The following is a 113779-nucleotide window of genomic DNA, read 5'->3' as shown; positions in this document are numbered from 1 at the left end:
CAGCGACGCGCCGTCGAGGGCCGGGAGGTCGCCGAGCAGCGCCGCCACGGACGCACCCGGCCCGGCTGCACGCATACCTGCTCGGACCGCGTCGTTGAGTCCGGTGCCCGGGTCGGGCACGACGCGTACGCCGCGGGCCGCCCAGGAGCCGGACAGCCCGTCGTCGCTCGTGACGACGACGAGGCGTTCGGGGCCGACGGCCTGCAGCGCTGCGGAGAGCGTGTCGGTGGCGATCGCGGCACTGAGGTCGGCGCGGTCCGAGCCGACGGCGCGCGCGAGGCGCGACTTGCCGTGCCTCGTCTCCTTGACGGGGACCACGACGTGCCAGTCGGTGGACCCGGCGGTGACGGGGTGCGCGTGGGAGGAGGTCGTCATGCTGGCGCTATCGTCCCACTCGCCGCCCCGCTGCTCGACACCGCGCCGCGAGGTGGACAAGATGAAGCCCTGCCACGTCGACCGGCGTGCGCACGACGAGGAGGACCTGACACCGTGACTGCCGGCGCTCGCAAGAGGCAGCTGCCCTTTGCCTACCGGGCAGTGGCGTTCGTGCTCCGGCCCCTGTTGATGCGTGTGACCAAGCGCGACTGGCGCGGCCTCGAGAACATCCCGGCCGAGGGCGGCTTCGTCGTGTCGACCAACCACATCTCCTACGCCGACCCGCTCGTCTTCGCGCACTTCATGTTCGACAGCGGGCGTGAGGCCTACTTCCTCGGCAAGGACAGCCTCTTCGCCATCCCTGTCGTCGGCTGGCTGCTCAAGAAGTGCGGGCAGATCCCCGTCTACCGCAACTCCGTCGCGGCGACCGACTCCTACCGGGCTGCGGTCGAGGGGGTGCGCGCCGGCAAGGCGCTCGGCATCTTCCCCGAGGGCACCATCACGCGCGACCCCGACCTGTGGCCGATGCGCGGCAAGACGGGAGCGGCGCGCGTCGCGCTCGAGACCCGCTGCCCGCTGATCCCGGTGGCGCAGTGGGGTGCCCAGGAGATCCTGTCGCCCTACGGCCACCGGCCCTCGCTCTTCCCGCGCAAGACGATGATGATGTATGCGGGTCCGCCCGTCGACCTGTCCGACCTCTACGGGCGCCCCATCGACACCAAGATCCTCCGCGAGGCGACCGACCGGCTCATGGACCGCATCACCGACCTGCTCGAGGTGCTGCGCGAGGAGAAGCGCCCGACCGAGCGCTTCGACCCGCGCACGCACGGTGTTCCCGAGATCGGCAACCCGTTGAAGCACCACGAGATCGGGCGCCCGAAGCCGGCAGCCGACACGGACGGGAGCACGTCATGACGCGGGTCGCCGTGCTGGGCAGCGGCAACTGGGGCACCGCGTTCGCGATGATCCTCGCCGACGCCGGCTGCGACGTGATGATGTGGGCCCGTCGTGCAGAGGTCGCCGACGCCATCAACGCCGGACGCAACGACGCCTACCTCCCCGAGCTCGAGCTGCCGGCCCGCGTCCGCGCGACCGTCGACCCCGGTGAGGCGCTCGAGCAGGCCGACGTCGTCGTACTCGCCGTCCCCTCGCAGACGTTGCGCGACAACCTCGGCCAGTGGGGCGACGCCATCCCCGGCGGGGTGCCGGTCGTCTCGCTGATGAAGGGCGTCGAGCTCGGCACGACCATGCGCATGAGCGAGGTCATCGCCGAGGCGGCGGACATCGAGCAGGACCGCGTCGTCGTCGTCTCGGGCCCCAACCTCGCCCCCGAGATCGCCCTGCGCCAGCCGGCCGCCGGCGTCGTCGCCTGCCGCGACATGGCCACGGCCGAGCTGGTGGCGGCCGCCTGCGCCACGCCGTGGTTCCGGCCCTACACCGACACCGACGTCACCGGGGCCGAGGTGTGCGGCGCGACGAAGAACGTCGTGGCCCTCGCCTCCGGCATGGCCGAGGGGATGGGGTTCGGCGACAACACCAAGGCCACGATCATCACCAGGGGCCTCGCCGAGACGACGCGCCTGGGTCTCGCCCTCGGCGCGCACCCGCAGACGTTCATGGGTCTGGCCGGCGTCGGCGACCTCATCGCGACCTGCATGTCGCCGCTGTCGCGCAACCACAGCTTCGGGGTGCGACTCGGCCGCGGCAGGACCGTCGCCGAGGCGACCGCGGAGCTGCGAACGACCACCGAGGGCGTCAAGTCGTGCGAGTCGATCCTCACGCTCGCCCAGCAGCACGACGTCGACATGCCGATCTGCGAGCAGGTGGTCGCCGTCATCCGCGATGGTCACCCGGCGAGCGAGGTCGGGCCGCGCCTGATGTCCCGGGACCTCAAGGCCGAGAAGCACTGAGGGAGAGGCGGTCCGGCGCGCTGCCCAGTGGTTGAGGCGGATCCGCCCCCGCCGTCAGCCCTCCGAGGCTGCCCGCAGCGACGTGCAGACGCACGCCTTGTTGCCGTCCGGGTCGGCGATCACGGTGAACGACGGGGCCTGGCTGTCGTCGACGACGACCCCGCCCGCGGCGACCGCCGCGGCGATGCGCTCCTCGGCCACCTCTGGAGCGACCCACACGTCGAGGTGGAAGCGCTGCCGCGGGGTGTCGTGCTCGTCGGTGTCCTGGAACCACAGGATCGGGACGCGGCGGGTCGCGTCGCGCACGTCGTCCCCGATGGTGCCCCGGCCGCGGGCGTCGGTCGACCCGGTGAGCAGGGCCGCCCACACGGGCGAGACCGCGTCCGCGTGGGCCGTGTCGAGCGCCAGCTCGACGGTCGTGACCGCCGCAGGGTCGGGCCGTGCGCCGTGGTCGGGCGCCAGCTCGGAGATGCGGCGTGCGAGGTCGACGTCCTGCTCGGTCACCCACTCGACGACGTGCTCGATGCCGTCGGCGTCCCGGTGGACCGCGTCGTCGCTGACGAGGACCAGGTCGACGTACGCGTCGCCCATCGTCACGCGCGGATGGTGGCCTGCCGCATCGCCGGCCTGCGCGACCGCCGAGACGAACCGCGCACCGCTTGCGAAGTCGTCGACGACGTAGCGGGCGTGCAGGCCCTGTCCGAGCTTGCGCCAGTCGGTGAGTGCGGCCTCGGTGATCTGGGTCCCCGTCAGCATGTCCATACGCCCCACGCTAGGGGCGGACGCGGACGATCCGCGTCCGCGAGCCGGTCACGCCTCCTGGGCAGCGGGTGCGAGCACCCGGTCGATGACCGGCAGCGCCCGGACGGAGTGCACGGCCCACGTCAGGGGCTTGCGCAGCAGCACCCAGCCGAGACCGGCCACGGCACCGCCGAGGAGCAGGCCGGCGACGACGTCGTGGGGGTAGTGCGCCCCGACGTAGACGCGGGTGGCCGCCATGAGCAGAGCGGCCACGGCGGCGAGTGTCCCGAGGCGCTTCGACACGAGCAGGAGGCCGACCGCCGCGGCGCCGGCCATCACCGAGTGGTCCGAGGGGAACGACCAGTCCGTCGTGCGGTCGACGAGCACGAGGACGGAGGGGTGCGCGGCATACGGCCTGGCCTCGGCCACGAGCGCGGCGACCGGCTGGTTGACGGCGACGGCGAGCAGGGTGCCGAGCCCCGCCCAGACGGCCGCCGCGAGCACCCGGTCGGACGCGCTGCGGCGGCGCCAGGAGGCCACGAGCATCAGCTCCGCAAAGACGACGAGGCCGTACTTCGCGTAGGCCGTCGCGGGCGCGTGCAGCCAGGTCGACGTGCGCGCGACGTCGTTGACGCGCAGGAACAGGGCAGTGCTGAGGTCGAGCAGGTTGCTCACGTGGGGTCCTTCGCGGGGGTCGGCGTCCGCCGCGGGTGACGCGCGACGAAGGACCAAGCCTCCCGGGTGAATCTGAGCGAAATCTCAGAGTCGGGCTCAGACCGCGGCCAGGGCTTGGTCGAGGTCGGCCCAGAGGTCGTCGACGTGCTCGATGCCGACCGACAGGCGCAGCAGGTTGACCGGGACCTCCCGGGACTCCGAGGGGTGGCGGCGGCGACGCTCGAGCTGCGACTCCACGCCGCCGAGGCTCGTCGAGTGCAGCCACAGACCGGTCGCGGCGCAGACCCGCTCGGCCGCGTCCGCGTCACCCGCGACGTCGATCGACAGGATCGCGCCCGCGCCGGGGTAGCGCACGCGCGCGACGGACGGGTGGCCCTCGAGGCGCCGCGCCAGCTCGGCGGCGCTGGCGCTCGCCCGCTCGAAGCGCACCGCCAGGGTCCGCAGGCCGCGCAGGGCGAGGAAGACCTCCATCGGACCGGCGATGGCGCCGTGGAGGGTGCGGTGGCGACGGAGGCGCTCACCGATCTCGCGCCCGCGCTCGGTGTCGCCGACGACCGTCGCGCCGAGCACGACGTCGCTGTGGCCGGAGAGGTACTTCGTCACCGAGTGCACGACGACGTCGGCCCCGAGGGAGAGGGGACGGCACAGGAGCGGGGTCGAGAGCGTGTTGTCGACGACGCTCGTCACGCCGAGCTCGCGCGACCGCGCCAGGACGACGTCGAGCTCGGTGACGTCCATGAGCGGGTTGGTCGGCGACTCGAGCCACAGCAGGTCGGCCGACTCGAGGGCGGCGAGGAAGCCTGCCGTGTCGGTCGCGTGGACGCGCACGACCGTCCCCCCGGCCTGCTCGTGCGCGGCGAGCAGGTCGCCCGTGCCGTTGTACGTCGTGTCCGGGGCGAGCACCGTGCCTCCGGCCGGGACGAGGGACAGGGCCGCCGAGATGGCGCCCATGCCGGACGCGTGGACGAGCGCGCGCCCGCCCTCCAGGCCGCCGAGTGCCTCCTCTAACGCGTTCCACGTGGGGTTGCCGGAGCGGGCGTAGTTGACCGCGCCGTCCGCGGCATACGTCGACGTCAGCTCGACGGGCACGTTGACCGACGCGCCGGGGGAGCGGCCCGGGCGTCCCGACGCCACGAGGTAGGTGTCGACGTGCAGCTGCTGCGGATTCGCCTCGGTGCCCACGCCGTCAGCGTACGAGTGGCCCCCACGAGGCGGGATAGAGTCTCGTCTGATGACCACGGACCAGCCCCAGCCCGACCAGCCGAGCCGCCGCCCCCGCGTCGCCATCGTCTTCGGAGGCCGCTCCTCCGAGCACGCCGTCTCCTGCTCGACGGCCGCGAGCGTCCTGCGTTCCATCGACCGCGACAAGTACGACGTCGTGCCCGTCGGCATCGCCCGCGACGGCCACTGGGTGCTCGTCGCCGACGATCCCGAGCCGCTGCGCCTGCTGCCGGGCCAGACCCCCGAGGTCGACGGTGCCGGAGCATCCGTCGTGGTGCCGCTCAGCACCGGCGACCGCTCGCTGACCGTCCTCGAGCCGGGCGAGCCGCCGCGCGCGCTCGGCGACGTCGACGTCGTCTTCCCGCTGCTGCACGGCCCGTTCGGCGAGGACGGCACCCTCCAGGGACTGCTCGACCTCGCCGACGTGCGCTACGTCGGATCCGGCGTGACGGCTTCGGCGGTCATGATGGACAAGGCGATGATGAAGGTCGTCTTCGAGGCGGCCGGGCTCAAGGTCGGCCCGTACGTCGTCATCACCGACCGCGACTGGAGACGTGACCCCGAGGCGGCCCTGTCGCGCGTCGACACCCTCGGCTGGCCGGTCTTCGTCAAGCCCGCCCGAGCCGGCTCGAGCATGGGCATCTCGAAGGTCGACGACGTGTCGGGCCTGCGCGCCGCCGTCGAGGCCGCGCGCGAGCACGACCCCAAGGTCGTCGTCGAGGCAGCCGTCGCGGGTCGCGAGATCGAGTGCGGGGTCCTCGACGGCCACGACACTGACGGTCCGCGCACCTCCGAGCTCGGTGAGGCCGTCGTCGTGTCGGGCCACGCGTTCTACGACTTCGAGGCGAAGTACCTCGCCGAGGGCGACGTGCGGCTCGACTGTCCGGCCGACGTGCCGGCCGAGGTGGCCGACCGGATCCGGGAGATGTCGGTGCTCGCCTTCGAGGCCGCCGGCTGCGAGGGCCTGGCCCGCGTCGACTTCTTCTACACGCCGTCGGGCGACGTCGTCATCAACGAGATCAACACGATGCCCGGCTTCACCCCGCACTCGATGTATCCCCGGATGTGGGCGGCCTCGGGCCTGGCGTACCCCGACCTCATCGACGAGCTGATCTCGCTCGCGCTCGAGCGCCGCACGGGCCTGCGCTGACCCACGACGCACGGCACGCGGCATACGGCAGCGGTCGTATGCCGTGTGCGCGGATCAGCCGACGCAGTGACGGCCGTTCTCGGGCAGGGTCCGCGCGACCGCGGTGAAGGCCGGCAGCAGCAGCGGAACCGCGCCGTAGGACCCGGGCGCGAGCACCTCGATCGCCGGGTCGCGACCGTACGTCGTGGCCGCCGAGCCGTCGGAGAGCGGCCGCACGACCCAGTCGACGCCGTCGACGGTGACGCAGTCCTGGGGCGTGGGGCCGAGCGGGTCGAGGCCGCAACGGGCGATGATCGCGGGGTCGCCCCACGCCGCGACCGAGCGGTCGTCGGGCTGCGTGGCGACGCGCGGGTGACCGCTGACCTCACCGGGCCAGGGGGCCGACGTGCACACCGGCGCGGACGCCTGGGGGGCCAGGCCCACCTCGGGTGCGCGGTTGCACGCGGACAGCACGACGGCGGCGCCGATGAGCGCCGCCGTCGTGAGGTACGGGCGTCCGGTCAGGGGGCTGTCCTCAGACGTGGACGACCGTGCAGGTCAGGGTCCGGGTGATGCCGGGGACGTCCTGGAGCTTGGCGATGACGAGACGACCGAGGTCGTCGACGTTCGAGGCCTCCACGCGGGCGATGACGTCGTAGGGACCCGTCACGTCCTCGGCGAGGGTCACGCCCGAGATGCCGGCGATCTGCTCCGCCACGCTCGCGGCCTTGCCGACTTCGGTCTGAATCAGGATGTAGGCCTGGACCACGTGTCACCTCACTGTGTGTCGATCGTTGGTCGGTCGCGCGTGGGCATGGTGCCGGGGCACGACCGGTCGGAACGGCAGGCCTCAGTGTGACTGCGACCGTGCCCTGACGCTACCTTGCCATGGGGCTCCACGTCCCCTGGAAACCGGGCCCGCTGACGGCCGTCCACCGAAAGGGTGTGTGATCCGTGCCGAACGTCCAGCGGCTCGAGCGAGGGCCGATGATGACGGGCGGCACGCCGCTGCGTTCCCTCGACGAGGAGGAGCTGCTCGCCCGCATCCTGCCCGTCTTCCCGCTGGGCGAGGACCTCGTCGTCGCTCCCGGTGACGACGCCGCCGTGCTGCGCACCCCCGGGCACGTCGTCGCCACGACCGACACGGTCGTCCTCGGCCGCGACTGGCTCGACGCGTGGTCGTCGGGCGCCGACATCGGCCACAAGGTCGTGGCGCAGAACCTCGCCGACGTGGCCGCGATGGGCGGCCGCCCCACGGGTGTCCTCGTCACCCTCGTCGCCGACCCGGAGCTCTCCCTCGAGTGGGTGCTCGACCACGCCCACGGCCTCGCGGAGGCCTGCGCCGCCGCCGGGGTGGCGGTGCTCGGCGGCGACCTGTCGTCGGCGCCGGCCGGGGTCGTCATGGTCTCGGTCACGGCGCTCGGCCGCCTGGAGGGCGATCCGGTGCTCCGATCGGGCGCGCGGGCCGGTGACGTGCTCGCCGTGCGTGGGTCGCTCGGTCTCGCCGATGCGGGCCTGCGCCTGCTCCAGGCCGACGCGGTCGACCGTCTGCCGGAGGCGGTGGAGCACCAGCGCCGTCCGCAGACGCCCCTCGAGGCCGGCCCGGAGGCTGCCGCGGCCGGGGCCACCGCGATGCTCGACATCAGCGACGGCCTGCTGCGCGACGGGGGCCGCATCGCGCGGGCGAGCGGCGTCGTCATCGACCTCGACCCGCGGGAGCTCGCGGGCGACGTCGACGCGCTCGCCGGAGCCGTCGGGGCCGAGGCTGCGCTGGACTGCGTGCTCGCCGGCGGCGAGGAGCACTCGCTGCTCGCGACGTTCCCCGCCGGGACGCTCCCGGAGGGCTGGCGGCGCATCGGCTCGGTGCGTGCGCCGGCGGAGGGCGAGGCACCGGGGATCGTCGTCGCCGGACGCGCGGTCACGCACACCGGGTGGGACCACTTCCGCACCACGTGAGCCCGGGCCCCCGGCCCCGGGATCGGACGCGGGGCATCGGGCGTCAGGTCGGGCGCGAGATAGCGCACCTGGTGCGTCGGGGCGACCTCACCTGCGCGATCACCTGCACGACGTCGTCGACGATGGCGTATGCCGGGTGCCGGGCTGGTCGTCCGCGGCTCGGCGGGAGCCGGGAGAGGGACACGACGAAGGCCGGCCCCCGTGGGGGGACCGGCCTTCAACGTTGGTGAGGGACGTTCAGCGAACGACCTTGCCCGCCTTGAGGCAGGAGGTGCAGACGTTGAGTCGCTTCGGCGTCACACCGTCCACCAGCGTCCGAACGCGCTGGATGTTGGGGTTCCAGCGGCGCTTGGTGCGGCGGTGCGAGTGCGAGATGTTGTGACCGAAGCTCGGTCCCTTGCCGCAGACGTCGCAGTTGGCAGCCACGGGTATCTCCTGAAAGTTCGATGTCGACGAAATGCTGTGCTCCACCACCGGATCGGGTCGACGCACACCAGGGCGCGCGTCACCCCGCAGTGCACGGGGGGAACCGGTAAATCGTAGCCGACGAGTTGCTCGGACGACAAAACGGCGACGGAGGCGCCGGCCGCACGCCCGGGCGCTGCCCGTCGGGCCACGTCACGAGAAGGCCAGGGCGGCCTCGACGAGGGGAGCGGCATACGCCGGGCCGTGCGACGACGCATGGGTCGCGAGCGGGTGCAGCTGGTGCAGGGGGATGAGGTCACGCCACCCGTCGGCCAGCCCGGCCGCCTCCGCGTAGGCGGCCTCGAGGCGCCCGAGGCCCGGGCAGCCAAAGAGCGCCAGCATCGCGAGGTCCGTGAGGCCGTGACCGCCGTGCGCGGCAGGGTCGATGAGGACGGCGCCGTCGGGGGTGAAGAGGACGTTGCCCGACCACAGGTCGCCGTGGATGCGGGCCGGCGGTCGGTCGTCGTCGAAGTCGCCGGCCGACAGCCGGTCGCACGCCCGGTCGACGACGCGGGCGCCCGCCGCGTCGAGGTGGCCGCGGTCGAGGGCGCGACGCACGAACGGGCGCACCCGCTGCTCCGCGTAGAAGAGGCCCCAGGACCCGGTGGGGTCGTTGGTCTGCGGCTGCCGGCCGATCCACGCGTCTCCGGTCCACCCGGCCGCCGGCGAACCGAAGGCCGGCGCGCCCGCACCGTGGGTGACGGCCAGGCCGCGTCCCAGGGCTTCCGCGGCCTCCGCAGTCGGCCGGGAGGACTGCAGCCGCGTCAGGTCGATGTGGTCGGGTCCCACGTCGTGCACCTCGACGACCGGGGTGCCCCCGTGGTCCTGCGGCTCAGCGAGCCAGCGCAGGCCGGCCGCCTCGGCCTCGAAGAAGCCGACGGGCGCGGCGGACCACGTCTTGCGGTGGTGGGTGGTGGGCTCGCTCGACACGGCGTCCACGGTAGCCGCCACGGATCGCGGCCGGGTCGTCGTCCGAGACCGAGCAGCGTTCACACGGAGGACGCGACGGGAGCGGTGCATGCGACCGTCCGGACGAGGCGCTAGCCTGCCGGGAAAGCGAGCCCGGAGCCCGTCCGGAGGTCGGGTCCCGCACAGGTCCAGCCGGGTCCGACCCAGGTTCCGCACGACGAGCAGGAGGTCCGATGCCCGGCGCCGCGCCGTCGCCCGACGGGCACCTCACCCTGCTCGACCTCGTCGCCGTCCGCCGCTGGGCCGTGCTGACCCGCTCGCTCTTCGCCGCGCGGCGCGCCGAGATCGACGCCCTCAACGTCTTCCCGGTGCCCGACGGCGACACGGGGACCAACCTCTACCTCACCTTCGACGGCGCCGTCGAGCGCACGCTGGCCACCGCCGACGTGACGACTCCCGACGCGCTCCTGTCGGTCTTCGCCAAGCACCTGCTCTGGACCGCGCGCGGCAACTCCGGCGTCATCCTCAGCCAGCTGGCCCGGGGCCTCGCCGAGGGCTGCGCGGGTGCCGAGCGCATCGACGGGCGCATCCTCGCCGGCGGGCTGCGGCGCGCCGAGCTGCGCGCGCGCCAGGCCGTGACGGACCCCAAGGAGGGGACCATCCTCACCGTCGCCAGCGCGATGGCCGACGCGGCCGAGCGCGCAGCCGATGCAGGCGACGCTGCGGACGGCGCGGCGAATGCCGCCGCCCGGGCCGAAGAGCCCGTCGCGGTGCATGGCGTCGCACTGGCTGCCGTCGAGGCGTCGCGCGAGGCCCTGGCCCGCACGCCCGAGCAGCTCGAGGTCCTCGCCCGCGCGGGTGTCGTCGACGCCGGGGGAGCGGGGCTCGTCGTGCTCCTCGAGTGCCTCGAGCGGGTGTGCGCCGGGCAGCGGGCCCGCTCCGGCGACGACGCCTCCGACCGGCGCTCACGGCGACGGGCCGACCCGACCAACGCAGCGCTCGAGGCCGGCCGCGCCGGGCCTGTCGACACCGAGGGCATCCCGGAGTTCGAGGTCATGTACCTCCTGGCGGACTCCGACGACACCGCGGTCGAGGCGCTGCGCGCGCGTCTCGTCGAGCTCGGCGACTCGGTGCTCGTCGTCGGGGGCGACGGCGAGTGGAACATCCACGCCCACGTCGACGACGCCGGCGCTGCGGTCGAGGCCGGCATCGAGGCCGGACGGCCGCACCGCGTCCGCATCACCCGGCTCACCGACGCGCACGCCTCCACCGACCGTTTCGAGCAGTCCGCGGGTGCGAGGCCGGCACCACGCTCGGGCGCCGCCATCGTCGCGTGCGCCGCGGGAGTCGGGCTCGAGGGCCTCTTCGAGGACGCGGGCGCCGTGGTGGTTCGCTCCGGCCCCGGGCGCCGGGCCTCGACGGGGGGCCTCATCGGTGCGATCCGCGAGCAGCACGCCCGCGGGGCGTCGGGCGTCGTCGTGCTGCCCAACGACGGCGACACGCTGCTCGCCGCTGCTGCCGCCGTCCGCGCCGTCGCCGACGACGGCATCGAGGCCCACCTCGTCCACGTGCGCACGGCCGTCCAGGGCATCGCGGCCCTCGCCGTCTTCGAGCCCTCGGCCCCGGCCTCGGCCAACGTCCTGGCCATGCAGGCGGCCGCGTCGGCCACCCGCCACGGCGCCGTGACCGTCGCCAACCGGGCCGCCCTGACGAGCGGCGGGCCGTGCGAGGCGGGCGACGTCCTCGGGGTCGTCGACGGCGACGTCGTCATCGTCGGCTCCGACCAGCTCGCCGTGACGCGCGAGGTCGTGCGCCGCCTCCTCGCGAGCGGAGGTGAGCTCGTCACGGTCGTCGCCGGCGTCGACGCGCCCGACGGGCTGCTCGAGGCCGTCGCGCACGAGGCGCGCCGCGAGCAGCACGGCATCGAGGTGTCGCTCATCGACGGTGGGCAGGCCGTCTACCCCGTGCTGCTGGGGGTGGAGTGACGTGCCGGTGCTGACCGAGGACTCGCCCCTGACCAAGCTCGTCAAGAAGAACGAGGCCGAGCAGCTGGCCCGCACCAAGGGCCTGCTCAGCGTGGCCGACCTCTTCGAGTTCGTGCCGCGGCGCTACGTCCGGCCCGGGCAGCTGACCGACCTGTCGTCGCTGCACGTCGGCGAGGACGTCCTCGTCGTGGCCGAGGTCAAGAAGGCCACGACCCGCCCCATGCGCAACCGCCGCGGCAAGATGCTGACCGTCGTCATCGGCGACGACCTCGGCAACGAGCTCGACGTCACCTTCTTCAGCGCCTACGGCCACGAGGGCAAGCTCAAGCCCGGGGCGCGCGGCTTCTTCGTCGGGCAGATCGGCGCCTACGGCCGGCGCCTGCAGCTGACCCACCCGGAGTACGAGCTCTTCGACGACGAGGAGGCCGGTGAGGCGGCCGTGGAGTGGTACCGCACCCATCGCGTGCCCGTCTACTCCACGACGGGCAAGCTCAACTCGCTGCGGCTGCGCAAGCTCGTCCACACGGCCCTCGACACCGTCGACCGCATCCGCGAGCCCGTCCCCGAGGACGTACGCGTGGCGCGCGGTCTCGTGGACCGTGCGGTCGCGCTCGAGCTCGTCCACCGCCCCGCCGTCGACGACCAGCCGTCCCGGGGCCTCGACCGGCTCAAGTTCGACGAGGCGTTCGTCCTGCAGACGATCCTGGCCCAGCGCCGCAAGGCGGCCGAGTCCGAGCTCGCCACCCCGCGGCACCCACGACCGGGCGGCCTGCTCGCCGCCTTCGACGCCCGCCTACCCTTCGAGCTGACCGAGGGCCAGCGCGAGATCGGGGAGGTGCTGGCCGCGGAGCTGGCGTCCGAGCGCCCGATGCACCGGCTGCTCCAGGGCGAGGTCGGCTCGGGCAAGACCGTCGTGGCGCTGCGGGCCATGCTGGCCGCCATCGACGCGGGTGGGCAGGCCGCGTTGCTCGCCCCCACCGAGGTCCTCGCGGCCCAGCACCACCGCTCGATCACGACGATGCTCGGCGACCTGGCACAGGGCGGGATGCTCGGCGGGTCCGAGTTCGGCACCAACGTGGCGCTGCTCACCGGCAGCCAGAACACCGCGGCGCGGCGCCGATCGCTGCTCGACGCGGCATCGGGGTCAGCAGGCATCGTCGTCGGCACGCACGCCCTCATCCAGAAGCACGTCCAGTTCGCCGATCTCGCGCTCGTCGTCGTCGACGAGCAGCACCGGTTCGGCGTCGAGCAGCGAGATGCTCTCCGCGAGAAGGGGATCCGACCGCCGCACGTGCTCGTCATGACGGCCACGCCCATCCCGCGCACGGTGGCCATGACCGTGTTCGGCGACATGGAGACCTCGACGCTGCGCGAGCTGCCCCGTGGGCGCTCACCCATCGCGACCCACGTCGTCGACGCCGACCGCCCCGGGTGGGTCGACCGCACCTGGCAGCGGGTGGCCGAGGAGGTCGCCAAGGGACACCAGGCATACGTCGTCTGTCCACGCATCGGCGACGTCGACGACGAGTCCGGGCGCGCCGTCGGCGGGGCGAGCGGCACGCGCGACTCCTCCGACGAGGACGCCGGCTGGGACGCGCACTGGGACGACGACGAGGACGGCGCAGACGGTGCAGGCGGCGATGGGGACGGGGGTCCCGCGAATGAGCTGACGGGCGTCTACGCGATGCTCAGCACGCTGCGCGCCACCCCGGCGCTCGAGGGCGTGCGCATCGACGTGCTGCACGGGCGTCTCGACGCCGACGCCAAGGACGCCACGATGCGCGCCTTCTCCGCGGGCGAGATCGACGTTCTCGTGGCGACCACCGTCATCGAGGTCGGCGTCGACGTGCCCAACGCCTCGGTCATGGTCGTCGTCGACGCCGACCGCTTCGGCATCTCCCAGCTGCACCAGCTGCGCGGCCGTGTCGGGCGTGGTGCGGTGCCCGGCCTCTGCCTGCTCATGACGCAGGGGGCGGGGGAGCGGGCCGCCGAGCGCCTCGACCAGGTCGCCTCGACGACCGACGGGTTCGAGCTCGCTCGCGCCGACCTGCTGCTGCGGCGCGAGGGCGACGTGCTCGGCGCCCGACAGAGCGGCCGCGGCAACTCCGTGCGCCACCTGCGGCTCGGCAGGGTCGAGGACGAGCAGATCATCGCCGACGCCCGCGAGGACGCCTTCGCGCTCGTCGACCGTGACCCCGGGCTCCGGGAGCACCCGGCGCTCGCGGCGGCCGTCGCGATGCGACTCGACGAGGAGCAGGCCGCATGGCTCGAGCGAGGATGACATGACCCGCATCATCAGCGGCTCCGCCGGAGGCCGGCGGCTGCAGACCCCGCCGGGGTCGTCGACGCGACCCACGTCCGACCGCGTGCGCGAGGCGCTCTTCAGCCGCCTCGAGCACCGCGGCCTGCTCGAGGGCACCAACGTCCTCGACCTCTACGCCGGCTCCGGCGCGCTGGGCCTCGAGGCGGCGAGCCGCGGAGCCGCGCTCGTGCTGCTCGTCGAGTCCCACAAGGCTGCGGTCAAGGTCATCCGCGCCAACGTCGCCGTCGTCGGGCACCCGGGCGTCCGCGTCCTCTCCGACACCGTCGAGCGCGCCCTGGCCGTCGGCCCGCCCGCCGGCACCCGCATGGACCTCGTCCTGCTCGACCCGCCCTACGACGTGTCCGAGGACGCCCTCGCCGCCGTCCTCGCGGCCCTCGTCGAGCAGCAGTGGCTCGCTCCGGAGGCGTTCGTCGTCGTCGAGCGGTCGAGCCGGTCGCCACAGCCCACGTGGCCCGAGGGCCTCGAGCTGTCGGGGGAGAAGCGCTACGGCGAGACGGCAGTGTGGTTCGCGGAGCCACCGCCGCACGAGGTCGTGGCCTGATGTCGCGGCGTCCGCCTGCGGCGCGCACCGGACGGTAGGTTGGGCGCGTGACGAGCGAAGCGCGCCGCTGTGTGTGTCCCGGCTCCTACGACCCGATCACCAACGGTCACGTCGACGTGGTGACCCGGGCGAGCAGGCTGTTCGACGAGGTCGTCGTCGCGATCCTGCACAACCCCGGCAAGCAGGGCACCTTCGCCGTCGACGAGCGCACCGCCCTCATCGAGCAGGCGCTCGCCCACCTGCCGAACGTGCGCATCGGGGCCTGGGCCGGCACGCTCGTCGTCGACGTCTGCCGGGAGGTCGGGGCGGCGACGATGGTCAAGGGGCTGCGCGGCGGCACCGACTTCGCCTACGAGCTGCCCATGGCCCACATGAACCACCACCTCACGGGCGTCGAGACCCTGTTCCTCGCCGCCGACCCCACGCTGTCGCACGTGTCGAGCTCGCTCATCAAGGAGGTCGTGCGCTACGGCGGCGACGTCCGCGGCCTCGTTCCCGACCCCGTCCTCGCGGCCCTCACCGACCGTCTGACCTGATTTGGGCGCACGGCGCCGCTCTAGTAGCCTTGGAGGTCGGTCCACGTCCGTCTTGGCGCGGACCGAATCCTCTACTGTGCGCAGGAGCCATGGACCGTCCTGATCCCCGTTCTTCGCTGGTGCTCGACACCAGGGAGCTCGTTCGGCGACCGGGAACGATGCTGGAGCTCTCGCGCACGGTGACGTTGCCCGACGACCTCGGAACCGACGTCATCTCGATCACGGCCGGCGACCCGGTCGAGGTCGAGGTGCGGCTCGAGTCCGTGGTCGAAGGTGTCCTCGTGACGGGTTCGGTCAGTGGCACGGCGACCGGCGCCTGCGTGCGGTGCCTGGATCCTCTCGAGCTCGATGTCGAGGGGACCTTCCAGGAGCTGTACGCGTACGCCGATCGGGCGGCGCACCACCACGAGGTGGGAGCCGACTCGGACGAGGACGAGGTGCACGAGCTGGTCGGTGATCTCATCGACCTCGAGCCCGTGCTCCGGGACGCTGTCGTGCCGACGCTGCCGTTCCAACCGGTGTGCCGGCCTGACTGCCCGGGGTTGTGTTCCGAGTGTGGGATGCACCTCGCGGAGGACCCCGACCATCATCATGAAGTGATCGACCCGAGGTGGTCGTCCCTCAGTGGACTGCTGAGCGACGACCCGCAAGAGAAGAGGAACTGACGTGGCTGTCCCGAAGCGGAAGATGTCGCGCTCCAACACCCGTTCGCGTCGCGCGAACTGGAAGGCAACGCCGACGACGCTGACCACGTGCCCCCAGTGCGGTGCGGCGACCCAGCCGCACATCGCGTGCCCCTCGTGTGGCACGTACAAGGGCCGTCACTACGCCGTTGCCGAGCGCACCGAGCACCAGGCCTGATCACCCAGTGAGCAGCCCCGTGAGCGACCTTGGCGCTGGGGGTGTTCCGGCGGTGCCGCAGCGGCCCGTCGATGCTCTGATCGCCCACCTCCGTGAGGTGGTCGGCCAGGACATCGACGAGCCGCTGCTCCTGCGTTCCCTGACGCATCGCTCGTACGCCTACGAGAACGGTGGGCTCCCCAACAACGAGCGCCTCGAGTTCCTCGGGGACTCCGTGCTGGGTCTCGTCGTCACCGACTCGCTCTACCGCGAGCACCCCGACCTCGCCGAGGGGCAGCTGGCCAAGCTGCGCGCGGCCGTCGTCAACATGCGCGCGCTGGCCGACGTGGCCCGCACCTTCGACCTGGGGCAGTACGTCATGCTCGGCAAGGGCGAGGAGGCGACCGGTGGTCGCGACAAGGCCTCGATCCTGGCCGACACCCTCGAGGCCCTCATCGGCACCGTGTTCCTGTCGACCGACATCGACCTCGCGGCCCGCTTCGTGCACCACCACTTCGACCCCCTCATCGAGGAGGCCGCGACGCTGGGTGCCGGGCTCGACTGGAAGACGAGCCTGCAGGAGATGGCTGCCGGTTCGGCGCTCGGCTCGCCCGAGTACCGCGTCGGTGAGCAGGGACCCGACCACGAGAAGGAGTTCCACGCCCGCGTCGTCGTCGGCGAGGAGGTCCTCGGTGAGGGTCACGGCCGCTCCAAGAAGGAGGCCGAGCAGAAGGCCGCCAAGGAGGCCTGGCACACCCTCGACGCCCGCCGCACGCCGGTGCGGACCGTGAAGCCCGTCGAGCCCGTGGACCCGGTCGGTCCGGTCGACCCGGTCGGTCCGGTCGGTACGTCGGGCTCGTCCTCGGCGTGAGTCGGGCCTGAGGCGCGTGCCGGAGCTGCCCGAGGTCGAGGTCGTCCGTCGTGGCCTCGAGGACCACGTCGTGGGTCGTCACGTCACCCGTGCCCGGATCACCGGGGTGCGGGTGGCCCGACGCCACGACGCCGGCCCCGAGGACCTCGCCGCGCGCCTGCACGACGTCACGGTCACCGCGGCGTCGCGCCGCGGCAAGTACCTCTGGCTCGCGCTCGACGGCGAGGACGCCCTCATCGTGCACCTCGGGATGAGCGGACAGATGCTCGTCGAGCCGGCCGACGCGCCGCTCGAGAAGCACTGTCACGCCCGCTTCGACTTCAGCGACGACGGACCGCAGCTGCGCTTCGTCGACCAGCGCACCTTCGGGGGACTCGCGCTGTCACCGCTTCGGCCCGACGGCATCCCCGAGTCGGTCGCCCACATCGCGCCGGACCCCTTCGAGCCGGCCTACGACCAGGCCGCGGTGGTGCGCCGGATGAAGCAGCGCGACAGCGCCGTCAAGCGCGCCCTGCTCGACCAGACCCTGGTCTCGGGGATCGGCAACATCTACGCCGACGAGGCCCTCTGGCGCGCGCAGGTGCACGGCGAGCGGCTGTGCTCCTCGCTGACCAAGCCGACCCTCGCCCGCATCCTCGACCACGCCCACGACGTCATGGCCGAGGCGCTCGGCCAGGGCGGCACGAGCTTCGACGCGCTCTACGTCAACGTCAACGGTGCGAGCGGCTACTTCGACCGCTCGCTCCACGCCTACGGCCGCGCGGGCACCCCGTGCGACCGGTGCGGCACGATCATGCGCCGCGAGCAGTTCATGAACCGCTCGTCGTTCTCGTGCCCCGTCTGCCAGCCGCGCCCGAGACGACGCAGCCCGTCCTGAACGTCTGACGACGGGGGACGGGCTGCGACTCGGTGGTGCGTGGGCGTGGTGCGCGCGCCGGGGTCGGCTATCAGTCAGTGACCGGTCGGGCGCCGCTTCGGTGCCGGGCGGGTGGGGTCGTCGGTGGCGGGCTCGATGTGCTCGGGGACGACGATCGGCTTGATCCGCGCCCACCCGATGAAGAACGCGCTGACCACGACGAGGGCGATGCCGGCATACAGGTTGGCGTTGACGCCGCCGGTCTTGTCGAGCGACTGGTCCCCGAAGATCCCCATCGCGAGCAGCATCAACCCGTAGAGGCCGAGCAGGGCCCCGATGAAGTTGCGGATGTCGAAGGCGCCCGCGGTGTGGCGGCCCTCCTGCTCCCCGTCGGTGCCGGGAGCGCCGAGATCGTGCTTTTCACTCATGTCGAGGCTCCTGTCAGAACAAGAAGTTGAGGACGATGACCAGGCCGAGCGAGACGCCGGCGAGGGGGAGCGTGCGCCGGAACCACGGGAGCTTGTGCTCCTCGGGGTCGACGAGGTCCTCGCGCGGGGTCTCGGAGTAGACGAGGCCACGCAGCTCGGAGACCGGCTTGGGCTCGGTCATCAGCGACACGATGACGCTCAGCACGATGTCGACGACGAAGGCCGCGGAGGCCGCGACGAACGCGGCGCCCTGGCCGCCGAGCGGGATGACGCCGAGACTGAGGGTCCCGAACGCGTCCTTGCTGAGGAAGGCGACGAGCACGGCCGACAGGGTGCCGGCCGAGAGACCGACCCAACCGGCGGTCGCGGTCATCCGCTTCCAGAACATGCCCAGGATGAAGGTCGCGAAGAGCGGCGCGTTGAAGAAGCCGAACAGCGTCTGGAGGTAGTCCATGACGTTGCTGAACGAGCTCGCGACGATGGCCGTGAAGATCGCGATGACGGTCGCGCCCACGGTTGCCAAGCGGCCGATGCGCAGGTAGTAGTCGTCGCTGTGGTCCTTGCGGATGTAGCGCTGCCACAGGTCGTAGCTGAAGACGGTGTTGAACGCCGAGATGTTGGCGGCCATGCCGGCCATGAAGGCGGCGAGCAGACCCGCGATGGCGACGCCGAGCAGGCCGTTGGGCAGGACGTCACGCATGAGCAGCAGCAGCGAGTCGTTGAACTTCACGCCTTCGCCGGAGGCTCCGCCGGGCGGTGAGCCGCCGGCCTTGAGCTGGGTGATCTCCGGGACGAGCACCGCCGCCACCATGCCGGGCAGGATGACGATGAAGGGCACGAACATCTTGGGGAACGACCCGATGATCGGCGTCTTGCGTGCTGCCGAGATCGAGTTGGACGCCATGGCGCGCTGGACCTCGACGAAGTTCGTCGTCCAGTAGCCGAAGGAGAGCACGAAGCCGAGGCCGAAGACGATGCCGACGATCGACCAGAACGGCGAGTCGAAGCCGGAGAGCGCCTGGCCGGGCCAGGAGTTCAGCTGCTGCTCGGCCGAGGGGACCTTGGCGGCCGCGGTGGCTGGAGAGGCGGCGAACTCGGTGATCTTGTCCTTGAGGCCCTGGTAGCCGCCGACGCGGTGCAGGCCGATGAGCGTCAGTGGCAGCAGCGCCGCGACGATGACGAAGAACTGCAGCACCTCGTTGTAGATGGCGGCCGAGAGGCCACCGAGCGTGATGTAGGACAGCACGATCGCGGCGGCGACGAGCAGCGCCACCCACAGGGGCCAGCCGAGCAGCGCGTGCACGATCGACCCGAGCAGGTAGAGGTTGACGCCGGCGATGAGCAGCTGCGCGAGCGCGAAGCTGAGCGCGTTGACGAGGTGGGCTCCGGTGCCGAACCGGCGGAACATGAACTCGGGGACCGAGCGCACCTTCGAGCCGTAGTAGAAGGGCATCATGACGACGCCGAGGAACAGCATGGCGGGGATGGCGCCGACCCAGAAGTAGTGCACGGTAGAGATGCCGAGCTCGGCGCCGTTGGCCGACATGCCCATGATCTCGACGGCACCGAGGTTCGCCGAGATGAAGGCGAGGCCGGTGACCCAGGCCGGCAGCGACCGGCCCGAGAGGAAGAAGTCGATCGAGTCGGACACCGCGCGCCTCGCCATGACCCCGATGCCGAGGACGAAGACGAAGTAGAGGGCGATGATGACGTAGTCGACGGGTTTGGCGCTGATGAGGGTGTCCGCGGTGGGCAGACCCGCCAGTGCGTGCATGCGTTCAGTCCCTTCGTTGGGCGACGACTCACGCTAACGCAGCGTCCGACGCGGGGCGCGTCAGGACGGGTCGGTGCCTCGTGTCCGTGTGATGAGCCGTTTGAGCGGGACGGAGGTGTCCGCCGCGCTGTCGGCAGGGATGGTCATACCCTTCTCGAGCGCTCGTTTCACGGCGAGGTAGTCGGCGGGAACGCCCACCGACTCGACGGCGATGAGCAGCCCGTCGCGGTAGCTGAGCAGCGAGAACCGCTCTGTCGCAACGTCGCCGCGCACCACGGTCCGGTCGGCGCCGTGGGGGAGGCCGGCCATCTGCAGCCGGAGGTCGCCCTGGTCGCTCCAGAACCACGGCACGGTGTCGTATGCCGTGTCGTGGCCGGTCAGGGTCGCCGCGGCGGTGCGTGCCTGGTCGGTCGCGTGCGGCACGCTCTCGAGCCTCGTGGGGCCGGGCTCGCCGCGCGTGAACGGGTTGGGGCCGACCGCGCAGTCGCCGGCCGCGACGGTCAGGCCGTCGGAGGTGCGGGCGTGCTCGTCCACGACGATGCCGAGGGGCTCGACGAGGAGGCCGAGCTGCTCGGCGAGCTCGGTGCGGGGGAGTGCCCCGATGCCGACGACGACGAGGTCGGCGGGCACCGTCGTGCCGTCCGCGAGCTCGACGCCGGTCACCGCACCGTCGGCCCCGACGACGCGGACGGCGTTGGCGCCCAGCAGGATCCGGGTGCCGCGGCGCCGGTGCGCGTCCCGCACGGCGTCGGAGAGTGCGGCGGTGACAGCCCGCCCGAGCAGGCGGTCGGTCGCCTCGACGACGGTCACCGCGGCGCCGAGGGCCCGAGCCCCCGCTGCGATCTCGAGTCCGATGAACCCTCCTCCCACGACGACGACGTCGCGTGCAGCACGCAGGCGGGGAGCGAGTAGGTCGGCGTCGGCGAGGGTGCGCACGGAGTGCACGCCAGTGAGGTCCGCGCCCTCGACGGGCAGCGTGCGGTTGACCGCGCCGGGGGTCAGGGCGAGCCGGTCGAAGGCCACCGTGCGGCCCGAGGCGAGCGTGGCGCTGCCGGTGGAGCCCTCGCGCGCGATCGACACGACGCCGTCGCCGGTGACGAGCTCGACACCGAGCCCGGCGAACCACGAGGCGTCGTGGAAGACGAGCGAGTCGCGGTCGTGCTCGCCGCGCAGGTAGGTCTTGGACAGCGGCGGCCGCTCGTAGGGCGGCTCGGGCTCGTCGCCCACGAGGACGACGGGCGCGGTGTCGCCGAGCTCGCGCAGCGCGGTGACGAGCGAGATGCCGGCCTGTCCCGCGCCGACGACGAGGGTCCGGGCGCTCTCGTCACTGGGCATGGACCCCAGCCTAGGGTGGGGCGCATGACGTGGTCTCCCGCCAACCCCGAGTCCGTCTTCACCTACGGCGCCCCGCAGCTGAAGTTCGGCGCAGGGGCTGCCGACGAGCTCGGCCACGACCTGCTGGCACTCGGTGCGCACCTGGTCCTCGTGGTGACCGATCCCGGTGTCCTCGCGACCGGCTGGCCGGACCGGGTCGCCGAGGGCGCCCGGGGGTTCGGCATCGAGGTGGTCGTCCACGACTCCGCCCACGTCGAGCCGACCGACGCGAGCCTCCTCGCCGCGGTGGAGCGGGCCCGCGCCGACGGCCCCTTCGACGGCTACGTCGCCGTCGGTGGCGGCTCTGCCATCGACACGGCCAAGGCGGTCGACCTCGTGCTCAGCGACGGGGGCGACCTCATGGACTACGTCAACGTGCCCATCGGTGCCGGCCGCGCCCCGAGCCGTCCGCTCGCCCCGCTCGTCGCGGTGCCGACGACGACGGGGACCGGCGCCGAGAGCACGACGATCTGCGTGCTCGACGTGCTCTCCCTCAAGGTCAAGACCGGCATCAGCCACGTGCGGCTGCGCCCGAGCCTCGCCGTCGTCGACCCGCGCCTGACCGCGACCCAGCCGGCCGGCGTCACCGCGAGCGCGGGCATGGACATCCTCTGCCACGCCCTCGAGAGCTGGACGGCGCGTCCCTACACGAGCTACGAGCGCAAGCAGCCGGGCGAGCGCGTGCCCTACTGCGGCAGCAACCCCATCTCCGACATGTGGTCCGAGCGGTCGATGTCGTTGCTGGCCAAGGCATTTCGCGCAGCAGTCCGCGACGGGTCCGATGAGGCCGCCCGCGGCGACATGGCGCTCGCCGCGACGTTCGCCGGACTCGGCTTCGGCAACGCCGGCGTCCACGTGCCGCACGCCAACGCGTACCCGATCGCCGGCCGCGTGCGCGACTTCCACCCGGACGGCTACCCGAGCCACGAGCCGATGGTGCCGCACGGCATGGCGGTCGCGCTGACCGCGCCCGAGGCCTTCCGCTGGACCTTCGACGCCGACCCCGAGCGCCACCTCGCGGCCGCCCGGCTCCTCGACCCCGGCCACGGCGCGCGCTGGCAGGCCGAGCCTCGCGACGTGCTGCCCGGTGTCCTCGTCGACCTCATGCGCGACATCGGGCTGCCCAGCGGCCTGGCCGAGGTCGGCTACACCGAGAGCGACGTCCCCGACCTCGTCGAGGGCGCCCTCAAGCAGCAGCGGCTCCTCGCGACGAGTCCCCGCGAGGTCGACGCGGACGACCTCGCCGGCATCGTCACCCGGTCTCTGCACCTGTGGGACTGACCCCCGGGCGTCCGCCCGGGTGTCCGCCCGGGTGTCCGCGCAACGGCATACAGTGCCGTCTGTGACGACCGAGCCCACCCACCTGCCCCTTCCCCTCGAGAGCGACTGGCTCGACTGGGTCGGTGCCCGCGGCGAGCAGCAGCTCGCGCTGGCCCGCTCCCTCGTCGAGGGCCTGCGCAGCGACCCGCCGAAGGAGCCGGTGGAGGTCCTGCGGGTCTGGAACGACGCGCAGACGGCGCTGTCCAACGCCGCCTCGGTGGGCTCCCTCTTCTCCGAGGTGCACCCCGACGAGGCCGTGCGCGAGCGCGCCGAGGCCGTGGCTCAGCAGGTGCAGAAGCTCGACACCGACCTCGGTCTCGACACCGGGCTGTATGCCGTCCTGGCGGGTCTCGACGCGAGCGGCCTCGACGCCGACGCGTCACGGGTCCTCGAGCGCACCCTGCGCGACTTCCGCCGCTCGGGCGTCGACCAGGACGAGCCGACGCGGGACCGCCTGCGCGAGCTGGGCGAGCGCGCGATCCTGCTGAGCCAGGAGTTCAGCAAGAACATCCGCGAGGACGTGCGCAGCATCAAGGTCACGCCGGACCGCCTGGCCGGCCTGCCGCAGGACTGGGTCGACGCCCACCCGGTCGACGACGAGGGTCTCGTCACCGTGACGACCGACTACCCCGACGTCGTGCCGTTCCGCACATTCGCTCACGACGCCGATGCCCGGCGCGAGCTCGTCACGCAGTTCCTCACCATCGCCTGGCCGGCCAACGACCGCGTCCTGCAGGAGATCTTCGCCGTGCGTCGCGAGCACGCAGCCCTGCTCGGCTACGCGTCCTGGGCCGACTACGACGCCGAGGTGAAGATGATCGGCAGCGGCAAGGCGATCGGCGAGTTCGTCGACCGGATCACCGAGCTGTCGACCGCGAGCGCCGAGCGCGACAAGGCCGTCCTGCTCGAGCGGCTGCGCCAGGACCGTCCCGACGCCACCGACATCGACGGCGCCGACACGAGCTACTACGCCGAGCTCGTCCGCAAGGAGCAGCTGGCCGTCGACGCCCAGCAGGTGCGCACCTACTTCCCGTTCGAGTCGGTGCGTCAGGGCCTGCTCGACGTGACCGGTCGTCTCTTCGGACTCGAGTGGACGCCGGTCGCCCGAGAGGACGCCCGGACCTGGCACGAGGAGGTCGCGACCTACGACGTGTCCTTCGAGGGCGAGCGCATCGGGCGCATCCACCTCGACCTGCACCCGCGCGAGGGCAAGTACAAGCACGCCGCCCAGTTCGACCTGGCGCGTGGCGTCGCGGGCACGCAGCTCGCCGAGGGCGTGCTCGTCTGCAACTTCAACCGGGGCCTGATGGAGCACGACGAGGTGGTGACCCTCTTCCACGAGTTCGGCCACCTCGTGCACCACGTCCTCGCCGGCCGCACCGAGTGGGTGCGGTTCTCCGGGGTCGCGACCGAGTGGGACTTCGTCGAGGCCCCCAGCCAGATGCTCGAGGAGTGGGCCTGGGACGCCGACGTCCTCGCCACCTTCGCCCGCAACGCCGACGGCGAGACCATCCCGGCCGACCTCGTCCGGGCGATGCGTCGCGCCGACGACTTCGGCAAGGGCTACGACGCGCGCACGCAGATGTTCTACGCCGCGCTGTCCTACGACTTCCACGTGAACGAGACCGACGACCTCACGGCCCGCCTCCGCGAGCTGATGGAGCGCTACTCCGTCTTCCCGTACCTCTCGGGCACGCACATGCAGTGCCACTTCGGTCACCTCGACGGCTACAGCTCGGCGTACTACACCTACATGTGGTCGCTCGTCATCGCCAAGGACATGTTCTCCGCCTTCGACCACGGTGACCTCTTCGACCCCGAGGTCGCCGGCGCCTACCGCGACAAGGTGCTCGCCCAGGGCGGACGCCGCGACGCGGCCGACCTCGTCGAGGACTTCCTCGGCCGGCCCTACACCTTCGACGCGTATGCCGCGTGGCTCGCGGAGTGATCCCGCGCGGGAGTGAGGGGGTGCACGTCACGGCGCTGACGGCATACCCCGTCAAGTCCCTGGGCGGGGTGGCCGTCGACGAGGCGGTCGTCGAGGTGCAGGGGCTGCGGCACGACCGTCGGTGGGCGGTCGTCGACCCCGACGGCGCCAAGGTCACCGCCCGCGAGGAGCACGCCCTGCTCGGCCTGCGTGCCGAGCCGCTCGACGCCGGCGGGGTGCGGCTGCTCGCCCCTGGTGCCGAGTCGCTCGAGGTGACCCCGCCCCGCGACGCCGCCCCGGTGCCAGTCGGCTTCTCCGGACAGGACCGCGCGCGGCCCGCCGGCGCGGACGCCGACGAGTGGCTGTCGGAGCGAGTCGGCCGCGCGCTGCGACTGGTGTGGCAGGACGAGCAGACGCACCGCCCGATCCGCGCTGACCTCGGTGGCGTCGACGGCGACCGCAACTCGCTGTCGGACGCGGCACCACTCCACGTGACGTCGGAGTCGTCCCTGGCGCAGCTCAACGACTGGGTGACCGAGACAGCGCTCGAACGTGGCGAGCAGGCCCGGGATCCCTTGGGGCACGACCGGTTCCGGCCCAACGTCGTCGTCGCAGGGTCCGCGCCGTTCGCCGAGGACGGGTGGTCGTCCGTGCGCATCGGCGACGTGCCCTTCCGGGCGACGATGGTGTGCGACCGGTGCGTCATGACGACGATCGACCGCGCCCACCTGAGCACCGGCAAGGAGCCGATCCGCACGCTGGCCCGGCACCGCAGGTGGGAGGGCGCCACGTGGTTCGGCATCAGGCTCACCCCGGTGCTACCGCTCGCGCCCGGCGCGACCCTCCGGGTCGGGGACGAGGTCGTCCCGGGCTGACCGGGTGAGTCGCACCTCACTGCCCAACCGTCCGCGGCTCGGCAGCGGGGGCGCGAGACTCGAGGTATGAGGACGAAGCGGGTCCTCGGGGGTGCGGTCGCACTGATCGTCGTGCTGGCCACCTTCTCGGCGGTCATCGCGTCGAGGCGCGACGCGTCCGTCCTCGACCCCGGCGGCCCCGTCGCCGCGGTCCGGTCCTTCGTCTCTGCCGTCGTCGACGGGCGGACCGACGAAGCCGCTCGCTGGCTCGACCCGAAGGGTGAGTGTGGGCCGGAGGACCTCGTCTACGGCTTCATCACGCCGGGGGAGCCGCCTCCCGCCCGGGTCGAGCTCGTGGGCAGCAGCACCGAAGGCTCGACCGCGACCGTGGAGGTCGTGATCCGCCTCGGTGGTGACGAGGTGGGCCCGTTCGGCACCTCCGAGTACTCGGAGCGAGCGACCTACTCGCTCCGCTCCGTCGATGGCGCCTGGCGTCTCACCGGGACGCCGTGGCCCATCGAGTCCTGCTCACCGGGAGGCTGACATGGTCGGCTCGCTCGTCATCGCACTCGTCGTCATCGCCGTGGCCGTCTGGGGCGGCCGACGGGCCCTGTCCCGGGGTGGCAGCCCCCACGTGACGGACGGGGCGTCGATCCGTCGCTTCTTCACGTATGCCGTCCTGCTCGGCCTGCTCCTCGTGGCGGGCAACGGTGTCGTCGGCCTGCTCGCCCGGGTGCTCGACCCCGGGAACCCGACCGAGTACCTCGAAGGGCTCGACGAGATGCTGGCCCAGCAGACGGCGTTCGCCGTCGTCGGGGTGCCCCTCTACGTCGTCGTCGCGGCGTGGACCCGGAGCCGGGTCCGCGACGACCCGAGCGAGGCGGGCTCGCGCGGCTTCACCTTCTACCTGACCGCCGCGCAGGTGGTCTCGCTCGTGCTGACCCTCCTGGCCGTGCAGGCCACCGTCGGATGGGCGCTCGGCGCCCCGCAGATGGGCGCCCAGTTCGCGGAGCTCCTCGTGTGGGGTGGCTCCTGGCTGGCACACCGCTTCGTCGAGCGCCGGGTCGCGGGACGGGACGTGCTGACGGTGGCGGGGCTGCTCGGGGCGGCCCTCGGCCTGGGCTCCACGGCCGCCGGCGTCGTCATGCTCGTCGCGCACGTGGTGGCGCAGGTGCTGCAGATCCCCACGAGCCAGAGCGCCATGGACCCGTCGCTGCTGCAGCTCGGCGTCATGACGCTCGTCGCCGGGCTGCCCGTCTGGGCCGTCTGCTGGGTGGTCCCGGCGCGGCGGCTGCAGCGCGGGACCCTCTGGCACGTGCTCGTCCTGCTCGTCGGCGTCGCGGGCGGCCTGCTCACGGCTGTCGTCGGCGCGAGCGTGGCGCTCGACCGGGTCGTCGTGTGGCTCGTGCGGGGGACGGGAGCCGACGCGACGGCACAGCTGCAGGCGCTGCCCCCGGCGATCGGCGCCCTGCTGGTCGGGAGCCTGGTCTGGCTCTACCACCGGTCCGTCCTGCGGGCCGGTGGCACGGGAGCTGAGACGGCGCCTGACACGGGGCGCACGGAGGTGCGGCGTGCCTACGACTACCTGCTCGCCGGTGTCGGGCTCGTCGCGGCCGCCGTGGGTCTCGTCGTCATGATCGTCGCGGGGGTCGAGGGGCTGACCGGCGCCGACGTCGTGCTCGTCGGTGGGAGCGACCCCGTCGACACCGTCATCGCGGCCGGGACGCTGCTCGTGGTCGGCGGGCCGGTGTGGTGGCTGTTCTGGCGCCGGGTCGAGCGGGCCGTGCAGGCCGACCCGGTGGCGGAGCGCCGCTCCGGCAGCCGCCGCGTCTACGTGCTCCTGCTCTTCGGGGTGGCCGGGGTCGCGGCGGTGGGCGCGCTGCTGGTCGGCGTGGTCGGGGTGCTCCAGGACGTCTTCGCCGGCTCGCTCGGACCGCAGACCCTCCAGAACGTCCGCTACCCGTTGGGGATCATCGTGACCTCCGGGCTGGTCGCGGCCTACCACTGGACCGTGCTGCGCGCCGACCGCGGCGTGCTCGGCGAGCAGCAGCACGGCCCGCGCTACGTCCTGCTCGTCGGCCCGGCCGACCCGGACGTCGCCCGTGAGGCCCACGCGCGCACCGGCGGCGTCGTCAACCTCGTGGCGCGCACCGACGTCGAGGCGGCGCCGTGGCCGGTGGACGAGCTGGCGGCGACCCTGGCCGGTCTCCCGGACGCGGGGGTCGTCGTCGTCGCGGACGACAAGGGTGGCCTGCGCGCGATCCCCGTCACCCCTCCCTGAGACCTGCCGAGGACAAGCCGCTGGCCGAGGTGTCCGGCCCGCGGAGACGACCGTCAGGGCCGATCAGGGCCGATCAGGGCCGATCAGGGCCGGTCAGGGCCGGTCAGGGCCGGTCAGGGCCGGTCAGGGGATGGGGAGCTCCTTGAGCACGACCGCCTTGCCGGTCCTCCGCTCGGAGAGGTCGGCCAGGGCCTGCCGGACCGTCTTGGAGAAGAGGTGGGCGCCCTTGATGGTCGGGTGGATCCGGTCGGACTGCACCTGGTCCGGGTGGGCACGGATCGCGTCGGCCCAGTCGGCCACGACGACGTTGGGCCGGCCCCGCGCGACGAGCTCGAGCGTGGCGTTGTCGGTGTCGACGCGCGCGAACGGACCCATGATGTTGACGAGGACGACCATGCGGTCGGGCCCGAGGGTGTCGAGGACCTGCTTGACGCGGTCCTCGTCGACGCCGGCGTTGGTGCCGAAGGCGAGGATGACGGCGCGCCGGTTGCCGTCGCCGCGGGCCGTGACCTCGGCGAGCCCGTCGGACCAGCGACGGTTGGACTTCGCGTCGATGCGGATGCCCGGGAAGTAGTAGCGCAGGGCCTGCAGGCTGCCCACCATGATCGAGTCGCCGTAGGCGTCGATCTCGTTGCCCGCGGGCATCGTGAACGAGGCCTTGGTGCCGGCCGCCGTCGCGGGCCCCGATGCCGAGGCGCCCGGCGTCGGGCTCAGGCCCACGGGGACCGAGGTGGCCGAGGGGACCGGCGACGAGGCGCCGGCCGAGGGCGTCGCGAGCGCCGCTGCGCCCGCCGCGTCCGCCGCGGCCTCGTTCTCGGCGAGCATGCGCGCGGTCTCGCTCTGGTCGGGCGCCGTGAGGACGATGACGGCCGTCACGACCGCCAGGGCGGTGACGGCGCCGGCCAGCCCGCGCTTGCCGCGCAGCGTGAGGCCGGACAAGCCGGTGCGCAGACGCGATGCCACCCCGCGGAAGCCCAGGGTGCGGAAGGGCGTCTCGACGAAGCGGAAGGTCAGGTCGGCGAGGGCGAGCGTCACGAGCACGCACCACAGCCGGGTCAGCAGGTGCGACACGGTGCCGGGGGCCGACGGGTTGTCGAGGGCCACGAGCAGGATGACGGGCCAGTGCCAGAGGTAGATCGAGTAGGAGCGGGCGCCGACCCAGCCGGCGACGGGGTGACGCAGGGCGCGCTGCAGCCCGGTCGGTCCTCCGGGGCGCCGCTCGACCACTCCCATGACAAGGACGGCGGTCGCGAGCGAGGCCAGCACGATGCCACCCCGGAAGGTCAGCGTCGACTGCTCGTCGAGGAGGGCCATCTCGCCGAGCAGGACCACGAGGGCGAGCGGGACGGCATACGTCCCGAGGCGCCCCCAGCGGGACGGCGCCACCCACGGCGCGAGCTGCGGGCTCGCCCACGCGAACGCGAGCGCGGCGCCGGCCATGAGCCCGACCAGGTGCGTGTCGGTGCCGTAGTAGACGCGGGTCGCGTCGGTACCCGGGGTGAAGAGCAGCGCCATGGCCGCCGCCGAGACCGCGCCGACGGTCACCGCGACCCCCAACCGCACCCGGCTCGGGACCGCGAGCAGCGCCAGCGTCACGAGTGGCCAGAGGAGGTAGAACTGCTCCTCGACGGCCAGCGACCAGAAGTTCATGAACAGCTGCGGCGCGGTCTGGTCGAAGTAGCTGGTGCCCGCCGTGATCTCGACCCAGTTCGTCGAGAAGGTCAGGGCGCCGAGCATCTGCCGGCCGACGTCGACGAGCAGGTCCGAGCTGACGGCGCGGGCGATGAGCACGCTCGTGACGACGCAGAGCACGAGCGCCGGCAGCAGGCGCCGTGCGCGGCGCACCCAGAACTGCGACAGGGCGATGCGGCCGGTGCGCTCGCGCTCGCGCAGCAGCAGCGTCGTGATGAGGAAGCCCGAGACGACGAAGAAGACGTCGACGCCGAGGAAGCCGCCCGGGAGCCACGAGGCGTTGAGGTGGTAGACGAGGACACCGACGATGGCGAGGGCCCTCAGCCCGTCGAGTCCCTCGATGTGCGCCCCGCGGCCCGAGGACGTACCGGGCCGGGTACGACCGGATCGCGACGTGGCCTCCGTGGCCGTCCCGGCGGTCTGGCTCGTGCCATCCGCCCGTGAAATCGCCGACGTCGTCACGTCGCTCCTTCCGTGGGCTGCGGTGAGTGGAGTCACCGGTGTGCCTGCCGCGAGCATAGTGACGGGTGGTGCCCACGTTGCGGCGCCACGCGGCATACCGTGTCGGGGTGGACGGAGCAGCGAGCGGGCCGACGGACGAGACGGTGCGGGTCACGATGTTCGTGCGGGGGAGCGTGCAGGGAGTCGGCTTCCGGTGGTGGACCCGGGCCCGGGCGCTCGAGCTCGGTCTCGTCGGGCATGCCCGCAACACGGCGGACGGACGCGTCGAGGTCGTAGCACAGGGCAGCGCGGACGCCGTCGACGCCCTCGAGGCGCTGCTGCGCGAGAGCCCCTCGACGACGCGCCGCCCCGGCCACGTCGAGAGCGTCGTCGTGCAGCCCGGCGTTCCGAGGGACGGGATCACCGGATTCGTCGAGCGGTGAGCCGCCTAGGCTGACCGGGTGAGCGACGTGCCCGAGGTCCCCGAGGTCCCTGCCGAGCTCGCGCGGCTGCGCAGCAGCATCGACAACATCGATGCCGCGCTCGTGCACCTGCTGGCCGAGCGCTTCAAGTGCACCCAGCAGGTCGGCCGGCTCAAGGCCGAGCAGCACCTGCCCGCCGCGGACCCGCAGCGCGAGGAGCGACAGATCGCGCGGCTGCGGTCGCTCGCCGACAGTGCCGGTCTCGACCCGGTCTTCGCCGAGGCGTTCCTGAACTTCATCATCGCCGAGGTCATCCACCACCACGAGCGCATCGCCAACGGCGACACGTAGGGGCGCGCTCGGGTCAGTAGAGCGTCGCCTGCTGTCGCTCCTCGAGGGCTGCGTCGTAGGCGGCCGCCTCGGCGTCCGAGGCGAAGCCACCGGCCTCGCGGGTCATGGTGCCGGCCGTCGGCAGCGTCCTCGGGTCCACCTGGGACTCGCTGTCCCACAGACGGCTCCGGCGGACCGCCCTCGCGCACTGGAAGTAGACGCGCTCGACCGTGACGACGAGCACCGAGGCGGGCGCGACGCCCCTGACCTCGTGCCGGGCCAGCTCGCCCGGATCGGTCGAGATGACCGCCGTGCCGCGCACCCGCAGCTCCTCGCCGAGCCCCGGAACGAGGAAGAGCAGGCCCACCCGCGGGTCGGCGACGACGTTGCGCAGCGTGTCGAGGCGGTGGTTGCCCCGACGGTCCGGGATGACGAGGGTGCGCTCGTCGCGGACGACGACGAACCCCGGGGCGTCGCCGCGCGGCGACTGGTCCAGGCCCCCGTCGCCGACCGTCGCGATGACGACGAACGGGGCGGCGGCGATGATCCGGGTGTGGCTGGGCGTCAGCGTCCGGGACTCCTTGGCGAGGCTGTTCGGTGCCGGGGTGCCGGGATAGACCTCGAGCAGCCGCTCGAGCGAGGTGACGTCGTGCTCGTCCTGCGCAGGGCCTCCGCGGCGCTCGTCCGTGTCCACCCACCCACGGTATGCCGTCCGGCGGGCTGCGGCAGGCTGCGGCGGGCTCCGGCAGCGCGGGGCGCTCGCCTCCCCGGTGCAGGGCCCCGTGGCTAGTACGCTGACCGGGATCGCTGGCCGGCTGACAAAGGATTTCTCGGGTCGTGTACGTCAAGAGCCTCACCCTGAAGGGCTTCAAGTCCTTCGCCTCGGCGACCCACATGCGTCTCGAGCCCGGCATCACCTGCATCGTCGGCCCCAACGGCTCCGGCAAGAGCAACGTCGTCGACGCGCTCGCCTGGGTGATGGGTGAGCAGGGCGCCAAGTCGCTGCGCGGCGGCAAGATGGAGGACGTCATCTTCGCCGGCACGTCCGGTCGGGCCCCGCTCGGTCGGGCCGAGGTCGCGCTCACCATCGACAACACCGACGGCGCGCTGCCGATCGACTACACCGAGGTGACGATCGCCCGCACGATGTTCCGCAACGGCGGTTCGGAATACGCCATCAACGGCACCCCCTGCCGGCTGCTCGACGTGCAGGAGCTCCTCTCCGACAGCGGCATCGGCCGCGAGATGCACGTCATCGTCGGCCAGGGTCAGCTCGACACCGTCCTGCGCGCGACCCCCGAGGAGCGCCGCGGCTTCATCGAGGAGGCCGCGGGCGTCCTCAAGCACCGCAAGCGCAAGGAACGGGCGCTGCGCAAGCTCGACACGATGGAGGCCAACCTCACCCGGGTGCACGACCTCACGGGCGAGATCCGCCGGCAGCTGGGACCGCTCGGTCGCCAGGCCGAGACGGCCCGCAAGGCCGCCGTCATCCAGACCGACGCCCGCGACGCCCGCCTGCGCCTGCTGGCCGACGACCTCGTCCAGCTGACCTCCACGCTCGAGCAGGAGGTCGCCGACGAGTCGGCCCTCATCGAGCGGCGCGCCGAGGTCGAGGAGTCCATCGGCGACCTCGCCCACCGGCTGTCCACCCTCGAGGAGGCGGCCGAGGCCGCCCGCCCCGCGCTGACCCGGGCCCAGGACGAGTACGTCGCGCTCGGTCGCCTCGTCGAGCGGATGGCCTCGACCCGTTCGCTGGCCGCCGAGCGCGTGCGCCTGCTGAGCGAGGACGACGAGCCCGACGCCCCCGGGCAGAGCCGCGACCCGGTGCAGCTGCGCGAGCAGGCCGCCGAGGTGCGCGAGCAGGAGGCATACCTCCTCGAGGAGATCGCCGAGGCCAAGGCCGCCCTCGAGGAGGCGGTCCTGAACCGCACCGACGCCGAGCGCGGGCACGCCGAGGAGACCACACGCTTGCAGCGCGAGGCCCGGGCCGCCGCCGACCGGCGTGAGGGCCTGGCCAAGCTCGGGGGACAGGTCGGCGCCAAGGCCTCGCGCATCGAGGCCCGTGAGGCCGAGGTCGGACGGCTGCGCAGTACCATCGAGGCCGCCCAGGCCCGCGCGGCCGAGGCCGAGCACGAGTTCTCCCGCCTCGAGTCGAGCGTCGCCCAGGACGAGGAGGGCGAGGAGGGCCTCGACACCGCCTACGAGGAGGCCGCCGAGCGCCTCGACGCCGCCGAGGCCGAGCTCGCCCGTTGGAAGGAGGCCGAGGCGAACGCCGAGCGCGCCCGCACCACGGCCGCCGCCCGCGTCGAGGCCCTGGGGCTCAGCCTCAGCCGCAAGGACGGCGCCGCCGCGCTGCTGGCCGCCGCCGACGACAGCCACGAGATCCTCGGGTCGGTCGCCTCGCTCGTCACCGTCGAGCCCGGCCTCGAGAACGCCGTCGCCGCCGCCCTCGGGTCCGCGGCCGAGGCGCTCGCCGTCGGCTCCCTCGAGGCGGCGGCCGCCGCCCTCGACGCCCTCCGCGACGGCGACAACGGTCGGGCCAGCCTGCTCGTCTCCGAGTCGGCCACGCCCGTCGACCACGCCTCCTGGCCCGCCCTGCCCGGCGAGGCCCGCTGGGCTCGTGACGTCGTGGAGTGCCCCGCGTCCGTGCGTCCGGCCGTCGACCAGGTGCTCGAGCGCGTCGCCCTCGTGCCCGACGGCTCCGCCGCCCGCACCCTCGTGCGCAGCCACCCCGGCCTGACCGCCGTCACCCGCGGCGGCGACGTCTACGCCCCCGGGGCCGTGCGCGGCGGCAGCACGAGCGCACCGAGCCTGCTCGAGCTGCAGGCCGCACTGGACGACGCCCAGGACGCCATGGCGCGCGCCACCCGTGAGGGCGAGGAGGCCCGGTTCCGCGTGGCCGGCGCCGAGTCGCACCGTGCCGAGCTCGCCGACGCGGTCGAGGCTGCGCTCGAGCGGCTCAACGAGAGCGACGCCCGGATGGCCGCGATCGCCGAGAAGCTCGGCTCGCTCGGGCAGACCCTGCGAGCCGCGCGGTCCGAGGTCGAGCGCACCGAGAAGGCCATCGCCGACGCCATGACAGCCCTCGAGGCCGACCAGACCGAGCATGCCGCCCTCCTCGAGCGCCTCGAGGCCGCGAGCGGCGAGGGCGACTTCGCCGACGAGCCCTCGACGGAGGAGCGCGACCGGCTCGAGGCCGTCGCCCGCGAGGCACGCGCGGCCGAGACCGAGCTGCGTCTCGCGCTGCGCACCCGCGAGGAGCGGTCGCGCGCCCTCAAGGACCGCGCCGACGCGCTCGAGCGCAGTGCCCGCCACGAGGAGGAGACCCGTCGCCGGCTCGCCGAGAAGCGCGCCCGCCGTCGCACCGAGGCCGCCGTCGCCGATGCCGTGCGCGCTGCTGCCACGTGGGCCCACGAGCTGCTCGTCGAGTCGGCCGAGCAGGCCGGCCGGGCGCGTGCCGCCGGTGAGGCGGAGCGCACCGAGCGCGACGCCGAGCTCGCCGTCGTGCGCCGCGACATCTCGGTCCTGCAGGCCGAGCTGCGCGAGCTGACCGACACCGTGCACCGCGACGAGGTCGCCCGCACCCAGCAGCGCCTGCGCATCGAGCAGCTCGAGACCAAGGCCGTCGAGGAGCTCGGCATCGCGCCGTCCGACCTCGTCGAGGAGTACGGCCCGCACCAGCTCGTGCCGGCGGTGCCCGACCCCGACGCCGACCCGGACGCACCCCAGCCGGACCCCGTGCCCTTCGTGCGCGAGGCCCAGGAGAAGCGGCTCCGACAGGCCGAGCGCAAGCTGAACGCCCTCGGGCGCATCAACCCGCTCGCCCTCGAGGAGTTCACGGCCCTCGAGGAGCGCCACAAGTTCCTCACCGAGCAGCTCGAGGACCTCAAGAACTCCAAGCGCGACCTGCTCGACATCGTCAAGGAGGTCGACGAGCGCGTCGAGCGCGTCTTTGCCGAGGCCTTCGAGGACACCGCGGTCCAGTTCGAGCGCGTCTTCCAGCGCCTCTTCCCGGGCGGCGAGGGCCGGCTCGTCCTCACCGACCCGTCCAACATGCTGACGACCGGCCTCGAGGTCGAGGCCCGGCCCCCGGGCAAGAAGATCAAGCGGCTGTCGCTGCTCTCCGGCGGCGAGCGCTCGCTCGTCGCGGTGGCGCTGCTCGTCTCGATCTTCAAGGCACGGCCCTCGCCCTTCTACATCATGGACGAGGTCGAGGCCGCCCTCGACGACGCCAACCTCGGCCGCCTCATCACCCTCTTCGAGGAGCTGCGCGACAGCTCCCAGCTCATCGTCATCACCCACCAGAAGAAGACGATGGAGATCGCGGACGCCCTCTACGGCGTCAGCATGCGCGGCGACGGTGTCACGACGGTCGTGAGCCAGCGCCTGCGCGACGTCGCCGACCGCTCCGCCTGAGGCACGCGGCATACGCCCCCGGTCGACACGCCCGGGGGAGGGCAAGGGTGCCCTCACGACCTCTCGGCTGCACGCTCTCGCGTGCGTCCGGGTGGGCACGGCGACGTTCGAGTTGCCAAATCGTCACTTCATGCTATTTGCGTCTCACCAGTCACATGCGTCACTCTTGTCACATGGTCTTCCTGGTCATCTCGATGCTCGTCGTCACCGTGCTCGGTGTGGCGGTCGTCGGCGTCGTCGCGGTGCCTGCGCACCGTGGCGGCCGCGACCTGCTCACCACCAAGGGGGAAGGGGTCGCACGCTCGGCACGCCGCCGCGCAGGGGCCCTCGGCCGACCGCGCGCCCGCACCCACTAGGCCGCGTCCGACCACCTGCCCACACCCTCGGCCGCCGGTCTCCGCCGGTGGCCGAGCGCTGTCCGGACCGCCTCGTCGGCGCCCCTCGGGGGCGCTCACGGGCGGACGGCGACCCCGCCCGACCGTGGTTGGATGGCTGACGTGGACACAGTCTTGATCTTCGTCATCATCGGGGTCGTCATCCTCCTCGGGGCCGTCGGCTACGGCGTCAACCTGCTCCGGGGACGCGGGCGCACCCTCGAGCGCGAGGCCCCTCCGGCCCGTCCGGGCCTGCCCGCCGAGGACCTCGACCGCCGGCCACCGACCGGCGGGGCCGACACCATCGCGCCTCCCGAGGCGCCGGGCGCTCCCGCCGAGGTCGAGACCACCGCCCCCACGGCGCCGACCGCGCCCACGACGCCCGAGCCCACGCTCGAGCGTCCCGAGTCGGCCCGCGGCCGCCTCCAGCGCCTCCGCGCCCGCCTCGCCCGGTCCAACTCCTCCATCGGGCAGGGCCTGCTCGCCCTCCTCTCGCGCGGCAGGCTCGACGAGGAGGCCTGGGAGGAGGTCGAGGACACCCTCATCGGCTCCGACCTCGGGGTCGAGGCCACGACCGAGCTCGTCGACTCGCTGCGCACGCGCGTCAAGATCGACGGCACCACCGACGAGGCCACCGTCCGCGGGTGGCTGCGCGAGGATCTGCTGAGCCTCGTCCAGCCCGACATGGACCGCCGCATCGCGAGCAGCCGCGTCGGCGACCGCCCCGCCGTCATCCTCGTCGTCGGAGTCAACGGCACCGGCAAGACGACGACCGTCGGCAAGCTCGCCCGCGTCCTCGTCGCCGAGGACCGCGAGGTGATCCTCGGCGCGGCCGACACCTTCCGCGCGGCCGCCGCCGACCAGCTCGAGACGTGGGGTGCGCGCGTGGGCGTGCCGACCGTCCGGTCCGACAAGGACGGCGCCGACCCGGCCGCCGTCGCCTTCGACGCCGTCAAGGCCGGCATCGAGGAGGAGGCCGACGTCGTCATCATCGACACCGCCGGTCGCCTCCACAACAAGGTCGGCCTCATGGACGAGCTGAGCAAGGTCAAGCGCGTCATCGAGAAGCAGAGCGAGATCGACGAGGTGCTGCTCGTCCTCGACGCCACGACCGGACAGAACGGCCTCCAGCAGGCCAAGGTCTTCTCCCAGGCCGTCGACGTCACCGGCATCGTGCTGACCAAGCTCGACGGCACGGCCAAGGGCGGCATCGTCGTCGCGGTGCAACGCCAGCTCGGCGTCCCGGTCAAGCTCGTCGGGCTCGGCGAGGGGCCCGACGACCTCGCCCCCTTCGACCCCGAGGCCTTCGTCGACGCCATCGTCATGTGACCGTCCGCGCTCCCTTCGCTCACGTATGCCGTCCGGCTCAGCCGGACGGCATACGTGTCCCCGGTCGGTCCGCCCCTTGGGCATCCCTTCCACGATGCGGACGCGCGTGTGGCGGGAAACCATCCGCTAACACCGGCGCGGTCTTGTTGACACGGCTGTAACAAACGGAGCGCGCCGGTGAAACGGCCCGTCCCCAGACTCCTCGCATGACACCAGCACTGATGCCCTTCGCGGCAGAACCACCAGTGATCAACGAGGCCGCGACCGCATTCATGCTCATCGCGTCCTCGATGGTCCTCCTGATGACGCCCGGGCTCGCCCTCTTCTACGGCGGCATGACCCGGAGCAAGTCCGTCCTCAACATGATGATGATGAGCTTCGGCGCCATGGCCGTCGTCGGCATCGTCTACGTGCTGTGGGGCTACTCGATGTCGTTCGGCAACCTGCAGGACGGTGGCGGCGACATCGCGGGCATCTTCTCGAACCCGTTCCACCTCTTCGGGCTCAGCCAGCTCACCGGCGCCGACGGAGCGGCACGGCTCATCGACCCGTTCGGTGTCGGCGTCTGGATCCCGGAGTACATCTACGCGGGCTTCCAGCTGACGTTCGCCGTCATCACCGTCGCGCTCATCAGCGGCGCCATCGCCGACCGCGTCAAGTTCGGCACCTGGATCACCTTCGCGGTCATCTGGGTCACCGTCGTCTACTTCCCGATCGCCCACATGGTCTGGGGCGGCGGCCTGCTCTCGGGCGCCGAGGGTGGCCTGTCGGCCAAGCTCTTCGGCGCGACCGACGGGGTCGCGAGCGTCCTGCCCATCGACTTCGCCGGCGGCACGGTCGTGCACATCAACGCCGGTGCGGCGGGCCTCGCCCTCGCGCTCGTCGTCGGCAAGCGCCTCGGCTTCGGCAAGGTCGCGATGCGTCCCCACAACCTGCCCCTCGTCATGATCGGCGCCGGCCTGCTGTGGTTCGGCTGGTTCGGCTTCAACGCCGGCTCGGAGCTCGCCGCCGACGGCGTGGCCTCCTCGGTGTGGCTCAACACGACCGTCGCCACCTGCGCCGCGGCCATCGGCTGGCTCGTCGTGGAGAAGATCCGTGACGGTCACGCGACCTCGCTCGGTGCCGCGTCCGGTGTCGTCGCCGGTCTCGTCGCCATCACCCCGGCCTGTGGGGCCCTCTCGCCCGTCGGCTCGATCATCCTCGGTGCCGTCGCCGGTGGCCTCTCGGCCCTCGCCGTCGGCCTCAAGTACAAGTTCGGCTACGACGACTCGCTCGACGTCGTCGGGGTCCACCTCGTCGCCGGCCTCTGGGGCACCGTCGGTGCCGGCCTGCTCGCCACCAAGACCGGGCTCTTCTACGGCGGCGGCTGGCAGCAGACCGTGCTGCAGGTCCTCATCGCCGTCATCTCGCTCGTGCTGTCGTTCGTCCTGACCTACGCCATCGCCCTGGCCCTCAAGGCCACGCTCGGCTGGAGGATCTCCGACGACGCCGAGTCCGAGGGCATCGACCAGGCCGTCCACGCCGAGTCCGGGTACGAGATCGGCGGGTTCCCCGCCTCGGGTGGCCGCACCACGTCCCGTCCCGTCGTCCAGGCCGCCAAGGCCGAAGGAGCCAACGCATGAAGCTCATCACCGCCATCATCAAGCCCCACCAGCTCGACGAGGTGAAGGAGGCCCTGGAGGCCTTCGGGGTGGCCGGCATGACCATCAGCGAGGCCAGCGGCTACGGCCGCCAGCGCGGCCACAGCGAGGTCTACCGCGGCGCCGAGTACACCGTCGACTTCGTGCCGAAGGTGCGCCTCGAGGTCCTCGTCGACGACGTCGACTCCTCGGACGTCCTCGAGGTCATCCTCAAGGCCGCGCAGACCGGTCGCATCGGTGACGGCAAGATCTGGGCCGTCCCGGTCGACGAGGTGGTGCGGGTCCGCACCGGCGAGCGGGGCGTCGACGCCCTCTGAGCGTCGACGGCCACGCGAGCACCTGAGCAGTACTCAGCAGCACCCACGAAACCAGCACACGCACCACTAGGGGACGGCGAGACCTGACATGACGGATGTGACCTCACGACGTCTCGACCTCGCCGGCACCCGCACCTTCGCGACGCCCGGCGCCGGCCAGACCCGGCGCCGGGCGCTCGCGGAGTTCGGGTTCGGATGGCTCCAGGAGCTGTGGCGCGAGGCCTGCGCCGGGCGGCGGCACGAAGGCGTGGCGCTCGCCGCGGTCGGCTCGCTCGCCCGCGGTGACAGCGGACCGCTCAGCGACTACGACCTCGTGCTCGTGCACCACCCGCGCGGCCTGTCGGGCAAGGAGGTCGGCGCCTTCGCCGACAAGCTCTGGTACCCGATCTGGGACGCGGGGGTCCGGCTCGACCACAGCGTCCGCACCGTGGCCGACTGCCGGGCCGTCGCCTCCGACGACCTGTCCGCCGCGGTGGGACTGCTCGACCTGACGCACGTGGCCGGTGACGCCGACGTCGTCAACGCGGCCCGGTCCACGGTGGCCCACGACTGGCGGGCCAACGCCCGCACCCGGCTCGGCGAGATGCACGAGTCGGTCGTGCAGCGCCACGCCCGCCAGGGCGACCTCGCGCACCTCATCGAGCCCGACCTCAAGGAGGCGCATGGCGGGCTGCGCGACATGTCGGTGCTGCGGGCCCTGACGGCCGCCTGGCTCACCGACCGCCCGCACGGCGAGGTCGACGAGGCCTACGAGCGCATCCTCGACGTCCGCGACGCCATCCACGTCGTCACCGGACGCGGGCGCGACCGGCTGACCCGCGACGACCAGGACGCCTGCGCCGCCCTGCTCGGCTACAGCGACTCGGACGACCTCCTCACCGACCTCTCGACCTCTGCCCGCACGATCGCGTATGCCGTCGACGGCACCCTGCGTCGTGCCATGCAGTCCCAGCGCGCCAGGACGCTTCGCGTCGGCCCGCGCCGTCCGCAGCTGGCGCCGCTCGGCTACGGCCTCTACCGGCACGACGGCGAGGCGGTCCTCGGGCCGTCGGCCGACCTGTCGTCCGACGCGATCATCCCGCTGCGCGCCGCCGTCGTCGCCGCGCGCGGTGGCATCCCGCTGTCACCGACGACCCTGAAGAACCTCGCCGCCACGGCGCCCGCGCTGCCCGAGCCGTGGCCCGAGGTCGCCCGCAACCTCTTCGCCGACCTGCTCGCGTCCGGTCCCGGCCTCGTCACGGTGTGGGAGGGCCTCGACCTCGCGGGTGTGGTCGAGCGCTGGATCCCGGAGTGGAAGGCGGTGCGCAGCCGGCCGCAGCGCAACGCCGTCCACCGGCACACGGTCGACCGCCACCTCATCGAGACCGTCGTCGCGGCGAGCGGGATGGTCCGCGACGTCGCCCGCCCCGACCTGCTCATGCTGGCCGCGGTGCTCCACGACATCGGCAAGGTGCCGGGGTCGCAGGACCACGCGGTCACCGGGGCCGAGCTCGCCGACACGGTGCTCCGGCGGATGGGTGTCACCGACGCCGACCGTCGCACCGTCGTGCGCCTCGTCCGCGAGCACCTCACCCTCGTCGACCTCGCCACGCGGCGCGACCCCGAGGACCCCGCGACCATCGCCGCGCTGTCCCAGGCCGTCGACGGCTCCGCAGCCACCCTCGACCTGCTGCGCGCCCTGACCGAGGCCGACGCGTCGGCGGCCGGTCCCAAGGCGTGGAGCGACTGGCGCGCCGGTCTCGTCCAGCGTCTCTACCAGGCCTGTCGCACGGCGCTGACCGCCCAGACCCCACCGACCGAAGGAGAGGGGCCTCTCGTGGTCGAACCCATCGAGACCCTGCCGCTCTCCGACGATGCGCGAGGTCGCATCGCGTCCGGAGAGCCCTACATCACCGTGTCGTCCCTCGGGGGCGCGCACCGCATCGACATCATCGACCGTGACCGCGCCGGGCTCTTCGCCGACACCGCCGGCCTGCTCGCCGCCCACGGCTTCGTCGTGCGCTCGGCCATCGTGCGCACCATCGACGGTCTCGCCGTCAACGAGTGGTGGGTCGACTCGCCCGGAGGGGAGACCCCGCTGCCTCCCGTCATCGCCCGCGACCTCGTGCGGGTCGCCAAGGGGGACCGCGCGCCCCTGGGCAAGCTGCAGCGGCGCAAGTCCTCGGGCGTGCGCAGCCCCAGTTCGGGGTCCGTCGACTCGACCCGGGCCATGGTGATCAGCAGTGCCTCCGACACCGCGACCGTCATCGAGGTCCGCGCGACCGACCGCCCCGGCCTGCTCCAGGACATCGGCATCACGCTCGCCCGGGCATCCTTGTCGGTGCGCTCGGCCCACATCGCCACGTATGCCGGCCAGACCCTCGACACGTTCTACGTGACCGAGTTCGGCGGTGGGCAGCTCGCGCCGGCGCGGGCCGCCCAGGCCGTCGCGATGATCATCGACACCTGCGACGCCGACTGAGCGCGATCCCTCGTCCCATACCGGTTCGATGTATCTGCGCGGCCCCGGGCCGCGCAGATACATCGAACGCGGGGGAGCGGCGCGCGTCAGTCGAGCAGGTCGGCCTCGTGGAGGTGGGCGAGGACGAGCCGGTCGACGGCGGACACCCGGTCGCCGTCCCCGGCCGTGATCCAGGCGATCTCCTCGATCTCGCGCGACGGCACGAGCCGGCCCGTGTGGACGGCGGTGTAGCAGGTGAGGCGCACGAGCAGCCCGTCCGTGCGGGCGTCGGCCGGGGCCTCGAACGTGCCGACGTGCATCGCCGTCGACGGCTCGACCGCGACGGCCAGCTCCTCGTCGAGCTCGCGGACCAGGGTCTGCACGTCGCTCTCGCCCGGCTCCCGCTTGCCGCCGGGGAGGTAGAAGCGCTCCCGGCCGGCGTTGCGGGCCACGAGCAGCCTGCGCTCCTCGAGGTGGATCCACGCGATCTTGTCGATGAGGTCAGCCATCCGACCAACGTAACCGGCGCGCGTGACGGCCGCTCACGGCATACCTCCTCGGGCGTCGGGTCGGACCCACGCGCCGGAGCGGATAGCCTTGCCCGGTGTTTGCATCCCTGTCTGACCGCCTGACCGCGACGTTCAAGAACCTCCGCGGCAAGGGCCGGCTCACGGAGTCCGACGTCAACGCGACGATCCGCGACATCCGCCTCGCCCTGCTCGACGCCGACGTGGCGCTGCCCGTCGTCAAGCGCTTCACCGGGTCGGTGCGCGAGCGCGCCCTCGGTGCCGAGGTCAGCCAGGCGCTCAACCCTGCCCAGCAGGTCGTCAAGATCGTGCAGGAGGAGCTCGTCGGCATCCTCGGCGGGCAGACGCGCACCATCCGTTTCGCCAAGCAGCCGCCGACGGTCATCATGCTCGCCGGCCTCCAGGGCTCGGGCAAGACGACGTTCGCCGGCAAGCTCGGCCGCTGGCTCAAGGACCAGGGGCACACCCCGCTCCTCGTCGCGGCCGACCTCCAGCGCCCCAACGCCGTCACCCAGCTCGAGGTCGTCGGCGAGCGCGCCGGCATCCCCGTCTTCGCGCCCGAGCGCGGCAACATGGGCGGCCACGACGCCGTCCTCGACTCCGGAGAGGGCACCCGCTCCTTCGGCGACCCGGTCTCGGTGTCGCGCATGGGCATCGAGCACGCCCGCGCCAAGCAGTACGACGTCGTCATCGTCGACACCGCGGGCCGCCTCGCCGTCGACGCCAACCTCATGCAGCAGGCCGGCGACATCCGCGCCGCGATCTCGCCCGACGAGGTGCTCTTCGTCCTCGACGCGATGATCGGCCAGGCCGCGGTCGAGACCGCCCAGGCCTTCCACGAGGGCGTCGCCTTCACCGGCGTCGTGCTGTCCAAGCTCGACGGTGACGCGCGCGGTGGAGCGGCCCTGTCGGTCGCCGAGATCACCGGCGAGCCGATCATGTTCGCGTCGGTCGGCGAGAAGGTCACCGACTTCGAGGTGTTCCACCCCGACCGCATGGCCAGCCGCATCCTCGACATGGGTGACGTGCTCACCCTCATCGAGCAGGCCGAGAAGGCGTTCGACAAGCGCCAGGCCGACGAGATGGCGCGCAAGTTCCTCGCGGAGGAGGACTTCACCTTCGAGGACTTCCTCCAGCAGATGAACGCCATCAAGAAGATGGGCTCGCTCAAGTCGATGCTCAAGATGATGCCGGGCATGCAGGGGATGCGTGACCAGCTCGACGCCTTCGACGACCGCGAGTTCGACCGCGTCGAGGCGATGGTGCGCTCGATGACGCCGTTCGAGCGCACCCACCCCAAGCAGATCAACGGCTCGCGCCGCGCCCGCATCGCCAAGGGCTCGGGCGTCACCGTCACCGAGGTCAACCAGCTGCTCGAGCGCTTCGGCCAGGCCCAGAAGATGATGAAGTCCATGGCTCGCGGCGGCGGTGGCGGCATCCCCGGCATGCCGGGCATCCCCGGTGCCGGCAAGCGCGGCAAGCAGCAGCCGCAGCGCAAGAAGAGCAAGAGCGGCAACCCGGCCAAGCGTGCCGCCGAGGAGCGAGCCGCCGCGGAGAAGGCCGCCTCCGGGCGTGCGGCCTCCGCCGCGAGCGCCTTCGGTGCTCCTCCGGCTGGGGGCGACGCAGCAGGCGACGCCGACCCGCTGGCCGGCTTCGACGCCGCGAACCTGCCCAAGGGCTTCGAGAAGTTCCTCGGCGGGGGCCGCTGACCGGTCGGCCTGCCGGGACGGTGTCCCGGGCCACGGGACCGTCCTGAAGAATCCGTCCCGACCGACGGATCCGACGGCGCTCCCGGCACGTCGGAGGCGCGTCCCGGCGACGGTCGGGACCCGACGATCCCGAGGAGAGCCGTCCCAGCATGCCCATGACCCGCAAGTCCGCCGCCGTCACGGTGGGGGCCGTGGCGCTCGCCTCCCTCGGCATCTACGGCGCCGTCCAGGACGACGACCACGACTTCGCCGGGGTCTGCGTCGACGAGGCGACCCAGACGCGGATCGCCGACGACCGGTGCGACGACCACCACTCCGCCGGCTTCCACGGCGGCCACGGCTGGTACTTCGTCCCTCGCGGTGTCGCGGCGCCGGCCATCGGTGCCCGCGTCGCGGGCGGCTCGTACACCGCGCCGCCCTCCAGCAAGTCGTGGGGGAGCGGGTTCAAGGCCGACGGTGGGGTCGTGACACGGGGCGGCTTCTCGGGGCACGGCTTCTCGGTCGGCGGCTGAGCGTGGACCGCCTCCCCAGCACGCCGCGTCCGGACTGGCTGCGCACCGTCGAGCAGCAGGGCCTGTCGTATGCCGTCGACCGCGCCGACGACGGCAGTGCCGTCCCGTACTGGGACGAGTCCGCCTGCTACGAGCTCACCGAGGCCGACGTCGAGGTGCTCGAGCGGGCCACCGGCGAGCTGCACCGGATGACCGTCGCCGCCGTGCACCGGATGGCCCACGACCCGGGTCTCATCGCCCGTCACGGTCTGCCCGACGGGGCCGGCGCGTGGCTCGCGGCGTCGCTGTCGGACCCTGACGCGACGTCGGTCTACGGCCGGTTCGACCTCGCCTGGGACGGCGACGGGCCGGCCAAGCTGCTCGAGTACAACGCCGACACCCCGGCCGGTCTCGTCGAGGCCGCGGTGTGCCAGTGGTTCTGGCTGGAGGACCTCCACCCGGCGCTCGACCAGTGGAACCTGTTGCACGAGAGGCTCGTCGAGGGCTGGCGCCGCATGCGGGCCCGCACCGGCGTGCGGGCCGTGCACTTCGCGGTCGGCCAGGACGAGCCGACCGAGGACTGGGCCACCGTCGCCTACCTGCGCGACACCGCTCAGGAGGCCGGGCTCGTGGCGCTCGGCATCACGATGGAGGACGTCGGCTGGCACCACGGGCAGCGCCGCTTCGTCGACGTGCACGGCGAGCCGATCACGCACTGCTTCAAGATGTACCCGACCGAGTGGATGCTCGACTCCCCGTTCGGCGGCTACCTGCTCGGCGGCGCCTCCACCACCCAGTGGATCGAGCCGCCGTGGAAGCTGCTCGCCGGCTCGAAGGCGCTGCTGCCGGTGCTGTGGGAGATGTTCCCCGGCCACCCCAACCTGCTCCCGGCGTACTTCGACCACCCGCACGGCCTCACGGCATACGCCTCCAAGCCGCTCTTCGGCTGGGAGGGTGACGGCGTCGACGTCGTCGGTCCGGACGGCGAGGAGCGCTCGCCGCGACTGCGCACCGAGGGCCAGCAGCGGGTCTACCAGCAGTACGCACCCCTGCCCGACTACGACGGCAACCACCCCGTGCTCGGCACGTGGGTCGTCGACGGCAAGCCCGCGGGTCTCGGCATCCGCGAGTCGACGAACCTCGTGACCAACACCGGCGCCCGGTTCGTGCCGCACCGAATGCTGGCGCCCCGCTCGAGCCCCGAGCAGGTCGCCTCGTGGGTCGCCGAGCCCTGAGCGCCCCACCGCACGACGTCACCACCCTTGCCTGGACCCCGAAACCCATCCCTGAAGCTGGAGCCCTGAATGGACCTGCTCGTCCACACCGGATACGCCCTCGTCTACGCCGTGGTCGGCATCGCCGTGCTCGGCCTGGGCTACGCCGCGCTCGACCTCGTGACACCCGGCCACCTCGGCTCGCACATCTGGACCGAGAGGTCCGTCAACGCGGCCATCGTGCTCGCCGCCGGACTGCTCGGGCTGGGGTTCGTCGTCTTCGCGGCGATCTGGACCAACGCGACCGGCTCGCTCGGGGTGGCGCTCGGCTGGACCGTCGTCTTCGGCGTCCTCGGCGTGCTGCTCCAGGCCCTCGCCTTCCGGCTGCTCGACCTCGTGACACCCGGAGACATGGCCGAGCTCGTGACGCAGCGCGAGTTCCACCCGGCGTCGGTCGTCGCGGCCGCGGTGCAGCTCGCGGTCTCGCTCATCGTCGTGGCCTCGATCGCCTGAGCCTCGGGCGGATGTCCCTCCCCGGACCGGAGGGGCTCGGAGGTTAGGGTCGGGACCATGAGTGCACCGGTGCTCCACGTCCGCGGTCGCGTGCTCGTCGGTCCCGACGAGGTCGTCGACGAGCTGTGGGTGGTCGGCGGGCGCGTGTCCTTCACGCCGCCGTCGGACCGCAGCGACGTACAGACCCTCGAGGGCTGGGTGCTGCCCGGGCTCGTGGACGCCCACTGCCACGTCGGCCTCGGCCCCCACGGCGCCGTGCCGCGCGACGAGGCCGAGCAGCAGGCGATCACCGACCGCGACCGCGGCACGCTCCTCATCCGCGACGCGGGCCAGCCCGGCGACACGCACTGGGTCGACGACCGCGAGGACCTGCCGAAGATCATCCGCGCCGGGCGCCACATCGCGCGCACCCGCCGCTACATCCGCAACTACGCGCACGAGGTCGAGGAGGACGAACTCGCCCGCCACGTCCGGCTCGAGGCGCACCGCGGCGACGGCTGGGTCAAGCTCGTCGGCGACTGGATCGACCGCGACGTCGGCGACCTCGCCCCGAGCTGGTCGCGCCAGGCCGTCGCCGACGCCATCGCGGCGGCCCACGAGGAGGGCGTCCGGGTCACCGCGCACTGCTTCGGCGAGGAGTCGCTGCGCGACCTCGCAGCCGCCGGCATCGACTGCATCGAGCACGCGACGGGCCTGCAGGAGGACTCGATCGACACCTTCGCCGCGCAGGGCATCGCCATCGTGCCGACCCTCGTCAACATCGCCCAGTTCCCCGACCTCGCGGAGCCGGCCAAGGAGAAGTTCCCCGACTACCACCGGCACATGCTCGACCTGCACGAGCGGCGCTACGCCACCGTCGGGGCGGCGCACGAGGCCGGCGTGCCGATCTACGTCGGCACCGACGCCGGGGGCAGCCTCCCGCACGGGCTCGTCGCCCAAGAGATGGTCGAGCTGACCAAGGCGGGCCTCAGCAACGCCGAGGTCGTCGCCGCGGCGACGTGGGGCGCCCGGGAGTGGCTCGGCCGGCCCGGCATCGTCGAGGGCGAGGACGCCGATCTCGTCGTGTACGCCGCCGACCCGCTGGCCGACGTCACCGTCGTCGCCGACCCGCTCGGCGTCGTGCTGCGAGGCCGCGTTGTCGTCTGACCGCGCCGCCGAGCGCCAGGGAGAGCGCCCCGGGGAGCACCCCACAGAGCCCGCTGCCGCCGAGCCGCCGCTCACCGCGACGGGGGAGCGGGTCGAGGTGCGCCCGCCGTCCGTGACCGACATCGAAGCGTATGCCGCTGCCGTCACCCTCTCGGAGCGGCGCCTCGCCGACTTCGCGATCCCCAACCCGCACAACCTGCCGGTCGTCCTCGACAGCCAGTCACCGACCTACCGCACGTTCATGGTGCACGCCCTCGATGCCGAGGGCTCGCACGGGCTCGTCGGCCGGATCAACGTCGCCAACGTCGTCGGCGGCTCGTTCCGCAGCGCGACGATCGGCTACGACTCCTACGACCCGTATGCCGGCCGGGGCCTGTTCGCCGAGGGGCTGCGGCTCACGCTCGACCTCGTCTTCGCCGACCCGCCGCAGGGGATGGGCCTGCACCGCATCGAGGCGAACATCCAGCCGGCCAACCACCGCTCAGCCGGGCTCGTGCGCTCCCTCGGCTTCGTCCACGAGGGCTTCTCCCGCGACTTCCTGCACCTGCCGGGCCTCGACGGACGGCGCGACTGGCGCGACCACGACCGCTTCACCCTGCTCTCGAGCGACTGGCCGGCCGTGCCCTACCGACCGCACGGGCACCGGCGCACCGCGTGCGTCGTCACCGGCCCCAGCGGCCCGGGCTACGGCTACGCGGGCGTCAGCCTGGCCGCGGCAGTCGCCGCCGAGCTCGGCATCCCGCTCTTCTCGGCGAGCGTCGTCGACAGCACGGCCGCGCTCTTCGAGCTGCTCCGCGCTTCTCCCGTCGGCGGGGTGGTGGAGTGCCGGCTCTCCGGCCCCGAGCTGCGGATGGGCCTGGCCCGCGCCGGCTACGAGCCCTCGGGCGTGCCCGTCCTCGACAACGCCGTCGACGTGCCGCGGCGCGAGGTCGTGAGGCAGGCCCTCGCGGTCCGCGCGGCGCACGCCTGACGGAGGCGGACGGCATACGCCCTCACGGGGGCGTGTCCGGAGCACCCCTCCGGGTCTGGCAGAATGGAGGGCTGTACCCGTCCGGCCCCCTCTCGGCTGGACCGGACGCCTACACACCGAGCGTCGGCACCCCGGCTGAACCCAGTCGGTCTCGCCGCGCTCACTACTGGTTGAGGAGACCGCCACCATGGCAGTCAAGATCCGTCTGAAGCGCATGGGCAAGATCCGTGCACCGTACTACCGCGTCGTCGTCATGGACTCGCGCACGAAGCGCGACGGCCGTGCCATCGAGGAGATCGGCAAGTACCACCCCACCGAGCAGCCGTCGCTCATCGACATCGACATCGAGCGCGCGCACTACTGGCTGGGCCAGGGCGCGCAGCCGACCGAGGCCGTCGCGGCGCTTATCAAGATCGTCGACGAGGGCAAGCTCCAGACCAAGGAGCCGAAGACCTCGAAGAAGGACCTCTACGAGGCCGCTGTCGCCGCTGCCGGTGGCAAGAACGACGCCGGCACCGACGGCCCGACGCCGCGCAAGAAGGCCGCCAAGAAGGCCGAGCCCAAGGCTGAGGCCAAGGCCGACGAGAAGGCTGACGAGAAGACCGAGGCCCCGGCCGAGGCTGCTGCCGACGAGGCCGCGAAGGCCGAGGCCTGAGCATGCTCGAGGAGGCGCTCGAGCACCTCGTCAAGGGCATCGTCGACCACGACGAGGACGTCGTCGTGCGCCGCAAGGAGCTGCGTCGCGGTGAGCTGCTCGAGGTCCGGGTCCACCCCGACGACCTCGGCCGCGTCATCGGCCGCTCCGGCCGCACGGCGAGCGCGCTGCGCACCGTCGTCGGCGCCCTCGCGGGCAACAACAACGTGCGCGTCGACATCGTCGACACCGACCGCGCGCGCTGAGCGCCGACTCCACCCGAGTCACCGAGAGGGGCGTCCCGGATCTTCCGGGGCGCCCCTCTTGCTCGTCCCCGCAGCCCTTCTCCGGCCCACTGGTCTCGTGGGGCCCACAGAACTGAGAGGATTCGGGCCATGAACGTCGTCCTCGCCCGCATCGGCAAACCCCATGGCCTGCAGGGAGAGGTGACCGTCCAGCTGCACACGGACGACCCCGAGACGCGGTTCGCCGTCGGCACCGTCATCGCGACCGAGGCCGACCCGGGGTCCGGGGTGCCCAAGACCCTCACGATCGCGTCGACGCGGGTGCACCGCGGCATCTGGCTGCTCACCTTCGAGGAGATCCCCGACCGCACCGGCGCCGAGAGCCTGCGCGGCACCCGGCTCGTGCTGCCCGAGTCGGACCCCCAGGACGAGGACGAGGCCTTCTACGAGGAGGACCTCGTCGGCCTCGAGGTGCGTGACACGAGCGGAGAGAAGGTCGGCACCGTGAGCGGTCTCGAGATCGGTCCCGCCCAGGACCGCCTCGTCGTGACGCTCACCGACGGCGTCACGGCCTACGTGCCCTTCGTCAAGCGCATCGTGCCGGTCGTCGCCGACGACCACGTCGTCGTCGACCCGCCGCCCGGCCTCTTCGACCTCTACCGCGAGGGCACCGAGTGAGCGTGCCCCATGAGGGGGCGCCGACGCCCGCCATGCGCGTCGACGTCGTCACGATCTTCCCCGACTACCTCGCCCCGCTCGACCTGTCGCTCATCGGCAAGGCCCGCGAGGACGGCCTGCTCGACGTCCGGGTGCACGACCTGCGCGACTTCACCCACGACCGGCACCGCACCGTCGACGACACCCCGTACGGCGGCGGAGCGGGCATGGTCATGAAGCCCCAGCCATGGTCCGAGGCGCTCGACCACGTTCTGGCACAGGACAACCCGGCCGGCGCCAAGCCGCGGCTCATCGTCCCCGGGCCGGGTGGACAGCCGTTCACCCAGGCGCTCGCGCGCGAGCTCGCCCAGGAGCCGTGGCTCGCCTTCGCCTGCGGGCGCTACGAGGGCATCGACGAGCGCGTCTACGACCACGCCCGTGAGGACCTCGGTCTCGAGGTCTCGGTCGTCAGCCTCGGCGACTACGTCCTCAACGGCGGCGAGGTCGCCGTGCTCGCCATGGTCGAGGCCGTCGGACGGCTCGTCCCCGGCGTCATCGGCAACGCCGCGTCGCTCGTCGAGGAGTCGCACGAGGACGGGCTGCTCGAGTACCCCATCTACACCAAGCCGAGCTCGTGGAACGGCCGCGAGGTGCCTCCGGTGCTGCTCTCGGGCAACCACGGCGCCATCGCCGCGTGGCGTCACGAGCAGCGGCTCGCCCGCACCGCAGCGCGCCGGCCCGACCTGCTGCACGCCTCGCACGGCACCGACGCCGGTGACATCGAGATCAGCGCCGCGACGCCGGGCGACGTGCCCGAGCTCGGCGTGCTGATGCGGGCCTGCTGGGTGCAGGAGGCCGTCGCGGGCGGGACCCTCGAGATCCCCGCCCTGCACGAGAGCCTCGACGACGTCCGCGCGAGCCTCGAGCGCACGCAGACCTGGGTGGCCCGCAGCGGCGGCCGCCTCGTCGGCGCGGTGCGCACGTCGCGCACCGGACCCGACGCCGACGACTGGTTCATCGGTCGCCTCTGCGTCGTCCCGGACCTGCAGGGCCGTGGACTCGGCCGACGCCTCCTCGAGCACGCCGAGTCGACCGCGCCGGACGGCATACGCACGTTCACCCTCCACACGGGGGCGCGCAGCACGGACAACCTGCGGCTGTACAAGAAGGCCGGCTACCGCCTCGTCGAGCAGCCCGCGTCGATCCCCGGGGCGGTCACGCTCGTCAAGCGTCGTCGCCGCTGACCCGCGCGCCCGTCACGACACGAGCGCGAGGCCGAGGTCGTCCGGCAGCAGCAGGCGCCGCCGGATCAGGGCGGCCTGGACGCCGGCCGTGATCGACTGCGTCGCCATGATCGCGAAGAGCACGAGGACCTGGGCCGTCGCGGCCTGGACCGCGCTGCCGCCGCCGAGCATGACGCCGATGAAGGCGCCCGGCAGCGTGACGATGCCCGAGGTGCGCACCTGGTCGAGGCTCGGCACGATGCCCTCCGGGACGCGGCGGGCGATGATCTCGTCGATGGCTTGGCTCGAGGTGAGCCCGAGCGAGAGCGACGCCTCGTACTGCCCGTGCTCCTCGCGCAGCGCCGCGAAGGTGCGCCGACCGACGAGCGTGTGCACCGTCATCGTGTTGCCGATGACGATCCCGGCCACGGGGATGACGGCGATCCCCGTCAGCGGCACCGAGCCCGTGGCCAGCACGATCCCCACGACCGGGACGACGCCGCACGCCATCGCGGCGGCCGCCCAGGGCCACGTGCCCGGCGCGCCGACGCGCTTGGACGTCGTGGCGACCGCCGTCGCGAACATCGCGCCCACGGCGACGAACGACCACCACAGGGAGCCGACGACCGCGGTGATGACGAGCGCCACGAGGCCGAGCTGCACGACGGCCCGGGCGCCGGCGACCGCCGACTGGCGACCGAGGCCGATGCCGCTGACGCGGTTGGCGACGACGGTCACGAGCATGAGGACGACGAGACAGACGTAGACGGGCCAGCCGGGGGAGACGCTCACGGGCCCACGCTAGGGCACGGCCGGCATACGCTCGCCCCACCGATTTCAGGTATGCCGCGTGCTCTGGCAGACTTGCTCCTTGCGTCCGGCACATGACGGCCCCTGCCACAGGGGGAGTCGGGTCACCACCTCGCACGACCAGCAGCACCGGTGACCTGACGCGGCCCGACGGACGCATCCACACCTTTGTGACGAGGTGGCCTGTGGCACCCAGGAAAGCGAAGCATCATGCACACGTTTGACGAGATCAACGCCGCATCGCTGCGCTCGGACGTTCCCGAGTTCCGCGCCGGCGACACCCTCAAGGTCCACGTCAAGGTCATCGAGGGCACGCGCTCGCGTGTCCAGGTGTTCCAGGGCATCGTCATCCGTCGCCACGGCGGCGGCGTCGGCGAGACCTTCACCGTCCGCAAGATCTCCTTCGGTGTCGGCGTCGAGCGCACCTTCCCGCTCCACACCCCGGTCATCGACAAGATCGAGGTCGTGACCCGCGGTGACGTCCGTCGCGCCAAGCTCTACTACCTGCGTGGTCTGCGCGGCAAGGCTGCCAAGATCCGCGAGAAGCGCGACACCATCCCGGCCAAGGCCGGCGCCAAGAGCTGACGACCTGCTGACGCAGCCGTCCGCCCAGTGACGCAAGGCGCGGTGGACCCCGAGCGGGCCGTCCCGGAGACATCCGGGACGCCCCCAGAGGCGGGGTCCGCCGCGCCTTCGTCGCGTCCGGGCGAGAGTGGCGCGCCGGCTGGTGGTCGTGCGGGTCTGGCCGGTCGGTCCGGTCGGTCCGGGGCGTATGCCGCCGCGCGACGCCACCGGTGGTTGCTCGGTCCCGCGCTGCTGCTGCTCGCGATCGTGGTGATCCGGGCCTTCCTCGTGACGCCCTTCGGCATCCCGAGCGAGTCGATGCAGGACACCCTGCTCATCGGTGACCGCATCCTCGTCAGCCGCACGACGGCGCCCGCGGACCTGCGCCGCGGCGACATCGTCGTCTTCGACGCCTCCCAGGCGTTCAACCTCCGAGTGCCCGAGCGCGGCCTCCTCCAGACGCTGGTCGAGGCCGTCGAGAGCCTGGCCGGCAAGGGCCAGCCGACCGACTACGTCAAGCGCATCATCGGGCTGCCCGGCGACCACGTGAGGTGCTGCGCCGCTGACGGCCGTCTCGAGATCAACGGCGTCGCCGTCACCGAGCCCTACGTGGCACCGGGGCAGAAACCGAGCCTGCTCACCTTCGACGTGACGGTGCCGCCTGACCGGTTCTGGGTCATGGGCGACAACCGGGGATCGTCCGCGGACTCCCGTGCGCACCTCGGCGACCCGGGTGGCGGCATGGTGCCGGGGGACGACATGATCGGCAAGGTTTGGGTGCGATACTGGCCGCTCGATCGGCTCGGACCGGTCGAGCAAGGACAAATTGCCTCCGTCCCACGAAATGGTGAGTGATGTCGCAGTACACCGGACGCCCCGAAGACCCGACGCGCGGGCGCACTGCTGCTGACACCGACGACCTGGACGACGACCTCGACGACGACTACGACGACGAGCCCCGCAGCTTCGGCGCGACCATCCTGGCCGGCATCAAGGAGCTCGTCATCGTCGTCGTCCTCGCGATGGCTCTCTCCTTCGTGGTCAAGACCTGGCTCTTCCAGGCCTTCTACATCCCGTCCGGCTCGATGGAGAACACCCTCGTCAAGGACGACCGCGTCATCGTCAGCAAGCTGACGCCCGGGCCGTTCGACCTCAAGCGGGGCGACGTCGTCGTCTTCGAGGACCCGGGTGCGCCGACCCCGTGGCTCGGTGACCTCGGCGGCCAGCGCAGCAACGTCGGTGGGCCCTTCCACGACGCACTCGTCTTCGTCGGCCTGCTCCCCGAGGACTCCGAGAACCACCTCATCAAGCGCGTCATCGGCCTGCCCGGCGACCACGTCCAGGCCGACGGCGACACGGGCAAGATCAAGGTCAACGGCGTCGAGATCACCGAGCCCTACGTCAAGCCGGGCGACTACCCGAGCGAGGGCAAGAAGTTCGACATCACGGTCCCGGCGGGCCGCATCTGGGTCATGGGCGACCACCGCAGCGACTCCTCCGACAGCCGCTGGCACGACGACGGCACCGGCGCCACCGGCTCGGTCCCGATGGACAAGATCGTCGGCCGGGCGCTGTTCGTCGTCTGGCCCATCGACCACGTGACCTGGCTCGGCGTGCCCGAGCGCACCTTCTCCCAGGTCCCGACGGCCACGACGCCGTCGACGAAACCGACGGGCAAGGGCACGGTCAACCCGAGCCCCACCGGCAAGCCGCGCCCGTCGGCCACGACGACGAAGGTCGGCTGATCGGCAGCCCCGGCAACCCTCGCAAGCCCCGCACCATGGCACGACCTGCACCGTCCAAGAAACCGTCCCTGCGGGTCGAGCGCGCCCTGCAGCGCTCCGGCCACCGCCTTCTCGCCGGCATGGACGAGGTGGGCCGCGGCGCCCTCGCCGGGCCGGTCAGTGTGGGCGTCGTCGTCATCGACGAGACCGTGCGGTCCGCGCCGACCGGGGTCAAGGACTCCAAGCTGCTGACCGAGCGGGCCCGCACGGTGCTCGTGCCGCGCATCCAGCGGTGGGCGGTCGCCCACGCCGTCGGGCACGCGAGCGCCGACGAGATCGACGAGATCGGCATCATGGCGGCGCTGCGGCTGGCCGGCCTCCGCGCCCTCGGGTCCATCCGCGATGCCGGGATCGTGCCCGACCTCGTCATCCTCGACGGCAACCACGACTGGCTCACCGCGCCGACCGAGGTCGGCCTCTTCGCCTTCGCGGACGCGCACGGCCCGGCGACGCCGCCGGTGACGACCATGGTCAAGGCAGACCTGAAGTGCTCCTCCGTCGCGGCCGCGAGCGTGCTGGCGAAGGTCGAGCGCGACGAGATGATGGTGACCTTCTCGGCCCAGCACCCGGCATACGGCTGGGCGCTCAACAAGGGCTACTCCGCGCCCGAGCACATGGATGCGCTCACGCGGCTCGGCCCGTGCGAGCTGCACCGTCGCTCGTGGCGCCTGCCCGGCGTGTACGCCGAGGGGCCGGTCGAGGTGTTGAATGAGGGCACGGAGAACCTCGCTCCGGTGCCCACCACGGCAGAGCAGACAGGGACGGCGATCAGGTGAGTTCGGAAGATCTCGAGAAGTACGAGACCGAGATGGAGCTCCAGCTCTACAAGGAGTACCGCGACGTCGTCGGCCTCTTCACCCACGTCGTCGAGACCGAGCGCCGCTTCTACCTCGCCAACTCCGTCGACGTGAAGGTGCGCAGCGACGGCGGCGAGGTGTTCTTCGACGTGACGATGGCCGACGCCTGGGTGTGGGACATCTACCGCCCGGCGCGGTTCGTCAAGAACGTGCGCGTCGTGACGTTCAAGGACGTCAACGTCGAGGAGCTGCCCAAGCCCGACATCAAGCTCCCGGAGAGCGGCGACTTCAGCTGACGCCCGTCCGCGGGGCCGCGTCGTCCACACCCCCTCACCGATGGCGTATGCCGTCCACAGCCACGCGCTGACGGGTGTCCTCCCCGGGTCGCCGCCGGGAGAGTGGCCGGCATGGACCTCTCGACTCGTGCCCTCGGCGACTACGGCGAGCGCCTCGCCTGCCGCTACCTGCTCGCGCAGGGACTGACGATCCTCGACCGCAACTGGCGGTGCGTGCGCGGCGAGATCGACGTCGTCGCCCGTGACGGTCGCGAGCTCGTGGTCTGCGAGGTCAAGACACGCACGACCGAGGCGTACGGCGCCCCGTTCGAGGCCGTCACGTGGCGCAAGCAGCGGCGGCTGCGACACCTGGCCGGTCTGTGGCGCGACGACCATGCCGACCTCACTCGTGGTCTCGCCCTGCGGATCGACGTCATCTCGATCCTCCGGCCCCCGGAGGGCCGGGCGCGGCTCCAGCACCTGCAGGGGGTGTGCTGATGGGTCTCGGGCGCACCCGGTCGGTGGGCCTTCGAGGGGTGCACGGCTTCGTCGTCGACGTCGAGGCGCACGTGACGCAGGGCCTGCCGGGCTTCGCGATCAGCGGCCTCGGCGACTCGGCCGTCAAGCAGTCCTCCGACCGGATCAAGGCTGCCGCTGCCCTCATCGACAAGATGCCGGTGAGCCAGCGTCGGGTCACCGTCAACCTGTCGCCGGCGGGCGAGCGCAAGGTCGGGACCGGCTTCGACCTCGGCATCTTCGTCGCCGTCGCCGCGGCCATGGACCTCGTCCAGGTGACGGTCGTGCGCGACGTCGTCCACATCGGTGAGGTCGGGCTCGACGGGACGGTGCGCCCGGTGCCCGGCGTGCTGCCGCTCGTTCGCGCGGCATCCCTGGTGGGCGTGCGCCACGTCGTCGTCCCGGTCGCCAACGCGGGCGAGGCGCGACTCGTGTCGGGGGTGCACGTGCACCCTGTGGCCGACGTCGTGGAGCTCGTCCGGCGCTACGACACCCTCGGCAAGGGACGGGGCGTCGACGAGGTGCCCGTCCCGCCGGCCACGCCACCACCGCCCGAGCCGGTCCGTGACCTCAGCGAGGTCGTGGGCCAGGCTGACGCCAAGCTGGCCCTCGAGATCGCGGCGGCCGGGGGCCACCACCTGCTGCTCGCCGGCCCTCCGGGCGCCGGCAAGACGATGCTGGCCGAGCGGCTGCCGGGGCTGCTGCCGCCCCTCGGCGAGGCCGAGTCGATGGAGGTCACGGCGATCCACTCGGTGCTCGGGACCCTCGGCCCCGGGCACGACGCGTGCCTCGTCTCCCGGCCCCCGTTCGTGGCCCCGCACCACGGCGCCTCGCAGGCCGCGGTCATCGGCGGGGGCAGCGGGCACATCCGCCCCGGCGCGATCACCCAGGCCCACCACGGCGTCCTCTTCCTCGACGAGACGCCCGAGTTCGACAAGAGCGTGCTCCAGTCGCTGCGCACGCCGCTCGAGCGCGGGTCGGTCTCGATCGCCCGCGCCCACGAGACGGTCACCTTCCCGGCCCGCTTCCAGCTCGTCCTCGCCGCCAACCCGTGCCCGTGCGGCAACGGCTGGGGCAAGGGCCTGGACTGCACGTGCACCCCACTCATGCGGCGCTCCTACTTCGGCAGGCTGAGCGGCCCGCTGCTCGACCGGGTCGACCTCCAGGTGCACGTGCAGCCGCCGGGGCTGTCGATGGCGGGGGCGTCGGTGGGGGAGTCGACGGCGTCGGTGGCCGCCCGGGTCGCTGCCGCGCGCTCGGCGCAGGGCGAGCGCTGGCGCGCGGTCCTCGAGCGGGGCGGTGGGGTCAACGCGGACGTGCCAGGCTCGGTGCTTCGGGGTCGACCGTGGCGGCTGCCGACCTCGGCGACGACCACCCTCGACCGGGCGCTGGAGCGGGGTTCGCTCAGCCTGCGCGGCTACGACCGCACGCTGCGGTGCGCCTGGACCATCGCCGACGTCATGGGCCTCCAGCGTCCCGGCCCGGAGCAGGTCGACCTCGCCCTGAGCCTGCGCCACCGTGCGGGGGTGGCCGCATGACGTCACCCGACGGGCGCCGGCCCGTGACCGCCCGAACGACGTACGACCTCCAGGAGGTGGACGATGGACGCTGACCGGTTGGCGCGTGCTGCACTGTCACGGCTCGCGGAGCCGTGCGACAAGGACGTGCCCGGGCTCGTGGCGCAGGTGGGCGCCGTCGAGACGGTCGAGCGCATCCGCGCCGGCCGGGGCACGCTGGCCCGCTTCGCCGCGCGGCTCGCCACCCTCGACACCGCACGCGACCTCGACATCGCGGCGAAGGTCGGGGCAAGGGTCGTCGTGCCGGACGACGACGAATGGCCCGAGCGGCTCCGGCAGATCGACATCCCGCCGTACTGCCTGTGGGTCCGGGGCCCGCTCGACCTCGCGGAGACCGTCGAGCGCTCTGTGGCGGTCGTCGGCTCGCGGACCGCCACCGCCTACGGCGAGCAGATGGCCGCCGACATCGCCGCCGGCCTGTGCCAACGCGGATGGGCCGTGGTGTCCGGGGCGGCCTTCGGCATCGACGGCAGCGCGCACCGCGGGGCCCTGGCGGTCGAGGGGGCGACGGTCGCCGTGCTCGCCGGTGGGGTCGAGCGGCCCTACCCGTCGGGGCACGCCGCCCTGCTGTCCCGGATCGCCCGTGACGGGCTCGTGGTCTCGGAGGTGGCTCCGGGGTCGGCCCCGATGAAGTCGCGCTTCCTCGCCCGCAACCGCCTCATCGCGGGGATGACTCGCGGCACCGTCGTCGTCGAGGCCGACCTGCGGTCCGGCTCGCGCAACACCGTCAAGCACGCGATCGAGGCAGGACGTCATGTCGGGGCCGTCCCCGGGCCTGTCACCTCGATGGCCTCCGCCGGCTGTCACCAGGAGATCCGCGACCTCAGGGCTGTGCTCGTCACCAGCGCGGAGGAGGTCATCGACCTCGTCGGGGACCTCGGCGACGATGCGCACGAGCCGGGGAGAGGCCCGGTCCGTCCCGGTGACGACCTCCCACAGCTCGACGCCTCGGTCCTCGAAGCCGTGCCGTTCCGCTCGGGGCTCACCCTCGACGCGATCGTGCGGCAGGTGGCCCACGCGCCCCTGACGGTCCGGGCGGCTCTGGGCCGCCTCGAACGGCTCGACCTCGTCAGCGAGTCCGCCGGCACCTGGCGCAAGCGCCCACAACGCCGCCAGCTCCCGCTCGGCTAACCCCTGCGCCGCCTTCTGCCGACATCCGAAGGAGCCGTCCAAGCAGCTCGAGTGAGCGCCCCATCCCAGTTCGAGTGAGCGCCCCGTCGCAGATCGAGTGAGCGTCCTGCCCCAGTCGAGTGGCCCCGCGTCACCAATGCCCGTTGCCCGGGCCCGGTCGAGTGAGCACGTCGCAGATCGAGTGAGCGCTCGGTCACGGCTTCGGAGGTCCGGCCTCCTCACCAAGGCGGCCACCACGGCGCGGCGCTTGCCAGTTGGCATGCGGTTTGCGATGGTGCGGGAGTGACGGATGTGGTGAACGCCGAGACCGACGTGCTCGAGCGGCACGCCGAGCTGCTCCACGCGTACTCCCGTCACCTCGGTGCCGAGCGGGGGCGCTCGGTGCACACCCGCCGCGCGTACCTCGGTGACGTGCGGCACCTGCTCGGCTTCGCCGCCGAGCGCGGCATCGACGAGATCGGGGACCTGCGGATCGGCGACCTGCGCGCGTGGCTCGGCAGCCAGGCCGACGCGGGCGCCGCTCGCGCGACCATCGCGCGCCGGGCCGCCTCGGCACGCACCTTCCTGAGGTGGGCCGAGCACACCGGCCGGATCCCGACCGACCCCTCCCTGCGGCTGGTGGCGCCGAAGCGACACGCGACCCTGCCGGGTGTCCTGCGCCAGGGCGAGGCCACCGAGCTGCTCGACCTCGCCGCCGTCCGGGCCGACGACGAGGACCCGATCCACGTCCGCGACCGGGCCGTGCTCGAGCTGCTCTACGCGAGCGGCATCCGCGTGGGTGAGCTCGCAGCCCTCGACATCGACGACGTCGACCTGGCGCAGGGCGTGGTGCGCGTCATGGGCAAGGGCGCGAAGGAGCGCATCGTGCCCTTCGGTGCCCCGGCCGGCCGAGCCATCGAGGGCTGGCTCGCCGTCCGCCCGAGCCTCGTCGGTGAGCATTCCGGACCGGCGCTCTTCCTCGGGCGGCGCGGGCGCCGCGTCGATGCGCGACAGGTGCGCTCGGCCGTGCACGAGCTGCTCTCTCACCTGCCCGAGGCGCCCGACCTCGGCCCCCACGGCCTGCGGCACAGCGCCGCCACGCATCTGCTCGAGGGCGGTGCGGACCTGCGCATGGTCCAGGAGATCCTCGGTCACGCGAGCCTCGCGACCACCCAGATCTACACCCACGTCTCGGTGGACCGGCTCCGGCGCAGCTACGAGCAGGCTCACCCACGCGCCTGACCGTCGCTGCCTGACGGGCGCCGAGAAGGTGGCTCAGGGGAGGGGGAGCAGGATGACCCGGGACCGGCCGACGAAGGACAGCGGGTCGAGGTAGGTCTCGCCCCGGAGCACGCCCCAGTGCACGCAGGTGCGGGGCGCGCAGTGGCCGGACGTGGACGTCACGGTGCCGACGGGCTCGCCCCGCGCGACCGCGGTCCCGACCGCCGACGTCGCCGTCACGGGCTCGAAGGTGCTGCGCAGGCCGGCCGGGTGGGCCACGACCACGACGCTGCGTCCGGCGATGACGCCGGTCCACGAGATGCGCCCGTCGGTCGGCGCCAGGACGGCCTGGTCGACGGTCGCGGCCAGGTCGATGCCACGGTGCCCCGGCAGCCACGGCTGGTCGGGTCGGTCGAACCGCCGCACCACCTCGGGCTCCGGCGACAGCGGCCAGGCCCATCTGCCAGCGGTTGCTCCCGGGGCACGTGCATGCGCGGCCGTGTCCGGGACGACAGAGGGGACGGCGCTGGCGCCCGTCGCCGAGGCGGCGGCGAGCACCGCTCCCAGCAGGGCTGACCCGATCGACATGCCGCCATGCTCGCCCGGATCATGGTCGGCCCGCCGGCCGCCTCAGGATCCTGTGGACGACCGGGAGTCCGGACCGGGGGGTGTGGACGGGCTGGGGTGGCGTGGCCACTCGAGGGGGTGGGGCTGGTGGGGCGGGGAGGCCACTCGAGGGGGTGGGGCTGGTGGGGCGGGGAGGCCACTCGAGGGGCTGGGGCTGGTGGGGTGGAGTGCTCACTCGACGTGCTTGGGTGTGGCTGGTGGGGTGACGGGGCCACTCGAGTGGGTGTGAGTGGTGGCGCGGGGCGCTCACTCGATTGGGGGGCGGGTGCCGGCGGCGGCGAGGCGGCGGCTCGCCTCGAGCAGGACCTCGTCCTTCTTGCAGAACGCGAACCGGACGAGGGTGCGCGCCGCGTCCTGGTCGTCGTGGAAGACCGACACGGGCACCCCGACCACGCCGGCGATCTCGGGCAGCCGTCGCGCGAACTCCAGCCCGTCCACGGCCCCGAGGGGCGCGGCGTCGGCGATGACGAAGTACGTCCCGGACGGGCGGGCGACCTGCAGACCGGACGCCTCGAGCGCCGAGCACAGCAGGTCGCGCTTGGCCTGCAGCGAGTCGCGCAGGCCGGCATACACCTCGTCGCCGAGGCCCAGGGCCAGCGCCACCGCCGGCTGGAAGGGGCCCGACCCGACGTAGGTGAGGAACTGCTTGACGGTGCGCGCCGCGGCGACAGCCTCGGCCGGCCCCGTGAGCCAGCCGACCTTCCAGCCGGTCGCCGAGAAGGTCTTGCCGGCCGAGCTGATCGTGATCGTGCGATCGGCCATGCCCGGCAGGGTCGCCACCGGCACGTGCTGCGCGTCGTCGAAGACGAGGTGCTCGTAGACCTCGTCGGTGACGACCCACGCGTCGTGCTCGCGGGCGAGGGATGCAATCAGCTCGAGCTCGTCGCGCGTGAAGACCTTGCCGGTGGGGTTGTGCGGCGTGTTGAGCAGCACGAGGCGGGTGCGCGACGAGAAGGCCGCCCGCAGCGACGCCTCGTCGACCGCGAAGTCGGGGAAGCGCAGCACCGACGTGCGGCGGGTCGCTCCGGCGAGGGCGATCGTGGCGGCATACGAGTCGTAGTACGGCTCGAAGGTCACGACCTCGTCGCCGGGCTCGCACAGGGCGAGCACGACCGACGCGATGGCCTCGGTCGCGCCGACGGTGACGAGCACCTGCGAGGACGGGTCGAGCCGGATGCCGTAGAAGCGCTCCTGGTGGGCGGCGACCGCCTCGAGCAGCTCGGGGACGCCGGGGCCGGGTGGGTACTGGTTGCGCCCGGCGTCGATGGCCGCCTTGGCCGCGTCGAGCATCGCGCGCGGGCCGTCGGTGTCGGGGAAGCCCTGGCCGAGGTTGATGGCACCCGTCCGGGTGGCCAGCATCGACATCTCGGCGAAGATCGTGGTGCCGAAGGGCTGCATGCGCGAGATCAGCGGCGAGCTCATGGCCCGAGCGTAGCCACGGGTGCCGTCGACCGATCGGCCCGCCACGTGGGAGAGCCCCCGCCGGGGCACGTGGCGGGGGCTCCACGACTCGCGGCGGCTGTGGAGGGGTCCTTGCCGCGGGACGTGAGTGGAGATCCCACCCGGTCAGGGGGTCCGTGTGGGATCTCCACCCTCACCATCGCGGACGGGACGAAAGCGTTACGCCCATCGCCGGAGAAATGCGCGAAGAAGTGGACGTATGCCGTGTGGCCGGCTCAGCCGGCCGCGCCGAGGCCGCAGCCGGTGACGCGGTAGAGCGTGTAGTCGCCGTCGGTGCGCACCGGCTCGACCCCGTCGACGTGGGCGAGGTCCTTCAGGCCGGAGGACCGCTCGGGCCGGTCGAGCCAGTAGACGTGCGTCGAGTCGACGGCCCAGCGGATGTCGTGGCGCGCCATGGCCTCGCACACGTCGGGGCGGTGCTCCATGTCGTTGAACCCGGTGCCGATGACGATCTCGTCGCCCGTCGTGGGGATGGGGATCGAGCGGTAGAGCGTGTTGGTGCCGAACAGCGGCCACATGAGGGGTGAGCCGTTCTCGGGGCGGCCCACGACGCCCTGCCCGGCGGGGATGAGCGCGGCGAGGCGCCGCAGCGAGTCCTGGCCCTCGAACGAGAGGATGACCCGCTCGGGGGACGTGGGGCGGAAGAACCCGCTCAGCATGCGCTGGCGGGTTGCCCCGTTGAGCCCCAGCGTGAGGACGGGGATCACGAGCACGGCGACGAGGCCCACGGCGACGGGGCGCGACCCGAGCGCGGGCACCTTGCGCAGCAGCTCGCGCAGGGCCGGCGCAGCGGCCGCGACGACGACGACGCCGGGGACCGCGGCGAGCGAGGCGAGCCGGACCTTGTCGTTGTACCAGTAGCCGGTGATGAGCGAGGTCCACGACAGCGTCGAGGACGCCGCCATGACGTAGAGCACGACGCAGGCGAGCCACATCGCCACGACCGGCAGGGCCGCTCTGACCCGCAGTGCGATCCACCCGATCCCGAGCGCGAGGAGCAGCACGAGCCCCCAGAGCACGTCGGGGATCTGCAGCCGGCCACCGATGACCTCGACGAGCGCGGTCCAGACCGAGACGCGGTCCTTCCACTCGTAGGACTGGGTCGAGGCGAGCTGGGCCGAGACGGCGGGTGCGGCGACGAGCCCCGCGACGCCGACGACGGCGACCACGGCGAGGTCGCGCACGACGACCCACCACGACAGGTGGCGGAGCAGGCCGGCCCGCAGGCGGGCCGTCACGAACCAGACGAGGGCGAAGACGACGAGGGCGACGAGCGCGTTGGGCTGGATGAGCGCGAGGCCGGGCATCGCCGCGACGAAGCCGAGCCACTGCCCGATCCGCCTCGAGCGTGCGGCCTGCAGCATCAGGGCGAGCGCGCCCGGCGTCAGGGCGGTCGCCATGAGGTTGGGCCAGAGCACGCCCCAGCCGAGGAGGATCGTCGGGAAGGCGATGAAGGCCGCGGAGGCGAACCCCGCGGCATACGTGACGAGGCGGGACGTGCCGAGCGCGTGGCGCACGAGGGCCACGCAGCCGATGGGCCACACGAGCGCGGAGAGCACGATCGTCGCGACGTTGGTGCCGGGCAGCACGTCGGCGACGCCCGGCAGCAGCCCGGTGGCGATCCACGAGTGGAAGCCGTTGGGGTAGAACGTCGGGTTGGCGATGGAGAAGTTGCCCGTCTCGAGGAACGTCTTGATCCGGCCGAGGTGGTAGACCGCGTCGGGGGAGTCGACGAGCTCGTCGGGGCGCCCCATGGCCGGCAGGATCGTCGCGAGCGCGAGGACGGCGCCGATGACGATGGCCACGACGGCGTCGGGACGGGGTCGACCGAGCAGGCGGCGGGCCGCCCCGAGCTCGGGGTCGTGCCGGCCGAAGACGCGCATCCCGCCCCAGGCGAGCGCCACGCAGACCGCCGTCACGACGGCGAGCGGCAGCAGCCCCCAGCGCACGCCGACCCGTTGGGCGACGGTCGCGAACGCGGCGATCAGGCCGGTGGAGACGGCAGGGGAGACCGCCAACGCCTCGAGGCCGCGGGCCCCCAGCGCCCGCACGAGCAGCCAGCCGGGGAGGAAGAGGACGACCGAGAGGACGACGAAGCTCGGGATCGTCTCCACCCAGTGCGCCATGCGGGCCATTGTGTCGGGTCGCCACGATTTCTCCACCACCCGGGTCAGGACGTACGATGGATGGCGGTCACGTGTGCTCGTCGCACGGGACCGAAATTCGCGCGTCTTCTGCCGGTCCGCCGGACCGGGTCGCACCACGGCAGTCCCCATCCGCTCGCGGAGGGGCGGGGTGCGTCAGGCGCCAGGAGTGAGGTCGTATGCCGCCCGCCGGGCCACGTGCTCCACGTGACCGCCGAGCGCCAGCGCCTACGCACAACTGACAACAACGAAACAAGGGAGAACACGGCATGGCCGTCGTCACCATGCGCCAGCTCCTCGAGAGCGGCGTCCACTTCGGGCACCAGACCCGTCGCTGGAACCCCAAGATGAAGCGCTTCATCATGACCGAGCGCAACGGCATCTACATCATCGACCTGCAGCAGTCGCTGACGTACATCAACAACGCCTACGAGTTCGTCAAGGAGACCGTCGCCCACGGCGGCAGCATCCTCTTCGTCGGCACGAAGAAGCAGGCCCAGGAGCCCATCGCCGAGCAGGCGACGCGCGTCGGCATGCCGTACGTCAACCACCGCTGGCTCGGTGGCATGCTCACCAACTTCCAGACGATCTCCAAGCGCCTCACGCGCCTCAAGGAGCTCGAGGAGCTGAACTTCGACGACGTGGCCGGCTCGGGCTACACGAAGAAGGAGCTGCTCATCCTCAAGCGCGAGATGATCAAGCTCGAGAAGACCCTCGGCGGCATCCGCACGATGGCCAAGGTCCCCTCGGCCGTGTGGATCGTCGACACCAAGAAGGAGCACCTCGCCGTCGACGAGGCCCGCAAGCTCGGCCTGCCGGTCATCGCGATCCTCGACACGAACTGCGACCCCGACGAGGTCGACTACAAGATCCCCGGCAACGACGACGCGATCCGCTCCGTCACGCTGCTGACGCGGGTCATCGCCGACGCCGTCGCCGACGGTCTCGTCCAGCGCTCGTCCGGCAAGTCCGGCGCCGACGCGCAGGCCGAGGAGCCCCTGGCCGAGTGGGAGCGCGAGCTCTACGCCGACGCCGCCGCTGCCGAGGCGCCGGTCGAGACCCCCGTCGAGACGCCGGCCCCCGAGGTCGCCGCCGAGATCGCGGTCGACGCCCCCGCCGAGGCCGCGACCGAGGCTCCTGCCGAGGCCCAGGCTGCCGACGCGACGGCCGGTGCCGAGAAGGCCTGACGGCCTTTCTCGCACCAGCCCGACCAGCTGACACACGAGTCAATCTCCACTGACGAAAAGAGCGATACAGAGCATGGCGAACTACACCGCCGCTGACATCAAGGCGCTGCGCGAGCAGACCGGCGCCGGCATGATGGACGTCAAGAAGGCGCTCGACGAGGCCGACGGCGACCGCGCCAAGGCCGTCGAGATCCTGCGCGTCAAGGGCCTCAAGGGCGTCACGAAGCGTGAGGGCCGCTCGGCCTCCAACGGTCTCGTGGCGGCTTCGGCCACCGATGGCGTCGGAACCCTCGTCGAGGTCAACTGCGAGACCGACTTCGTCGCCAAGGGCGAGAAGTTCATCGCCCTGGCCGACCAGGTCCTGACGCAGGCCGTCGCGGCCGGCGCCACCGACGCCGACTCGCTCCTCGCGAGCACGCTCGAGGACGGCAAGACCGTCAAGGAGCTGCTCGACGAGGCCAACGCCACCATCGGCGAGAAGATCGAGGTCCGCCGCGTGGCGCGCCTCGAGGGCGACAAGGTCGTGTCCTACCTGCACAAGACGAGCCCCGACCTGCCCGCGCAGATCGGCGTCCTCGTCGCGCTGCAGGGTGGCGACGAGACCGTGGGCCGCGACGTCGCGATGCACATCGCGGCGTTCAGCCCGACCGTTCTGACGCGTGACGAGGTCCCGGCCGAGACGGTCGAGAACGAGCGTCGCGTCGCCGAGGCCACGGCCAAGGAGGAGGGCAAGCCCGAGGCTGCCCTTCCCCGCATCATCGAGGGTCGCGTCAACGGCTTCTTCAAGGAGAACGTCCTGCTCGAGCAGGCGTTCGCCAAGGACGCCAAGAAGACCGTCGGCAAGGTGCTCGAGGAGGGCGGCGCCCAGGCGACGTCCTTCGCGCGCTTCCGCGTCGGCCAGTGAGGTCTTGACCTCCCTGGTGCCAGCGCACCACTCGTAGCGCAGAACCCGCGCATCACGACGACGTATGCCGGTCGCCCCCTCGGGGGCGGCCGGCATCGTCGCGTCCGGGGCCGGGAAGATCCCGACCCGCCTGCCCCGGGACCGACTCCAGAGGAGCCCCACGAGCATGAGCACCAGCACCGGCATCACCACCGACACCATGACGGCGAGCGCGGTCGACGGTCCGCTGACCGTGTCAATCACCCGACGGGTCGCGCCCGAGGACGAGCTGCTCATGCAGGCGTGGGTGCACGCCGGCACGTCGATGGCCGAGCGGTTCGAGGGCTTCCTCGGGGCCGGGTGGGTGCGCTCGGGCGCCGAGGACTGGCACATGCTCTACCGGTTCGACTCGCGGGAGCACCTCGACGCGTGGGAGCGCTCGCCCGAGCGCATGCGGTGGCTGCGCTCGGCGGCCGACCTCGTCGAGCACCGGCGCACCGAGTACCGCACGGGCATCGAGGGCTGGTTCGACGAGCCGGCGACGTCGTCGGTGCACGAGGCGGGCCCGGGCGCCCCCTCGGCGCCGCCGCGGTGGAAGCAGGCGAGCGTCATCTGGATCGCCTTCTTCCCGACGAGCCTGGCGCTGACCTACCTGCTCTCGCCCTTCAGCGGGGACTGGCCGGCCGCCGTCCGCGTCCTTGTCACGACCCTCGTCGCGACCCCGTGGATGACCTACGTCCTGCTGCCGTTCGTGACCCGGCTCTTCGGCCGGTGGCTCAAGGGCACCTGAGCGCCCTCGGCCCGGAGGGGCGGATCTGCTTGTGAGGCAAGCCTTCTGTCTCCGAGGTCACAGCCCCGTTGTCTGGTGGCTCACAGCCGACGGCATACCCTCCGGGGTACCGTCGAACCATGACCACCACCATGAGGTCCCTCGTGGTTCTGGGAGCGGGCACGGCCGGCACCATGGTCGTGAACAAGCTGAGGCACCGTCTCCCCACCAGCGAGTGGCGTATCAACGTCGTCGACAAGGACGACGTCCACGACTACCAGCCCGGCTACCTCTTCCTGCCCTTCGGGCTCATCGAGCCCGACCAGGTCAGGCGCAGCCGGCACGCGCTCATCACGGACGGCGTCGAGCTCGTCCTCGATGACGTCGACCGCATCGACCCGCAGGCCCGCGAGGTCTCCCTCGTCGACGGACGCACGCTCGGCTACGACGAGCTCGTCATCGCCAGCGGCACCTCGGCCCGACCCGACCAGACGCCGGGGATGCTCGGACCGGAGTGGCACCGGAGCGTCGGCGAGTTCTACACCTATGAGGGCGCCGCGGCGCTCCGGGAGTCGCTCGCCTCGTTCGTGGGCGGACGCCTGGTCGTGCACGTCACGGAGATGCCGATCAAGTGCCCCGTGGCCCCGCTCGAGTTCACCTTCCTCGCCGACGACTTCCTGCGGCGCCGCGGTCTGCGCGAGCGCACCGAGATCGTCTTCGTCACGCCCCTCGACGGCGCCTTCACCAAGCCGGTCGCGAGCCGTGAGCTCGGTCACCTGCTCGCCGACAAGGGCATCACGGTCGAGACGGACTTCATGGTCGAGCACGTCGACCAGGAGCGCCGCGTCCTCGTCTCCTACGACGAGCGCGAGGTCGCCTACGACCAGCTCGTGACGATCCCGCTCAACATGGGCGCCGACTTCGTCGCGCGGTCGGGGCTGGGGGACGAGCTGAACTACGTCCCGGTCGACAAGCACACGAGCCAGTCCACCGAGCACCCGTCGATCTTCGTCCTCGGCGATGCGAGCAACATCCCGACGTCCAAGGCCGGCTCGGTCGCGCACTTCTCGGTCGAGGTCTTCGTCGACAACTTCCTCGAGCACGTCTCCGGTCGCCCCATGACCCACGCCTTCGACGGGCACGCCAACTGCTTCGTCGAGTCCGGCGGCGGCAAGGCGATGCTCCTCGACTTCAACTACGACACCGAGCCCCTGACCGGCACGTTCCCGCTGCCGCGCCTCGGCCCGATGACCCTGCTCAAGGAGTCGCGCGCCAACCACATCGGCAAGCTCGCGTTCCGCCACATCTACTGGAACCTCCTGCTCCCCGGACGACCTCTCGGCCTGCCCGCGCAGATGTCGATGGCGGGGAAGGTCCCCGCCCCCGTGAGCGCTTGAAAGGAGCGTCCCCATGCCCACCACGACGATCGCCGGCCATGCCGTCGAGGTCAACGACGAGGGCTTCCTCACCCGCCCCGACCAGTGGTCGGACGACCTCGGTGCGGAGCTCGCCCGCCTCATCGGCATCGAGCTGACCGACGAGCACTGGAAGCTCGTGCACTTCCTGCGTGACGACTTCGCGCTCCAGGGCGAGACGGCGACCCTGCGCCGGGTCAGCACGCAGACCGGAACCCCCGTCAAGTCCCTCTTCGAGCTCTTCCCCGGCAAGCCGGCCAAGAAGATGGCCTACGTCGCGGGCCTGCCCAAGCCGAAGGGATGTGTGTGATGACCACCCAGACCACCGAGACCGCACCGTTCGTGCCGTCGTTCGACGCGCCGGAGTCGCAGGGTCGCAAGCTCGCGATCATCTGCAGCAAGGGCAACCTCGACATGGCCTACCCGGGCCTCATCCTCGCCAACGCCGCTCTGGGTGAAGGGATCGAGACGCACCTGTTCTTCACGTTCTGGGGCTTCGACATGATCAACAGGAAGACGTCCGGGGAGCTGAAGTTCACGATGCTCGGCAACACCGCGACGCACATGCCCCAGGGCCTCGGCGGCATCCCCGGGATGACGCACCTCGCCACCTCGCAGATGAAGAAGGCCATCGCCGACCTCGACGTGCCCGAGGTCCCGGAGTTCCTCGACCAGATCGTCGCCTCCGGCGGCCACCTGTGGGCGTGCCGGATGTCGGCCGACATGCAGCACCTGGGCGAGAAGGACCTGCGGGACGACGTCGAGGGCATCATCTCGGCCTCCGACTTCATCGAGCTGACGGAGGGCGCGCAGCTGCTCTTCATCTGAGCCACCGTGGTGGGTGGGAGTGCCCGGCCGGGCCGGTGTGGACCCGGCCGGGCTTCACAGGATCTCCACACGTCGCACCCTCGCCACCCGCGTGCCCGCTCCTAGGCTCGGGGACATGAACCAGGGGTATGCCGCACCGTCGCCCGACATTGCATCGCCGACGCTGCTCGTCGTCGAGGACGACCCGACGATCAACCAGGCGGTCACGGATCGGCTTGTGGCAGAGGGCTTCCGGGTGGTCCAGGCCTTCGACGGTCCTTCCGCCGTCACCGCCCACGCGGAGCACGCACCCGACCTCGTCGTCCTCGACCTCATGCTGCCGGGCTTCGACGGGCTCGAGGTGTGCCGTCGCATCCAGGGGGAGCGGCCGGTGCCCGTCCTCATGCTGACGGCACGGGCCGACGAGACCGACCTGCTCGTCGGGCTCGGCGTCGGGGCCGACGACTACGTGACCAAGCCCTTCCGGATGCGGGAGGTCGTCGCGCGCATCCGGGCCCTGCTGCGCCGGGTCGACCGGGCCCGTGAGCTCGCCGCGGAGCAGCCGCCGGTGCTCGCCGTCGGCGACCTGACCGTCGACCGTGGCTCGCGCCGCGTCACGGCCCGGGGGAGCGAGGTGCACCTGACGCCGCTCGAGTTCGACCTGCTCCTGGCGCTCGCCGCCGACCCGGGCGCGGTGCGCGAGCGCGACGAGCTGATGCGCGAGGTGTGGGGCTGGGCCGACTCGGGTGGCACGCGCACCCTCGACAGCCATGTGAAGTCCTTGCGCGCCAAGGTCGGTGCGGGCCGCGTGCGCACCGTCCACGGCGTCGGCTACGCCCTTGAGACCGGCCAGGTCCCCGAGACCCCGAGCGCCGCAGGCATGCCCGACTCCACTGACCCGGCAGACTCCCCGGACGCGCCGTGAACGCCGACCGGCCGCTCGACGGCATCCGCTCGATCAAGGCAAAGCTCGGACTGCTCGTCGCGGCCAGCATCATGGCCGCCTCGCTCGTCTCGGTCATCGGCGACCGCGCCGGGGTGCCCGGCTGGTTCACCCTCCCCGTGACGATCGCCGCGGCGCTCGGCGTCACCCAGTGGCTGGCCCGCGGCATGACGTCCCCGCTGCGGGAGATGACGGCCGCGGCGTCGCGGATGGCGACGGGGGACTACTCCTGTCGTGTCACGGCGACGTCCGCCGACGAGGTGGGCGTGCTCGCCGACGCCTTCAACACGATGGCAGCCGACCTCGCCGGCGCCGACCAGCAGCGCCGGCAGCTCGTGGCGACGGTCTCGCACGAGCTGCGGACACCGCTCGCAGCCCAGCAGGCACTGCTCGAGAACCTCGTCGACGGCGTCGTGCACCCCGACGACGCCGTGCTGCGCACCGCACTGGCCCAGGCCGAGCGGCTCGGCGCCCTCGTCGGCGACCTGCTCGACCTCAGCCGGGTCGACGGCGGTCGCACGCCGCTCGCGCTCGCGGCCGTCGACGTCCGGCAGCTCGTCGACCGTGCCGTGGCCGAGGCAGGGGTGTCCCGACGCGGCACCGTCCACGTCGTCGACGTCCCGGCCGACCTGCACGTCACCGCCGACGCGGCGCGACTCGAGCAGGTGCTCGCCAACCTGCTCGACAACGCCGACCGGCACAGCCCGCCCGGTGGTCGGGTCACCGTGAGCGCCGGCCCCGAGGGCCCGGACCGCTGGTGGCTCATGGTCGCCGACGAGGGCAGTGGCATCCCGCCCGAGCAGAGCCACCGCATCTTCGACCGCTTCGGCTCGGGCGACGACGCCGGCGGCGGCACCGGCATCGGGCTGGCCATCGCCAGCTGGGTCTGCGAGCTGCACGGCGGGTCCATCGCCGCCGTCAGCCCACCGACGGGGGAGCACGGCGCGCGCATCCGCGCCGTCCTGCCGCGGTCCCCGGCCGCAGTACCCACGGCCGCAGAACCCACGGCCGCACCGCCCCCGGCTGCCGCCGAGCGGCCCACCGACACCAAGACCCCCGACACCACACCACCCGACGACCGCCGGGCCGACGTCCCGACCGAGGAGAGCACCGTGCCCGCACCCGTCCCCGCTGCAGCAGGACCCAGCCCAGCCGCAAGTCCGGCCCCGTCGGCAGGGAGCGCCGGCCCGTCGACGGGCCACACGGCATACGCCACCGTCCCGGTCGGGGCACCCAAGCCGGTCATCGACTCGCTCTTCGGCGACCTCTGGCCCGAGGCGGGACTCGCCCCCCAGGTGCGGCTGCTGCTCACCTGCCTCGGCGTCGGTGTCCTCTCGGCCATCGTGCTGCCCTACCGGGGGATCGGCGTCGCGCTCTTCGGCGTGCTGCTCGTCGGTGGCGTCGTGCTGTGGCGCACGACCGAACGTCGCCGGGCCCGGTGGACGGTGCTCAGCAGCGTGCTGTGCGTGGCCCTCGCGTCGCTGTCGGTGCTGCGGGCGGCCGAGTGGCTGACCGTCATCGCCATCATGCTCGGCGTCGTCGTGCTGACGACGGCGCTCACCGACGCCAAGGGCCTGCTGTCGCTCGTGGCCGGGCTCGCGTCGTGGCCGCTCGCGGCCGTTCGCGGGCTGCCCCTGCTGGGACGCACCGTGGCCGTCACGAGCCGGATCAACGTCCTGTGGCCCGTCGTGCGCACGGTGGCGATCTCGCTCGTCGCGCTCGTCGTCTTCGGGGGCCTGTTCGCCTCCGGCGACGCGGTCTTCGGCTCCTGGGCGCAGGCACTCGTGCCGCAGTTCGCCTGGGACGGCCTGACGTTCCGCTTCTTCGTCGGCTTCGTCATGGGCGGTGCGCTGCTCGCGGCCGGCTACGTCGCGCTCAACCCGCCACGCGTGGATCGGGTGGTGCTGCCGGAGGGACGCCCCGTCGCTCGCCTGTGGGAGTGGGTGGTCCCGGTCGGCCTCGTCGTCGCGCTGTTCGCCGCGTTCGTCGCGGCGCAGGCCGCCGCCCTCTTCGGTGGCCACGACTACGTGCAGCGCACGACCGGGCTCACGTATGCAGAGTACGTCCACCAGGGCTTCGGCCAGCTGACCGCAGCGACGGTCCTCACCCTCGCCACCGTCGCGCTCGCCGTGCGCAAGGCGCCCCGGTCGACCGCCCGCGAGCGGCTCGTCCTGCGCGTCTCGCTGGGGGCCCTCTGCGCCCTGACGCTCGTCGTCGTCGCGTCGGCGCTGCACCGGATGGACCTCTACCAGCAGGCCTACGGCTTCACCCTGCTGCGTGTCCTCGTCGACGCCTTCGAGCTCTGGCTCGGCCTGCTCGTCGTGCTCGTCCTCGTGGCGGGGGTGCGGCTCTCGGGGTGGTGGCTGCCGCGGGCCGCCCTCGTCTCGGCGGCCGCCTTCGTGCTCGTCGGTGGCCTCGCCAACCCCGAGGCGTGGGTCGCCCAGCGCAACATCGACCGCTACCAGGCCACCGGCAAGCTCGACCCGTACTACCTGGCCGGGCTCGGTGCCGACGCCGAGCCGACCATCGTGGCCGGCCTGCCCGCACCGGTCTCCTCCTGCATCCTGTCCACGCGACCCGCACCCACGCCCGACGACCTCCTCGGCTGGAACCTCGGCCGCAGCCGCGCGGCGGCCCAGCGACCGGCGGGGACCTCCGACCCGTCCTCGTCGACCTGCCTGTCGCAGCTCGCCCGGTGAGGTGGGGCAGGATGACCGGGTGCGTCGTGACATCGCCGAGCTGTTCGAGCTCGACCCGGACCTGACCCACCTCAACCACGGCGCCTTCGGCGCGGTGCCCCGGTCGGTCCGGGAGGCCCAGGACCGCGCCCGGGCCCGCATCGAGCGGGCCCCGATGCGGGCCTTCCGCGACGAGCTGCCGTCGGCGCTCGCGACCGCACGCGAGTCGGCGGCGGAGTTCATCGGCGTGCCGGCCGACGGGGTCGCGCTCGTGCGCAACGTCACCGAGGCCGTCGGGGTCGTGCTCCAGGGCCTCGGTGTCGGACCGGGCGACGACGTGGTCGTCAGCAACCACGGCTACCTCACGGCCGGCTGGTCGGCCGAGGCGCGGGGGGCGACGCTGCGCACCGCCACCTTCGCCGTCGACGCGGACCCGGCCGACGTCGTCGCAGCCTTCGCCGCGGCCGTGACCGACCGCACCCGTCTCGTCGTCATCGACCAGCTGACCTCGCCGACGGCGTTGGAGCTGCCCGTCGCGGCCGTCGCGGCAGCCGTCGCACCCGTCCCGGTCCTCGTCGACGCCGCCCACGTGCCGGGAGCGTTGCCCGGGCTCGACGTCGAGGGCCTCGGCGTCGCCTTCTGGGCCGGCAACCTGCACAAGTGGGCCTACACACCCCGGGCCGCCGCGACGCTGTGGGTGGCGCCCGAGCACCGCGAGGCGATGCGCCCGCTCGTCACGTCGTGGAGCCACGGCCTGCCCTACCCCGAGCGCTTCGACCTGCAGGGCACCGTCGACCACTCGTCGTGGGTCGCCGTGCCCGACGGCCTCGCCGCGTGGCGCGACCTCGGCGGGTGGGAGCAGGTGGCGCGCAACGCCGACCTGCTGGTCCGTGGAGTCGAGCACGTACGGTCCGCGCTCGGCACGCCCGACCCGCGTGCCGGCATACGCTCGGCCCCCTGCCTGCGGCTCGTCGCGCTGCCGGACGGCGTGGCCACGACGACCGAGTCCGCGGAGGCGCTCTGGCAGCAGCTGTATGCCGCGGGCCTCGTCGTGCCGCCCGTGTCCTTCGAGGGGCGCGGATACCTGCGGCTCGCCGCCGCGCCGTACAACGACGAGGACGACTACGCACGGCTCGCCGCTGCGCTGCCCGGGATCCTCGGGGCCTGACGCCCGATGCGGCCGATGGCCGCGGGGTGTGGAAAGATCGACCGACCGCCGGAACGCTGCCCACGAGGAGGCCCTGCGCCATGACCGACGCCCAGACGACCCCCTTCCACCGGGTCCTTCTCAAGCTCTCCGGAGAGGTGTTCGGGGGTGGCCGCATCGGCCTCGACCCGGCCGTCGTCGCCGGGATCGCCAAGCAGATCGCCGACGCCGTGCGCGGTGGCGTCGAGGTCGCCGTCGTCATCGGCGGTGGCAACTTCTTCCGCGGCGCCGAGCTCCAGCAGCGCGGCATGGACCGCACCCGTGCCGACTACATGGGGATGCTCGGCACCGTCATGAACTGCCTCGCCCTGCAGGACTTCCTCGAGAAGGAGGGTGTCGAGACGCGGGTCCAGTCCGCGATCGCCATGCAGCAGGTCGCCGAGCCCTACATTCCGCGCCGCGCCATCCGCCACCTCGAGAAGCACCGCGTCGTCATCTTCGGCGCCGGCGCCGGCATGCCGTTCTTCTCCACCGACACGGTGAGCGCGCAGCGCGCCCTCGAGATCAAGTGCGACGCGGTCCTCATCGCCAAGAACGGCGTCGACGGCGTCTACGACGCCGACCCGCGCACCAACCCCGAGGCCAAGAAGCTCGAGACGGTGACCTTCCAGGACGCCATCGTCGAGGGCCTCAAGGTCGTGGACGCCGCAGCCTTCAGCCTCTGCATGGAGAACAAGCTGCCCATGGTCGTCTTCGGCATGGAGGGCGCGGGAAACATCACGCGCGCCCTGCTCGGTGAGAAGATCGGCACGCTGGTCACCAACGCCTGAGCCCGGCCGCCGCGCCCGGTCCGCGTGACCACGCGAGCAGCGCCGCACCGCACACGACACGAACGAGGGACGAGGAACCGAAGACCCATGATCGAAGAGACGATGTTCGAGGCCGAGGAGAAGATGGACAAGGCCGTCGAGGTCCTCAAGGAGGACTTCGCGGGCATCCGCACCGGCCGCGCCAACCCGGGACTGTTCAACAAGCTGACGGTCGAGTACTACGGTGCGCCGACGCCCCTGCAGCAGCTCGCCTCGTTCCAGAACCCCGAGCCGCGCACCATCCTCGTCATCCCGTTCGACAAGTCGGCGATGCACGAGATCGAGCGGGCCATCCGTGACTCCGACCTCGGCGTCAACCCGAGCAGCGACGGCAACCAGATCCGCTGCGTCATGCCGGAGCTGACCGAGGAGCGTCGCCGCGAGTACATCAAGCTCGCGCACGGCAAGGCCGAGGACGCCCGCGTCTCGGTGCGCAACATCCGTCGCAAGGCCAAGACCGACATCGACAAGCTCGTCAAGGACGGCGAGGTCGGCGAGGACGACGGCACCCGCGCGGAGAAGGAGCTCGACGGGCTCACCAAGAAGCACACCGACCTCGTCGACGTGCTCGTCAAGGCCAAGGAGTCCGAGCTGCTCGAGGTGTGACCTCGATGCTCGACCCGATGATGACGACTGACTCCCCGTCGGACCCCGTGGATCCTGCGTCTCCCGCGCAGGGTGACGACGACGGGCCCGGTCCGCTCGAGCCCGTCCCCTACGACCCGACGCTCGACGAGCTCGCCGGCCTCCCTCCGGAGCAGGTCCTCGAGAAGAAGCAGAGCCGGGCGGGGCGTAACCTGCCCGCCGCTATCGGCGTGGGCGTGGGCCTCGGTGTGCTCATCATCGCGACCCTGCTCATCCGCAAGGAGTCGTTCGTCGTCCTCGTCGCGCTTGCCGTGGCCGTCGGCATCTGGGAGCTGCGGGCGGCGCTACGCAACGCGGGTGTCCACGCGCCGCTGGCGCCTCCGGTCCTGGGGATGGTCGGCATGCTGTGGGCCGCCTACGTCCACGGACCTGCCGGCCTCGTCGTGGCCTGGTGCCTGACGTGCCTCGCGGTGGTCCTCTGGCGCGGTACTGGACGGCTCGACGGGGCCGGGCGCGACGTGCTCGGCGGTGTCTTCATCTCGACCTACCCGACGTTCCTCGTGGGCTTCGCGGTGCTGCTCCTCGCCCCCGAGGACGGCGTGGGTCGCGTCTTCGTCTTCCTCATCACGACCGTGTGCAGCGACGTCGGGGGGTATGCCGCGGGCGTCCTCCTCGGCAAGCACCCCATGGCTCCCACCATCAGTCCCAAGAAGTCGTGGGAGGGCTTCGCGGGGTCGGTCCTCTTCTGCATCATCGGCGGCTCGCTCAGCGTCCACTTCCTGCTCGACCACTCGTGGGTCATCGGCATCGCGCTCGGGGTCGGCGTGGCCGTAGCGGCCACCGTGGGCGACCTCATGGAGTCGCTCATCAAGCGCGACCTCGGCATCAAGGACATGTCCAACGTGCTCCCCGGGCACGGCGGCGTCATGGACCGCCTCGACTCGCTCGTCGTCGTGGCGCCCATCGTCTGGGCCGTCCTGACGCTGCTGGCCGCCAAGCCCGTCTGAGCGTGACGGCGACCCTGCGGCCGGACGTCCCGTGAGCCCGCCCTTCGACCAGTCCGGCAGGGTCGTCCTCGTCACCGGGGCGGGGAGCCCGAGCGGGATCGGCATGGCCACCGCCCGGCTGCTCGGGCGCCTCGGTGCGGCCGTCGTCCTCGGCGCCACGACCGACCGCGTCCACGAGCGCGTCGCCGAGCTGCGTGCGGACGGCCTGCTGGCGACGGGCCGGGTCGGCGACCTCACCGACGAGTCCCAGGCAGACGCGCTCGTCGGGAGCTGCGTCGCGGAGCACGGCCGCCTCGACGTCGTCGTCAACAACGCCGGCATGACCAGTGCCGCCGAGCCGGACACGCTCGGGGGAGACCTGCTGGCCACCGACCCGGACCGGTGGCGGCGCTCGCTGGCCCGCAACCTCGACACCGCCTACCTCGTCAGCCGGGCCGCCCTGCCGCACCTGCGGGCCTCGGGCGCCGGCCGGCTCGTCCTCGTCAGCAGCGTGACGGGCGGCGTCATGGCCATGCGCGACGAGGTCGCCTACGCCACGGCGAAGGCGGGCCTGCTCGGGCTCGCGCGCGCCCTGGCCGTCGACGAGGGGCGGCACGGCGTGACCGTCAACGCCGTCGCTCCCGGCTGGGTGGCGACCGGCTCGCAGACCGACGACGAGGCCCGGGAGGGGCGGGCGACCCCGCTCGGGCGCTCCGGCACGGCCGACGAGGTCGCCGCCGCCGTGGCGTTCCTCGCCAGCCGGGAGTCCTCCTACGTCACCGGCCAGGTGCTCGTCGTCGACGGCGGCAACGCGGTCGCCGAGCAGCGGTCCGCGCCGCGCGACTGAGCGGGGTCGCCCGGCGAGGGGGACGGCATACCTCCTCGGGATCGCGCCCACGGCGCGTTTTGACTCCACCTGAGACAATGGACGGGAGATGACTGAGACCCCAGCCCCCGCCTCCGAAGCCCCCTCCGAGGCCGCTCCCGTCGCGCTGCCCGAGCCGACGACCGCCCGCCCCGTGCCGGGGCAGCTGACCTTCCAGGCGCCCCGCCGCGGCAAGCCGCCGCGGCACCTCGCCGACTTCAGCCCTGCCGAGCGCAAGGCGGCCGTCGAAGCGCTGGGCCACAAGGGTTTCCGGGCCAAGCAGCTCTCGACGCACTACTTCGAGCGGCTCGAGGACGACCCCGAGCAGATGACCGACCTGCCCAAGGCCGTGCGGTCCGAGCTCGTCGCCGACCTGCTCCCGACGCTGCTGACCCCCATCGTGCAGCGCGTGGCCGACGACGGGCAGACGATGAAGTACGCCTGGCGACTGCACGACGGCGCCATCGTCGAGTCGGTGCTCATGCGCTACCCCAAGCGCGTCACCATCTGCATCTCGAGCCAGGCCGGCTGCGGCATGAACTGCCCGTTCTGCGCCACCGGTCAGGCGGGTCTGACCCGCAACATGTCCGCGGGCGAGATCGTCGAGCAGGTCGTCTGGGCCGCCCGGGCGCTGCGGCGCGGCGAGCTCGCCGGTGGGGGAGACGAGGACCGCGAGGAGCCCCTGCGCGTCAGCAACGTCGTGTTCATGGGCATGGGTGAGGCCCTCGCCAACTACAAGGCCTCGATCGGTGCCATCCGGCGCCTCACCGACCCGACGCCCGAGGGCCTCGGCATGTCGGCGCGTGGCATCACGATGTCGACGGTCGGTCTCGTGCCCGGCATCGACAAGCTGACGGCCGAGGGCATCCCGGTGACCCTCGCGCTGTCGCTGCACGCACCGGACGACGAGCTGCGCAACGAGCTCGTGCCGATCAACACCCGCTGGTCGGTCGACGAGGCGCTCGACGCGGCCTACCGGTACTTCGAGGCGACGGGTCGCCGCGTGTCGATCGAGTACGCCCTCATCCGCGACATGAACGACCAGGGCTGGCGCGCCGACCTGCTCGGCGAGAAGCTCAACCGCCGAGGCCGGGGCTGGGTCCACGTCAACCCGATCCCGCTCAACCCCACGCCCGGCTCGAAGTGGACGGCGTCCCGACCGGGCGTCGAGCAGAACTTCGTCGAGCGGCTGCGGGCCCACGGCATCCCGACGACGATCCGCGACACGCGCGGCCAGGACATCGACGGAGCCTGCGGCCAGCTCGCCGCCTCGACGGCCTGACGCGCGTACGCTGGCGAGGTCGGTCCCGACCCGAGCCCCGGCGGCCGGTCGCCGGGGAGGGCGCGGGCCGGCCCACAGGAGGTTCGCGCATGGCGCAGCTCAGCGTCGGGGTCATGGGACGGTCGCTCAAGGAGAACGAGCACCGGCTGCCGCTGCACCCCAGGCACTTCGACCGCATCCCCGAGGCGCTGAGGTCCGGCATCTTCCTCGAGCACGGCTACGGCCTGCGCCACGGCGTCGCCGACGACCAGCTCGAGCGGTTCGTCGGTGGCTTCCGCAGCCGTGACGAGCTCGTGGCGCAGTGTGACGTCATCCTCGCGCCCAAGCCGCTCCTCAGCGACATCACCGCCCTCCGGGTCGGGCAGGTGCTCTGGGGCTGGCCGCACTGCGTGCAGGACTCCCAGCTGACGCAGGTCGCCATCGACCGGCAGCTGACGCTCATCGCCTTCGAGGCGATGAACCACTGGAACAAGGACGGCTCGTTCAACCTGCACGTCTTCCACAAGAACAACGAGCTCGCCGGCTATTGCTCGGTGCTGCACGCCTTCTCGCTCGCGGGGATCTCGGGCGACTACGGTCCGCACCGCCGCGCGGTCGTCATCGGCTTCGGCGCCACGGCGCGAGGCGCCGTCACCGCGCTCAACGCGCTGGGCGTCGGCCAGGTCGACGTGCTGACTCACCGCCAGACGGCGGCGGTCGCCGCGCCCATCCACTCCGCCACCATCGTGCACTTCGACACCGACGACACGACGACGCGGGCGAGCCACGCGGTCACCGAGGCCGGGCCGGTGGCCCTCGGGGAGTTCCTCGCCGAGCACGACATCGTCGTCAACTGTGTGCTCCAGGACACCGACGCCCCGCTGACCTTCATGACGGATGACGACCTCAAGCGCATGAGCCCGGGCAGCCTCGTCATCGACGTGTCCTGCGACGAGGGCATGGGGTTCAGCTGGGCGCGCCCGACGACCTTCACCGAGCCGACGTTCGTCGTCGGCGACCACGTGCTCTACTACGCCGTCGACCACAGCCCGTCCTACCTCTGGGACGCCGCGACGTGGGAGATCAGCGAAGCCCTGCTGCCGTTCCTGCCGACCGTCATGGCCGGCCCCGACGCGTGGGAGGCCAGCCCGACCATCCGTCGTTCCATCGAGATCCGCGGCGGCGTGGTGCAGAACCCCGCCATCCTGTCGTTCCAAGGGCGCTCGCCGGTGCACCCCCACCTCCCGATCGCCACCTGAGCGGCCGGCCCGCCTCAGGCGGAGTCGGCGCGGTAGGTGCGGCGGTAGGCGAGCGGTGACACGCCGACGGCGGCCCCCAGGTGCTGGCGCAGCGACGCGCTCGTGCCGAAGCCGGCCGCCTGCGCGACGCGGTCGACGGGCAGGTCGGTCGTCTCGAGCAGGTGCCGGGCGCGGTCGACGCGCGCGCGGGCCAGCCACACGCCCGCCGTCTCACCGGTCTCCTCGCGGAAGCGTCGGGTGAAGGTGCGCACGCTCGTGCCGGCGTGACGGGCCAGGTCCGACAGGCCGATCGGCTCGTCGAGGTGCTCGAGGACCCAGACGCGGGTCGCGCCCGTGCCGGTGTCGGACTCGTCGGGTACCGGGCGGTCGATGAACTGCGCCTGCCCGCCGGCACGCCACGGCGCCACGACGGCGCCCCGGGCGACGCGGTTGGCGGCCTCGGTGCCGAGGTCGGAGCGCAGCACGTGCAGCAGGAGGTCGATGCCGGCGGCGTTGCCCGCCGAGGTGAGCACGTCGCCGTGGTCGACGTAGAGCACGTCGGGGTCGAGCAGCACCTGGGGGAAGTGCCGACGGAACGCGTCGGCGTGGCACCAGTGCGTCGTGGCCCGACGTCCGTCGAGCTTGCCGAGCGCTGCGAGGACGAACGCGCCGGTGCAGATGGAGAGCCAGCGCGCATCGGGTCGAGCGGTCGCGGCGAGGCGGCGCAGCTCTTCGGGCAACCGCCCGGTCTCGACGATGTCGCTGTTGATGCCGGGCACGACGACGGTGTCCGCGCGCGCGAGCTCGGAGTTCGGGTGGGTCGGCAGCACGGCATACCCCGCGGAGGTGGTCACGGGGCCGTCGTCGAGGGTCACGAGGCGCACGTCGTAGGGCGGTGCCGCTCCGGTCGGCGGGCCGGGCCACCCGGGATCGAGCGCGCTGGCCCGCAGGAACCGGTGGGGCAGGCCGACCTCGAAGGCGATGGCCGTGTCGAGGGCGAGGACGACGACGAGGTGGGGCCGTCCTGCTGCATGTCGCATGGCCAGATTCTTTCACATGATGTCCCTCCGGCCACTCGTTCGACCGATGGCGTATGCCGCAGGCTGGGCCCGTGAGCCTCACCGACCGACACTCCGCTGCCGACGACGCCCTCGGGGCCGGCTCCGGCGCATCGCTGCCCTCCGCTGGACGCCACCGTCTGCACCCCGCCTGGTGGGTCGCGGTCGTCACCTTCCTGACGATCATCGGGGCGGCCGGATTCCGTTCGACGCCGGGCGTGCTCATGACGCCGTTGCACGACGAGTTCGGCTGGCCCATGGGCGTCATCGGCGGCGCGGTATCGGTCAACCTCGTCCTCTTCGGCCTCGCGGCCCCCTTCTCCGCGGCGCTGATGGAGCGGCTCGGCATCCAGCGGGTGGTCGCCGTCGCGCTCGTCCTCGTCAGCGTCGGGTCGCTGCTGCCGGTCTGGATGACGCAGTCGTGGCAGCTCGTGCTCTGCTGGGGGATCGTCGTCGGGATGGGCACCGGCGCCATGTCGATGGGGCTCGTCGCGACCGTGGCAGGTCGCTGGTTCGTCGGGCGGCGGGGCCTCGTGACGGGTGTCCTCACTGCGGCAGGCGCGACGGGTCAGCTCGTCTTCCTGCCCCTCCTCGCCTGGCTCGCGGGCCAGCACGGCTGGCGCAGCGCGGCCGTCGCCACCTCCGTGGCGGCCCTGGCGGTCGTGCCCCTCGTGGTGTGGAAGCTGCACGACCACCCGAGCGACCTCGGCATCACCGCCTACGGGGCGCCCGCCGGCACGTCGGTGACCCGGCCGCCGCGACCCACCGGACATCCCGCGCGACTCGCCATCGACACCCTGCGCCACGCCGCGCGCACGCGCGTGTTCTGGCTCCTCGCCGGCAGCTTCGCCGTCTGCGGCGCGTCGACCAACGGGCTCGTCGGCACCCACTTCATCCCGGCCGCCCACGACCACGGCATGCCGACGACCACAGCGGCCGGGCTGCTCGCGCTCGTCGGGGTCTTCGACGTCGTCGGCACCATCTTCTCCGGGTGGCTGACCGACCGGGTCGACCCGCGGGTCCTGCTCGCGGCCTACTACACGCTCCGCGGCGCCTCGCTCTTCCTGCTCCCGTCGCTCTTCAGCGACTCGATGCACGTCAACATGCTGGCCTTCGTGCTCTTCTACGGCCTCGACTGGGTGGCCACGGTGCCGCCGACGATCGCCCTGTGCCGCAGCGCCTACGGCGAGCGGGCCCCCATCGTCTTCGGCTGGGTCTTCGCCTCGCACCAGCTCGGGGCGGCGGCCGCGGCCCTCGGCGCCGGGATCGTGCGCGACCACCTGGGTGCCTACACGCTCGCCTGGTACGTCGCCGGGGCCCTGTGCCTCGCCGCCGCCGGAATGTGCGTCGCGATCACGACCGCTCATCTGTCAGATGCGTCACCTCGGCGCACGGACTCTGGCGCGGAGGCCACACCGGCGGCACAGTGAGGCCATGAGCGAGCCCATGAGCGAAGGCGCTGCGACGGCATACCAGAGCATCTACGACGCGAGTCTGCGCGACCCGGAAGGGTTCTGGCGCACGGCCGCCGAGGGCATCGACTGGGTGACCCCGCCGTCGCGGATCCTCGACGACTCGCGGCCGCCGTTCTACCGGTGGTACCCGGACGCCGAGCTCAACGTGTGCTTCAACGCCGTCGACCGCCACGTCGCGGCAGGGCGTGGCGAGCAGGCGGCCATCCACTACGACTCGCCGGTGACGGGCACGAAGAGCACGATGACGTATGCCGTCCTGCTGGAGCGGGTGCGCGCCGTGGCCGGGGGCCTGCGCGGGCTCGGCGTCGGCAAGGGCGACCGGGTCGTCATCTACATGCCGATGGTGCCCGAGGCCGTCATCGCGATGCTCGCCTGCGCGCGCATCGGCGCGATCCACTCGGTGGTCTTCGGCGGCTTCGCGCCGCAGGAGCTGGCGGCCCGCATCGACGACGCCGCGCCGAAGGTCGTGCTGTCGGCCTCGTGCGGCGTCGAGCCCAGCAGGGTCGTGCCGTACAAGCCGTTCCTCGACGAGGCCATCCGGCGCTCGGAGCACCAGCCCGAGCACTGCGTCGTCCTCCAGCGCGAGCAGCAGCCCGCCGAGCTGGGCGAGCGCGACATCGACTGGGCCGACTTCGAGTCCGGCGACGCGGCCCGCGAGGGCAGCGAGTGCGTGACGGTCGCCGCGACCGACCCGCTCTACATCCTCTACACGTCTGGCACGACGGGGAAGCCCAAGGGCATCTACCGCGACAGCGGGGGCTACGCCGTCGCGCTGCGCTGGTCGATGGCCAACATCTACGACGTCGCCCCCGGCGAGACGATGTTCACCGCCAGCGACGTCGGCTGGGTCGTCGGCCACTCCTACATCGTCTACGCGCCGCTGCTCACCGGCGCGACGACGGTGCTCTACGAGGGCAAGCCGGTCGGCACCCCGGACGCCGGCGCGTTCTGGCGCGTCATCGCCGAGTACGGCGCGGTCTGCCTCTTCACCGCGCCGACGGCCTTCCGCGCCATCAAGAAGGACGACTCGACGGCGTCCAAGCTCGCCGAGCACGACCTGTCGCACTTCCGCGCGCTCTTCCTCGCGGGGGAGCGGCTCGACCCCGACACCTACGAGTGGGCCTCCGCCGCCCTCGGCAAGCCGGTGATCGACAACTGGTGGCAGACCGAGACCGGGTGGCCGATCGCCGCCAACCCCAAGGGAATCGGGCTCCTGCCGATCAAGGCGGGTTCACCGACGGTGGCCGTCCCCGGCTACGACGTGCAGGTCCTCGACGGCACCGGCGAGCCCGTCGAGCCCGGCATCGAGGGTGCCATCTGCATCAAGCTGCCGATGCCGCCCGGCACGCTACCCACGCTCTGGGGCGACGACGACCGCTACGTCAGCTCCTACCTCTCGGCCTACCCCGGCTACTACCTGACCGGTGACGGCGGCTACCTCGACGAGGAGGGCTACCTCTACGTCATGGGCCGCACCGACGACGTGCTCAACGTCGCCGGGCACCGGCTGTCGACCGGGTCGCTCGAGGCCGCCCTCGCCGGGCACGAGGCCGTGGCGGAGTGCGCGGTCATCGGGGTCCACGACGACCTCAAGGGCCAGGTCCCGCGTGCCCTCGTCGTGCTCAAGTCCGGCGTCGACCCCGAGGCCGACGGCGAGCGGATCAGGCGCGAGCTCGTCGCACGGGTGCGAGCCGAGGTCGGCGCGGTGGCGGCCCTGCACCAGGTCGACATCGTGGCCGGGCTGCCCAAGACCCGGTCGGGCAAGATCCTGCGCAAGACGATGCGCGAGCTCGCCGACGGCAAGAGCCCGTCGGTGCCGGCGACGATCGAGGACGCCTCGGTCCTCGAGACCCTGACCCCCGTCCTCCGCGCCCCCTCCGCCTGAACCCCGTTCGAGGTGATCCCGGCACCGACGCGGTTGCCGCGATCACCTCGAACCGCGTTCGGGTGCCCCCTGATTCGAGGTGATCCCGGCGCCGACGTGGTTGCCGCGATCACCTCGAAGGGTGGAGGGCGCAGGTCCGAGGAGGGGGAGGACCTCGTCGATGGAGTCGACGAGGTGGATGGCCTCCGCCATCGGGCGGCCGGCGGCAAGGGCCTGGACGGCCGCCCAGACCGGGACGCGCTCGGTCCAGTGCTCACGCCCGACGAGCACGAGCGGCGGCAGCGGAGCGTCGCCGGGGGCGTAGAAGAGCGGGGTGACGGCCTGGAAGACCTCCTGCACCGTTCCGGCAGCCCCGTCGAGCACGACGATCCCGCCGTTCGACCGCGCCAGCAGCCCCTCCTCGCGGATCGCGTTGGAGAAGTACTTGGCGATGACGTCGCAGAAGACGTTGGGCGGCTCGTGCCCGTAGAACCACGTCGGGATGCCGAGTGACCGGGCGGACGGCCCCATCGTCTCGGTGGGAGCCTGGGGCTCGTCGCCGACTACGACGTCCCGGGCCGCGAGGGCGGTCGCGGCCCACGAGGTGACGTCGGGCCGGAAGCCCGGGACGCCGGCGATGCGGCCGATGGCTTCCTCGAGCGCCGCCGCGCTCCGGCACAGCGCGCCGAGGTTGGCCGCCTCCATCGCTCCCGGGCCGCCGCCCGTCGCGACGAGGTGCCCCTCCTCGGCGAGCGCGTGCCCCAGCTGGGCCGCACCGGCGTAGGCCGCTGAGTTCCGTTGCAGCGCATGGCCACCCATGATGCCCACTACCGACCGGCCCTGCACGAACTCGTCCAGCTCGTCGGTCACGGAGTCGTCGTGGATCGCCCGCACGAGGGTGCAGTAGGCGTCCGTGCGCAGCTGCGCGTCGATGAACCAGGCGTACGCACGGGCATCCGGTGTGGAGGCGTAGCCGTCCTCGAGGCCGGCGTAGAGGTCGGACGGGAGGTAGAGCCCGCGCCACGGGTCGACCGGGGCGTCGGCCACGCCGGGGAAGATGATCGCGCCGCGGGTCAGGAGCAGCTCGGCGACCGGGACCGGGACGGTGCCGCCCAGCACGACGAGACCGGTGAGGTCCCCGTGGGAAGCGAGGCGCGCGCCGTAGGTCGTGAGGTCGAGGCCCTGCAGGCGCAGGCCGCGCAGCGGTCCGTCGGAGTCGAGGTGGTCGTCCAGCTCGTCGAGCGTCTCGATCTCCATCCGCCCATCCTGCCCCGGCGGGACGGCCGAGGAGCGGACCCGCGCGACGCCACGCCCGTCGTCGCTGCAAGGATCACCGGCATGGTCGGTGTGCTCGAGGGTTTCGCCACGATCGCGATCATCGTCGCGGTGGGCTGGCTCCTCGCCGACCGTCGCGTCCTCGACGACTCGGCGCAGGTCAACCTCTCGCGCCTCGCCTTCCACGTCGCCTCGCCGGCGCTGCTGCTGACCGTCATGCAGCGCACGTCGCTCGACGCGGTCCTGTCGGCCAACCTCGTGACGTCGCTCATCAGCTTCGCGCTCGTCGTGGGTCTCTACCTTCTCATCGCCCGGTTCCGTTGGGCGGGAGGGCCGCTCGGGTCACGGCTCATCGGCAGCCTGTCGGCGGCCTACGTCAACGCGGGCAACCTCGGCATCCCCATCGCGCTCTACGTCCTCGGCGACGTCGCGTGGGTGGCGCCGACGCTGCTCATGCAGCTGCTCATCATCACGCCGGTCTACATGGCGCTCTTCGACAGCGACGCGCGCGGTGAGCGCCCGACCCTGGGCCGCAGCCTTCGGCGGATGTTCAGCAATCCGATCACGCTCGGTGCCGTCGCGGGCCTGCTCATCGCCGTGTTCGACATCGACCTGCCGCGCGTCGTCGCGGCGCCCATCGACCTGCTCGGTGCGATGGCCGTCCCTTCGATGCTCGTCGCCTTCGGCATCTCGCTGCGGCGCGGCCCGCGACCGGCGACCGGTCGCTCCGCGGGCCACGTGTGGACGATCGTCGGTCTCAAGACCCTGCTCATGCCCGCGATCGCGTTCGGCGTGGGTGTGGCGCTGGGCCTGCGCGGCGAGGCGCTCTTCGCCGTCGTCGTGACGGCAGCCCTCCCGACGGCACAGAACATCTTCACGTATGCCGTCCGCTACCGGCGGGAGGTCAACCTCGCTCGCGACGTCATCTTCGTCAGCACGTTCGCCTCGGTGCCCGTGATCCTCGGGATCGCAGCGCTCTTCCACTGGCTCGCCGGCGTCTGACCGGCGGGTGCCTCAGCCCCAGTTGGCGGCCTGGGTGAGGCAGAACGGGTGGCCGCTCGGGTCGAGCAGCACCCGCCACGTCTCTCCGGGCTGCTCGTCCGGGAGGGTTGCACCGGCCGCGACGCAGTCCGCAGCCGCGGCGTCGAGGTCGTCGACGGCCAGGTCGAGGTGGAACTGCTTGCTGCCGTGGGCGTTCGGCCAGCCCGGTGCCTCGTGGTCGTCGACCAGGCCGAGTCCGAGGGCGAGTCCGGCAGGACCGGTGAGCATCGCGTACTCGTCCTGCAGGTGCGCCACCTCCCAGCCGAGCACCGTCGACCAGAAAGCCGCGTCCCGGCGGGCGTCCGAGCTGTCGAGGGTGAGCATCTTCAGGGCGGCGATGGCCATGGGGTCTGCCTTTCGTGGTGACGGTGGGAGGCCAGCCTCGCCGCAAGGGGCGCACCCGTCTTGGACAAACCCGACAGGTCCGGGCGGGGCTTCCCGACAGGGCTCTCTCGGGACAGACGCGCGCGGCGCCCGGTTCCGTGGCCCCGAGCAGGTCGGGGACCGCGGGAACCGAACGCCGCGCGGCCGTGGGGCCTACGGAGTCCGGTCAGAACCCCCCGAAGTCACCACCGCCGAAGTCGCCACCGAAGTCGCCCCCACCGCCGAAGTCGCCGAAGTCGGAGCCACCGGCGTCACTGCCGACGTCTCCGCCCGCGTCGCCGCCGGCGTCACCACCGGCATCTCCCGAGTCGCCCGCGTCCCCACCGGCGTCGGGGTTCGCGTCGCCGGCCTCCTGCGCCTCGGGCGAGGAGTCGTAGCCTCCGAGCATCATGTCGGCGAGGGCCGAGCCGACGACGACGCCGGCGATGGTGCCGAGCATGGAGCCGGCGATCATGCCGCCCATCCCCATGCCGCCCATGCCGGCACGGCCGCCACCGAAAGCGCCCTGGAGGTAGCCGGGTCGGCTCATCTCGGCGCGGGTCGCGCTGCGCGCGAGGTCGGCGGGCTGGTCGCTGCGCGGGCGCTCACCCTCGGGCAGGTCCTCGTTGAGGCGCTGGAGCACCATCTGGCGCTGCTCGGGCGAGAGCTTGGCGAAGGCCTCGGTGTGCACCTTCTCGATGTCCTCCGGCGGCGCGGTGCGCAGCAGGTACCTGTAGCGGGCGATGGCGCGCTCGTCCTCCGTCGAGGCGCCACCACGCGGTGCGGGCACGGCGTAGGGCTGGCCGGTCGGCGGCTGGGCCTGCTGGGGGCGCTGCTGCTGGAGCGGCTCACGGCCCAGCAGCTTGTCGAGGAATCCCATGTCTTCTCCTTGGTCGGCGATGCGTCGGCGTCGCACTCGTCGGATACCTACCCCAACGAACGGCGCCCACCAGCGTTCCGGCACTGCGCCGCCCGAGCCACCACCGGGAAATGCACGAAGCCACCCGCGAACGGGTGGCTTCGTGGCCGGCGACACCCCCACGGCATACGCACGGAGTCAGGGAGGGCTTCGGGTCAGAGGTGGTTCTCGGCCTCCGTCAGCACCGAGCGCAGTCGCGACTCGATGTCGTCGAACTGCTCCGGGCCCATGATGAGCGGTGGCGCGAGCTGGATGACGGGGTCTCCGCGGTCGTCGGCGCGGCAGTAGAGGCCGGCGTCGAAGAGGGCCTTGGAGAGGAAGCCGCGCAGCAGCCGCTCGGACTCGGCGTCGTTGAACGTCTCGCGGGTGGCCTTGTCCTTGACGAGCTCGATGCCGTAGAAGTAGCCGGCACCGCGGACGTCGCCGACGAGCGGCAGGTCGAGCAGCTTCTCGAGCGTCGCCTTGAAGACCGGGGCGTTGGTCTTGACCCGGTCGTTGAGGCCCTCGCGCTCGAAGATGTCGAGGTTGGCCATCGCGACCGCGGCCGACACGGGGTGGCCACCGAAGGTGTAGCCGTGCGGGAAGTAGGTCGTGCCCGACTTGAACGGCTCGAAGAGCCGGTCGCTCGCGATCATCGCGCCGATGGGGGAGTAGCCGCTCGTCATGCCCTTGGCGCAGGTGATGATGTCGGGCACGTAGCCGAAGTCGTCGCACGCGAACATGGAGCCGATTCGGCCGAAGGAGCAGATGACCTCGTCGGACACGAGCAGCACGTCGTACTCGTCGCAGATCTCGCGGACCCGCTCGAAGTAGCCCGCAGGCGGCGGGAAGCAGCCACCGGAGTTCTGCACCGGCTCGAGGAAGACGGCGGCGACGGTGTCGGGGCCCTCGAACTCGATGGCCTCGGCGATGCGGTCGGCGGCCCAGCGGCCGAAGGCCTTCTCGTCGTCGCGCAGGTGCTCGGGGGCGCGGTACATGTTGGTGTTGGGCACCTTGTGAGCACCGGGCACGAGCGGCTCGAACATCTCCTTGGCTGCCGGGATGCCGGTGATCGACAGGGCGCCCTGGGGCGTGCCGTGGTAGGCGACCGCGCGGGAGATGACCTTGTGCTTGGTCGGCTTGCCGGTCAGCTTGAAGTACTGCTTCGCGAGCTTCCACGCGGTCTCGACGGCCTCGCCGCCGCCCGTCGTGAAGAAGACGCGGTTGAGGTCGCCGGGGGCGTGGCTCGCGAGCCGCTCGGCGAGCTCGATCGCCTTGGGGTGCGCGTAGCTCCACAGCGGGAAGAACGCGAGCTCCTTGGCCTGCTTGGCCGCCGCCTCGGCGAGCTCCTCACGGCCGTGGCCGGCCTGCACGACGAAGAGTCCGGCGAGACCGTCGATGTACTCGTTGCCGCGGTCGTCCCAGATCTTCCAGCCGTCGCCCTTGGTGATGATGGGGACGGTGTGGCCGAGTCCACCCTCGCTGCGGTCCTCGAAGACCGAGTGGCGGGTGAAGTGCATCCACAGGTGGTCGCGCGCGGCCTCCGAGTGCAGGGTGCCCGCGGGAGTGCGGTGGTCCGAGGTGGGTTCCCAGACCTCGTTCGGGTTGATGCTCATCGTGTACCCCAGTTGTAGAGCTGTTTGTTGAGTTTCAGGTAGACGAACGTCTCGGTCGCCGTGACGCCCGGGAGCGGGCGGATGCGGCTCGTGAGCAGCTCGAGCAGGTGGGCGTCGTTCTCGCAGACGACCTCGGCGAGCACGTCGAAGCTCCCGGCCGTCGTGACGACGTAGGAGACCTCCTCCATCTCGGTCAGCGCGTCGGCGACCGACGTCATGTCCCCTGAGACCCGAAGGCCCACCATCGCCTGGCGCTGGAACCCGACCTGCAACGGGTCCGTGACCGCGACGATCTGCATGACGTCGGCATCGAGGAGGCGCTGCACGCGCTGGCGCACGGCAGCCTCGGAGAGGCCGACCTCCTGGGCGATGGACGCGTAGGACTTGCGCCCGTCGTGCTGGAGCAGCTCGATGATGGTCTTGCTCACGTCGTCGAGGTTGACCGAGGGCCGTTTGGCGCCGTTGCCCCCGGAGCCGGCCGCATTGGCCACGCCGCGGATGGTCGTCATGCGCCGATACTGACCTGTGGAACACGCTGTTGGCAAGTCCCGCCGCAACTGATTCCGAAGTTTCTTCTCGACAAGTCTTCACGATTGCGAAGGTCTGCGTTTAGCATTCCCGCATGACTTCCCAGCCGCGCCAGCTCCGCAACTTCATCGGTGGCCAGTACGTCGACCACGAGGGCGACGCGACGGCCGACATCGTCGACCCGTCGACCGCCCGGGTCGTGGCCAAGGCCCCCGTCAGCACCCAGGCCGACGTCGACCGGGCGTACGCCGCGGCGTCGACCGCTTTCGAGACGTGGGGCGACACCACCCCGGGCGAGCGCCAGGCCGCCCTGCTGAAGTTCGCCGACGCCATCGAGGCCCGTGCCGAGGACCTCATCCGCCTCGAGGGTGAGAACACCGGCAAGCCGCACGCCCTGACGCGGAGCGAGGAGATCCCGCCGATGGTCGACCAGCTGCGCTTCTTCGCCGGCGCGGCGCGCGTCCTCGAGGGCAAGTCGGCCGGCGAGTACATGAAGGGCCACACCTCCTTCGTGCGCCGCGAGCCCATCGGGGTCGTCGGCCAGGTGACCCCGTGGAACTACCCGATGATGATGGCGATGTGGAAGATCGCCCCGGCGCTCGCCGCGGGCAACACCATCGTCCTCAAGCCGTCCGACACGACTCCCGAGACGACGCTGCTCATGGCCGAGCTCGCCTCGGAGTTCCTGCCCGAGGGCACCTTCAACGTCATCACCGGTGACCGGGAGACCGGCCGCATGCTCGTCGAGCACCCGACGCCGGCCCTCGTGGCCATCACCGGTTCGGTGCGCGCCGGCATGCAGGTCGCCGAGAGCGCGTCGCGCGACCTCAAGCGGGTGCACCTCGAGCTCGGCGGCAAGGCGCCGGTCATCGTCTTCGACGACGCCGACATCGAGGCTGCCGTCGAGGGCATCGCGGGCGCCGGCTACTTCAACGCCGGGCAGGACTGCACCGCGGCCACCCGCGTGCTCGTCGGACCGCGGGTCCACGACGACTTCGTCGCCGCCCTGGCCGAATACGCCCGCAGCTCGGTCAAGGTCGGTATGCCGTCCGACGAGGACGCCGCCCTCGGCCCGGTCAACAACGCCAACCAGATGGCGCACGTCTCGGGCTTCATGGACCGCCTGCCCGACCACGCCCGCGTGGCCGCCGGCGGGTCGCGCATCAACACCCTCGGCGACGGTTTCTTCTTCGAGCCGACCGTGCTCGCGGGCCTGCGCCAGGACGACGAGCACATCCAGAGCGAGATCTTCGGGCCCGTCATCACGGTGCAGCAGTTCAGCGACGAGGCCGAGGCGCTTGCGTGGGCCAACGGCGTGCAGTACGGCCTCGCTTCGAGCGTGTGGACCCGCGACTTCGGCAAGGCCATGCGCATGAGCAAGAAGCTCGACTTCGGCTGCGTCTGGATCAACACCCACATCCCGATCGTCGCCGAGATGCCGCACGGGGGTTTCAAGCACAGCGGCTACGGCAAGGACCTCTCGATGTACGGCCTGGAGGACTACACCCGCATCAAGCACGTCATGGCCAACATCGACTCCTGAGCCTCGCGCCGTCCAGCCCGGGCGGCGCGAACTCACTTGTCGGACACGGCATCCCAAAGCAGCACCACCTCGGGTCAGCGTCGATCCCTCCACACCGGCCCACGAAACCCCCCTGGAGATGAACCCCATGAACGACAACTCCTTCGACATGGACAACCCGGTCCTGCGAGCCGCCCTCGCGCGGGGGCTCGTCAGCCGCCGCTCGGCCATGATGGGCGCCGCCGGCGTGAGCGCCGCCGCCTTCCTCGCGGCCTGTGGCTCGGCCGGCAAGAACCCCACCACCGGTGGGGCCTCGGGCTCGGCTGCGCCCGCCAAGACCGCGGCCGCCGCGCAGGACATGTCCGACACCGAGAAGCTCGTCAACTGGTCGAACTGGACCGAGTACATCGACGTGGACGACAAGACCAAGTCGCGTCCGACGCTCGACGCCTTCACCAAGGCCACCGGTATCAAGGTCAACTACACCGAGGACTACCTCGACAACGACGAGTTCTACGCCAAGGTGCGCCCGCTGCTCCAGCAGGGCAAGGACACGGGTCGTGACGTCTGGTGCAGCACGGACTGGATGGTCGCCCGTCTCATCCGCCAGGGCTACGTGCAGAAGCTCGACCTCGCGAACATCCCGAACGCCAAGAACCTCGACGCGTCGCTCAAGAACGTCGAGTTCGACCCGGGTCGCACGTACTCGCTGCCCTGGCAGAGCGGCTTCGCCGGCATCGGCTACAACCTCAAGGCCACCGGCGGCAAGAAGATCGAGTCGATCACGCAGCTGCTCACCGACCCGTCGCTCAAGGGCAAGGTCACGCTGCTCACCGAGATGCGCGACACCGTCGGCCTCGTGATGATGGACCAGGGCAAGGACATCACGAAGTTCACCGACGCCGACTTCCAGGCCGCCATCGACATGATCCAGCAGGCCAAGGACGCGGGTCAGATCAAGGGCTTCACCGGCAACGAGTACACCGACGGCCTCGCCAAGGGCGACATCGCCGCCTGCGTCGCCTGGACCGGCGACGTCGTCCAGCTGCAGTTCGACGACCCGAAGATCCAGTACGCCCTGCCGCAGAAGGGCTTCACGCTCTGGTCCGACAACTTCGTCATCCCGGCGATGGCCAAGCACAAGAAGAACGCCGAGAAGCTCATCGACTACTACTACGACCCCAAGGTCATGGCCCAGGTCGCGGCATACGTCAACTACATCGCACCGGTCGCGGGCACCAAGGAGGAGCTGGTCAAGATCGACAAGTCGCTCGCCGACAACCCGCTCATCGTCCCGACCCAGGACGTCCTCGCCCGGGCGCAGGTCTTCCGGGGCCTGTCCGAGGCCGAGGAGACGAAGTACTCCCGCATGTACGCCTCCATCACGGCCGGCTGATGTCGGGCGGAGGCAAGGGCGACCTCCAGCTGGTCGCCCTGACGAAGGAGTTCGGGTCGTTCACCGCGGTGCAGCCGCTCGACCTCACGATCGAGGCCGGATCGTTCTTCGCGCTGCTCGGCCCGTCGGGCTGCGGCAAGACGACGACGCTGCGGATGATCGCGGGCCTCGAGGCCCCGACCACGGGGCGCATCCGTATCGGTGACGACGACATCACCGACACCAAGGCCTACCAACGCAACGTCAACACGGTCTTCCAGTCGTACGCGCTCTTCCCGCACATGTCGGTGCTCGACAACGTCATGTTCGGGCTCAAGCGCCGCGGCGACAAGGAGGCCAAGCACAAGGCCCAGGAGGCGCTCGAGCTCGTCGAGCTCGCTCACGTGGGCAGCAAGCGGCCGACCCAGCTCTCCGGCGGCATGCAGCAGCGCGTCGCGCTGGCGCGGGCACTCGTCAACCAGCCCGACGTGCTGCTCCTCGACGAGCCGCTCGGCGCGCTCGACCTCAAGCTGCGCCGCCAGATGCAGATCGAGCTCAAGCGGATCCAGCAGGAGGTCGGGCTGACGTTCATCCACGTCACGCACGACCAGGAGGAGGCCATGACGATGGCCGACCGCATCGCCGTCATGAACGCAGGACGCATGGAGCAGCTCGGCGACCCGGCGACCCTCTACGAGAAGCCGCAGTCGACGTTCGTCGCCAACTTCCTCGGCCAGTCCAACCTCCTGCGTGCCACGGTGCTGAGCGAGGAGGCCGCCGACGGCATCGTTCGGGTCCGCAGCCACGACACCGAGCTCGAGGTGGCCCGCGCCCACCTGCCCGACGGACAGCGCGACGTGTGGCTCGGCGTCCGTCCCGAGAAGCTGCGCCTCGGTGAGGGCGGCGGCCCGAACCACCTCAACGGCATCGTGCGCGATGTGTCCTTCACGGGCGTCGCTACGCAGTACAGCGTCGAGATGCCGTGGGGCCAGGAGCTCACCGTCGTCCAGCAGAACGACGGCACGGCGCGGGCCCGCCTCGGCGAGAACGTGACCGTGTCGTGGGCCGCCGAGCACGGCTTCGCCCTCGACGCGTCCCAGGATGCCGACGCCGGCGCCGAGCTGGTGGACGAGCGTGGCTGAGCAGGCCGTCCTCCCCTCGGCCACGGCCCACCCGCCCGGGCAGCCATCGGCACCCCTCGCGCCGCGACGGCGGCGCAACTGGGTGCCGTACGTCCTGCTCGCGCCGGGCCTGCTCTGGCTCTTCGTCTTCTTCGTCGTGCCCATGGCGACGCTCGCCTCGCAGTCGCTGCAGGAGGGCAACGTCGACGACGGCTACGTCTTCACGGGCAACGTCGGCATCTACGCCGACGCGTTCAGCCAGTACTGGCCGCACATGCTGCGCTCGCTGCTCTACGCGGGCACCGCGACCCTGCTCACCCTGCTGCTCGGCTACCCGCTGGCGTACTTCATCGCCCAGAAGGCCGGGCGCTGGAAGAACCTCGTGCTCGTGCTCGTCATCGCGCCGTTCTTCACCAGTTTCCTCATCCGCACGCTGGCCTGGCGCACGATCCTGTCCGACGACTGGCCGGTCACCCAGCTCGCGAACAAGCTCGGGTTCACCAACCTGCTGCAGGCGGTCGGGCTGACGAACAACGACTCGCTGCTCTACTCGCAGTTCGCCGTCATCATGGGCCTGACGTACAACTTCCTGCCCTTCATGATCCTGCCGCTCTACACCTCGCTCGAGCGGCTCGACCCGCGGCTGCTCGAGGCGGCCGGCGACCTCTACGCCTCGCCGTGGCAGACCTTCCGGAAGGTCACGTGGCCGCTGTCGCTGCCCGGTGTCGTGGCCGGCACGCTGCTGACCTTCATCCCTGCGTCCGGCGACTTCGTCAACGCCAAGCTGCTCGGCAACACGCAGACGACCATGCTGGGCTCCGTCATCGACACCCAGTTCCTGCGCGTCCTCGACTACCCGCTCGCCGCGGCGCTGTCGTTCATCATGCTCGTCACGATCGTGACCCTCGTCATGGTGTACGTCCGTCGCGCCGGCACGGAGGAGCTCCTCTGATGGCCTGGATCAAGCGGCACCTCATCGCGTTCGCCGCGATCGCGGTGCTCATCTACATGCTCGTGCCCAACCTCGTGGTCGCGGTCTTCTCGTTCAACGAACCCAAGGGCCGGTTCAACTACACCTTCGACCAGTTCTCGACGGCGGCCTGGACCAACCCGTGCGGCGCGCAGGGCATCTGCGAGTCCCTCGGCCTCAGCCTCCAGGTCGGTGTCATCGCCTCGCTCGCGGCCACCGTCCTCGGCACGATGATCGCCTTCGCCCTGGGCCGCTACCGGTTCCGCGGGCGCTCGGCGACCAACCTGCTGATCTTCATGCCGATGGCCACGCCGGAGGTCGTCATGGGCTCGAGCCTGCTGACGCTCTTCCTCATGCTCGGGGTGCCTTCGGGGAAGGGCGCCATCCTCATCGCGCACATCATGTTCTGCGTGTCGTTCGTCGTCGTGGCGGTCAAGGCTCGGGTCGCCACCCTCGACCCGCGACTCGAGGAGGCGGCCGCCGACCTCGGCGCCAACCCGACGCAGACGTTCCTGCGTGTGACGCTTCCGCTCGCGGCTCCGGGGATCGCCGCCGGTGCCCTGCTGTCGTTCTCGCTGAGCTTCGACGACTACATCATCACCAACTTCAACGCGAGCCCGAGCTCGATCACCTTCCCGATGTACGTCTGGGGTGCCTCGGCGCGCGGCGTCCCGGTGCAGGTCTACGTCATCGGCACCCTCATGTTCCTCCTCGCCCTGTCTTTCGTCATGACCGGTCAGGTCGTCTCGAAGCGCCGCAACCGACAGGTGGCCTGAAGCTCCATGCGTGTCCTCATGATCGGCTCCGGTGGAGTCGGTGACGCCGCCGCGCGCATCGCGTCCGAGCGAGACTTCTTCGACCGCTGGGTCGTCGCCGACTACGACGTCGCGCGTGCCGAGCGCACCGTCGCGGCCGTCACCGGGCGCCGGCCGGGTGAGTCGCGCTTCGTCGCGGCCCAGGTCGACGCCTCGTCGGCCGAGGCGGTGACGGCGCTGGCCCTCGAGCACGGCGCGACGCACGTCTTCAACGCCGTCGACCCGAAGTTCACCATGTCGGTCTTCGACGGGGCCAAGGCTGCCAGGGCCGACTACCTCGACATGGCGATGAGCCTGTCGCAGCGTCATCCCGAACAGCCGTATGCCGTCACCGGGGTCAAGCTCGGCGACGAGCAGTTCGCGGTGGCGGGGGAGTGGGAGGCCGACGGCCGGCTCGCGCTCGTCGGCATCGGCGTCGAGCCCGGCCTGTCCGACGTCTTCGCCCGCTACGCCGCCGACCACCTCTTCTCCGAGATCGACGAGCTCGGCACCCGCGACGGGGCCAACCTCGTCGTGCACGACGAGCTCGGCAACGAGGTCTTCGCGCCGAGCTTCTCGATGTGGACGACGATCGAGGAGTGCCTCAACCCGCCGGTCGTCTGGGAGAAGGACCGCGGCTGGTTCACCACCGCGCCGTTCAGCGAGCCGGAGGTCTTCGACTTCCCGGAAGGCATCGGGCCGGTCGAGTGCGTCAACGTCGAGCACGAGGAGGTCCTCCTCATGCCGCGCTGGGTCGACGCCAGGAGGGTCACCTTCAAGTACGGCCTCGGCGACGAGTTCATCACCATCCTCAAGGTCCTCAACGCCCTGGGCCTCGACCGCACCGAGCCGATCACGGTCAAGGGCCTGCAGGTCTCGCCGCGCGACGTCGTGGCGGCGGCGCTGCCCGACCCGGCGACCATCGGCCCGCGGATGACCGGCAAGACGTGTGCCGGCCTCTTCGTCACGGGCACCGGCAAGGACGGTCAGCCGCGCCGGACGTACCTCTACCACGTCGTCGACAACGCCGACACGATGCGCGCCTACGACGCCCAGTGCGTCGTCTGGCAGACGGCGATCAACCCGGTCGTCGCGCTCGAGCTGCTCGCCCGCGGCACGTGGAAGGGCGTCGGCGTCCTCGGCCCCGAGGCCTTCGATGCCGTGCCCTTCCTCGACCTGCTCGCCGCGGCCAAGCCGGAGGGCTACGGCTCCCCGTGGGGCCTCGACGAGCGCTGAGGGCGAGGGCTGAGGGTGCGCGCTGACCACGCGTCCCCCGGGGCGGCGACGAACACCACCACGACAGGAATAGGGTTTCAGGCATGGCAGCGGTGACACAGAAGTCAGTGATCGACGCAGTGCCCAAGGGCCTGCTCATCGGTGGGCAGTGGCGCGACGGCAGCGAGGGTCAGACCATCGCGGTCGACGACCCGTCGAGCGGCAAGGTGCTGACCCACGTCGCGGCGGCGTCCGTCGCCGACGGACGGGCCGCGCTCGACGCCGCGGTGGCGGCGCAGGCGGACTGGGCCCGCACGGCCCCGCGCGACCGTGGCGAGCTGCTGCGGGCGGCATACGAGAAGATCACCGAGCGCGCGGACGAGTTCGCGATGCTCATGACGCTCGAGATGGGCAAGACGCTCGCCGAGAGCCGCGGCGAGGTCGCCTACGGCGCCGAGTTCTTCCGCTGGTTCTCCGAGGAGGCCGTGCGCATCTCGGGCCGCTGGTCGACGGCCCCCAACGGCGCGACCCGCCTCATGACGATGAAGCAGCCCGTCGGCCCGACGCTGATGATCACGCCGTGGAACTTCCCGCTCGCGATGGGCACCCGCAAGATCGGCCCTGCCATCGCGGCCGGTTGCACCATGGTCGTCAAGCCCGCGAGCCAGACGCCCCTGACGATGCTCGCCCTCGCCGAGCTGCTGCGCGAGTGCGGCCTGCCCGACGGCGTGCTCAACGTCGTGATGACGACGCACGGCACCACCGGCGACGTCATGGAGCCGCTCATCCGCGACCCGCGCCTGCGCAAGCTGACCTTCACCGGCTCGACGCCCGTGGGCCGTTCGCTCATGGAGCAGGCGTCGCAGGGCATCCTGCGGGTCTCGATGGAGCTCGGCGGCAACGCCCCGTTCCTCGTCTTCGAGGACGCCGACGTCGACAAGGCCGTCGAGGGCGCCATGCTCGCCAAGATGCGCAACATGGGCGAGGCCTGCACGGCCGCCAACCGCTTCTACGTCCACGAGTCGCTCGCTGACGAGTTCAGCGCCAAGCTGGCCCGCCGGATGGGGGCGCTGACCCTCGGCAAGGGCACCAAGGACGGTGTCGACGTCGGCCCGCTCGTCGACGAGAAGGCCCGCGACAAGGTCTCGGCGCTCGTCGACGACGCCGTCTCCAAGGGCGCCAAGGTCCTCGTGGGTGGCAAGGTGCCCGACGGCGCGGGCTGGTTCTACGAGCCGACCGTGCTCGCGGACGTCCCCGACGACGCCGACATGGCCCGCGAGGAGATCTTCGGTCCGGTCGCCCCGGTCACGACGTTCCGCACCGACGCCGAGGCGATCCGCCTGGCCAACGACACCGAGTACGGCCTCGTGGCCTACCTGTTCACCCAGGACCTCTCGCGCGCCATCACGATGAGCGAGGCGCTCGAGTACGGCATGGTCGGCGTCAACCAGGGCATCGTCTCCAACCCCGCAGCTCCCTTCGGCGGCGTCAAGGCCTCCGGGGTCGGGCGCGAGGGCGGATTCGAGGGCATCGACGAGTACCTCGAGACGAAGTACGTCGGCATCGCCCTCTGACGTCCGGACATTCGCCGAACCGCCCCGACGCCCTGTCGCGCTGTGGTCCAATCTGCGCATGGTGACACCAGCCGGTCCGCGTGACGCCGGAGCCCTGCGCCCGCTCGACGCCCTTCTCAGCGAGACGGACGACGTGCTGAGGCGCGGGGCGCCTGCGGGCGCGCGGGTCTGGTCGACGGGCTTCCCGGCGCTCGACACCGTGCTCACCGGGGGCCTGCGCTCGGGCGAGCTCGTCCTGCTCGGTGGCCCGGCCGGCCACGGCAAGACGACGATCGGGATGCAGTTCGCCCGCAACGTCGTCGCTGCCGGGGCCAGCGCGCTGGTCTTCTCCTACGAGCACGAGAGCCACACCCTGCTCGAGCGGCTCATCTCGATGGAGGCCGCCGAGGGCGACCCCGGCGAGGTCGCGGGGGTCATCGACGTGCGCCGCGCGCTCGAGACCGCCGACCACGGCGACTCGCTCGACGCGGTGCTCGGCGGCCTGCCGGGAGGGTCACGGGCGCTCGCGACGCTCGTGGGCTACCGCGACCGCCTCCAGATCCACGAGTCGTCGGGCGCGACCACGACGCTCGAGCAGATCCGCGCGACGGTCGACCGTGTCACGGAGACGACGGGGCAGGCGCCCTTCGTGCTGCTCGACTACATCCAGAAGCTGCCCGTCGACCGTCCGGGCGAGGACGAGCGCATCACCGCCGCCGCGGAGGGCCTGAAGGACCTCGCCCTGGCCGCGCGCGTGCCGGTCGTCGCCATCTCGGCCGCCGACAAGGACGCCCTCGCCGCCGGGCACCGGATGCGCACCCACGACCTGCGTGGCTCCTCGGCCCTGGCCTTCGAGGCCGACGTCGTCCTCATCGTCAACGACAAGGTCGACGTCGTCTCGCGCGAGCACCTCGTCTACAACCTCGGCAACATCGACCGGTTCCGCGGATGGTCGGTCGTCAGCATCGAGAAGAACCGCCACGGCAAGGCCCACGTCGAGCTCGAGTTCGCCAAGGACTTCGAGCACGGCCGGTTCCACACCGAGGGCCAGCAGGTCACCGAGCGCCTCATCGACGACCGGGTCTTCGTCTCCTGACCACCCGACGGCATATGCCGTGTGGCCGCGCGAGCGACTCTGCGCGGTCGTGCGGGTGGTCACGTGACGGCATACGCGCCCGTGCGCCTCAGCGGGTCACGACCGTGACGTTGAGGTCGTCGCGCTCGTCGGCGACCTGCTCGAGGATCTCGACGACCGTGTCGTAGGCGTCTCGGTCCTGCTCGCGCAGGTCGGCCGCGTGGTCCCAGACGAGCTCGATCGGCACGCCGCGCCGGCTGTCGAGGTCGCGCAGCGCGTCGACGAGGGCGTCCCAGTTGTGCCCGAACCAGTCGGGCAGCTCGAGGCCGGTCGCGAAGGCCTCGAGCACGCTCGCCTTGTCGTGGCCGCCGGACACGACGCGCACGTCGTGCCCCAGCCACCGCAGCTGCTCGAGGTGGTCGTCGGCCTCGCTGTGCCTGCCCAGGAACGTCGTCACGTGCCCTCCCTGATCCGGCTGAACGACGCGTAGTGGTCGGCGGTCCAGTACTTCTCCCCGGCACTGCCGGTGATGATGCGTCGGGCGCCGCGGTCCTCGGATCCCGGTGTCACGACGGTGAACTCGCGGTAGTAGCCGCGAGTCTGCCTCGGCAGCAGACGTTCCCGGTTGTCGAAGATCTGGTTGTCGCTGCGGGGAAAGGGGAACGGGCCGCCGGCCCGGATCAGGGCGAGGGTGTCGGCAGCCTGTCGCGGGAGCGCCGACTCGGCCACCCACGGCAACCCCGAGACCGGGTCGGTGCCCTGGCGGCCGGGCGTGCGGGTGTCCGTCGCGCTCGTGCGAGGTCCGTCTGTCGTGGCGGTCGTCGACGGGGCCTGCGTGGCGCGGACGACCACCCACGCGAGCACGACGAGGGCCACGGCGAGGACGCCGAGCAGGACCTGACGCGAGCCGAGCGTCTTCACGCCCCTCATCATGCCCGAGGGAATGCGACGAATCCGCTGACGAGCCAGTCTCGCTGGGGGGAGACTGCCGGGCGTGAGCCTTCTGCGCGGCCTCTTCGGGGACCGGGGTGGTCGTCGTGACGAGCCCGCCCCGGCCGTCGTGGTGCACGACGTCGGTCACCGCGTCTTCATCGAGCGCCCGCCCGCGGACGTCTGGCCGCACCTCGTGGCGCCCCGCCCGGGCGCGGAGCTCGGGGTGGACTGCGTCCGGGTCGTGGCCCTGCCGGCCACCGGTCGGGCCGGGCTGCCGGAGTTCGCCGGCGTCTGGCGGCGGTCGAACGGGCGCCTCTGGGCTGGTCTCAGCACCGTCGTCGACGTCGAGCACGGGAAGCGGGTCGTGTCCCAGGCGGCCGACGGAGCGGTCGCCCTCGTCCTGACGACGACGCTCGAGCCCCTCGACGGCGGGTGCGTCGTCGCCCAGCAGCTGGACGGCGTCGCGCCTGCGGATCCCGTGGCGGAGTTCGCCCGGGCCTGGATGGCGCGTGCCCTGCTCGGCCTCAAGGCGGACGTCGAGGGCACCTCGCGCGGCAGGACCCGGGACCCCGCGTCGGACGAGCCGGTGGACACCGCCATGGCGAGCGGCTTCGTCGGTCACGGCGTCGCGACGGCGGGCGGCCCGGGCGTCGCGCCCGTGCACGAGACGGCGTCGATCGACATCGCCACGACCCCGGAACGCCTGTGGGAGCTGCTCGGCCAGCCCTCGTCGGAGCAGCTGCTCAAGCCCTCGCTCGAGCAGCTCCTGCGCACCGAGCTCGCCGACGAGCCCGGCCGCGAGCACGTGCTCGCGGTCCACCGCCGCGACGACGGACGGCGCGCGGCCTCGGTGTCGCTCGTCGTCGAGGCGACACCGCCCGCACGCTCCGTCGAGCGCGACCTGACGTCGTCGCACGAGGCCGACGTCGTCACGACGATCGAGCCGTGCGAGCTCGGCGCCCGTCTGACCGAGACGTTCACCGGCTGGCTGCCGGCGGGCCCCGGCCGTGTCGTCGACGCGTCCGGGATGGCCGCGCTGATGCGGACGCGGCTCGCGGTCGTCAAGAACCTCGCCGAGGCCGGCGTCGAGCCGCAGCGTGATCCTGCGACCGGCTTCCTGCCCCCGGGGACCGTCCCGGACCTGCCGCCTCCGTCAGGCGAGCCGGTGCGCCTGCCCGGGGAGGTCCCGGCCGACGTCGCGGCCGCTGGGTCCGCGCTCGCGTCGACACCTGTGGCGGGGCCGGCGTCGCTGCCGTCGAGCGTGCTGCTGCCGCCACCGCACGTCGCTGCCCCGGCAGCGGGCTACGACGTCGGCTCGTGGCTCACCTGGGGCGAGGACGGCTTCTCCACGGCAGCCGACGCCAGCTGGTGGTGACGCCCGTCGATGGCGCACGGGCGATCAGGTCCACTGTCGGCGCTCGGCGCTAGCGTCGAAGGATGCTCGAGACACCTGACGAGACCGCCGCCCTGCAGGCCCTGCTCGACGCCTCCCGCGAGCGCGCGACGGGCCACCTGCGCAGCATCATCGACGACGACCGCACCCTGACCGCCGAGCAGCTCGTCGCGCTGCTGACCGGCATGAAGGTGCTGTCCGTCGCCACCGTCACCGCGGCCGGCGAGCCGCGCATCAGCGCCCTCGACGGCCACTTCCTCCACGGCACGTGGACGTTCGGCACCTCCGGGAGCTCGGCCAAGGCCAAGCACCTCGCGGCGCGGCCCGCGGTCAGCGTCGCCCACGTCGACGGCGAGGACCTGGCGCTCTTCAGCCATGGCCGGGCCGAGCTCATCGAGCCGGGTCCGGAGCGGGACGAGGTCGACGCGCACTGGACCGCCCACTACGGCAGCAGCCCCTTCAGCTGGGGCGACGACATCCGGATGTACCGCCTGCGCATGACGTGGGCCGTCGCCTACGCCTTCAAGCGCGACGAGCTGCTGAAGGCCCGGGGAGTGACCACCTGAGGCGCCGGACGCCACCTGCGCGACAATGCCGGGGTGACTGACACCCCGGCCCGTCCCCGCCGCATCGTCCTGCTCGGATCGACCGGCTCGATCGGCACGCAGGCCCTCGACCTCGTGCACCGCAACCGCGACCGCTTCGAGGTCGTCGGGATCTCGGCCGGCGGCAACCTCGACCTCGTCGCCGAGCAGGCCGTCGCCCTCCGAGTTCCCGTCGTGGCCGTGGCGAGCGGGACGCCGGACGACCTCGCCGCAGCGCTCGCGCGCGCGGCCGACGCGGCCGGCGTCACGGCATACGACCCCGAGCTGCTCGTCGGCCCCGACGCGAGCTCGACGCTGGCCGCCCGGGACGCCGACGTCGTCGTCAACGGCATCACCGGTGCGATCGGGCTCGAGCCGACGCTCGCGGCCCTGCGGGCCGGGACGACCCTGGCGCTCGCCAACAAGGAGTCGCTCATCATCGGCGGCCCGCTCGTCAAGGCGCTCGCGGCGCCCGGGCAGATCGTGCCCGTCGACAGCGAGCACTCCGCCATCGCCCAGTGCCTGCGCGGGGGCCGCGCCGAGGAGGTGCGACGGCTCGTCGTGACTGCCAGCGGCGGGCCGTTCCGCGGGCGCTCGCGAGCCGAGCTCGCCGGCGTCACGCCCGAGCAGGCGCTCGCGCACCCCAACTTCTCGATGGGCCGCGTCATCACGACGAACTCGGCGACGCTCGTCAACAAGGGTCTGGAGGTCATCGAGGCACACCTGCTCTTCGACATCCCGTTCGAGCGCATCGACGTCGTCGTGCACCCGCAGCAGATGATCCACTCGATGGTCGAGTTCGTCGACGGGTCGACCATCGCGCAGGCCGGACCGCCACGGATGCTCGTGCCGATCGCCCTCGGGATGAGCTGGCCCGAGCGGATCGCCGACGCCGACGTGCCCGTCGACTGGACCAGGGCGCAGAGCTGGGAGTTCGAGCCGCTCGACGACGCCGCCTTCCCGGCGGTCGCGCTGGCCCGCAGGGTGGGGGAGGCGGGCGGCACGTGGCCGGCTGTCTACAACGCCGCCAACGAGGTCGCCGTCGACGCCTTCCACGAGGGCCGCATCGGCTTCGTCGACATCGTCGACACGGTGGCCGCGGTCGTGGACTCGTATGCCGCAGAGCCGGCCTCGCAGGTGCGCGACCTGACCCTCGACGACGTCCTCGCGGCCGACACCTGGGCCAGGAGCGCCGCCGAGCGCACCATCCCCACCACCGACTGACCCGCCGGGTCGATGTATCAGCGAGGCCCAGAAGCCTCGGTGATACATCGAACCGGCGGTCCGGAGTCCGGAGAGCCATTCACGCAGCGCGACGGTAGAGCAGGCCGCGCTCGACCTGGTCGAGGAACCGGTCGGTCTCGAGACGGAGACCGATGACGTCGATCCGGAGGACGCGATCCCCGGAGAGCGTGACGTCGTTCTGCCGCAGGTTGTCGAAGGTCACGGCGGTGCCCCAACGGTGCTGAGCCCCGTCGATCTCGACGACGAGGTCGTAGCCGTCCCAGGCGACGTCGAGGTAGATCCGGCCTCCGGGTGTCTGGCGCACGACCTGCCGCGACGGCTCCGGAAGGCCGCGGGACCGGCACAGTCGAGCGAAGTCGAGCTCTCCGAGGCTCTGCACACCGAAGGCGATGTCACGCACGACGGCCCGGATGAACGAGCGGCGCGTGCGCCCGCGGACGACGCGTTGCGCGGCTGCAAGCCGAGCGGGAGTCGTCAGCCGCTGCTGGACGGTCATGAGGAGGACCAGGGCCGCTTGCCGGTCCGACCTCGCCCAGTGGGCGGCTCGGATCGCCGCCACCTCGGGGCGGGTGCGGGGCAAGCCGCCGGGGATGAGCTCGCCGGACACGCGTCGGATCACCTTGTGCATCGTGAGGCCCGGAAGCCGGTCCGTGTTGTGGTTGTGGACTGCCGACACGTGGATCTCGTCATCCGCGTAGCCGGTGAGTCCGGCGTGCTGCAGGGCGGTCACGCCGTCGATCGCCGCGATGGCGCTTCCCGTCTCGATGACGGCCTCCCATCGCCGGGCCACGACACCGAGCGGCCCGTTGTGGACCGCCACCGTCTGGCGCCCGTGCAGACGCCACCGTCCGCCATCCACCTCGTAGCCGATGTCGTGACGCGTGATCCCTGCCGCGGCGAGCGTCCGTCTCGAGACGACCCCGTCCGAGGGCTCGGCGAGCTGTGCGGCCAGACGGCGACGTGCGTTTCTCTCCACCGAGTCACCATGAAGGTGGTCGTGGCCTCCGGTCCGGGGCAGACCCTTGGCGGTGGACAACCCCAGCCCGACGAGAGGGGCTGTGGATGCCCCGCCGTTCGATGTATCACCGGAGCCCAGAGGCCGCGGGGATACATCGAATCGGGTTCACAGGAAGTCGATGTGACAATGAGGGGGTGCTGTTCTTCCTAGGGGTCCTGGTCGTCGTCATCGGCGTGGCGCTGAGCATCGCGCTGCACGAGATCGGCCACCTCGTGCCGGCCAAGAAGTTCGGGGTCAAGGTGACCCAGTACATGGTCGGCTTCGGCCCCACGGTCTGGTCTCGCAAGCGGGGCGAGACCGAGTACGGCATCAAGGCCATCCCGCTCGGCGGCTACGTCCGCATGATCGGCATGCTGCCGCCGCGACCCGGTGACAAGCCCGGTGAGCTGCGCACCCTCTCGACGGGCCGATTCAGCCAGATGGTCGACCAGGCCCGCGCCGACTCGATGGAGGAGGTCAAGCCCGGCGACGAGGACCGCGTCTTCTACAAGCTGAGCCCCGGCAAGAAGATCGTCATCATGATGGGCGGGCCCCTCATGAACCTGCTCATCGGCTTCGTGCTCATCACCGGCGTCATCACGCTCTACGGCCTGCCGCAGGTCGCCCCCAAGGTCGGGGCCCTCTCCGCGTGCGTGCCGACGACCGCACCGACCGTCCAGGTCCCGCAGCCGCAGTGCAAGGCCGGCGACCCCGTCGCGCCGGCCAAGGCCGCCGGTCTGCAGGAGCGCGACCGCATCGTCTCCGTCGACGGCAGGGCCATCAGCACGTGGGACCAGGTGACCGCGGCCATCCGCGACAGCAAGGGCCGCACCATGACGTGGGTGGTCCAGCGCGGTGACCAGAAGGTGTCGATCTCGATCACCCCCGCCGTCATCGACCGGGCCACCTACGACGACCAGGGCAACCCCGTCGCCAAGGACGGCAAGCCGGTCCTGGCCTCGATGGGCTTCGCCGGCATCACGCCCGGCCAGGAGCTCGTCCGCACCCCGATCACCCAGGCTCCCGGCTTCGTCTGGGACCGCGTCGTCGACACCGCCTCGATCATCGTCAAGATCCCCGAGAAGATGACCGGCGTCGTCCAGGCCGCCTTCGGCTCCGAGGCGCGCGACCCCAACGGTCCCATCTCGGTCGTCGGCGTCGGCCGCATCGGCGGTGAGGTCGCGGCTCTCGACATCCCGGCGGACGAGGGCGGCAACTGGGTCAAGCTCGCGCAGCTGATCCTGCTCATCGCCTCGCTCAACCTCGCGCTCTTCGTCTTCAACCTCGTCCCGCTGCTGCCGCTCGACGGCGGGCACGTGGCCGGCGCGATGTGGGAGTGGGTCAAGAAGGGCTGGGCCCGCCTCCGTCACCGCCCCGACCCCGGCTTCGTCGACGTCGCCAAGGGCCTGCCCATCGCCTACGGCATGAGCCTCGTGCTCATCACCATGTCGGTGCTGCTCATCTACGCCGACATCGTCAAGCCGATCAAGCTCTTCGGCTGAGCCCGCCCGAGGGTACGAGCCATCACCGGGGCGGGACATAATGGCGACATGAGCGTCTCCCTCGGTATGCCGCCCCTGCCCCCGCCGGTCCTCGCCCCGCGGCGCCAGACCCGTCAGATCCAGGTCGGCAAGGTCGGGGTCGGCAGCGACTTCCCGGTGTCGGTGCAGTCGATGACGACGACGCCTACCACCGACATCAACGCGACGCTCCAGCAGATCGCCGAGCTCACCGCGAGCGGCTGCGACATCGTGCGCGTCGCGTGCCCGAGCCAGGACGACGCCGACGCCCTCCCGGCGATCGCGCGCAAGAGCCAGATCCCGGTCATCGCCGACATCCACTTCCAGCCGAAGTACGTCTACGCGGCCATCGAGGCCGGCTGCGCGGCCGTGCGCGTCAACCCCGGCAACATCCGCCAGTTCGACGACCAGGTCAAGCAGATCGCGCGCGAGGCCAAGGACGCCGGCGTCTCGATCCGCATCGGCGTCAATGCCGGCAGCCTCGACAAGCGGATCATGGAGAAGTACGGCAAGGCGACGCCCGAGGCGCTCGTCGAGTCGGCCGTCTGGGAGGCGAGCCTCTTCGAGGAGCACGACTTCCACGACTTCAAGATCTCGGTCAAGCACAACGACCCGGTCATCATGGTGCGCGCCTACGAGCTCCTCGCCGAGCGCGGCGACTGGCCCCTGCACCTCGGCGTCACCGAGGCCGGTCCCGCCTTCCAGGGCACCATCAAGTCGGCGACCGCCTTCGGCGCGCTGCTCTCGCGCGGCATCGGCGACACGATCCGCGTCTCGCTGAGCGCCCCGCCGGTCGAGGAGGTCAAGGTCGGCATCCAGATCCTGCAGAGCCTCAACCTGCGACCGCGCAAGCTCGAGATCGTCTCGTGCCCCTCGTGCGGCCGCGCGCAGGTCGATGTCTACACCCTCGCCGACCAGGTCACCGCCGGACTCGAGGGCATGACCGTGCCGCTGCGCGTCGCCGTCATGGGCTGCGTCGTCAACGGTCCGGGCGAGGCCCGCGAGGCCGACCTCGGCGTGGCCTCCGGCAACGGCAAGGGCCAGATCTTCGTCAAGGGAGAGGTCATCAAGACCGTGCCCGAGGCCCAGATCGTCGAGACCCTCATCGAGGAGGCCATGCGCCTCGCCGAGGAGATGGGCGAGCCGATCGACGAGGAGTCGGCCGGCGCCCCCAGCGTCACCGTCAGCTGACGTGCGCACGCCCGTCCCCGCGACGGGGAGTGGAGCCGGGGACGAGCCACGCCCGAGCTCGCGAGGGCCTGGCACGTCACTCCGGTATGCCGTCCTGCGCGACCTCGCCGAGCGTGTCGTCGCGCTACGGCCGGGGGAGCGCGTGGCCGTGGCCGTCGACGGTTTCGACGGCGCCGGCAAGACCGTCCTGGCCGACCAGCTGGCCGAGGTGATCGGCGCCGTGGACGGCGCGCGCGACGTGCTGCGCGTCTCGATCGACGGGTTCCACCGGCCGAGGGCCGAGCGCATCGCCCGTGGCCGGGGACCCGAGAGCTTCTACGAGGACTCGTACGACTACGTCGCGTTCCGCCGGGCCGTCCTCGACCCGTTCGGCCGCGGCGAGCCGGTCACCCCGGCCGTCAACGACGTGGAGGCCGACCGCCCCGTGCACCCCGAACCGGTTGCGGTCGGGGCGGACACGGTGCTGCTCGTCGACGGGATCTTCCTCCAGCGGCCGGAGCTGGTGGACGTGTGGGACGCAGCCGTGTGGGTCGACGTGCCCTTCGCGGTGTCCGTGCCACGCGGCAACGCACGGTTCGGCGACGGCCACGACGCCGACCCCGAGGCGCCTGAGAACCGGCGCTACGTCGGCGGGCAACGCCTCTACCTCGAGGCGGCCGACCCGCGCGGCCGCGCGACCTGGGTGCTCGACAACACCGACCTCGACCGTCCGGTCCTGCACACCCGTGTCTGAGCGCCCCGCGGGAGCGCTGTGACGCGTTCGTGAGGCGCGCCGGGGTGACACCCGGGCCGTGGGAAGGCACTCTTGGGAGGTGCTCCGCCAACGACTCCCCGTGCGCCCCCTGTCGGCGGCCGACCTCGATGCGGCGCTCGAGGTCTGCGCGCGCGACCGGGTGGCCAACGCCTTCGTGGCGGCACGCATCGTCGAGGGCTCGCTGCGCACGTCCCCGGGCGCGCTCCTCGGCCACTGGGCCGACGGCGAGCTGCGGGGTCTGGCCTGGGTCAGCGCCAACGTCGTCCCGGTCGAGCTCGACGAGGACGGGGTGGCCGCCGTCGCGGCGCGGATCAGTCGGATGCGGCGCCAGTGCGCCTCGATCTTCGGTCCCAGCGAGCAGGTCAGGGGCCTCTGGGACCGACTGGGGCCGACGTGGGGCCCGGTCAGGGCCATCCGCACGCACCAGCCCCTGCTGACGACGCGGACGCTGCCCTCGGGCCTCGGCCTCACCCTCGACCCGGACGTGCGTCCGGCGCGTCTCGACGAGGTCGACCTCGTGCTCCCGGCGGCCGCCGCGATGTTCACCGAGGAGATCGGCTACCCGCCCTACTTCGGCTCCGACCGCAGCTACCGGGCGAGCATCGGATCGCTCATCCGGGCGGGACACACCTTCGTCAAGGTCGAGGACGGCGAGGTCGTCTTCAAGGCGGACGTCGGCTCCCTGGCGCTCGGTTGCGCCCAGGTGCAGGGGGTCTGGCTGCACCCCCGGCTGCGCGGACAGGGCCTGTCGGTCCCTGCCATGGCGAGCGTCGTCGAGCAGTGCCTGTCGGGCCTGGCCGACGAGGTCTCGCTCTACGTCAACGACTTCAACGTCGCGGCCCGGGCCACCTACGCGCGGTGCGGCTTCCACGAGGTCGGGGCCTTCACGACCGTCCTGCTCTAGCCCGCGGTCGTCCGCCTAGGGTGAGGTCATGAAGACCGCCACCAACGCCCCGCTCGGCAAGGACGCCATCGCCCTGGCCGGACTCTTCCTCACCTCGGGCACGATGCACTTCGTCAAGCCCGAGCCGTTCGAGGCGATGGTGCCGAAGCAGCTGCCGTCGCGACGCGCGCTGGTGTATGCGTCGGGTGCCCTCGAGATCGCTTGTGCGGTGGGCTTGTTCGTCCCTCGTACGCGTCGTGTCGCCGGGCTCGTCTCCGCGGCGCTCCTCGTCGCCGTCTTCCCTGCGAACGTCACCATGACGGGGCAGGCCAAGCGCCGCCTCGACCGCAAGCCGGACGACGCCAAGCGGCAGGGCTACCTCGCAGCCACGGTGGCGCGGTTGCCGCTCCAGTGGCCGATGATCCGGACGGCCCTGCGCGCCGGGGGAGTCATGCGCTGAGGCCGCCCCGGCCGAACCCGATCGTGACACCCTCGCCGACCCGGCGGTAGCCCAGCGCCCGGTAGATCGCGTTGGAGGTCGGGTTGGCGAGGTCCGTGTAGAGCATGCACGCCTCGCCCGCGTCCTGCCGGTCGATGCTCAGGGCGGCGACGACCGCGCTCGCGTAGCCGTGCCCGCGCAGCTCGCGAGGGGTCCAGACGCCGGAGATGCGGGTCACGCCCCCACTCGGGGACGACGCATACGCCATCGAGACCGTCCGGCCGTCGTGCTCCCACAGTCCCACCCGCCCGGCCTCGACGGTCCGCACCAGCGACGCGACGGTGCGGCCACCGTCCTCGATGGCGTCGACGAACTGCTGGTGCCACTCGTCGACGAGCGCGCAGTCGGCACCGGTGGCGACGCGGAAGGATCCGGCGACCTCGAAAGGCACCCGGGGACGCTCCGGCAGGTCGAAACGACCGACCCGCATGGTCACCGTCGCCGTGTCGTCCGTTCGGGCCGTCCACTCGTCGGCGAACGCCTCGGCCGGCTCGCGCAGACCGCCCACGCCGGGCAGTGTGCTTCCGTCGGCCGTGAGCAGCGCCGCCAGGTCGCGGGCCTGATCCGGCGTGGCCAGCGCGACGTGCAACGGGTGCGGTGGCGTGTGCATGAAGGCGCCCACGACCTCGCCGGCCGTGTCCGCGACCACCCACCACCGCGGCCCCGCATAGCGGTGGGGCTCCGCGACGAGCGACTCGGTCACGCTCGCGATGACGCTGAGGGACTCGGGCTCGCGGGCCACGAGCCCGGCGAGTCGGCTGCGGGCGACGGCCGCCTCGGTGACGAGGGTGAACGTGTGGGAGGGACGCGGCATACGACCACTCTGGCAAAGTCCACCGGCTGACCGCGACCAGGTTCCCTGTCGTCCCAAGGGTCCTCGTCCGGTTCAGACGTGCGCCACGACCTCGGCGTGGGTCATGGCGAACCACGCGTCGGGATGTGTCGACCAGTCCTGCCACGCGGCGCTGATGGCCGCGAGGTCGTCGGCCGTCACGAGGCCGTGGTCCACCGCCTGGGCGGCGAAGGTCGACTCGAGCGTGCGGCGGGCCCACGTGCCGCCCCACCAGGCGCACTGCTCGGGCGTCGCGTAGGTCCACAAGGACGCGGACGGAGTGAGCCGGGTGAGCCCTGCGGCGTGTGCCCAGGCCACGAGATGGCGACCGGCGTCCGGCTCGGCGTGGTTGAGCCTGGCGAGGTGTCGGTAGAGCTCTAGCCATCGGGTCATCCCGTCGGACGCCGGGTGCCACACCATCGAGGCGTAGTCGACGTCGCGCACGGCGACGAGCCCTCTGGGCCGGGTCACGCGCGCCATCTCGCGAAGGGCGCCGACCGGGTCGGTGAGGTGCTGGAGCACCTGGTGCGCGTGCACGACGTCGAAGGACGCGTCGGCATACGGAAGCCGCATGACGTCGGCGAGCTGGAACGACGTGCGCACGTCGCCGCGGGCGGCGGCGTTGCGGCGGGCGTGCTCGAGCGGACCGGCGACGTTCTCGACGCCGACGACGCGACCCGACGGGCTGACCGCCTCGGCGAGGTCGAGCGTGATCGTGCCGGGCCCGCAGCCCACGTCGAGGACGTGCATGCCGTCGTGCAGGCGGGGGAGGAGATAGGCCGCGGAGTCCGCGGCCGTGCGCGCCCCGTGAGACGCGAGGACGCTCGGATGGTGCCCGTGGAGATAGACGTCCGCCATGGCGCGACGCTACGCCGAGTCGGGGTCCCGGCGCGGTCGGTGTCCAGCGGTGGGACGCGCGCCCGGACACGACGAAGGCCCGCCCCTGACGGGACGGGCCTCCACCGAGAGCGGTGACGCGGCGGGCTCAGCTCACTTGGTGAGCGGGGCCAGCGTCGGGTCGTTCGCGTAGGCCTCGGCTGCGTTCTCCTTGGTCACGATGACCGGGGGGAGCAGGTTGGCCGGGACGACCTTGACACCGTTGTTGTAGGACTTGGTGTCGTTGACGGTCGGGGCCTGGCCCTTCTGGAGGGCGGAGACCATGGCGATGGTCTCCTTGACGAGGTTGCGCGTGTCCTTGTTGATCGTGGAGTACTGCTCGCCGGCCATGATCGACTTGACAGACTCGACCTCGGAGTCCTGACCGGTGACGATCGGGACGGGCTTGCCGGCCGCCTTGACCGACGTGATGATCGCGCGGGCCAGGGTGTCGTTGGGCGACAGGACGCCGTCGAGCGCGGCGCTCTGGTAGTTCGCCGACAGGAGCGTGTCCATGCGCTTCTGGGCGTTCTCGGCCTTCCAGCCCTGCGTGACGACCTGGTTGAAGTCCTTCTGGCCGGAGACGACCTTCAGGGTGCCGTCGTCGATCTTCGGCTTGAGCACCTTCATGGCGCCGTCGAAGAACACCTGGGCGTTCGCGTCGTCGGGCGAGCCGGCGAAGAGCTCGATGTTGTACGGGCCGTTGGCCTTCTTCTTGGCCATGCCGTCGAGCAGGGCCTGGCCCTGCAGCTCGCCGACCTTGAAGTTGTCGTAGGCGACGTAGTAGTCGACGGCCGCCGTGTTCTTCACGAGGCGGTCGTAGGCGATGACCGTCGCGCCGGCGTCCTTGGCGGCCTTGAGCTGGGTGCCCAGCTGCGAGCCGTCGATGGCGCCGACGACGATGACCTTCGCGCCCTTGGTGACCATGGCCGAGATCTGGTTCTGCTGCTCGGACACGCCGCCGTTGGCGAACTGCACGTCGCCCTTGAAGCCGGCTGCGGACAGGCCGTCCTTGAACAGCTGCTCGGCGAGCACCCAGTTCTCCGACGTCTTCTGCGGCAGCGCGATGCCGATGACCGAGTCGGCCGGGAAGCCCGCTGCGGCGGATCCCCCGTTGGATGCGCCCGGCGTCGTGCCGGTGTCGCTGCTCCGACCGCAACCGGTCAAAGCAAGGGCAGCCACAGCCGTGACGCCCAGCACCTTGGTGAAGGTACGCATGTGCTCTCTTTCCTCTCGTCGCGTCCGGGCGAACGCGGATCCTTCTCGGTCACGGGCGGCGCCCTGACCGGGTCTGTGGTGGGTCGTGCCGGGCCGTCCCCGGTGGCTGTCGGCCACCGGGGTCCCGGCACGGGGGATTCAGCTGGACTGGCGGATGGTCTCGCTCACCGACGAGGTCTCGGTGGCCGCCGACGGCGGCGGCGTGGCCGAGGTGTCGTCGTCGTTGCCGCGACGGAAGTTGCGCATCATCATCCCGATGAGCGAGGCCCGCCCCTGCGACTTGTTGTAGACGTCGAACGCGACGGCGACGAGGAGCACGAGGCCCTTGATCATCTGGGTCGCGTCGGCGCCGATGCCCTGCAGCTGCAGGCCGTTGTTGAGCACGGCCATGACGAGGCCTCCGACGATGGAGCCGACCACGGTGCCGACACCGCCGGTGACGGCGGCGCCGCCGATGAAGACGGCCGCGATGGCGTCGAGCTCCCAGCCGACGCCGTCGGACGGGCCGGAGGCGGTCGAGCGGGCCACGAAGATCATGCCGGCGAGGGCCGCCAGGATCGACATGTTCATCATGACGAGGAAGTTGACCTTCTTGCTCTTGACGCCCGACAGCTCCGCGGCGTGCCGGTTGCCACCGACGGCGTAGATGTGGCGGCCGATGACGGTGCGGTTGGAGATGAAGCCGTAGAGCAGGACGAGGACCGCGAGGATGATGCCGGAGATCGGGAACGACGTGCCGGGTCGGCCGGAGCCGAAGAGCAGCGTGGCGCCGATGATCGCCGCGCAGATGAGCCCGAGGCGCACCCACATGATCCACGCGTCCTCGACCTCGGCGCCGAGCTTGACGAGCGCGCGGCGGCTGCGCACGGCGCCGACGACGATGCCGACGGCGAGGAGCAGGCCGATGAGGACGGTCAGGTTGTTGTAGCCGGTGTTGGGCCCGATCTCGGGGAGGTAGCCGCCACCGATGACCTGGAAGTCCTCGGACACGGGCACCGAGTTCGACTTGCCGACGTACTGGTTGGCGCCGCGGAAGAGCAGCATGCCCGACAGCGTCACGATGAAGGCGGGGATCCCGACGTAGGCCGTCCAGAGCCCCTGCCACGCGCCGACGAGCGCGCCGATGGCGAGCCCGAGGAGGATGCCCATCCACCAGCTGAGGTTCCAGTCACGCATCGCGATGGCCACGCAGATCCCGACGAACGCCGCGACGGAGCCGACGGAGAGGTCGATGTGGCCGGCGATGATGACGAGCACCATGCCGATCGCGAGCACGAGGATGTAGGAGTTCTGCTGGAAGATGTTGATGACGTTGTCCGGCGTGAGCGTGAGCCCACCGGTCCAGATCTGGAAGAAGATGATCAGCGCCACGAGGGCGAAGATCATGCCGAGCTGACGGGTGTCGCCACCGAAGATCTTCTTGACCTTGTCCATGGGTGCAGTCCTGGCTGTGTGGAGTGTGGATGGGGGAGTGGTCGGGGCCGGCTCGCCGCTCACGCGCTCTCGCGGGAGGACGTGGGAGTGGTCTCCGCGGAGCCGCCGTGGGTGCGTCGGGTCATGAGCCTCATCAGCGACTCCTGGTCCGCCTCCTCACGGGAGAGCACGCCGGTGACCGCGCCCTCGGCGATGGTGTAGATGCGGTCGGACAGGCCGATCAGCTCGGGCAGCTCGGAGGAGACGAGGATGACGCCCTTGCCCTCCGACGCCATGCGCTGGATGATCCCGTAGATCTCGAACTTGGCACCGACGTCGATGCCGCGCGTCGGCTCGTCGAGGATGAGCAGGTCGGGCTCGGTGAAGAGCCACTTGGCGAGCACGACCTTCTGCTGGTTGCCGCCGGAGAGCTTGCCGACTCCCTCGTCGACGTTGGGCGCCTTGGTGCGCAAGGACTTCCGGTAGGACTCGGCGTAGTTGTACTCCTCGCGCTCGTCGACGACGAAGCCCTTCGTGATGCGCTGGAGCCGGGCGGAGACCGTCGTCCGCTTGATGTCGTCGAGGAGGTTGAGGCCGAGCGTCTTGCGGTCCTCGGTGACGTACGCGAGGCCGGCGTCGATGGCGTCCGCGACGGTGCGCAGCCGCAGCTCCTTGCCGTCCTTGATGATGGTGCCCTCGACGTACGTGCCGTAGGACCGGCCGAAGAGGCTGCGCATGAGCTCGGTGCGTCCCGCGCCCATGAGGCCGGCGAAGCCGACGATCTCGCCGCGGCGGACGAAGAAGTCGCTGTGCTTGGCCACGAGGCGGTCCGGGACGCTCGGGTGCCGGACGGTCCAGTTCTTGACCTCGAAGAACACCTCGCCGATGTCCGGGGTGTGGTCGGGGAAGCGCGACTCGAGGTCGCGGCCGACCATGCCGCGGATGATGCGGTTCTCGTCGACGCCGTCCTCCTTGACGCGGAGCGTCTCGATGGACTTGCCGTCGCGGATGATGGTGATGGAGTCCGCGATCTGCTCGATCTCGTTTAGCTTGTGGCTGATCATGATGCAGGTCACGCCCTTGGAGCGCAGGCCCGCGATGAGGTCGAGGAGGTGCTGCGAGTCGCCCTCGTTGAGCGCGGCGGTCGGCTCGTCGAGG

Annotated in this window: 110 protein-coding genes (2 of these 110 running past the window's edge); 78 read left to right on the top strand and 32 right to left on the bottom strand. The window is 71.9% G+C overall.

The genetic code is table 11. The features are described 5' to 3' along the window. Positions 1-375 carry the 5' portion of a 2-phospho-L-lactate guanylyltransferase gene (gene cofC / locus U5C87_RS19300; protein WP_330474081.1) on the bottom strand. 495 nt of this gene lie to the left of the window's left edge, so the window shows 375 of its 870 coding nt (coding positions 1-375); its start codon is at positions 373-375; the stop codon falls past the left edge of the window. A 114-nt stretch (positions 376-489) separates the two neighbouring features. On the opposite strand from cofC, the gene U5C87_RS19295 reads away from it, so the two are divergent. Then, positions 490-1290 (top strand): lysophospholipid acyltransferase family protein, encoded by an 801-nt coding sequence (locus U5C87_RS19295; RefSeq protein ID WP_330474080.1) that lies wholly within the window; start codon positions 490-492, stop codon positions 1288-1290. After that, positions 1287-2285: an NAD(P)H-dependent glycerol-3-phosphate dehydrogenase gene (locus U5C87_RS19290; protein WP_330474079.1), complete on the top strand. Its 999-nt coding sequence runs from the start codon at positions 1287-1289 to the stop codon at positions 2283-2285. Before U5C87_RS19295 ends, U5C87_RS19290 begins: the two co-directional genes overlap by 4 nt. Before the next feature lie 54 nt (positions 2286-2339). Here the strand turns inward: U5C87_RS19290 and U5C87_RS19285 are convergent, their stop codons facing one another. The 3 genes from U5C87_RS19285 to U5C87_RS19275 all read right to left on the bottom strand — a co-directional run bounded on the left by U5C87_RS19285 (position 2340) and on the right by U5C87_RS19275 (position 4883). Next, positions 2340-3047, bottom strand: coding sequence for a VOC family protein (locus U5C87_RS19285; protein ID WP_330474078.1), 708 nt, complete (start codon positions 3045-3047; stop codon positions 2340-2342). A 48-nt stretch (positions 3048-3095) separates the two neighbouring features. Beyond that, entirely contained in the window at positions 3096-3701 is a 606-nt protein-coding gene (locus U5C87_RS19280; RefSeq protein WP_330474077.1) for a phosphatase PAP2 family protein, read from the bottom strand. Positions 3702-3797: 96 nt separating this feature from the next. Beyond that, entirely contained in the window at positions 3798-4883 is a 1086-nt protein-coding gene (locus U5C87_RS19275; protein WP_330474076.1) for a trans-sulfuration enzyme family protein, read from the bottom strand. Positions 4884-4932: 49 nt separating this feature from the next. On the opposite strand from U5C87_RS19275, the gene U5C87_RS19270 reads away from it, so the two are divergent. Further along, a complete protein-coding gene (locus U5C87_RS19270; protein WP_330474075.1) occupies positions 4933-6072 on the top strand; it encodes a D-alanine--D-alanine ligase family protein in 1140 nt (379 codons plus the stop codon). Between the two features lie 54 nt (positions 6073-6126). On the opposite strand, the gene U5C87_RS19265 is transcribed toward U5C87_RS19270, so the two are convergent. After that, entirely contained in the window at positions 6127-6495 is a 369-nt protein-coding gene (locus U5C87_RS19265; protein WP_330474074.1) for a DUF3515 family protein, read from the bottom strand. A 91-nt stretch (positions 6496-6586) separates the two neighbouring features. Continuing rightward, positions 6587-6820 (bottom strand): Lrp/AsnC family transcriptional regulator, encoded by a 234-nt coding sequence (locus U5C87_RS19260; RefSeq protein ID WP_030146698.1) that lies wholly within the window; start codon positions 6818-6820, stop codon positions 6587-6589. A 218-nt stretch (positions 6821-7038) separates the two neighbouring features. Here U5C87_RS19260 and thiL point away from each other — a divergent pair, with 218 nt between their 5' ends. Next, complete coding sequence (thiL, locus tag U5C87_RS19255) at positions 7039-8007, top strand: thiamine-phosphate kinase (protein ID WP_443082143.1); 969 nt, start codon at positions 7039-7041, stop codon at positions 8005-8007. Positions 8008-8244: 237 nt separating this feature from the next. Here the strand turns inward: thiL and rpmB are convergent, their stop codons facing one another. Then, the gene (gene rpmB, locus U5C87_RS19250) at positions 8245-8433 is read right to left on the bottom strand and encodes a 50S ribosomal protein L28 (RefSeq protein WP_020142801.1); all 189 of its coding nucleotides are present in this window, start codon (positions 8431-8433) and stop codon (positions 8245-8247) included. Positions 8434-8625: 192 nt separating this feature from the next. Beyond that, a complete protein-coding gene (locus U5C87_RS19245; RefSeq protein WP_443082076.1) occupies positions 8626-9402 on the bottom strand; it encodes a fructosamine kinase family protein in 777 nt (258 codons plus the stop codon). Positions 9403-9614: 212 nt separating this feature from the next. Here U5C87_RS19245 and U5C87_RS19240 point away from each other — a divergent pair, with 212 nt between their 5' ends. The 8 genes from U5C87_RS19240 to mutM all read left to right on the top strand — a co-directional run bounded on the left by U5C87_RS19240 (position 9615) and on the right by mutM (position 17354). Next, positions 9615-11366, top strand: coding sequence for a DAK2 domain-containing protein (locus U5C87_RS19240; protein ID WP_330474071.1), 1752 nt, complete (start codon positions 9615-9617; stop codon positions 11364-11366). A gap of 1 nt (position 11367) precedes the next feature. Then, positions 11368-13647: an ATP-dependent DNA helicase RecG gene (locus tag U5C87_RS19235; protein ID WP_330474070.1), complete on the top strand. Its 2280-nt coding sequence runs from the start codon at positions 11368-11370 to the stop codon at positions 13645-13647. 1 nt (position 13648) lies between these two features. Beyond that, positions 13649-14230, top strand: coding sequence for a 16S rRNA (guanine(966)-N(2))-methyltransferase RsmD (gene rsmD, locus U5C87_RS19230; RefSeq protein ID WP_330474069.1), 582 nt, complete (start codon positions 13649-13651; stop codon positions 14228-14230). A gap of 47 nt (positions 14231-14277) precedes the next feature. Beyond that, positions 14278-14766 carry a pantetheine-phosphate adenylyltransferase gene (coaD, locus tag U5C87_RS19225; RefSeq protein ID WP_330474068.1) on the top strand — a complete coding sequence of 163 codons (489 nt, stop codon included), beginning with the start codon at positions 14278-14280 and terminating at the stop codon, positions 14764-14766. Between the two features lie 89 nt (positions 14767-14855). Further along, positions 14856-15431, top strand: a complete 576-nt coding sequence (locus tag U5C87_RS19220) for a YceD family protein (protein WP_330476720.1) — start codon at positions 14856-14858, stop codon at positions 15429-15431. Between the two features lies 1 nt (position 15432). Next, entirely contained in the window at positions 15433-15627 is a 195-nt protein-coding gene (gene rpmF / locus U5C87_RS19215) for a 50S ribosomal protein L32 (RefSeq protein WP_030146690.1), read from the top strand. 52 nt (positions 15628-15679) lie between these two features. After that, positions 15680-16477, top strand: a complete 798-nt coding sequence (rnc, locus tag U5C87_RS19210; RefSeq protein WP_330474067.1) for a ribonuclease III — start codon at positions 15680-15682, stop codon at positions 16475-16477. Between the two features lie 16 nt (positions 16478-16493). Further along, positions 16494-17354: a bifunctional DNA-formamidopyrimidine glycosylase/DNA-(apurinic or apyrimidinic site) lyase gene (gene mutM, locus U5C87_RS19205; RefSeq protein WP_330474066.1), complete on the top strand. Its 861-nt coding sequence runs from the start codon at positions 16494-16496 to the stop codon at positions 17352-17354. A 74-nt stretch (positions 17355-17428) separates the two neighbouring features. On the opposite strand, the gene U5C87_RS19200 is transcribed toward mutM, so the two are convergent. From U5C87_RS19200 to U5C87_RS19190, 3 genes are read right to left on the bottom strand one after another with little or no spacing between them, the layout of a single operon-like run. Further along, positions 17429-17761: a hypothetical protein gene (locus tag U5C87_RS19200; RefSeq protein ID WP_330474065.1), complete on the bottom strand. Its 333-nt coding sequence runs from the start codon at positions 17759-17761 to the stop codon at positions 17429-17431. Positions 17762-17774: 13 nt separating this feature from the next. Then, positions 17775-19535: a sodium:solute symporter family protein gene (locus tag U5C87_RS19195; protein ID WP_330474064.1), complete on the bottom strand. Its 1761-nt coding sequence runs from the start codon at positions 19533-19535 to the stop codon at positions 17775-17777. 60 nt (positions 19536-19595) lie between these two features. After that, on the bottom strand, positions 19596-20870 hold the full coding sequence (locus U5C87_RS19190; RefSeq protein ID WP_330474063.1) for an NAD(P)/FAD-dependent oxidoreductase: 1275 nt from the start codon (positions 20868-20870) through the stop codon (positions 19596-19598). Positions 20871-20894: 24 nt separating this feature from the next. On the opposite strand from U5C87_RS19190, the gene U5C87_RS19185 reads away from it, so the two are divergent. From U5C87_RS19185 to U5C87_RS19165, 5 genes are all read left to right on the top strand, one after another. Further along, a complete protein-coding gene (locus U5C87_RS19185; protein ID WP_330474062.1) occupies positions 20895-22190 on the top strand; it encodes a hydroxyacid-oxoacid transhydrogenase in 1296 nt (431 codons plus the stop codon). A 61-nt stretch (positions 22191-22251) separates the two neighbouring features. After that, positions 22252-24177 (top strand): M3 family metallopeptidase, encoded by a 1926-nt coding sequence (locus U5C87_RS19180; RefSeq protein ID WP_330474061.1) that lies wholly within the window; start codon positions 22252-22254, stop codon positions 24175-24177. Between the two features lie 20 nt (positions 24178-24197). Beyond that, the gene (locus tag U5C87_RS19175) at positions 24198-25031 is read left to right on the top strand and encodes an MOSC domain-containing protein (RefSeq protein ID WP_330474060.1); all 834 of its coding nucleotides are present in this window, start codon (positions 24198-24200) and stop codon (positions 25029-25031) included. Between the two features lie 66 nt (positions 25032-25097). Beyond that, positions 25098-25553 carry a hypothetical protein gene (locus U5C87_RS19170; protein WP_330474059.1) on the top strand — a complete coding sequence of 152 codons (456 nt, stop codon included), beginning with the start codon at positions 25098-25100 and terminating at the stop codon, positions 25551-25553. A gap of 1 nt (position 25554) precedes the next feature. Further along, positions 25555-27291 carry a DUF5671 domain-containing protein gene (locus U5C87_RS19165; protein ID WP_330474058.1) on the top strand — a complete coding sequence of 579 codons (1737 nt, stop codon included), beginning with the start codon at positions 25555-25557 and terminating at the stop codon, positions 27289-27291. A gap of 123 nt (positions 27292-27414) precedes the next feature. Here the strand turns inward: U5C87_RS19165 and U5C87_RS19160 are convergent, their stop codons facing one another. Further along, positions 27415-29445, bottom strand: a complete 2031-nt coding sequence (locus U5C87_RS19160) for an acyltransferase family protein (protein ID WP_330474057.1) — start codon at positions 29443-29445, stop codon at positions 27415-27417. A 155-nt stretch (positions 29446-29600) separates the two neighbouring features. Between U5C87_RS19160 and U5C87_RS19155 the strand changes: the two genes are divergently transcribed. Further along, positions 29601-29867 (top strand): acylphosphatase, encoded by a 267-nt coding sequence (locus tag U5C87_RS19155; RefSeq protein ID WP_443082142.1) that lies wholly within the window; start codon positions 29601-29603, stop codon positions 29865-29867. 18 nt (positions 29868-29885) lie between these two features. Next, a complete protein-coding gene (locus tag U5C87_RS19150; protein WP_330474055.1) occupies positions 29886-30197 on the top strand; it encodes a chorismate mutase in 312 nt (103 codons plus the stop codon). A gap of 13 nt (positions 30198-30210) precedes the next feature. On the opposite strand, the gene U5C87_RS19145 is transcribed toward U5C87_RS19150, so the two are convergent. Next, entirely contained in the window at positions 30211-30870 is a 660-nt protein-coding gene (locus U5C87_RS19145; protein WP_330474054.1) for an MSMEG_1061 family FMN-dependent PPOX-type flavoprotein, read from the bottom strand. 143 nt (positions 30871-31013) lie between these two features. Here U5C87_RS19145 and smc point away from each other — a divergent pair, with 143 nt between their 5' ends. From smc to U5C87_RS19115, 6 genes are all read left to right on the top strand, one after another. Next, on the top strand, positions 31014-34592 hold the full coding sequence (smc, locus tag U5C87_RS19140; RefSeq protein WP_330474053.1) for a chromosome segregation protein SMC: 3579 nt from the start codon (positions 31014-31016) through the stop codon (positions 34590-34592). 173 nt (positions 34593-34765) lie between these two features. Then, entirely contained in the window at positions 34766-34948 is a 183-nt protein-coding gene (locus tag U5C87_RS19135) for a hypothetical protein (RefSeq protein ID WP_043415675.1), read from the top strand. A gap of 132 nt (positions 34949-35080) precedes the next feature. After that, entirely contained in the window at positions 35081-36295 is a 1215-nt protein-coding gene (ftsY, locus tag U5C87_RS19130; RefSeq protein ID WP_330474052.1) for a signal recognition particle-docking protein FtsY, read from the top strand. Positions 36296-36501: 206 nt separating this feature from the next. After that, positions 36502-37917, top strand: a complete 1416-nt coding sequence (locus U5C87_RS19125) for an ammonium transporter (RefSeq protein ID WP_330474051.1) — start codon at positions 36502-36504, stop codon at positions 37915-37917. Further along, a complete protein-coding gene (locus tag U5C87_RS19120) occupies positions 37914-38252 on the top strand; it encodes a P-II family nitrogen regulator (RefSeq protein WP_030146673.1) in 339 nt (112 codons plus the stop codon). Before U5C87_RS19125 ends, U5C87_RS19120 begins: the two co-directional genes overlap by 4 nt. Before the next feature lie 88 nt (positions 38253-38340). Beyond that, positions 38341-40713 carry a [protein-PII] uridylyltransferase gene (locus U5C87_RS19115; RefSeq protein WP_330474050.1) on the top strand — a complete coding sequence of 791 codons (2373 nt, stop codon included), beginning with the start codon at positions 38341-38343 and terminating at the stop codon, positions 40711-40713. Positions 40714-40799: 86 nt separating this feature from the next. On the opposite strand, the gene U5C87_RS19110 is transcribed toward U5C87_RS19115, so the two are convergent. Continuing rightward, positions 40800-41201, bottom strand: a complete 402-nt coding sequence (locus U5C87_RS19110) for an NUDIX hydrolase (protein WP_330474049.1) — start codon at positions 41199-41201, stop codon at positions 40800-40802. Between the two features lie 95 nt (positions 41202-41296). Here U5C87_RS19110 and ffh point away from each other — a divergent pair, with 95 nt between their 5' ends. From ffh to trmD, 10 genes are all read left to right on the top strand, one after another. Further along, positions 41297-42928: a signal recognition particle protein gene (gene ffh, locus U5C87_RS19105; RefSeq protein WP_330474048.1), complete on the top strand. Its 1632-nt coding sequence runs from the start codon at positions 41297-41299 to the stop codon at positions 42926-42928. A 155-nt stretch (positions 42929-43083) separates the two neighbouring features. Further along, positions 43084-43440, top strand: a complete 357-nt coding sequence (locus U5C87_RS19100; protein WP_330474047.1) for a hypothetical protein — start codon at positions 43084-43086, stop codon at positions 43438-43440. A 2-nt stretch (positions 43441-43442) separates the two neighbouring features. After that, positions 43443-44654 carry a glutathionylspermidine synthase family protein gene (locus tag U5C87_RS19095; RefSeq protein WP_330474046.1) on the top strand — a complete coding sequence of 404 codons (1212 nt, stop codon included), beginning with the start codon at positions 43443-43445 and terminating at the stop codon, positions 44652-44654. Between the two features lie 69 nt (positions 44655-44723). Then, the gene (locus U5C87_RS19090) at positions 44724-45146 is read left to right on the top strand and encodes a DUF350 domain-containing protein (protein WP_330474045.1); all 423 of its coding nucleotides are present in this window, start codon (positions 44724-44726) and stop codon (positions 45144-45146) included. 57 nt (positions 45147-45203) lie between these two features. Further along, positions 45204-46292, top strand: a complete 1089-nt coding sequence (locus U5C87_RS19085; RefSeq protein ID WP_330474044.1) for an amidohydrolase family protein — start codon at positions 45204-45206, stop codon at positions 46290-46292. After that, positions 46282-47262, top strand: coding sequence for a GNAT family N-acetyltransferase (locus tag U5C87_RS19080; RefSeq protein ID WP_330474043.1), 981 nt, complete (start codon positions 46282-46284; stop codon positions 47260-47262). The genes U5C87_RS19085 and U5C87_RS19080 overlap by 11 nt, the downstream gene beginning before the upstream one ends. Before the next feature lie 187 nt (positions 47263-47449). Beyond that, positions 47450-47917, top strand: a complete 468-nt coding sequence (gene rpsP / locus U5C87_RS19075) for a 30S ribosomal protein S16 (RefSeq protein ID WP_330474042.1) — start codon at positions 47450-47452, stop codon at positions 47915-47917. A gap of 2 nt (positions 47918-47919) precedes the next feature. Continuing rightward, positions 47920-48162, top strand: a complete 243-nt coding sequence (locus U5C87_RS19070) for an RNA-binding protein (RefSeq protein WP_030146663.1) — start codon at positions 47920-47922, stop codon at positions 48160-48162. A gap of 129 nt (positions 48163-48291) precedes the next feature. Further along, positions 48292-48819 carry a ribosome maturation factor RimM gene (gene rimM / locus U5C87_RS19065; RefSeq protein ID WP_330474041.1) on the top strand — a complete coding sequence of 176 codons (528 nt, stop codon included), beginning with the start codon at positions 48292-48294 and terminating at the stop codon, positions 48817-48819. Positions 48820-48851: 32 nt separating this feature from the next. Then, a complete protein-coding gene (gene trmD / locus U5C87_RS19060) occupies positions 48852-50042 on the top strand; it encodes a tRNA (guanosine(37)-N1)-methyltransferase TrmD (protein WP_330476719.1) in 1191 nt (396 codons plus the stop codon). A gap of 12 nt (positions 50043-50054) precedes the next feature. Here the strand turns inward: trmD and U5C87_RS19055 are convergent, their stop codons facing one another. Continuing rightward, entirely contained in the window at positions 50055-50813 is a 759-nt protein-coding gene (locus U5C87_RS19055; protein ID WP_330474040.1) for an ABC transporter permease, read from the bottom strand. A gap of 228 nt (positions 50814-51041) precedes the next feature. Here U5C87_RS19055 and rplS point away from each other — a divergent pair, with 228 nt between their 5' ends. The 9 genes from rplS (at position 51042) to U5C87_RS19010 (ending at position 58696) form a co-directional block, all read left to right on the top strand. Next, positions 51042-51416 carry a 50S ribosomal protein L19 gene (rplS, locus tag U5C87_RS19050; protein ID WP_030146659.1) on the top strand — a complete coding sequence of 125 codons (375 nt, stop codon included), beginning with the start codon at positions 51042-51044 and terminating at the stop codon, positions 51414-51416. Positions 51417-51629: 213 nt separating this feature from the next. Then, positions 51630-52250, top strand: a complete 621-nt coding sequence (lepB, locus tag U5C87_RS19045) for a signal peptidase I (RefSeq protein ID WP_330474039.1) — start codon at positions 51630-51632, stop codon at positions 52248-52250. Beyond that, a complete protein-coding gene (lepB, locus tag U5C87_RS19040; RefSeq protein WP_330474038.1) occupies positions 52250-53140 on the top strand; it encodes a signal peptidase I in 891 nt (296 codons plus the stop codon). The genes lepB (U5C87_RS19045) and lepB (U5C87_RS19040) overlap by 1 nt, the downstream gene beginning before the upstream one ends. Positions 53141-53175: 35 nt before the next feature. Next, the gene (locus tag U5C87_RS19035; RefSeq protein WP_330474037.1) at positions 53176-53955 is read left to right on the top strand and encodes a ribonuclease HII; all 780 of its coding nucleotides are present in this window, start codon (positions 53176-53178) and stop codon (positions 53953-53955) included. Continuing rightward, entirely contained in the window at positions 53952-54272 is a 321-nt protein-coding gene (locus tag U5C87_RS19030) for a DUF2469 domain-containing protein (RefSeq protein WP_030146655.1), read from the top strand. The genes U5C87_RS19035 and U5C87_RS19030 overlap by 4 nt, the downstream gene beginning before the upstream one ends. 111 nt (positions 54273-54383) lie before the next feature. Further along, the gene (locus U5C87_RS19025; protein WP_330474036.1) at positions 54384-54749 is read left to right on the top strand and encodes a YraN family protein; all 366 of its coding nucleotides are present in this window, start codon (positions 54384-54386) and stop codon (positions 54747-54749) included. Continuing rightward, positions 54749-56305 carry a YifB family Mg chelatase-like AAA ATPase gene (locus U5C87_RS19020; protein WP_330474035.1) on the top strand — a complete coding sequence of 519 codons (1557 nt, stop codon included), beginning with the start codon at positions 54749-54751 and terminating at the stop codon, positions 56303-56305. The genes U5C87_RS19025 and U5C87_RS19020 overlap by 1 nt, the downstream gene beginning before the upstream one ends. A 63-nt stretch (positions 56306-56368) precedes the next feature. Further along, positions 56369-57475 (top strand): DNA-processing protein DprA, encoded by a 1107-nt coding sequence (gene dprA, locus U5C87_RS19015; RefSeq protein ID WP_330474034.1) that lies wholly within the window; start codon positions 56369-56371, stop codon positions 57473-57475. Between the two features lie 291 nt (positions 57476-57766). Beyond that, positions 57767-58696 carry a tyrosine recombinase XerC gene (locus U5C87_RS19010; protein ID WP_330476718.1) on the top strand — a complete coding sequence of 310 codons (930 nt, stop codon included), beginning with the start codon at positions 57767-57769 and terminating at the stop codon, positions 58694-58696. Between the two features lie 33 nt (positions 58697-58729). Here U5C87_RS19010 and U5C87_RS19005 read toward each other — a convergent pair whose 3' ends face one another. The 3 genes from U5C87_RS19005 to U5C87_RS18995 form a co-directional block, all read right to left on the bottom strand. Then, positions 58730-59263: a M23 family metallopeptidase gene (locus U5C87_RS19005; protein ID WP_330474033.1), complete on the bottom strand. Its 534-nt coding sequence runs from the start codon at positions 59261-59263 to the stop codon at positions 58730-58732. Positions 59264-59548: 285 nt separating this feature from the next. Next, positions 59549-60724, bottom strand: coding sequence for a pyridoxal phosphate-dependent aminotransferase (locus tag U5C87_RS19000; protein ID WP_330474032.1), 1176 nt, complete (start codon positions 60722-60724; stop codon positions 59549-59551). A gap of 254 nt (positions 60725-60978) precedes the next feature. Then, entirely contained in the window at positions 60979-62889 is a 1911-nt protein-coding gene (locus U5C87_RS18995; protein ID WP_330474031.1) for a DUF6541 family protein, read from the bottom strand. A gap of 287 nt (positions 62890-63176) precedes the next feature. Here U5C87_RS18995 and rpsB point away from each other — a divergent pair, with 287 nt between their 5' ends. From rpsB to U5C87_RS18920, 15 genes are all read left to right on the top strand, one after another. Continuing rightward, positions 63177-64094 carry a 30S ribosomal protein S2 gene (gene rpsB, locus U5C87_RS18990; protein WP_330474030.1) on the top strand — a complete coding sequence of 306 codons (918 nt, stop codon included), beginning with the start codon at positions 63177-63179 and terminating at the stop codon, positions 64092-64094. 73 nt (positions 64095-64167) lie between these two features. Next, a complete protein-coding gene (gene tsf / locus U5C87_RS18985; RefSeq protein ID WP_330474029.1) occupies positions 64168-64998 on the top strand; it encodes a translation elongation factor Ts in 831 nt (276 codons plus the stop codon). 166 nt (positions 64999-65164) lie between these two features. Continuing rightward, positions 65165-65767 carry an antibiotic biosynthesis monooxygenase gene (locus U5C87_RS18980; RefSeq protein ID WP_330474028.1) on the top strand — a complete coding sequence of 201 codons (603 nt, stop codon included), beginning with the start codon at positions 65165-65167 and terminating at the stop codon, positions 65765-65767. 119 nt (positions 65768-65886) lie between these two features. Beyond that, complete coding sequence (gene sqr, locus U5C87_RS18975) at positions 65887-67143, top strand: type III sulfide quinone reductase, selenoprotein subtype (RefSeq protein ID WP_330474027.1); 1257 nt, start codon at positions 65887-65889, stop codon at positions 67141-67143. Positions 67144-67156: 13 nt separating this feature from the next. After that, on the top strand, positions 67157-67471 hold the full coding sequence (locus U5C87_RS18970; protein WP_030146643.1) for a TusE/DsrC/DsvC family sulfur relay protein: 315 nt from the start codon (positions 67157-67159) through the stop codon (positions 67469-67471). Then, positions 67471-67989 (top strand): DsrE/DsrF/DrsH-like family protein, encoded by a 519-nt coding sequence (locus U5C87_RS18965; RefSeq protein WP_030146642.1) that lies wholly within the window; start codon positions 67471-67473, stop codon positions 67987-67989. The genes U5C87_RS18970 and U5C87_RS18965 overlap by 1 nt, the downstream gene beginning before the upstream one ends. A gap of 115 nt (positions 67990-68104) precedes the next feature. Continuing rightward, positions 68105-68893 (top strand): response regulator transcription factor, encoded by a 789-nt coding sequence (locus U5C87_RS18960; protein WP_330474026.1) that lies wholly within the window; start codon positions 68105-68107, stop codon positions 68891-68893. Continuing rightward, a complete protein-coding gene (locus U5C87_RS18955) occupies positions 68890-71610 on the top strand; it encodes a DUF4153 domain-containing protein (RefSeq protein ID WP_330474025.1) in 2721 nt (906 codons plus the stop codon). The genes U5C87_RS18960 and U5C87_RS18955 overlap by 4 nt, the downstream gene beginning before the upstream one ends. A gap of 19 nt (positions 71611-71629) precedes the next feature. After that, a complete protein-coding gene (locus tag U5C87_RS18950; RefSeq protein ID WP_330474024.1) occupies positions 71630-72757 on the top strand; it encodes an aminotransferase class V-fold PLP-dependent enzyme in 1128 nt (375 codons plus the stop codon). 80 nt (positions 72758-72837) lie between these two features. Then, a complete protein-coding gene (gene pyrH / locus U5C87_RS18945; RefSeq protein WP_030146638.1) occupies positions 72838-73566 on the top strand; it encodes a UMP kinase in 729 nt (242 codons plus the stop codon). A gap of 87 nt (positions 73567-73653) precedes the next feature. After that, entirely contained in the window at positions 73654-74211 is a 558-nt protein-coding gene (gene frr, locus U5C87_RS18940) for a ribosome recycling factor (protein WP_030146637.1), read from the top strand. Positions 74212-74228: 17 nt separating this feature from the next. Beyond that, complete coding sequence (locus U5C87_RS18935) at positions 74229-75197, top strand: phosphatidate cytidylyltransferase (RefSeq protein WP_330474023.1); 969 nt, start codon at positions 74229-74231, stop codon at positions 75195-75197. A 31-nt stretch (positions 75198-75228) separates the two neighbouring features. Continuing rightward, on the top strand, positions 75229-76023 hold the full coding sequence (locus U5C87_RS18930; RefSeq protein ID WP_330474022.1) for an SDR family NAD(P)-dependent oxidoreductase: 795 nt from the start codon (positions 75229-75231) through the stop codon (positions 76021-76023). An 88-nt stretch (positions 76024-76111) separates the two neighbouring features. Then, the gene (rlmN, locus tag U5C87_RS18925; protein ID WP_330474021.1) at positions 76112-77323 is read left to right on the top strand and encodes a 23S rRNA (adenine(2503)-C(2))-methyltransferase RlmN; all 1212 of its coding nucleotides are present in this window, start codon (positions 76112-76114) and stop codon (positions 77321-77323) included. Between the two features lie 89 nt (positions 77324-77412). Beyond that, entirely contained in the window at positions 77413-78561 is a 1149-nt protein-coding gene (locus U5C87_RS18920; RefSeq protein ID WP_330474020.1) for a N(5)-(carboxyethyl)ornithine synthase, read from the top strand. Positions 78562-78575: 14 nt separating this feature from the next. On the opposite strand, the gene U5C87_RS18915 is transcribed toward U5C87_RS18920, so the two are convergent. After that, the gene (locus U5C87_RS18915) at positions 78576-79580 is read right to left on the bottom strand and encodes a GlxA family transcriptional regulator (RefSeq protein WP_330474019.1); all 1005 of its coding nucleotides are present in this window, start codon (positions 79578-79580) and stop codon (positions 78576-78578) included. A 71-nt stretch (positions 79581-79651) separates the two neighbouring features. Between U5C87_RS18915 and U5C87_RS18910 the strand changes: the two genes are divergently transcribed. Further along, positions 79652-81028, top strand: a complete 1377-nt coding sequence (locus U5C87_RS18910) for an MFS transporter (protein ID WP_330474018.1) — start codon at positions 79652-79654, stop codon at positions 81026-81028. A gap of 16 nt (positions 81029-81044) precedes the next feature. Then, complete coding sequence (locus U5C87_RS18905) at positions 81045-82958, top strand: propionyl-CoA synthetase (RefSeq protein WP_330476717.1); 1914 nt, start codon at positions 81045-81047, stop codon at positions 82956-82958. 42 nt (positions 82959-83000) lie between these two features. Here U5C87_RS18905 and U5C87_RS18900 read toward each other — a convergent pair whose 3' ends face one another. Further along, a complete protein-coding gene (locus tag U5C87_RS18900; RefSeq protein ID WP_330474017.1) occupies positions 83001-84194 on the bottom strand; it encodes an LOG family protein in 1194 nt (397 codons plus the stop codon). Positions 84195-84275: 81 nt separating this feature from the next. Here U5C87_RS18900 and U5C87_RS18895 point away from each other — a divergent pair, with 81 nt between their 5' ends. Then, positions 84276-85214 (top strand): AEC family transporter, encoded by a 939-nt coding sequence (locus U5C87_RS18895; protein ID WP_330474016.1) that lies wholly within the window; start codon positions 84276-84278, stop codon positions 85212-85214. Positions 85215-85226: 12 nt separating this feature from the next. On the opposite strand, the gene U5C87_RS18890 is transcribed toward U5C87_RS18895, so the two are convergent. From U5C87_RS18890 to U5C87_RS18875, 4 genes are all read right to left on the bottom strand, one after another. Further along, entirely contained in the window at positions 85227-85598 is a 372-nt protein-coding gene (locus U5C87_RS18890) for a VOC family protein (protein ID WP_330474015.1), read from the bottom strand. 205 nt (positions 85599-85803) lie between these two features. Further along, positions 85804-86496 carry a hypothetical protein gene (locus tag U5C87_RS18885; protein WP_330474014.1) on the bottom strand — a complete coding sequence of 231 codons (693 nt, stop codon included), beginning with the start codon at positions 86494-86496 and terminating at the stop codon, positions 85804-85806. A 194-nt stretch (positions 86497-86690) separates the two neighbouring features. Continuing rightward, positions 86691-88130, bottom strand: coding sequence for an aspartate aminotransferase family protein (locus U5C87_RS18880; RefSeq protein ID WP_330474013.1), 1440 nt, complete (start codon positions 88128-88130; stop codon positions 86691-86693). After that, the gene (locus tag U5C87_RS18875) at positions 88127-88639 is read right to left on the bottom strand and encodes an Lrp/AsnC family transcriptional regulator (RefSeq protein ID WP_030146624.1); all 513 of its coding nucleotides are present in this window, start codon (positions 88637-88639) and stop codon (positions 88127-88129) included. The genes U5C87_RS18880 and U5C87_RS18875 overlap by 4 nt, the downstream gene beginning before the upstream one ends. 113 nt (positions 88640-88752) lie before the next feature. Here U5C87_RS18875 and U5C87_RS18870 point away from each other — a divergent pair, with 113 nt between their 5' ends. From U5C87_RS18870 to U5C87_RS18835, 8 genes are all read left to right on the top strand, one after another. Next, complete coding sequence (locus U5C87_RS18870) at positions 88753-90201, top strand: gamma-aminobutyraldehyde dehydrogenase (RefSeq protein ID WP_330474012.1); 1449 nt, start codon at positions 88753-88755, stop codon at positions 90199-90201. Positions 90202-90328: 127 nt separating this feature from the next. Then, positions 90329-91576, top strand: a complete 1248-nt coding sequence (locus U5C87_RS18865) for a polyamine ABC transporter substrate-binding protein (protein WP_330474011.1) — start codon at positions 90329-90331, stop codon at positions 91574-91576. After that, on the top strand, positions 91576-92697 hold the full coding sequence (locus U5C87_RS18860) for an ABC transporter ATP-binding protein (protein WP_330474010.1): 1122 nt from the start codon (positions 91576-91578) through the stop codon (positions 92695-92697). The genes U5C87_RS18865 and U5C87_RS18860 overlap by 1 nt, the downstream gene beginning before the upstream one ends. Next, complete coding sequence (locus U5C87_RS18855) at positions 92690-93628, top strand: ABC transporter permease (protein WP_330474009.1); 939 nt, start codon at positions 92690-92692, stop codon at positions 93626-93628. Before U5C87_RS18860 ends, U5C87_RS18855 begins: the two co-directional genes overlap by 8 nt. Continuing rightward, complete coding sequence (locus U5C87_RS18850) at positions 93628-94422, top strand: ABC transporter permease (RefSeq protein ID WP_330474008.1); 795 nt, start codon at positions 93628-93630, stop codon at positions 94420-94422. Before U5C87_RS18855 ends, U5C87_RS18850 begins: the two co-directional genes overlap by 1 nt. 6 nt (positions 94423-94428) lie before the next feature. Further along, positions 94429-95676 (top strand): saccharopine dehydrogenase family protein, encoded by a 1248-nt coding sequence (locus tag U5C87_RS18845; RefSeq protein WP_330474007.1) that lies wholly within the window; start codon positions 94429-94431, stop codon positions 95674-95676. 83 nt (positions 95677-95759) lie between these two features. Further along, entirely contained in the window at positions 95760-97229 is a 1470-nt protein-coding gene (locus U5C87_RS18840; RefSeq protein WP_330474006.1) for an NAD-dependent succinate-semialdehyde dehydrogenase, read from the top strand. Between the two features lie 58 nt (positions 97230-97287). Continuing rightward, a complete protein-coding gene (locus U5C87_RS18835; RefSeq protein WP_330474005.1) occupies positions 97288-98304 on the top strand; it encodes a DnaB-like helicase C-terminal domain-containing protein in 1017 nt (338 codons plus the stop codon). 88 nt (positions 98305-98392) lie between these two features. Here U5C87_RS18835 and U5C87_RS18830 read toward each other — a convergent pair whose 3' ends face one another. Continuing rightward, entirely contained in the window at positions 98393-98740 is a 348-nt protein-coding gene (locus U5C87_RS18830; protein WP_330474004.1) for a barstar family protein, read from the bottom strand. Continuing rightward, positions 98737-99213 carry a ribonuclease domain-containing protein gene (locus U5C87_RS18825; RefSeq protein ID WP_330476716.1) on the bottom strand — a complete coding sequence of 159 codons (477 nt, stop codon included), beginning with the start codon at positions 99211-99213 and terminating at the stop codon, positions 98737-98739. Before U5C87_RS18825 ends, U5C87_RS18830 begins: the two co-directional genes overlap by 4 nt. 64 nt (positions 99214-99277) lie before the next feature. Here U5C87_RS18825 and U5C87_RS18820 point away from each other — a divergent pair, with 64 nt between their 5' ends. The 3 genes from U5C87_RS18820 (at position 99278) to dxr (ending at position 102417) form a co-directional block, all read left to right on the top strand. Next, positions 99278-100591 carry a hypothetical protein gene (locus tag U5C87_RS18820; protein WP_330474003.1) on the top strand — a complete coding sequence of 438 codons (1314 nt, stop codon included), beginning with the start codon at positions 99278-99280 and terminating at the stop codon, positions 100589-100591. 62 nt (positions 100592-100653) lie between these two features. Next, positions 100654-101175 carry a pyridoxamine 5'-phosphate oxidase family protein gene (locus U5C87_RS18815; RefSeq protein WP_330474002.1) on the top strand — a complete coding sequence of 174 codons (522 nt, stop codon included), beginning with the start codon at positions 100654-100656 and terminating at the stop codon, positions 101173-101175. 33 nt (positions 101176-101208) lie between these two features. Then, positions 101209-102417 (top strand): 1-deoxy-D-xylulose-5-phosphate reductoisomerase, encoded by a 1209-nt coding sequence (dxr, locus tag U5C87_RS18810; RefSeq protein ID WP_330474001.1) that lies wholly within the window; start codon positions 101209-101211, stop codon positions 102415-102417. A 79-nt stretch (positions 102418-102496) separates the two neighbouring features. Here dxr and U5C87_RS18805 read toward each other — a convergent pair whose 3' ends face one another. After that, positions 102497-103414 (bottom strand): hypothetical protein, encoded by a 918-nt coding sequence (locus U5C87_RS18805; RefSeq protein ID WP_330474000.1) that lies wholly within the window; start codon positions 103412-103414, stop codon positions 102497-102499. Positions 103415-103590: 176 nt separating this feature from the next. Between U5C87_RS18805 and U5C87_RS18800 the strand changes: the two genes are divergently transcribed. From U5C87_RS18800 to U5C87_RS18780, 5 genes are all read left to right on the top strand, one after another. Continuing rightward, positions 103591-104937, top strand: coding sequence for a M50 family metallopeptidase (locus U5C87_RS18800; RefSeq protein ID WP_330473999.1), 1347 nt, complete (start codon positions 103591-103593; stop codon positions 104935-104937). A gap of 48 nt (positions 104938-104985) precedes the next feature. Then, positions 104986-106146 carry a flavodoxin-dependent (E)-4-hydroxy-3-methylbut-2-enyl-diphosphate synthase gene (ispG, locus tag U5C87_RS18795; RefSeq protein WP_030146609.1) on the top strand — a complete coding sequence of 387 codons (1161 nt, stop codon included), beginning with the start codon at positions 104986-104988 and terminating at the stop codon, positions 106144-106146. Position 106147: 1 nt separating this feature from the next. Then, positions 106148-106879, top strand: a complete 732-nt coding sequence (locus tag U5C87_RS18790) for a uridine kinase (protein WP_330473998.1) — start codon at positions 106148-106150, stop codon at positions 106877-106879. Between the two features lie 100 nt (positions 106880-106979). Beyond that, positions 106980-107804: a GNAT family N-acetyltransferase gene (locus U5C87_RS18785; protein ID WP_330473997.1), complete on the top strand. Its 825-nt coding sequence runs from the start codon at positions 106980-106982 to the stop codon at positions 107802-107804. A gap of 28 nt (positions 107805-107832) precedes the next feature. Then, the gene (locus U5C87_RS18780; protein ID WP_330473996.1) at positions 107833-108243 is read left to right on the top strand and encodes a DoxX family protein; all 411 of its coding nucleotides are present in this window, start codon (positions 107833-107835) and stop codon (positions 108241-108243) included. Here the strand turns inward: U5C87_RS18780 and U5C87_RS18775 are convergent. The 5 genes from U5C87_RS18775 to mmsA form a co-directional block, all read right to left on the bottom strand. Next, positions 108233-109096, bottom strand: a complete 864-nt coding sequence (locus U5C87_RS18775) for a GNAT family N-acetyltransferase (RefSeq protein WP_330473995.1) — start codon at positions 109094-109096, stop codon at positions 108233-108235. The genes U5C87_RS18780 and U5C87_RS18775 overlap by 11 nt on opposite strands. 72 nt (positions 109097-109168) lie before the next feature. Further along, entirely contained in the window at positions 109169-109972 is an 804-nt protein-coding gene (locus U5C87_RS18770; RefSeq protein ID WP_330473994.1) for a methyltransferase domain-containing protein, read from the bottom strand. Between the two features lie 132 nt (positions 109973-110104). Further along, a complete protein-coding gene (locus tag U5C87_RS18765; RefSeq protein WP_330473993.1) occupies positions 110105-111208 on the bottom strand; it encodes a sugar-binding protein in 1104 nt (367 codons plus the stop codon). 138 nt (positions 111209-111346) lie between these two features. Next, on the bottom strand, positions 111347-112642 hold the full coding sequence (gene mmsB, locus U5C87_RS18760) for a multiple monosaccharide ABC transporter permease (protein WP_030146602.1): 1296 nt from the start codon (positions 112640-112642) through the stop codon (positions 111347-111349). A 59-nt stretch (positions 112643-112701) separates the two neighbouring features. Further along, positions 112702-113779 carry the 3' portion of a multiple monosaccharide ABC transporter ATP-binding protein gene (mmsA, locus tag U5C87_RS18755; protein WP_052358279.1) on the bottom strand. It continues 476 nt past the right edge of the window, so 1078 of the gene's 1554 nt are visible here — the last part of the coding sequence; its start codon lies off the right edge, out of view — the gene reads right to left on this strand; its stop codon occupies positions 112702-112704.

This window comes from Terrabacter sp. C0L_2 (genome assembly GCF_036352015.1).
Classification (GTDB): Bacteria; Actinomycetota; Actinomycetes; order Actinomycetales; family Dermatophilaceae; genus Terrabacter; species Terrabacter tumescens.
The sequence above is the reverse complement of the archived record's forward strand: the minus strand, read 5'-3'. Positions and strand labels throughout refer to the sequence as shown.

Bases quoted from the DNA above. Each gene is read 5' to 3' on its own strand.
- U5C87_RS19290 (WP_330474079.1), top strand. From the start codon at position 1,287: ATGACGCGGGTCGCCGTGCTGGGCAGCGGCAACTGGGGCACCGCGTTC.
- U5C87_RS19285 (WP_330474078.1), bottom strand. From the start codon at position 3,047: ATGGACATGCTGACGGGGACCCAGATCACCGAGGCCGCACTCACCGAC.
- U5C87_RS19270 (WP_330474075.1), top strand. From the start codon at position 4,933: ATGACCACGGACCAGCCCCAGCCCGACCAGCCGAGCCGCCGCCCCCGC.
- thiL (WP_443082143.1), top strand. From the start codon at position 7,039: ATGATGACGGGCGGCACGCCGCTGCGTTCCCTCGACGAGGAGGAGCTG.
- U5C87_RS19240 (WP_330474071.1), top strand. From the start codon at position 9,615: ATGCCCGGCGCCGCGCCGTCGCCCGACGGGCACCTCACCCTGCTCGAC.
- rsmD (WP_330474069.1), top strand. From the start codon at position 13,649: ATGACCCGCATCATCAGCGGCTCCGCCGGAGGCCGGCGGCTGCAGACC.
- U5C87_RS19220 (WP_330476720.1), top strand. From the start codon at position 14,856: ATGGACCGTCCTGATCCCCGTTCTTCGCTGGTGCTCGACACCAGGGAG.
- U5C87_RS19200 (WP_330474065.1), bottom strand. From the start codon at position 17,761: ATGAGTGAAAAGCACGATCTCGGCGCTCCCGGCACCGACGGGGAGCAG.
- U5C87_RS19195 (WP_330474064.1), bottom strand. From the start codon at position 19,535: ATGCACGCACTGGCGGGTCTGCCCACCGCGGACACCCTCATCAGCGCC.
- U5C87_RS19190 (WP_330474063.1), bottom strand. From the start codon at position 20,870: ATGCCCAGTGACGAGAGCGCCCGGACCCTCGTCGTCGGCGCGGGACAG.
- U5C87_RS19185 (WP_330474062.1), top strand. From the start codon at position 20,895: ATGACGTGGTCTCCCGCCAACCCCGAGTCCGTCTTCACCTACGGCGCC.
- U5C87_RS19170 (WP_330474059.1), top strand. From the start codon at position 25,098: ATGAGGACGAAGCGGGTCCTCGGGGGTGCGGTCGCACTGATCGTCGTG.
- U5C87_RS19165 (WP_330474058.1), top strand. From the start codon at position 25,555: ATGGTCGGCTCGCTCGTCATCGCACTCGTCGTCATCGCCGTGGCCGTC.
- U5C87_RS19155 (WP_443082142.1), top strand. From the start codon at position 29,601: ATGTTCGTGCGGGGGAGCGTGCAGGGAGTCGGCTTCCGGTGGTGGACC.
- U5C87_RS19135 (WP_043415675.1), top strand. From the start codon at position 34,766: ATGGTCTTCCTGGTCATCTCGATGCTCGTCGTCACCGTGCTCGGTGTG.
- ftsY (WP_330474052.1), top strand. From the start codon at position 35,081: ATGGCTGACGTGGACACAGTCTTGATCTTCGTCATCATCGGGGTCGTC.
- U5C87_RS19125 (WP_330474051.1), top strand. From the start codon at position 36,502: ATGACACCAGCACTGATGCCCTTCGCGGCAGAACCACCAGTGATCAAC.
- U5C87_RS19120 (WP_030146673.1), top strand. From the start codon at position 37,914: ATGAAGCTCATCACCGCCATCATCAAGCCCCACCAGCTCGACGAGGTG.
- U5C87_RS19115 (WP_330474050.1), top strand. From the start codon at position 38,341: ATGACGGATGTGACCTCACGACGTCTCGACCTCGCCGGCACCCGCACC.
- U5C87_RS19110 (WP_330474049.1), bottom strand. From the start codon at position 41,201: ATGGCTGACCTCATCGACAAGATCGCGTGGATCCACCTCGAGGAGCGC.
- U5C87_RS19100 (WP_330474047.1), top strand. From the start codon at position 43,084: ATGACCCGCAAGTCCGCCGCCGTCACGGTGGGGGCCGTGGCGCTCGCC.
- U5C87_RS19090 (WP_330474045.1), top strand. From the start codon at position 44,724: ATGGACCTGCTCGTCCACACCGGATACGCCCTCGTCTACGCCGTGGTC.
- U5C87_RS19085 (WP_330474044.1), top strand. From the start codon at position 45,204: ATGAGTGCACCGGTGCTCCACGTCCGCGGTCGCGTGCTCGTCGGTCCC.
- rpsP (WP_330474042.1), top strand. From the start codon at position 47,450: ATGGCAGTCAAGATCCGTCTGAAGCGCATGGGCAAGATCCGTGCACCG.
- U5C87_RS19070 (WP_030146663.1), top strand. From the start codon at position 47,920: ATGCTCGAGGAGGCGCTCGAGCACCTCGTCAAGGGCATCGTCGACCAC.
- rimM (WP_330474041.1), top strand. From the start codon at position 48,292: ATGAACGTCGTCCTCGCCCGCATCGGCAAACCCCATGGCCTGCAGGGA.
- trmD (WP_330476719.1), top strand. From the start codon at position 48,852: ATGCGCGTCGACGTCGTCACGATCTTCCCCGACTACCTCGCCCCGCTC.
- rplS (WP_030146659.1), top strand. From the start codon at position 51,042: ATGCACACGTTTGACGAGATCAACGCCGCATCGCTGCGCTCGGACGTT.
- lepB (WP_330474038.1), top strand. From the start codon at position 52,250: ATGTCGCAGTACACCGGACGCCCCGAAGACCCGACGCGCGGGCGCACT.
- U5C87_RS19035 (WP_330474037.1), top strand. From the start codon at position 53,176: ATGGCACGACCTGCACCGTCCAAGAAACCGTCCCTGCGGGTCGAGCGC.
- U5C87_RS19025 (WP_330474036.1), top strand. From the start codon at position 54,384: ATGGACCTCTCGACTCGTGCCCTCGGCGACTACGGCGAGCGCCTCGCC.
- U5C87_RS19020 (WP_330474035.1), top strand. From the start codon at position 54,749: ATGGGTCTCGGGCGCACCCGGTCGGTGGGCCTTCGAGGGGTGCACGGC.
- dprA (WP_330474034.1), top strand. From the start codon at position 56,369: ATGGACGCTGACCGGTTGGCGCGTGCTGCACTGTCACGGCTCGCGGAG.
- U5C87_RS19005 (WP_330474033.1), bottom strand. From the start codon at position 59,263: ATGTCGATCGGGTCAGCCCTGCTGGGAGCGGTGCTCGCCGCCGCCTCG.
- U5C87_RS19000 (WP_330474032.1), bottom strand. From the start codon at position 60,724: ATGAGCTCGCCGCTGATCTCGCGCATGCAGCCCTTCGGCACCACGATC.
- U5C87_RS18995 (WP_330474031.1), bottom strand. From the start codon at position 62,889: ATGGCGCACTGGGTGGAGACGATCCCGAGCTTCGTCGTCCTCTCGGTC.
- rpsB (WP_330474030.1), top strand. From the start codon at position 63,177: ATGGCCGTCGTCACCATGCGCCAGCTCCTCGAGAGCGGCGTCCACTTC.
- tsf (WP_330474029.1), top strand. From the start codon at position 64,168: ATGGCGAACTACACCGCCGCTGACATCAAGGCGCTGCGCGAGCAGACC.
- U5C87_RS18980 (WP_330474028.1), top strand. From the start codon at position 65,165: ATGAGCACCAGCACCGGCATCACCACCGACACCATGACGGCGAGCGCG.
- sqr (WP_330474027.1), top strand. From the start codon at position 65,887: ATGACCACCACCATGAGGTCCCTCGTGGTTCTGGGAGCGGGCACGGCC.
- U5C87_RS18970 (WP_030146643.1), top strand. From the start codon at position 67,157: ATGCCCACCACGACGATCGCCGGCCATGCCGTCGAGGTCAACGACGAG.
- U5C87_RS18965 (WP_030146642.1), top strand. From the start codon at position 67,471: ATGACCACCCAGACCACCGAGACCGCACCGTTCGTGCCGTCGTTCGAC.
- U5C87_RS18960 (WP_330474026.1), top strand. From the start codon at position 68,105: ATGAACCAGGGGTATGCCGCACCGTCGCCCGACATTGCATCGCCGACG.
- pyrH (WP_030146638.1), top strand. From the start codon at position 72,838: ATGACCGACGCCCAGACGACCCCCTTCCACCGGGTCCTTCTCAAGCTC.
- frr (WP_030146637.1), top strand. From the start codon at position 73,654: ATGATCGAAGAGACGATGTTCGAGGCCGAGGAGAAGATGGACAAGGCC.
- U5C87_RS18935 (WP_330474023.1), top strand. From the start codon at position 74,229: ATGATGACGACTGACTCCCCGTCGGACCCCGTGGATCCTGCGTCTCCC.
- rlmN (WP_330474021.1), top strand. From the start codon at position 76,112: ATGACTGAGACCCCAGCCCCCGCCTCCGAAGCCCCCTCCGAGGCCGCT.
- U5C87_RS18920 (WP_330474020.1), top strand. From the start codon at position 77,413: ATGGCGCAGCTCAGCGTCGGGGTCATGGGACGGTCGCTCAAGGAGAAC.
- U5C87_RS18915 (WP_330474019.1), bottom strand. From the start codon at position 79,580: ATGCGACATGCAGCAGGACGGCCCCACCTCGTCGTCGTCCTCGCCCTC.
- U5C87_RS18905 (WP_330476717.1), top strand. From the start codon at position 81,045: ATGAGCGAAGGCGCTGCGACGGCATACCAGAGCATCTACGACGCGAGT.
- U5C87_RS18900 (WP_330474017.1), bottom strand. From the start codon at position 84,194: ATGGAGATCGAGACGCTCGACGAGCTGGACGACCACCTCGACTCCGAC.
- U5C87_RS18895 (WP_330474016.1), top strand. From the start codon at position 84,276: ATGGTCGGTGTGCTCGAGGGTTTCGCCACGATCGCGATCATCGTCGCG.
- U5C87_RS18890 (WP_330474015.1), bottom strand. From the start codon at position 85,598: ATGGCCATCGCCGCCCTGAAGATGCTCACCCTCGACAGCTCGGACGCC.
- U5C87_RS18885 (WP_330474014.1), bottom strand. From the start codon at position 86,496: ATGGGATTCCTCGACAAGCTGCTGGGCCGTGAGCCGCTCCAGCAGCAG.
- U5C87_RS18880 (WP_330474013.1), bottom strand. From the start codon at position 88,130: ATGAGCATCAACCCGAACGAGGTCTGGGAACCCACCTCGGACCACCGC.
- U5C87_RS18875 (WP_030146624.1), bottom strand. From the start codon at position 88,639: ATGACGACCATCCGCGGCGTGGCCAATGCGGCCGGCTCCGGGGGCAAC.
- U5C87_RS18870 (WP_330474012.1), top strand. From the start codon at position 88,753: ATGACTTCCCAGCCGCGCCAGCTCCGCAACTTCATCGGTGGCCAGTAC.
- U5C87_RS18865 (WP_330474011.1), top strand. From the start codon at position 90,329: ATGAACGACAACTCCTTCGACATGGACAACCCGGTCCTGCGAGCCGCC.
- U5C87_RS18860 (WP_330474010.1), top strand. From the start codon at position 91,576: ATGTCGGGCGGAGGCAAGGGCGACCTCCAGCTGGTCGCCCTGACGAAG.
- U5C87_RS18850 (WP_330474008.1), top strand. From the start codon at position 93,628: ATGGCCTGGATCAAGCGGCACCTCATCGCGTTCGCCGCGATCGCGGTG.
- U5C87_RS18845 (WP_330474007.1), top strand. From the start codon at position 94,429: ATGCGTGTCCTCATGATCGGCTCCGGTGGAGTCGGTGACGCCGCCGCG.
- U5C87_RS18840 (WP_330474006.1), top strand. From the start codon at position 95,760: ATGGCAGCGGTGACACAGAAGTCAGTGATCGACGCAGTGCCCAAGGGC.
- U5C87_RS18835 (WP_330474005.1), top strand. From the start codon at position 97,288: ATGGTGACACCAGCCGGTCCGCGTGACGCCGGAGCCCTGCGCCCGCTC.
- U5C87_RS18825 (WP_330476716.1), bottom strand. From the start codon at position 99,213: ATGAGGGGCGTGAAGACGCTCGGCTCGCGTCAGGTCCTGCTCGGCGTC.
- U5C87_RS18815 (WP_330474002.1), top strand. From the start codon at position 100,654: ATGCTCGAGACACCTGACGAGACCGCCGCCCTGCAGGCCCTGCTCGAC.
- ispG (WP_030146609.1), top strand. From the start codon at position 104,986: ATGAGCGTCTCCCTCGGTATGCCGCCCCTGCCCCCGCCGGTCCTCGCC.
- U5C87_RS18780 (WP_330473996.1), top strand. From the start codon at position 107,833: ATGAAGACCGCCACCAACGCCCCGCTCGGCAAGGACGCCATCGCCCTG.
- U5C87_RS18775 (WP_330473995.1), bottom strand. From the start codon at position 109,096: ATGCCGCGTCCCTCCCACACGTTCACCCTCGTCACCGAGGCGGCCGTC.
- U5C87_RS18770 (WP_330473994.1), bottom strand. From the start codon at position 109,972: ATGGCGGACGTCTATCTCCACGGGCACCATCCGAGCGTCCTCGCGTCT.
- U5C87_RS18765 (WP_330473993.1), bottom strand. From the start codon at position 111,208: ATGCGTACCTTCACCAAGGTGCTGGGCGTCACGGCTGTGGCTGCCCTT.
- mmsB (WP_030146602.1), bottom strand. From the start codon at position 112,642: ATGGACAAGGTCAAGAAGATCTTCGGTGGCGACACCCGTCAGCTCGGC.